The 115,343-nt window shown below is 38.2% G+C and carries 93 protein-coding genes, 1 CRISPR repeat array and 1 other annotated feature (2 of these 95 running past the window's edge); of the genes, 15 read left to right on the plus strand and 78 right to left on the minus strand.

Translation table 11 applies throughout. The features are described 5' to 3' along the window. From IGJ32_RS11750 to pepA, 6 genes are all read right to left on the minus strand, one after another. A protein-coding gene (locus IGJ32_RS11750; RefSeq protein ID WP_053766229.1) for a PTS mannose/fructose/sorbose/N-acetylgalactosamine transporter subunit IIC crosses the window boundary here: on the minus strand, nt 1–566 show its 5' portion. Its footprint begins 238 nt before the window's first position; the window shows 566 of its 804 coding nt (coding positions 1–566); the start codon lies at nt 564–566; the stop codon falls past the left edge of the window. A 27-nt stretch (nt 567–593) separates the two neighbouring features. After that, nucleotides 594–1,091, minus strand: a complete 498-nt coding sequence (locus IGJ32_RS11755) for a PTS system mannose/fructose/N-acetylgalactosamine-transporter subunit IIB (protein ID WP_063627581.1) — start codon at nt 1,089–1,091, stop codon at nt 594–596. Between the two features lie 163 nt (nt 1,092–1,254). After that, complete coding sequence (locus IGJ32_RS11760; protein ID WP_053766227.1) at nt 1,255–1,995, minus strand: GntR family transcriptional regulator; 741 nt, start codon at nt 1,993–1,995, stop codon at nt 1,255–1,257. A 532-nt stretch (nt 1,996–2,527) separates the two neighbouring features. Further along, nucleotides 2,528–2,995 carry a universal stress protein gene (locus tag IGJ32_RS11765; RefSeq protein ID WP_342082044.1) on the minus strand — a complete coding sequence of 156 codons (468 nt, stop codon included), beginning with the start codon at nt 2,993–2,995 and terminating at the stop codon, nt 2,528–2,530. Between the two features lie 29 nt (nt 2,996–3,024). Beyond that, entirely contained in the window at nt 3,025–3,345 is a 321-nt protein-coding gene (locus IGJ32_RS11770; protein WP_002317106.1) for a thioredoxin family protein, read from the minus strand. Between the two features lie 536 nt (nt 3,346–3,881). Beyond that, nucleotides 3,882–4,961: a glutamyl aminopeptidase gene (pepA, locus tag IGJ32_RS11775; protein ID WP_342082043.1), complete on the minus strand. Its 1,080-nt coding sequence runs from the start codon at nt 4,959–4,961 to the stop codon at nt 3,882–3,884. A gap of 198 nt (nt 4,962–5,159) precedes the next feature. On the opposite strand from pepA, the gene IGJ32_RS11780 reads away from it, so the two are divergent. Together IGJ32_RS11780 and IGJ32_RS11785 are read left to right on the plus strand one after the other, a co-directional pair. Beyond that, nucleotides 5,160–5,513, plus strand: coding sequence for a PepSY domain-containing protein (locus IGJ32_RS11780; RefSeq protein ID WP_002317104.1), 354 nt, complete (start codon nt 5,160–5,162; stop codon nt 5,511–5,513). Nucleotides 5,514–5,684: 171 nt separating this feature from the next. Then, nucleotides 5,685–6,641 carry a glycosyltransferase family 2 protein gene (locus IGJ32_RS11785; protein ID WP_002317103.1) on the plus strand — a complete coding sequence of 319 codons (957 nt, stop codon included), beginning with the start codon at nt 5,685–5,687 and terminating at the stop codon, nt 6,639–6,641. Nucleotides 6,642–6,716: 75 nt separating this feature from the next. Here IGJ32_RS11785 and IGJ32_RS11790 read toward each other — a convergent pair whose 3' ends face one another. Beyond that, nucleotides 6,717–8,174 (minus strand): NAD-dependent succinate-semialdehyde dehydrogenase, encoded by a 1,458-nt coding sequence (locus tag IGJ32_RS11790; protein WP_342082042.1) that lies wholly within the window; start codon nt 8,172–8,174, stop codon nt 6,717–6,719. A gap of 294 nt (nt 8,175–8,468) precedes the next feature. On the opposite strand from IGJ32_RS11790, the gene IGJ32_RS11795 reads away from it, so the two are divergent. Beyond that, nucleotides 8,469–9,347, plus strand: coding sequence for a cation diffusion facilitator family transporter (locus IGJ32_RS11795; RefSeq protein ID WP_088745601.1), 879 nt, complete (start codon nt 8,469–8,471; stop codon nt 9,345–9,347). A gap of 64 nt (nt 9,348–9,411) precedes the next feature. Here IGJ32_RS11795 and IGJ32_RS11800 read toward each other — a convergent pair whose 3' ends face one another. The 6 genes from IGJ32_RS11800 to IGJ32_RS11825 form a co-directional block, all read right to left on the minus strand. Further along, nucleotides 9,412–11,283 carry a glycosyltransferase gene (locus tag IGJ32_RS11800; protein ID WP_088766002.1) on the minus strand — a complete coding sequence of 624 codons (1,872 nt, stop codon included), beginning with the start codon at nt 11,281–11,283 and terminating at the stop codon, nt 9,412–9,414. Nucleotides 11,284–11,476: 193 nt separating this feature from the next. Continuing rightward, the gene (locus tag IGJ32_RS11805; protein ID WP_010720951.1) at nt 11,477–12,781 is read right to left on the minus strand and encodes a glycosyltransferase family 2 protein; all 1,305 of its coding nucleotides are present in this window, start codon (nt 12,779–12,781) and stop codon (nt 11,477–11,479) included. Next, nucleotides 12,781–13,290 carry a hypothetical protein gene (locus IGJ32_RS11810; RefSeq protein WP_010737037.1) on the minus strand — a complete coding sequence of 170 codons (510 nt, stop codon included), beginning with the start codon at nt 13,288–13,290 and terminating at the stop codon, nt 12,781–12,783. Before IGJ32_RS11810 ends, IGJ32_RS11805 begins: the two co-directional genes overlap by 1 nt. Nucleotides 13,291–13,584: 294 nt before the next feature. Continuing rightward, nucleotides 13,585–15,720, minus strand: a complete 2,136-nt coding sequence (locus IGJ32_RS11815) for a HelD family protein (RefSeq protein ID WP_430610537.1) — start codon at nt 15,718–15,720, stop codon at nt 13,585–13,587. 75 nt (nt 15,721–15,795) lie between these two features. Further along, entirely contained in the window at nt 15,796–17,451 is a 1,656-nt protein-coding gene (locus IGJ32_RS11820; protein WP_126343015.1) for an FAD-dependent oxidoreductase, read from the minus strand. After that, complete coding sequence (locus tag IGJ32_RS11825; protein WP_181915136.1) at nt 17,452–17,763, minus strand: rhodanese-like domain-containing protein; 312 nt, start codon at nt 17,761–17,763, stop codon at nt 17,452–17,454. Nucleotides 17,764–17,934: 171 nt separating this feature from the next. Between IGJ32_RS11825 and IGJ32_RS11830 the strand changes: the two genes are divergently transcribed. Next, a complete protein-coding gene (locus IGJ32_RS11830; protein WP_010737033.1) occupies nt 17,935–18,195 on the plus strand; it encodes a metal-sensitive transcriptional regulator in 261 nt (86 codons plus the stop codon). Between the two features lie 12 nt (nt 18,196–18,207). Beyond that, entirely contained in the window at nt 18,208–18,519 is a 312-nt protein-coding gene (locus IGJ32_RS11835) for a DsrE family protein (protein ID WP_010720957.1), read from the plus strand. Between the two features lie 141 nt (nt 18,520–18,660). Here IGJ32_RS11835 and IGJ32_RS11840 read toward each other — a convergent pair whose 3' ends face one another. The 21 genes from IGJ32_RS11840 to IGJ32_RS11940 form a co-directional block, all read right to left on the minus strand. After that, nucleotides 18,661–19,209, minus strand: a complete 549-nt coding sequence (locus IGJ32_RS11840; RefSeq protein WP_342082039.1) for a CDP-alcohol phosphatidyltransferase family protein — start codon at nt 19,207–19,209, stop codon at nt 18,661–18,663. A 203-nt stretch (nt 19,210–19,412) separates the two neighbouring features. Continuing rightward, nucleotides 19,413–21,311, minus strand: coding sequence for an endonuclease MutS2 (locus IGJ32_RS11845; RefSeq protein WP_342082038.1), 1,899 nt, complete (start codon nt 21,309–21,311; stop codon nt 19,413–19,415). A 512-nt stretch (nt 21,312–21,823) separates the two neighbouring features. After that, complete coding sequence (locus IGJ32_RS11850) at nt 21,824–22,540, minus strand: MIP/aquaporin family protein (RefSeq protein ID WP_010720960.1); 717 nt, start codon at nt 22,538–22,540, stop codon at nt 21,824–21,826. Continuing rightward, nucleotides 22,541–24,364 carry a type 1 glycerol-3-phosphate oxidase gene (glpO, locus tag IGJ32_RS11855; protein ID WP_342082037.1) on the minus strand — a complete coding sequence of 608 codons (1,824 nt, stop codon included), beginning with the start codon at nt 24,362–24,364 and terminating at the stop codon, nt 22,541–22,543. Nucleotides 24,365–24,378: 14 nt separating this feature from the next. Further along, complete coding sequence (glpK, locus tag IGJ32_RS11860; protein ID WP_342082036.1) at nt 24,379–25,875, minus strand: glycerol kinase GlpK; 1,497 nt, start codon at nt 25,873–25,875, stop codon at nt 24,379–24,381. A gap of 112 nt (nt 25,876–25,987) precedes the next feature. Beyond that, nucleotides 25,988–27,448, minus strand: coding sequence for a helix-turn-helix domain-containing protein (locus IGJ32_RS11865; RefSeq protein ID WP_342082035.1), 1,461 nt, complete (start codon nt 27,446–27,448; stop codon nt 25,988–25,990). Then, nucleotides 27,438–28,733 (minus strand): FAD-dependent oxidoreductase, encoded by a 1,296-nt coding sequence (locus IGJ32_RS11870; RefSeq protein WP_342082034.1) that lies wholly within the window; start codon nt 28,731–28,733, stop codon nt 27,438–27,440. The genes IGJ32_RS11865 and IGJ32_RS11870 overlap by 11 nt, the downstream gene beginning before the upstream one ends. Nucleotides 28,734–29,361: 628 nt before the next feature. Then, on the minus strand, nt 29,362–30,039 hold the full coding sequence (locus tag IGJ32_RS11875; RefSeq protein ID WP_010720969.1) for a type 1 glutamine amidotransferase domain-containing protein: 678 nt from the start codon (nt 30,037–30,039) through the stop codon (nt 29,362–29,364). Nucleotides 30,040–30,074: 35 nt separating this feature from the next. Continuing rightward, nucleotides 30,075–31,181, minus strand: a complete 1,107-nt coding sequence (locus IGJ32_RS11880; RefSeq protein WP_053766213.1) for an NADH-dependent flavin oxidoreductase — start codon at nt 31,179–31,181, stop codon at nt 30,075–30,077. A 79-nt stretch (nt 31,182–31,260) separates the two neighbouring features. Continuing rightward, nucleotides 31,261–31,695, minus strand: coding sequence for a MarR family winged helix-turn-helix transcriptional regulator (locus tag IGJ32_RS11885; protein ID WP_240273635.1), 435 nt, complete (start codon nt 31,693–31,695; stop codon nt 31,261–31,263). 424 nt (nt 31,696–32,119) lie between these two features. After that, nucleotides 32,120–32,557, minus strand: a complete 438-nt coding sequence (locus tag IGJ32_RS11890) for a hypothetical protein (RefSeq protein WP_010720972.1) — start codon at nt 32,555–32,557, stop codon at nt 32,120–32,122. A 3-nt stretch (nt 32,558–32,560) separates the two neighbouring features. Further along, nucleotides 32,561–32,977 (minus strand): DUF3021 family protein, encoded by a 417-nt coding sequence (locus tag IGJ32_RS11895; protein WP_010737020.1) that lies wholly within the window; start codon nt 32,975–32,977, stop codon nt 32,561–32,563. Nucleotides 32,978–33,075: 98 nt separating this feature from the next. Continuing rightward, nucleotides 33,076–33,537, minus strand: a complete 462-nt coding sequence (locus IGJ32_RS11900; RefSeq protein ID WP_010737019.1) for a LytTR family DNA-binding domain-containing protein — start codon at nt 33,535–33,537, stop codon at nt 33,076–33,078. Between the two features lie 66 nt (nt 33,538–33,603). Further along, the gene (locus IGJ32_RS11905; RefSeq protein ID WP_342082033.1) at nt 33,604–35,229 is read right to left on the minus strand and encodes a glycoside hydrolase family 13 protein; all 1,626 of its coding nucleotides are present in this window, start codon (nt 35,227–35,229) and stop codon (nt 33,604–33,606) included. Between the two features lie 263 nt (nt 35,230–35,492). Next, on the minus strand, nt 35,493–36,806 hold the full coding sequence (locus IGJ32_RS11910) for an NCS2 family permease (RefSeq protein ID WP_088745584.1): 1,314 nt from the start codon (nt 36,804–36,806) through the stop codon (nt 35,493–35,495). Between the two features lie 228 nt (nt 36,807–37,034). After that, nucleotides 37,035–37,295 (minus strand): hypothetical protein, encoded by a 261-nt coding sequence (locus IGJ32_RS11915; protein WP_010720977.1) that lies wholly within the window; start codon nt 37,293–37,295, stop codon nt 37,035–37,037. A gap of 102 nt (nt 37,296–37,397) precedes the next feature. Continuing rightward, nucleotides 37,398–37,754, minus strand: a complete 357-nt coding sequence (locus IGJ32_RS11920) for a VOC family protein (protein ID WP_161652350.1) — start codon at nt 37,752–37,754, stop codon at nt 37,398–37,400. A 288-nt stretch (nt 37,755–38,042) separates the two neighbouring features. Next, nucleotides 38,043–38,753: a B3/B4 domain-containing protein gene (locus IGJ32_RS11925; RefSeq protein ID WP_010737015.1), complete on the minus strand. Its 711-nt coding sequence runs from the start codon at nt 38,751–38,753 to the stop codon at nt 38,043–38,045. A gap of 13 nt (nt 38,754–38,766) precedes the next feature. Beyond that, nucleotides 38,767–39,291 (minus strand): GNAT family N-acetyltransferase, encoded by a 525-nt coding sequence (locus IGJ32_RS11930; protein ID WP_207427351.1) that lies wholly within the window; start codon nt 39,289–39,291, stop codon nt 38,767–38,769. Between the two features lie 13 nt (nt 39,292–39,304). Then, complete coding sequence (locus IGJ32_RS11935; protein WP_053766210.1) at nt 39,305–39,757, minus strand: MarR family winged helix-turn-helix transcriptional regulator; 453 nt, start codon at nt 39,755–39,757, stop codon at nt 39,305–39,307. Nucleotides 39,758–39,853: 96 nt separating this feature from the next. Next, a complete protein-coding gene (locus IGJ32_RS11940) occupies nt 39,854–40,453 on the minus strand; it encodes an NUDIX hydrolase (protein WP_010737012.1) in 600 nt (199 codons plus the stop codon). Nucleotides 40,454–40,709: 256 nt separating this feature from the next. Here IGJ32_RS11940 and IGJ32_RS11945 point away from each other — a divergent pair, with 256 nt between their 5' ends. After that, on the plus strand, nt 40,710–42,164 hold the full coding sequence (locus tag IGJ32_RS11945) for a helix-turn-helix domain-containing protein (RefSeq protein WP_010720983.1): 1,455 nt from the start codon (nt 40,710–40,712) through the stop codon (nt 42,162–42,164). Between the two features lie 137 nt (nt 42,165–42,301). On the opposite strand, the gene IGJ32_RS11950 is transcribed toward IGJ32_RS11945, so the two are convergent. The 4 genes from IGJ32_RS11950 to tdc all read right to left on the minus strand — a co-directional run bounded on the left by IGJ32_RS11950 (nt 42,302) and on the right by tdc (nt 49,869). Beyond that, complete coding sequence (locus IGJ32_RS11950; protein WP_342082031.1) at nt 42,302–44,845, minus strand: HAD-IC family P-type ATPase; 2,544 nt, start codon at nt 44,843–44,845, stop codon at nt 42,302–42,304. Between the two features lie 109 nt (nt 44,846–44,954). Beyond that, a complete protein-coding gene (locus IGJ32_RS11955) occupies nt 44,955–46,274 on the minus strand; it encodes an amino acid permease (protein WP_063627605.1) in 1,320 nt (439 codons plus the stop codon). Between the two features lie 16 nt (nt 46,275–46,290). Further along, entirely contained in the window at nt 46,291–47,721 is a 1,431-nt protein-coding gene (locus IGJ32_RS11960; protein WP_053766207.1) for an amino acid permease, read from the minus strand. A gap of 315 nt (nt 47,722–48,036) precedes the next feature. Further along, nucleotides 48,037–49,869 (minus strand): tyrosine decarboxylase, encoded by a 1,833-nt coding sequence (gene tdc / locus IGJ32_RS11965; protein WP_373169227.1) that lies wholly within the window; start codon nt 49,867–49,869, stop codon nt 48,037–48,039. Nucleotides 49,870–50,364: 495 nt separating this feature from the next. Here tdc and IGJ32_RS11970 point away from each other — a divergent pair, with 495 nt between their 5' ends. After that, nucleotides 50,365–51,795, plus strand: coding sequence for a helix-turn-helix domain-containing protein (locus IGJ32_RS11970; RefSeq protein WP_207494666.1), 1,431 nt, complete (start codon nt 50,365–50,367; stop codon nt 51,793–51,795). 234 nt (nt 51,796–52,029) lie between these two features. Here the strand turns inward: IGJ32_RS11970 and IGJ32_RS11975 are convergent, their stop codons facing one another. From IGJ32_RS11975 to cas9, 6 genes are all read right to left on the minus strand, one after another. Further along, nucleotides 52,030–52,389, minus strand: a complete 360-nt coding sequence (locus tag IGJ32_RS11975; RefSeq protein WP_010720989.1) for a DUF1622 domain-containing protein — start codon at nt 52,387–52,389, stop codon at nt 52,030–52,032. Beyond that, a complete protein-coding gene (locus IGJ32_RS11980) occupies nt 52,379–52,750 on the minus strand; it encodes a DUF1622 domain-containing protein (protein ID WP_010720990.1) in 372 nt (123 codons plus the stop codon). The genes IGJ32_RS11975 and IGJ32_RS11980 overlap by 11 nt, the downstream gene beginning before the upstream one ends. A gap of 401 nt (nt 52,751–53,151) precedes the next feature. Beyond that, nucleotides 53,152–53,584: a CRISPR direct-repeat array (repeat unit 36 nt; unit sequence GTTTTGGAAGCATTCAAAACAACATAGCTCTAAAAC). Between the two features lie 117 nt (nt 53,585–53,701). Next, nucleotides 53,702–54,361, minus strand: coding sequence for a type II-A CRISPR-associated protein Csn2 (gene csn2 / locus IGJ32_RS11985; protein ID WP_126342973.1), 660 nt, complete (start codon nt 54,359–54,361; stop codon nt 53,702–53,704). Then, the gene (gene cas2 / locus IGJ32_RS11990; protein WP_010720992.1) at nt 54,351–54,695 is read right to left on the minus strand and encodes a CRISPR-associated endonuclease Cas2; all 345 of its coding nucleotides are present in this window, start codon (nt 54,693–54,695) and stop codon (nt 54,351–54,353) included. Before cas2 ends, csn2 begins: the two co-directional genes overlap by 11 nt. After that, nucleotides 54,692–55,558 (minus strand): type II CRISPR-associated endonuclease Cas1, encoded by an 867-nt coding sequence (cas1, locus tag IGJ32_RS11995; protein WP_010720993.1) that lies wholly within the window; start codon nt 55,556–55,558, stop codon nt 54,692–54,694. The genes cas2 and cas1 overlap by 4 nt, the downstream gene beginning before the upstream one ends. Further along, on the minus strand, nt 55,540–59,550 hold the full coding sequence (cas9, locus tag IGJ32_RS12000) for a type II CRISPR RNA-guided endonuclease Cas9 (RefSeq protein ID WP_342082029.1): 4,011 nt from the start codon (nt 59,548–59,550) through the stop codon (nt 55,540–55,542). The genes cas1 and cas9 overlap by 19 nt, the downstream gene beginning before the upstream one ends. Nucleotides 59,551–60,224: 674 nt before the next feature. On the opposite strand from cas9, the gene IGJ32_RS12005 reads away from it, so the two are divergent. Beyond that, entirely contained in the window at nt 60,225–60,353 is a 129-nt protein-coding gene (locus tag IGJ32_RS12005; RefSeq protein ID WP_010720995.1) for a hypothetical protein, read from the plus strand. Nucleotides 60,354–60,406: 53 nt separating this feature from the next. After that, the gene (locus IGJ32_RS12010; protein WP_010720996.1) at nt 60,407–62,101 is read left to right on the plus strand and encodes an oleate hydratase; all 1,695 of its coding nucleotides are present in this window, start codon (nt 60,407–60,409) and stop codon (nt 62,099–62,101) included. A 127-nt stretch (nt 62,102–62,228) separates the two neighbouring features. Here the strand turns inward: IGJ32_RS12010 and IGJ32_RS12015 are convergent, their stop codons facing one another. Then, complete coding sequence (locus tag IGJ32_RS12015; RefSeq protein ID WP_373169226.1) at nt 62,229–63,113, minus strand: hypothetical protein; 885 nt, start codon at nt 63,111–63,113, stop codon at nt 62,229–62,231. A 250-nt stretch (nt 63,114–63,363) separates the two neighbouring features. Between IGJ32_RS12015 and IGJ32_RS12020 the strand changes: the two genes are divergently transcribed. Further along, nucleotides 63,364–64,497, plus strand: coding sequence for an alcohol dehydrogenase catalytic domain-containing protein (locus IGJ32_RS12020; RefSeq protein ID WP_096708678.1), 1,134 nt, complete (start codon nt 63,364–63,366; stop codon nt 64,495–64,497). Between the two features lie 27 nt (nt 64,498–64,524). Further along, entirely contained in the window at nt 64,525–64,842 is a 318-nt protein-coding gene (locus IGJ32_RS12025; protein ID WP_010720999.1) for a YrhK family protein, read from the plus strand. Nucleotides 64,843–65,134: 292 nt separating this feature from the next. Here IGJ32_RS12025 and IGJ32_RS12030 read toward each other — a convergent pair whose 3' ends face one another. From IGJ32_RS12030 to IGJ32_RS12120, 19 genes are all read right to left on the minus strand, one after another. Beyond that, nucleotides 65,135–65,602 (minus strand): GNAT family N-acetyltransferase, encoded by a 468-nt coding sequence (locus IGJ32_RS12030; protein ID WP_010721000.1) that lies wholly within the window; start codon nt 65,600–65,602, stop codon nt 65,135–65,137. 272 nt (nt 65,603–65,874) lie between these two features. Then, nucleotides 65,875–67,128 (minus strand): PTS sugar transporter subunit IIC, encoded by a 1,254-nt coding sequence (locus tag IGJ32_RS12035; RefSeq protein WP_010721001.1) that lies wholly within the window; start codon nt 67,126–67,128, stop codon nt 65,875–65,877. Between the two features lie 34 nt (nt 67,129–67,162). Then, the gene (locus tag IGJ32_RS12040) at nt 67,163–67,480 is read right to left on the minus strand and encodes a PTS lactose/cellobiose transporter subunit IIA (RefSeq protein WP_010721002.1); all 318 of its coding nucleotides are present in this window, start codon (nt 67,478–67,480) and stop codon (nt 67,163–67,165) included. A gap of 15 nt (nt 67,481–67,495) precedes the next feature. Further along, nucleotides 67,496–67,816 (minus strand): PTS sugar transporter subunit IIB, encoded by a 321-nt coding sequence (locus IGJ32_RS12045; protein WP_010721003.1) that lies wholly within the window; start codon nt 67,814–67,816, stop codon nt 67,496–67,498. 280 nt (nt 67,817–68,096) lie between these two features. After that, complete coding sequence (locus IGJ32_RS12050; protein ID WP_161652357.1) at nt 68,097–68,771, minus strand: DUF1003 domain-containing protein; 675 nt, start codon at nt 68,769–68,771, stop codon at nt 68,097–68,099. 53 nt (nt 68,772–68,824) lie between these two features. Continuing rightward, complete coding sequence (locus IGJ32_RS12055; protein WP_010721005.1) at nt 68,825–69,817, minus strand: aldo/keto reductase; 993 nt, start codon at nt 69,815–69,817, stop codon at nt 68,825–68,827. Nucleotides 69,818–69,993: 176 nt separating this feature from the next. Then, nucleotides 69,994–70,833 (minus strand): GH25 family lysozyme, encoded by an 840-nt coding sequence (locus IGJ32_RS12060; RefSeq protein WP_342082027.1) that lies wholly within the window; start codon nt 70,831–70,833, stop codon nt 69,994–69,996. 168 nt (nt 70,834–71,001) lie between these two features. Beyond that, nucleotides 71,002–71,814 (minus strand): peptide-methionine (S)-S-oxide reductase MsrA, encoded by an 813-nt coding sequence (gene msrA, locus IGJ32_RS12065; protein ID WP_373169225.1) that lies wholly within the window; start codon nt 71,812–71,814, stop codon nt 71,002–71,004. Nucleotides 71,815–72,006: 192 nt separating this feature from the next. Then, complete coding sequence (truA, locus tag IGJ32_RS12070) at nt 72,007–72,747, minus strand: tRNA pseudouridine(38-40) synthase TruA (RefSeq protein ID WP_207414521.1); 741 nt, start codon at nt 72,745–72,747, stop codon at nt 72,007–72,009. A 132-nt stretch (nt 72,748–72,879) separates the two neighbouring features. Continuing rightward, nucleotides 72,880–73,515 carry a DUF998 domain-containing protein gene (locus IGJ32_RS12075; RefSeq protein ID WP_010721009.1) on the minus strand — a complete coding sequence of 212 codons (636 nt, stop codon included), beginning with the start codon at nt 73,513–73,515 and terminating at the stop codon, nt 72,880–72,882. Between the two features lie 186 nt (nt 73,516–73,701). After that, nucleotides 73,702–75,150 (minus strand): response regulator transcription factor, encoded by a 1,449-nt coding sequence (locus tag IGJ32_RS12080; protein WP_034867981.1) that lies wholly within the window; start codon nt 75,148–75,150, stop codon nt 73,702–73,704. 4 nt (nt 75,151–75,154) lie between these two features. Beyond that, the gene (locus IGJ32_RS12085; RefSeq protein ID WP_034700488.1) at nt 75,155–76,882 is read right to left on the minus strand and encodes a sensor histidine kinase; all 1,728 of its coding nucleotides are present in this window, start codon (nt 76,880–76,882) and stop codon (nt 75,155–75,157) included. After that, nucleotides 76,875–77,489: a YesL family protein gene (locus IGJ32_RS12090; RefSeq protein WP_010721012.1), complete on the minus strand. Its 615-nt coding sequence runs from the start codon at nt 77,487–77,489 to the stop codon at nt 76,875–76,877. The genes IGJ32_RS12085 and IGJ32_RS12090 overlap by 8 nt, the downstream gene beginning before the upstream one ends. 223 nt (nt 77,490–77,712) lie before the next feature. Further along, nucleotides 77,713–79,167: an ABC transporter substrate-binding protein gene (locus IGJ32_RS12095; protein ID WP_010721013.1), complete on the minus strand. Its 1,455-nt coding sequence runs from the start codon at nt 79,165–79,167 to the stop codon at nt 77,713–77,715. 37 nt (nt 79,168–79,204) lie between these two features. Continuing rightward, a complete protein-coding gene (locus IGJ32_RS12100; protein WP_010721014.1) occupies nt 79,205–80,125 on the minus strand; it encodes a carbohydrate ABC transporter permease in 921 nt (306 codons plus the stop codon). A 13-nt stretch (nt 80,126–80,138) separates the two neighbouring features. Further along, nucleotides 80,139–81,086: an ABC transporter permease gene (locus IGJ32_RS12105; protein WP_373169224.1), complete on the minus strand. Its 948-nt coding sequence runs from the start codon at nt 81,084–81,086 to the stop codon at nt 80,139–80,141. 626 nt (nt 81,087–81,712) lie between these two features. Beyond that, nucleotides 81,713–82,438 carry a pseudouridine synthase gene (locus tag IGJ32_RS12110; RefSeq protein ID WP_126342956.1) on the minus strand — a complete coding sequence of 242 codons (726 nt, stop codon included), beginning with the start codon at nt 82,436–82,438 and terminating at the stop codon, nt 81,713–81,715. An 83-nt stretch (nt 82,439–82,521) separates the two neighbouring features. Then, entirely contained in the window at nt 82,522–84,168 is a 1,647-nt protein-coding gene (locus IGJ32_RS12115) for a putative polysaccharide biosynthesis protein (RefSeq protein WP_373169223.1), read from the minus strand. A gap of 95 nt (nt 84,169–84,263) precedes the next feature. Further along, nucleotides 84,264–85,109 carry a hypothetical protein gene (locus IGJ32_RS12120; protein WP_096709858.1) on the minus strand — a complete coding sequence of 282 codons (846 nt, stop codon included), beginning with the start codon at nt 85,107–85,109 and terminating at the stop codon, nt 84,264–84,266. Nucleotides 85,110–85,460: 351 nt separating this feature from the next. Here IGJ32_RS12120 and IGJ32_RS12125 point away from each other — a divergent pair, with 351 nt between their 5' ends. Further along, the gene (locus IGJ32_RS12125; RefSeq protein WP_088774979.1) at nt 85,461–86,963 is read left to right on the plus strand and encodes a UDP-N-acetylmuramoyl-L-alanyl-D-glutamate--L-lysine ligase; all 1,503 of its coding nucleotides are present in this window, start codon (nt 85,461–85,463) and stop codon (nt 86,961–86,963) included. Between the two features lie 297 nt (nt 86,964–87,260). Here IGJ32_RS12125 and celB read toward each other — a convergent pair whose 3' ends face one another. The 8 genes from celB to IGJ32_RS12165 form a co-directional block, all read right to left on the minus strand. Then, complete coding sequence (gene celB, locus IGJ32_RS12130; RefSeq protein ID WP_010721020.1) at nt 87,261–88,604, minus strand: PTS cellobiose transporter subunit IIC; 1,344 nt, start codon at nt 88,602–88,604, stop codon at nt 87,261–87,263. Further along, on the minus strand, nt 88,604–89,122 hold the full coding sequence (locus IGJ32_RS12135) for a hypothetical protein (protein WP_342082023.1): 519 nt from the start codon (nt 89,120–89,122) through the stop codon (nt 88,604–88,606). Before IGJ32_RS12135 ends, celB begins: the two co-directional genes overlap by 1 nt. A gap of 14 nt (nt 89,123–89,136) precedes the next feature. Continuing rightward, complete coding sequence (locus tag IGJ32_RS12140; protein WP_014834421.1) at nt 89,137–89,451, minus strand: PTS cellobiose transporter subunit IIA; 315 nt, start codon at nt 89,449–89,451, stop codon at nt 89,137–89,139. A gap of 24 nt (nt 89,452–89,475) precedes the next feature. Further along, nucleotides 89,476–91,455: a BglG family transcription antiterminator gene (locus IGJ32_RS12145; protein ID WP_342082022.1), complete on the minus strand. Its 1,980-nt coding sequence runs from the start codon at nt 91,453–91,455 to the stop codon at nt 89,476–89,478. A 16-nt stretch (nt 91,456–91,471) separates the two neighbouring features. After that, complete coding sequence (locus IGJ32_RS12150; RefSeq protein WP_010721024.1) at nt 91,472–91,786, minus strand: PTS cellobiose transporter subunit IIB; 315 nt, start codon at nt 91,784–91,786, stop codon at nt 91,472–91,474. 221 nt (nt 91,787–92,007) lie between these two features. Further along, nucleotides 92,008–95,697: a hypothetical protein gene (locus tag IGJ32_RS12155; RefSeq protein WP_342082021.1), complete on the minus strand. Its 3,690-nt coding sequence runs from the start codon at nt 95,695–95,697 to the stop codon at nt 92,008–92,010. Nucleotides 95,698–96,769: 1,072 nt separating this feature from the next. Continuing rightward, nucleotides 96,770–99,184, minus strand: coding sequence for a leucine--tRNA ligase (leuS, locus tag IGJ32_RS12160; protein ID WP_034868000.1), 2,415 nt, complete (start codon nt 99,182–99,184; stop codon nt 96,770–96,772). Between the two features lie 123 nt (nt 99,185–99,307). Further along, nucleotides 99,308–99,518, minus strand: a binding site (T-box leader). Nucleotides 99,519–99,617: 99 nt separating this feature from the next. Further along, on the minus strand, nt 99,618–101,618 hold the full coding sequence (locus IGJ32_RS12165; protein ID WP_034700501.1) for a muramidase-2: 2,001 nt from the start codon (nt 101,616–101,618) through the stop codon (nt 99,618–99,620). A gap of 381 nt (nt 101,619–101,999) precedes the next feature. Between IGJ32_RS12165 and IGJ32_RS12170 the strand changes: the two genes are divergently transcribed. The 3 genes from IGJ32_RS12170 to IGJ32_RS12180 all read left to right on the plus strand — a co-directional run bounded on the left by IGJ32_RS12170 (nt 102,000) and on the right by IGJ32_RS12180 (nt 104,422). Next, entirely contained in the window at nt 102,000–102,650 is a 651-nt protein-coding gene (locus tag IGJ32_RS12170; protein WP_010721028.1) for a phosphatase PAP2 family protein, read from the plus strand. A gap of 246 nt (nt 102,651–102,896) precedes the next feature. Then, entirely contained in the window at nt 102,897–103,853 is a 957-nt protein-coding gene (locus IGJ32_RS12175; protein ID WP_342082020.1) for a TIGR01212 family radical SAM protein, read from the plus strand. After that, nucleotides 103,853–104,422, plus strand: coding sequence for a class I SAM-dependent methyltransferase (locus tag IGJ32_RS12180; protein WP_342082019.1), 570 nt, complete (start codon nt 103,853–103,855; stop codon nt 104,420–104,422). Before IGJ32_RS12175 ends, IGJ32_RS12180 begins: the two co-directional genes overlap by 1 nt. Before the next feature lie 179 nt (nt 104,423–104,601). Here IGJ32_RS12180 and IGJ32_RS12185 read toward each other — a convergent pair whose 3' ends face one another. The 6 genes from IGJ32_RS12185 to IGJ32_RS12210 form a co-directional block, all read right to left on the minus strand. Continuing rightward, on the minus strand, nt 104,602–105,429 hold the full coding sequence (locus IGJ32_RS12185; RefSeq protein ID WP_342082018.1) for a class C sortase: 828 nt from the start codon (nt 105,427–105,429) through the stop codon (nt 104,602–104,604). 26 nt (nt 105,430–105,455) lie between these two features. Continuing rightward, nucleotides 105,456–106,970: a SpaH/EbpB family LPXTG-anchored major pilin gene (locus IGJ32_RS12190; protein WP_342082017.1), complete on the minus strand. Its 1,515-nt coding sequence runs from the start codon at nt 106,968–106,970 to the stop codon at nt 105,456–105,458. Beyond that, the gene (locus IGJ32_RS12195) at nt 106,963–108,255 is read right to left on the minus strand and encodes a pilin N-terminal domain-containing protein (protein ID WP_342082016.1); all 1,293 of its coding nucleotides are present in this window, start codon (nt 108,253–108,255) and stop codon (nt 106,963–106,965) included. The genes IGJ32_RS12190 and IGJ32_RS12195 overlap by 8 nt, the downstream gene beginning before the upstream one ends. A gap of 51 nt (nt 108,256–108,306) precedes the next feature. Next, the gene (locus IGJ32_RS12200; protein ID WP_342082015.1) at nt 108,307–113,106 is read right to left on the minus strand and encodes a prealbumin-like fold domain-containing protein; all 4,800 of its coding nucleotides are present in this window, start codon (nt 113,104–113,106) and stop codon (nt 108,307–108,309) included. A gap of 236 nt (nt 113,107–113,342) precedes the next feature. Next, nucleotides 113,343–115,112: an ABC transporter ATP-binding protein gene (locus IGJ32_RS12205; protein WP_081128884.1), complete on the minus strand. Its 1,770-nt coding sequence runs from the start codon at nt 115,110–115,112 to the stop codon at nt 113,343–113,345. 2 nt (nt 115,113–115,114) lie between these two features. After that, nucleotides 115,115–115,343, minus strand: the end of a protein-coding gene (locus IGJ32_RS12210) for an ABC transporter ATP-binding protein (RefSeq protein WP_342082014.1). Its footprint extends 1,484 nt past the window's final position; only the last 229 of its 1,713 coding nucleotides appear in the window; the start codon falls outside the window, past its right edge; its stop codon occupies nt 115,115–115,117.

Here is a 115,343-nt window from a genome sequence, read left to right on the forward strand (position 1 = left end):
AGAACACTCATCACATCGATCAAATATTGTGGCATACTTGCCAACAGTTGGGAAGCAAAGGAAGAACCAAAGTAAACCACTAAGAAACATGGGATTGCTCGCAATGCAAAGTTGAGAATTTGTGGTCCGACAACCGTATTGACAAAAAAGCCCCGATTATCTTTTTCTTCTATCGCTTTTTCCGCTCTGTGGTTCCAAAAAGAGTTTGCTACTTGATAAAAATTGAAAACGATCGTTCCAATTACACCAATTGTGGTTGCCATTGTCACTGCTACTTCTGTCGAAGAACGTGATAAAATCGCTAACGCAATGGCTGGATAAGCCACGAAATTTAAATCAGCTGGCATTTGCCCACCTGGTGTAACCAATGCGATATAAACAGCTTGAACAGCAATACCAATAATAATTCCTTGTTTAACATCTCCTAAAATCATTCCAACTAAGAAACCTGAAACCAATGGTCGTGTCAACGTATACCAACCACCGGTAACACCGAACAGCCAAGGTGTACTCAAAGCGCCCAAATAACATAGGATCGCAATCATTGATGCTTGAAAAAATAACATATTTCTCCCCCCTGTTTACAAAATTTATTAGTTTATTTCTTTACTTACTTCTTTCCATGATGTTCCTTTTGAATCTGGGACTAGCTTAAATTCAATTTCCATACCTAAAGAATCTAATTTCTCAAAGGCAGCAATTTCTTCTGGCGTCACTGCTGCATTGGGACCAATTTTTTGCGCATTTTCTCGGGCACTCATTGGACCAACATTCAACTGTGGACAAAGAGAAATAAAATCTGAACCGTTTTCATAAAGTTTTACAAGTGTTTCTGGTGTTTTGACGATCAGGAAATAGTTTTTCTTGCTTTTTGCGATCTCTTCCCATTTCTGTCCTGTTTTATCAACAGTCATGACAAATCCTTTTAACGGTTTTGGGACTGCTGCTTTCAGTACTTTAGATAAAACTGGATTATTTGCTGAAGGATCATCGACCGCGATGACACCGTCACATTTTCTTTCACTCATCCATCTTGTTACCACTTGTCCATGAATAATTCGATCGTCTACTCTAATAAATGATATTGCCATTTTCTCCAACTCCTCTATTGTTATTATGTTATGACATTACAAACTATTTTTTATTTCTAAAAAATAATCATGCTTGCTATTTGTTAATTTCCGGTATACTTTTCTGGTAAAACTGATGAAATGTAAGGCTTATTACCAGAAAAGTTTCCCGTTTTTTGCTTATTCAATTCAGCTCGACATAGTAACGGTATTTATCACCAATGTAGTAACAATCACTGATTTCTTTAAAATGGCCGTCTCTTTCCGCAGTCATTCTAACACGTTTCAAGATAGGCGTTCCTTTTTCAATATCAAGAACGGCCTGTAGTTCAGGCGTTGCAGCAATCGCTTCGACGTATTCTCGACTGTCATTAATAAGGATGCCGAATGTTTTCAAATAATTATAGAATGAGTCATAATAATCGTCGCTATCCAACGAAAAATCATAGATATACGGGATATGTGTGACGAAATAGGCGAAAGCTTCCCCTTCTGAGGTACCGCGAATCCTTCGAAGTTGCAAGACTTTTGATCCTTTTTCGATAGATAGTTGTTTTGCCATCTTATCCGTGGCTGAAATCAAGTCCACTTTTGCATAAAGTGTTTTTGCTTGCTTTCCTAACTCTTCCATCTCTTTAGTAAAGCTTCGAACCATCGTATAATGTTGTTTTTCATCCGAGTGGTCATTTGTTAATACAAATGTTCCTTTCGCTCGTTCACGGTATAGATAACCGGCACGTACTAGTTCATCGATCGCTTTTCTAATCGTGATTCGGCTAACATTATAAATCTCACACAGTTCAAGCTCAGCAGGTATTTTTTCTCCTTCTGCCCATTCTCCCGATGAGATCTTAAACCGCAGATCTTCCGAGATTTGGCTATATAGTGGTGAACTCCCACTGTCTTTGAAAAGCTGTTTCTTCATTTTTTCACCTCCATCATTGTTCTATTGTTATAACAATAATACAAGAAAGCGTTTTAAAAAGCAATAAGAAAAAAGAAAATTTGGAAAAAAATCCTTTTGACTAGTTTTCCCACCCCATAAAAGGCGTTGTCGTTTCAAGAAATTCGCCAGTTAGCTCTTTATCCAGATCTGGTCTTTCTATCACCAAAACACAAAACTTTTTGAGGAAGCGTGTTTCACAATTTGGCAATGACTGATCTTTTTCGTTATGATTCCGTTATATTCCAGCACCCCTATTAGGCCTGATTGTGTCAATGCTACCATTACTTACTATCATTTCTTATAGACTCTGCCATTGTACCAAAAAAACTTGAAACTCAGGGTTAATTGGCATGGCATACGATACTTATTTTCCCCTTAACTAATCATGGAATTTTAAAAATGAGACTAGGACAAGCTGTGAGCCCACCTAAAACTTGCAAAACTTGTCGTCTTCACGTACAACTTTTGGAGCACACATCAGCCAGTTGTCCTACTCTCACTTGATTCATGACTAATTATTTTCTGTTTTTTCCACTTCATCAGAGACAATCAAGACATCACATGGTGCTCGGCGGATGACATAGCTGGAAACACTACCTGTCATAAATCGTTCAACCGCATTTAATCCTGATTGACCGACCATGATCAAATCGATCGCATATTTTTTTGGTAAGTTGACTGCCATTGATTCTCTAACAGAACCATAAGCAACGATTCCTTCGATTTTTTGATAGTCAACTGTTTTTCCATAAGCTTTGCAGTCTTCAATCATTTGTTTCGCTGCTTCTGTTTGTTGGTCAACTAGCGTTTGATCTATTGGGACATAGCCCATGAAATTATAAAATTGTTGGTCGATCACATTTGCTACATAGACGGTTCCGTCGTTTCTTCGAGCAACCTCAACTGCTTTTTTAAAGGCAGAAAATGCTTGCTCACTTCCATCGATCCCGACCAAAATATTTTTATATTCTTGTTCCATCCTGATCCCTCCTAACAAATATCCAGATGTTAGCCGTTCGTCACACGATTTAAAAAATCCTCGATTTCTTGTTTTGTTTTCCGATCTTTATTCACTAGACGACCTAATTCTTTACCGTCTTTGATCACTACAAAACTTGGGATTCCAAAAATGTTCCACTCAGCGGCTACATCTATGTATTTGTCACGATCGACTTCAATAAAACGCCATGCGGCAAAATCATTTTCTATTTCTGGCATTTGAGGCTTGATAAAGCGACAATCGCCACACCAATCTGCGGTAAAGAAAAAGACACTGTTTCCTTTTTCAACATAACCTGCTAATTCTTCTAAGTTTTCTGGAATAATCATTGCTGTCCCTCTTTTCTTCTTATATTTAAATTATACACCTTTCTTTAAAAGTCACCAACTCCTAACCAGTCCTCACTTTTGTATTCAAAAAATTCAGGTGCTTCAACCAAAAAAACGATTCACCGATTTCCCCCGTATTTACTGACTGACGACAAAACAAGAAGAGGCCGAGACAAAACTTGTCTCAGTCTCTTCTAGTATATCTAAAAACGAATAAACGGTGTTCAAACATCAGCTCCTTGAAATAAGCCTGAATTTTTCAAAACATGAGAAGCTGTTTCAAAAAATTCTTTCTTATTGTCATCAGAGCTACCCGATGTTTTCACGACCTCTGATTCACGGCGTTCAAGAAGCAACTCCTCAACAATAAGCGATGATTTTCTAAAATATGAGGAGCTATTTTAAAAAATCCTCTCTTATTCGCTCGGAGCTAAACGCTTCTTTCACAGCCTCTTCTTAACTATTTATACTATCCTTCGCTTATCTCTGTTCCACGATCCATGGTTCTCGTTTCACTTCGTTTAAAGGATATATTCTTATTTTCCGTAAACGATCGTATTGACAGTCGATTTGTCTAATCCTTTTAATGTTTGGATCAACATCTCTCTTGCTGCTTCAAAGTCACGAATGCTAAACATTGTTTGATGTGTATGAATGTAGCGTCCTACGACTCCGATCACCGTACTTGGGATTCCTTCGTTTTGTGTATGTGCCGCACCTGCATCTGTGCCGCCTTTTGAGACAAAGTATTGATATGGAATGTTGTTTGTTTCAGCCACGTCTAATAAGTATTCACGCAAGCGTGGTAACATGATCAATCCTGGGTCTTGGATACGCATCAACGTTCCTTCACCTAGATGTCCGAATGTCCCTTTTTTCGTTACCGTATCGTCTGCTGCTGAGCAATCGACTGCAAAGAATAGATCAGGTTTGAATTTGTTGACAGAAGCTTTTGACCCACGTAAACCAACTTCTTCTTGCACGTTTGCTCCTGCGATCAATGTATGACCTAGTTTTTCATTTTGCAGCGCTTCTAACGCTTCTAACACCATTGTACAACCATAGCGGTTATCCCATGATTTACTGATAATATTTTTACCATTAGCCGTTTTGATGGTTTCAGCGAATGGTACGATCGTATCGCCTGGCAATACGCCAAAGCTCATTGCTTCTTCACGTGATTCAAAACCAGCATCAAATAAGATATCTGTCACTTCCACTGATTTTTGGCCGCTTGTTCCACGTAATAAATGTGGTGGAACAGAAGAAGAAATACATGGGTAATTTTTGCCAGAAGAAGTCTTCAATGTGTAGCGTTGAGCAGAAACCACATACGGATTCCAGCCTCCTAAAGGTACAACTTTGAATAAACCGTTGTCCTGGATTTTGGTTAGCATAAATCCTACTTCATCCATATGAGCCGCAACCATCACACGTGGGGCATCTGCCTCTTCATGTTGGCGTAAGCCAAAGATTCCACCTAAACCATCTAGTTGTAATTCGTCCACTAAGGGTTCCATGTGCGCTTCCATATACGCACGAATGTCTTGTTCAAAACCACTTGTTCCTTGAAGTTCTGTTAACTCTTTGATTCGTTGAAATGTTTTTTCATCCATAATAAAGTTCGCCTAAGATTCAGACTATGCTCCTCTCAAATTTATAGTTGACTGACTAATTTGTATTACTCTTAGTCAATCACTCACATTTATTATAGCTTATTTTAATTGATAGCGGTTATTTATTTCTAAGAAAAACACAGAGTATGGTAGAATAAATGAAGATAATCTTTTTGGACAAAGAAGGAGGTAAGACGTATGTATTCTGAAGAATGTGAGTCAAATAATTTTAAAAACGGTCTTGCTATAGGTATCGGACTTGGTTTAATCAGTGGCATCACTTCAATGGTTTTGTATCAACGTAAGAAAACGTTATCAGCCGATCAAGTCTTAGAACAAGTCAAAGAATCATTCTTAAAAGAAGGCTCCATCGAGGGGTCTTGGATCTCATTTGAAAAAGAACCGACTAGAAAATTTGCGATCCATTCCAAAGCTTATCGTGGAGGGATTTCCCGCCTGGAAGATGGCGAAATCATTTGCTACGAATTTTTAGCGGATGCGTATACCGGCACCGTGTTAGAAATTTCAAGAAAAAAGAATGAATTGATTTAATAAAGCGAAGCCTCAGCTATCACCATTAACATAAAAATAGTGGTTTTATACGGGGCTTTTTACAATAGAAACAAAAAGAAGTGAAAATTCTCTCTAGGTACTAGCATTTAAGAATTTGATACAGTATTCTTAATAGAGATTTTGTTTTCTATGATTTAAGGAGAGTGAAAAATGGAACAACAAGAGAAAATTGCTGTTCTGATTCCTTGTTATAATGAAGAAGCGACGATTTCAACAGTCATTGCAGACTTTAGACGAGAATTACCGGAAGCAGAGATTTACGTATATGACAACAATTCGACTGATACCACCTATGAACTTGCCGTGGCGTGTGGGGCAATCGTCAAAAAAGAACCAAGACAAGGGAAAGGAAATGTCATTCGGCAAATGTTTTTTGATATTGATGCAGATTACTATCTCATGGTGGATGGTGATGATACCTATCCTGCCGAAGCGGTGCATGGATTACTGGATAAACTTCGCTCAGGTGAAGCGGATATGGTAATTGGAGACCGACTTTCAAATGGGACTTACTTTGACGAAAACAAACGTCCGTTTCATGATTTTGGGAATAATTTAGTAAAAAACACAATCACACGATTATATAAAACAAAAATACGAGACGTCATGACAGGTTATCGAGGATTTAATCGTATTTTTGTCAAAAGTTTCCCGATCATGAGTTCCGGATTCCAAATCGAAACTGAACTGACGATCCATGCCTTAGACAAAAAATTCAAATTGGTCGAATTGCCGATCGATTACCGAGATCGTCCAGAAGGCAGTGAATCGAAACTGAATACATTTTCTGATGGATTCAAAGTGATCATGATGATCGTTAAAATGTGGAAAGACTACAAACCATTGATGTTTTTTGGCATCTGGACCTTTTTCTTTTTTGTATTCGGCTTATTTGCCGGCGTCCCAGTGATCCGAGAGTATATGCTGACTCACTTTATCACACGGGTACCTTCTGCTATTTTAAGTACCGGATTGATGATCCTTGCCTTACTTTCATTAGTTACTGGGTTGATTTTAGATACTGTTGTAACGAATGCCAAAAAAGAATATGAACTAAATCTCTATCATGTCTATCATGAATGTCGAAAGCAAGAACAACAGAAATAACGTAGAAATAACCAAAGAAACTAGCTGGGAAGAATCTAGCTTCTTTGGTTATTTTTTTGCTTTTTGATACGCTAGTTATTTAGCTGTCCGAATCGTCACAAACTTCGCTACTACATATTCTTCCACACCGTAAGTTCCATTTTCCCGACCAAAGCCTGAATGCTTGACCCCGCCAAATGGCGTAGCTGAATTTGAAATAGCTGTATCATTGACACCGACCATCCCATATTGGAGTTTTTGGCTAACATTCGCGATCGTGTGGATATTCGTTGCGAAGAAGTAAGAAGCTAATCCAAAGATGGTATCATTGGCGTCTTTGATCACTTCCTCTTCTTCCTTAAAAGCAATCAACGGAATCACTGGTCCAAAGGTTTCTTGATAAAAGATGTCCATTTCCTTCGTGACACCGTCCAAAACAGTGGGTTCAAAGAAATAGCCATGCGCATACTCGCCTTCTGTCAGTCGTTGCCCACCTGCTAAAATCTTGGCTCCTTTATCTACGGCATCTTTGATTTGTTCTTCTACCTTTTCTACACCTTCTTGATTAATCAAAGGTCCTGTCGTTGGATCATCTAAGCCATTACCAACGGATACTTGTTTGATTTTTTCGACGATCAATTTCGTAGCTTCTTCTTTGATTGCTTCATGAAGAAAAATTCGATTAGGCGACGTACATACTTGTCCGTTATTGATGAATTTTGTTTTGATCAATTGATCCGTTGCTAATTCTAAATCTGCATCTGGAAAAATAATCAACGGCGCATGTCCGCCTAGTTCCATGGAAACTTTTTTCAACGTTGATGCTGCTTGTTTATTTAAGATTTGTCCTACTTCTGTCGAACCAGTGAAAGTGATTTTTTGCACGTCTTCTGATTCGGTTAGAATTTTACCGATCGTTGAGGAGTCTCCAGTCACGATATTGACGACTCCTGGAGGAAAGCCAGCTTGATCAAAAAGCTCCATTAACGCCAATGCAGAAAGCGGTGTCGCTTTTGCTGGTTTTAAGATAACCGTGCAGCCAGCCGCGATTGCTGGAGATATCTTACGGATAATCATATTGGATGGAAAGTTCCAAGGAGTGATTGCACCTACTACTCCAACTGGTTCTTTGCGTACTTGCCATTCATTGGTTGCCGGAGAAGGAATGATCTCGCCTAAGATCCTTTGACCTTCGGCAGCATTCCACCGCAAATTTTCAACATTCGTGTTGATTTCTGAAGCAGCTTGTTTGAGTGGCTTTCCTTGTTCCATCGTCATGATCGTAGCTAAACGTTCACTGTCTTCTTCCACTAGATCTGCCAGCTTGTTCATTAATTTTGCCCGTTGAGCAGGAGAAGTTTTTGACCACTCTTCAAATGCTTTCTTAGCGGCTTTGATTGCTTCGTGGGTTTCACTTTCTCCACCTTTTTGAACATTCGCTAAGGTTTCACCTGTTGCAGGGTTGATCACCTCGAAGGTACCTTCTGTTCCTGTCTGCCATTTGCCATTGATATAAAGACGAGTTTCGACTTTTGGTAAATCTCTTTTTGCCATGTGTCTCTTTCCTCCTTCTTATTCGGTACAAATCTACCCTAACACGGTTAAATTTAAAGCTCAAAGCATACGCATCAGATGACTTTCCTGCTTTTTGTTTTTAGCTGATTTCTGAATCTACTGCAGGTGTCATCATAGCTGATCCCTTTTGATTCGCTGCTCCTATCGATTCAGTTAAGCTCGGGATAGTTCCAAATTTCGCCTATCCAAAACCATTATATTTTCCACACTTTTAATGATTTTATTCGAAAATATTATAAGATAATAAAATACTTTATGTTGGAGTGAAAATGTGTGAACAAAGACAGATATAAAGAATTGAAACAAGCAGAATTAGGTGCAATCATCAGTATTGTCGCTTATATCGTAGTCTCGATACTGAAGTTGACTATCGGGAATCTCGCAAATTCTGAAGCGTTAAGAGCCGATGGCTTAAACAATTTTACGGATATCCTAGCTTCGGTTGCTGTATTGATTGGTTTGAGAATCTCACGCAAACCTGCGGACACTGAACACCGTTATGGTCACTGGAAAGCCGAAAATATTGCGAGTTTAATCACTTCGTTTATTATGTTATTGGTTGGTCTGGAAGTCTTGTACTCTTCGATTCTCTCGATTACTGACAAAAAAATGGAATCACCTGATATGACCGCAGCCATTGTTGGGATTGTCTCAGCGCTGATCATGTACGGGGTTTATCTCTTTAATAAAAAACTAGCCACAAAAGTCAACAGTCCTGGTTTACTAGCTGCTGCGAAAGACAATCTTAGTGACGCGTGGACAAGTATCGGTACAGCCGTGGCAGTGTTTGCGGCCTCCTTCAATTTGGGTTGGTTGGACAGTGCCGCTGCAATCGTTGTGGGTTTATTGATTTTAAAAACAGCGATTGACATCTTTAAAGAAAGCTCCTTTTCTTTATCTGATGGCTTTGACCAACAAAAATTAGAGCGCTACAAACAAGCGGTCAATAATATCCCTGAAGTCCAAAGCGTGAAGAGTATCAAAGGGCGTACTTATGGTTCAAATACCTATGTAGATATCACTGTTACCATGGACCCTAATTTGACTGTCAAAGAAAGTCATGATATTTCTGATTTGATCGAACACACTTTATTTGAACAATTCCAAGTCCACGAAACAGATGTACATGTCGAGCCCGTGGAGAAGTCTTGAATAGCTGATAAAAAATGAAAAAAGAATCATTCGCCTTTTTTGAAAAGCGAGTGATTCTTCTTTTTTAGCTTTCTACTAAATCATCTTCCATATCAAATTCTAGTTGTTTGGCAGCATTCAGCTGGTCACTATAATAACTCGCTAGTTCTTCCGCTGATTGTGGGGTCAAATCTTCAAATGAGAAAGTGGTGTAAGCTTCCTGTGTTTCTCGACACACTGAAGTAATCTGCAACCCTTGTTGTTGATCAACAAACATATAGTTTTCTCCCGGAATGAATGATTCCCCACCAGTTCTGATCCGAAAGCCATTAAAACTCATTTGATACATCTCAAAAATTTTCGAATCATAGGATAACTGACGATTGACTGTAATACTTAATGCTTCACTGTCACTTTCGATATCTCGGTTTTTACCGATCGTGATGGCATAAAACAAGCCATAAAGATTATAGACTGACCATACTAACGTAACAATATAACCAAATTCATAGCCTTCCCCACGAATCAATCGGTAAAGAGCAATGATACAAGCAAAAAGAATCCAGCAAAAAAGAACGATATGCGGGAACACCGTACGCCAATCAAATGCGTTACTCCCGACAATTTCTTTTTTCGTTACGTTGAATTTCTTTTGTGGTTTGAAAAATTCTTTTAATAATGCTCCTGTGTGGATCGGTGCCACAAAGCAATCATAAATGTGAGAACTCGTTAGATTTCTTATTTTAGGCACGTATAATCTAAAGGATAAGGTGATCATAACAAACGGCGGTAAAAAGAATAGTAACAATTGATGGTTGTTACTTCTTACAATAAAAATATCAAAAACCATAAACAGCGTAGGAGCTAATAAAAAAATAATTTTTTGGAAAGAAGTAAACCAATACAAATAAGAGTTGTAATAACATAATTTTTGCATCAATGACAACCCTTTTAACTTTCGTGGCTTGAAGTGGTCAAAAATCTGCTTCGTACCTTGTGCCCAACGCGAGCGTTGGGAAGCTAGTTCTTTCGCTGTATAAGGGGTAATTCCCAATGCATAAGCCTTGTTGATAAAGAGGGTCTCGTAGCCGGCATTTTGTAACAACATCCCTGTCGCCATGTCTTCTGTAATACTATTCGTTGGAACCCCACCGATTTCTTCTAAAGCACTTCTTCTAATAATTGCATTTGTCCCGATATGGATCAGGGCATTTTCTCGAGAAAGAGCTGGCTCCAAAAAGCGCATAAATAATTCTTGCTCATTATAAAAGGAATTTCTTAAAAGCTGAAATGGATCTTTATTATAGAAGGTTTGAGGATATTGAACGAGTGCCATTTTAGGATTTTTGAAATAATTAACGGCTTCAAAAATGATATTTTTTTTGACAATAAAATCTGCATCCAATAGTAGTACGAGGTCACTAGTCGTTTGTGAGAGTGCATAGTTGATGTTGCCAGCTTTCGCATGCTCATTGCCCTCTCGTGATAAATAACCGATGGAAAAACGTTCCGCCATCTCTTTTAATTCCTCACGATGACCATCATCGCAAATATATATTTTTTTATTGGGATATCGTAATGCTTTGACAGCCAAAGCCGTGGCGATCACTAATTTACTATTTTCGTTATACGTACAAATAAACGCCGCAACACTTGGTTGAAAACTCTCGTCATAGGCCTCATAGAGATGTTCATTTGACAATTTATTCGAAAATAGGTAAATAAAAAAACCGTAGACAAATAACCCGATAAATTCTGCAATGTAAAGAATGATCCCAAATATTAAAGAAACAGAACTATCTATTGGTATGGTATAAAACAAGCGCCATATCAAATAAACAGCTAAAAAAGTAATCGTGATCTTTGAAAAAAGCTGTTTGACAAAATCATATTTTTTTGCCAACAAATACAACAATATAATTATTAAAAACAACCCCGTCAGATAGTACAATTCCACATTATCTCCTCCTTTATGTTTATATTAAACATTATAATGGTTATTATAAAAAACAGTTAGTAAACGGTTTCCAGGGATCGTTTAGCTGTTTTTTTAAGATCATTTAGTTAGTTATGTAACCAAAAAGACTGTAGTAAAAGACGGCTTTCGTCTTCTGCTACAGTCACTTGTTTGCTAGTCCTTTTCAGTTGCATCATTCACTTTTTCGTTCTGGACTTTTCCATGTGCCGCTTCCGTATCCTAAAATCGTTTTGATTGCTGGGATAAAGGTTGTCATGATGGTGATCGCATTGACCATCCAGAATAACAACATATACAATGGGGCAAATAACATATATTTCAATTTTCTTCCTTGATCGTCTACCACCAAAGATGCAATCAGTTGAATGATGCCTGAGATCATTTCGAAGCAAACAAACAGAAAACTAATCGTCAATGTCCGATAGATTTGTTCAAAATTTCCTTGATAAAGATAAATACCCATTAAAATAATAAAAACGAAAAATGAAATACAAAAGAACAACGACCAAATAATACTAAAAGTTTGATCAATAAACATGAACGTCCTGCCGATATTTTCAAAAGGATGGAAGAGGACTTTTTTAAAATTCGTCAACCAGACTTCCGTCCCCCCTTTTGCCCAACGTTTTCTCTGACGATAAAGCATCGGCAAACTTACTGGAACTTCCATAAAAAATATGATGGTTGGCGCAAACACCGAGATCCAGCCATTCAACTGATGATCCCACGCAATACTGATATCTTCTGTTGCCCGATCTTGACGAAAGCCGCCAACATCGATCAATGCGTCTTTTCGATACATGGTATTTGCCCCACTGTACGCATAAAGACCGCCAAGTACACCTGCTTGTGTTCGTTTGATGATCCCTACGATGCTCGAAAATTCAACAGTCTGGGATTTTCCAAGTAAAGACGTACGATTTTTCACGTCCATATTGGCAGTAACAGCAGAGATATTTCTACCACCAGGGCGAATAAAGTAATTCACATAATTTGACAAAGCATCTGGTTCAGGTACCGTATCCGCATCATTGCTTAAGATCAACCGACCTTTGGCAAAAGCCATCCCAATATCAAATGCGTGAGCTTTCCCCTTATTTTTATCAATGCGGATCACTCGTAATTTGGGGTATTTTTTTTGTAAACGAGCTAATATTGCTGGGGTTTCGTCAGTTGAACCATCATCTGTCACTAACACTTCATAATTCCCATAATTGATTTTTGTCATTAAATAATCGATTGTGTCTTCAATCACCACTTCTTCATTGTGGGCCGGTACCATGATCGTGATAAACGGTTCGACCTCTGTCGGAATCTCCGCCCAATCAATGTGCTTATATTTAAATAAAAACGAATAGCATAATACCCCAATAAACCATGCAAAACTGCCAAGGATTGGATAAGAAACAAGGATAAAATAAATGATCGTAGCTACAAAATCCAGTAGTTCATTACCTGTATGAATGACTCTGACCATTAGAGTTCGACCCCCTCGTTTTTGTAGAGGTTTTCGATCAAATCTTTTTCAAGATTTTGCTCTTCTGATACTACGTAATAGCAAACCGCTTCACGCTCTTCCTTAGGTCCAAAGCGCATGCTGAATTCCGTTTCTAAAATATCTCGACGCTTTTCTAATTTTTCTTCATCATACATTTTTTCACTTCTTAGCATCGTCTGGTAACGACGATTATTCCAACGAGTCATGAATAAGAATAAAAGAACAAAGCCTAAAAAAGCAACTGCTAAAAATAGCAACAAAAAAGAAAACGTTTTTCGTTCTTCCGGAAACGAATGCCATTGTAATCCTCTCCCTTTCATTGAAGCCCGAAACGAAATAGTTACCCAAATAAATGGAAAAATCACGCCACACCATCCTAGAATCGCAACAATCCATTGCTTGATTTTTAACCGTCGATTTCCTTTGGCAAAAAACTTATCCTTAATCAAAAGAGTTGCTACTTCTTCACGTTTTATTCGAGTATTCATTTTTCTCCCACCTTTAAAAAATAAATTTAGTCCCCTTTTATAAAAACCTTTACATTTTTTGATGATGACAGCTAGACGAACAATTCATCAAAATGACCAACTAGACCTTACTTATACTTTACTTTTATTGTATTTATTTAAATTTGTTTATTTAATAGTAGCTTGTTTCTTGAAATATGTATGAGATTTGATCTTGACGTTAAGGTTTTCTTAATAAATTAAAATAACTAAAATAATAAAAATATAAAACAAGTTATCTTAGCGAGTCTCACTAAAGATAACTTGTTTTTTTCTCTATTGATCTGTTACCAAAGAAATAACGACAGTTTTCATTGCTCGAGATATAGCCGTGTACATTTGCCTTCTTTCACGTGGGGTATTCGGTTCAGCTGTTAGATAAATCAGTACGTGATCAAATTCGAGTCCTTTAGAAAGACTCAATGGGCGTACTTGGATGTTCAGCTGGTTGTTCCGCTCTACTTTTTGTTGTATCATTGCGGCTTGCTGTTCTTCCAACGTAATGACTGTTAATTGTTCACCCGTGTGCTGTTGTCGTTCATTGACCTGACTGAGCCACTGATCGAAAGTCGCTGCAGTCACAAATTTCGGCTCTTCCCCATAAGGACGAACGGAAACAATAGCGATCTTTTCTTTTTCCCCTGAATATTGGGTAAAGAGAGTCGTGATTGCCCCGCTTGAACGATAACTATTCAATAAATCATATCTCGTCACAGATCGTCCAGCCGTTGAAAAATAGCTTTCAATTGCTTCAAAAGAAGTCGTGGAATTAAAAATCCCCTGATTTTCATCTCCTACGAGTGTAAAACGAGCGTTGGGGAAGATGTTTAACAAGAGCAAAAGTTGCGCACTCGTATAGTCTTGCACCTCATCGATCAACACGAACTTTTTGACTTGGGTGATTTTTTCGATCAGCAGATGGCGTACATGCAAACGTGCGACGGCTTCATCTAATGTACAAGGAGTTGTTCGCTGATACTTATTCCCAGTATAACTTTGATAAATCTCCTCAAATAAAAATTGTTCATCGACCCACGCCATCTGTTTGATTTGTTTCGTTACTGTTCGATATTTTCTTTGAAGCAATTGTTTGCCATAACTGACTAATTTCTCTGGCGATTCATCGGTGATCAACTGTTGGAAATACTTTTGTTGCATCTCTTCTGGTAAGGATAATAATTGATCTTTAATGGCGTCACTACCTGCTTGTTTCAGCAATTGCTTTTCCCAGTAGCGCAACAATCGGTCTTTAGTCGCTTGAAGTTTTTCTCTTAGATTCGGGTAATCGGGCGTGCTATCATAGATTTTTTTGATCACTTCTTTTGAGATCACGATTTTTTCCTTCTTTTTGATCGCTAAAAAGCAATCAGCCTGTTCAGTAAACAAGGAGGTCGCTTGCTCGATCTGCTTCATAAATGCCTGACTTCTGAGAACTGCTGTCTGGTCATCCACATCCGTCTGCGTAATCCGATGAAAATAAGCTTTTTCTGACTCAACATTCCCTAAAAAAAGTTGATCCACCAACTGAAGCATCGTGATATTCAACGGATTTTTTTCACCTAACGAAGGTAATACCTTACCGATATAATCAATAAATTGATGGTTCGGTGACAAAATCAGCAAATCATCCGCAGAAAGTTGGTTTCGGTATTGATAAAGCAAATAAGCAATTCGTTGCATGATCGTTGAGGTTTTCCCACTGCCTGCAACGCCATTGACTAAGATATTTTGGCTTGTAGTGTCTCGGATGATCGTATTTTGTTCGGATTGGATCGTAGCCGTGATTGCCTTCATCTCTGACGTCTCACTTTGTTCTAAAGCATCAAGTAAGACATCATCTTGGATTGCTACCGAGGTGTCAAAAAAGTGGAGCAATTGATCTTTTTTGATGATAAATTGACGTCGCTCATGGATCATTACCTCGATTTGGTTTTGATTCACTAAATAAGAAGACTGACCTAAATCGTTGTTATAAAAAAGAGAAGCAATCGGCGAACGCCAATCATAAACCAAGGTTTCATCTTCATCATTGGTAAAGTTAGCCGTCCCAATATAAAAAGCTTCGTGACTGTTTTTTCCTTGTGCTTCTTCCTCTAAAAAATCAATTTCGATCTTCCCAAAATAGGGACTCATCAATAGCCGTTCGATTTTTTTCAAAGTCTCATTAGCTGATTGGATCTTGAGATTCAATTGATCGATTTCGCGATTTTTCATCTCAATCAGTGAATACGTATCAAGATTGTCTAAATAACTATCAAAATTGATCCGAATATCTTCGGACATCGTTTGTAACGAATCCCGTCCGTACGCACTGGTTTCTTGTAATAGTTGCTGATACTCTTCCTGCTTTTCTAGTAATTGCCAATAAACTGACGCTAGATAGGCTTCTTCTAAATTTCGTGTGTTGATCATACACATTCTCCTTTGATTCGAAGTAGTAGAACTAACCAGTCTAGCGCCATTTTACTAAGAATGCAAGGCAAAGCTCTATTTTTCTGGATAAATCAAGTCTTCTGGACGAACAGCGTGATACAAAGCAAAGGCGCCATCGAGATTTTGGACATGAAAGCCTGCTTGTTTCAAGATACGTTCTGCTAAGTAACTACGCAGTCCACTATGACAGCTGACAATGTATTCTTTCTCATGGTCTAATTCCGCCAATCGACAGCGTAAATCATTTAAAGGAATATTCAGCGCATCTTTAAAAGCACCGTTTTGCAACTCGCCTTCATTACGAACATCGAGTAAGATTTTTCCTTGTGCAAGTGCTTCTGGCAATTCATGCCATTGGATTGTCTCGCTTAGCCCTTCTGCGACATTCATGGCCACATATCCCAACATGTTCACTGGATCTTTCGCAGAACCAAAAGGTGGCGCATAGGTAAATTCTAATTCCGGTAAATCAAAAATCGTTAGTTGTCCTTTGATGGCTGTGGCTAAACTATCGATTCGTTTATCAACACCTTTGGCACCCACTCCTTGTGCACCATAGATTTCACCTGTCTTAGGATGAAAGATCAGTTTTAACAAAATATCTGTAGCTTCAGGATAGTAACTAGCATGGTCTTTCCCAGAAACATGGACTACTGAGAAAGGTAAGTTGGCTTGTTGGGCCATTCTTTCTGTTAATCCAGTAGAAGCGGCAGCAAGGTCAAAGACCCGCACAATTGACGTACCAAGACTTCCTCGATTGTTACGAACGATTCCCGCTATATTATCTGCTGCTTGTCGCCCTTGACGGTTAGCAGGAGAAGCAAGAGAAATCAACGCATCGGCACCTGTAATTTGTTGTTTGACAACGATGGCATCTCCCACCGCATAGATGGAAGGATCACTTGTTTGGTAGTGTTCATTGACTACGATCCCACCACGCAGCCCTGTTTCAAGTCCAGCCATTTTTGCCAATGTACTGTCTGGCTGAACGCCTACTGAGAGGATCGTTAAATCAGAATCGATCGTTGTGCCATCATCTAATCGTAACTGCTTGCCACCATGTTCAAAAGCAGTGACAGAACGTTTTGTTTGGACATGGACGCCTTGTTTAATGAGTTCATTTTGGATATGCACCGCCATTTCTTCATCTAAAGAAGGCAGGACATGTGGTGCCAGTTCTACAATTGAAACTGCCAGTCCACGTTTTTTTAAATTCTCTGCCATTTCCAATCCGATAAAGCCTGCCCCTACTACGACAGCTTTTTTGGGTTGTTCTTCAAGAGCAGTCATTACCAAATCAATATCCGGTACATTTCTAACAGTATAAACATTTTTGGCTTCTGCTAATCCTGAAATAGCTGGTTTAACTGGCTTTGCCCCTGGGGAAAGAAGCAATACATCATAACTTTCCTGCCATTTTTTCCCGTCAGATAAAACTTCAACTTTCTTTTCATCTGGATAAACGGCTGTGACTTCATGATTGGGACGCACATCTAATTGAAAACGAGCAGCCAATGATTCTGGTGTTTGTACCAAAAGATTCTCTCTCTCACTGATCTCACCAGAGAGATAATAAGGTAACCCGCAATTGGCAAATGAGACATACGGTCCTTTTTCAAACACGACGATTTCAGCATCTTCTTTTAAACGACGTAATCTAGTAGCAGCAGACATCCCTCCTGCTACCCCGCCGACAATAACAATTTTCATTTATTTCCCTCCTACTGTTGGTTCAAACCATTGATTCATTCCACCACGTACATTGATAACATCATACCCCATTTTCTTCAACTCTTTCGTAGCTTGTTTGCTCCGCATTCCCGATTGACAGATGACATAGACAGGCGCTTCTTGTTTTCCTTTAAAACTTAGAATACGCTGAAGTGGAATATTTTTCGCTTGTCTGATATGCCCCCCTCGGTATTCTGCTGGTGTTCTTACATCGATCAACTGAATAGAACCATTCAATTTTTCTTTTAATTCCGCTGTTGAGATTGATTTGACTGTTTGAAATAGTGACATCTTGATTTCCACCTTTTTTATTTTTTGTAAATACCTTATGGGGTATATTCAACACAAAAAAGAGAGAATTGTCAACTATTCAAATTCTAGCTTTTTTAAATCGACATAATTATTTACAAAATATACCCGCATAGGGTATCATCTCACTAGAAGCATAAAGGAGGTTTTCAAATGGAAATCAATGACAAGAACATCATCAATCGACTAAAACGAACAGAAGGACAAATTCGCGGCATCCAAAAGATGATTGAAGAAGAGAAAGACTGTATGGCAATTATCACACAATTAAGTGCCGTTCGTTCTAGCATTGATCGTGTCATGGGAATGATCGTGGCAGAAAACTTAAAAGACTGTTTGGAGCATCCAGAAAACAGCGCAGAAGAGCAAGCCAAAAAAATGGAACAAGCAATCAACTTGATCATCAAAAAATAAGGAGAGACTCAAATGAAAGTTGTTTTTCATATCGATGAAACGAGAAAGTGGCATGAAACGATGAATAACGTCAAGAACCTATTGAAAATCGCTCCTGAAACGACAATTGTGGTTAGTGTCAACGGTGAAGGCATCACCGGCTACCTTGATCCAGCAAATGAAGAATTTCTTGCTTTAGGGGTTACCTTCCACGCTTGTGCTAATGCGCTACGTGGCAATCACATCAGTACAGAATCCTTGCCTGAAAAAGTCATCGTGGTACCAGCTGGTATTTTAGACCTCATTGAATTACAAGAAAAAGGCTATGCTTATATCAAACCTTAAGACTACTAGCTTCGAGAGTTAAGCAAGGTTCTCCTACAGAATCTAAAACAATGAGCGGAAATCCATCCCCTCATCAAGTAAAAGAACTCAAACCACTTCCTTGGTTTGAGTTCTTTTATTTGTATTTGAGACATTACTCTCTTAATTCAATAGTTTATGATATTCACGGATATACAAAATGAAGGATTGAAGCAAGCTATAAGTGATCAATCCAAAGATCCAATTGACCCAGATCGCAGGAAGTTCGGGAAACAACAGTAAAAGCACCATGCCTGCGTAAATGACCGCAGTTGCTAATTTCCCATACCATTTTGCTCCATCTAATTTCACATTTTTTCTCAATCCAATGATACCAGCAAAAAACATGAACCCTTCTTTGATCAGAAACAAACCGAATATCCACCAAATCATTGGTCGATACCAAGCCATGGAAAGGATCAAGACCAGTTGCGTCAACTTATCTGCCACTGGATCTAATAATTTCCCCAATTCCGTGATTTGGTTGAACTTACGAGCAATAAATCCATCTAAAAAGTCAGTGATTCCTGATAGAGCAATCAAGATACCGGCAAGCATAAACGATTGCTCTAAAACAAAGTAAAAATAAAACGGCAAAAGGATCACACGAAAAATTGATAAGAGATTAGGGATCGTTCCTATTTCTTTTCGCCAATTCGAAGTCAGTTTCATCCATGACATCTCCCCAAATAAACTTTGTTCCATTTTAACCTAAATCGGTACAAGTGCCAATTTTTTCCCGTTGTCTAAAGTCATGAGTAACACTCCAATTTAGCTATTCACATACTTGGATCGTAAAAACTACTGGAACGACTGTCGAAAAAAGACGAGAGCTATTGGCTATTCCTCTTTAAAACAATGTCTTCATTTAACCCCTAGTCTCTTTTTTCTCGTCGTTCTTTAGCTTCTTTGGCTAATTTTTTATGCGCTTTTTTCGATCCTCGCGCTAGATCTCTTTGCCATTTTCTAGTTTGAAAGTCTGTAAACAAATGGTCTAATTCATAACCGACTGGATATAACTTTTCTGCTGACATCTTTAACGTGAGACGTTTTCGTGGGACCTTGATTAACTCTTTATCCAAGAAAATCGTAACCGTTTCTTCTGCTGTATCTTCATAAACTAAGGCTTCTTGTTGGTGGACCGCAGAATATACCCGATCCCCTTTCGAAAATTGCTGCACTTGTGTCTTCGTCCTAGGCACGTTTACTTTCGTTGTCTGAAACACTTTTTTGGTTGTCTGATAAGCTTTATGCTGGATATAATATTGGGCTTGTTCGATCAAGGTTTGCGACATGTTCATTTTTTGAGCGATCCATAGCGCTTGGCTTTCTCCTGTTTCCCCCACTTGAAGAAGGTATTTAGGTTTCAATGCTTCTTTATCAAATGCCATTGCGGCTGGAATAAAATCTTCATGATCATTCGCAAATTTTTTGATTTCGCCATAATGAGTAGTTGCAACGATCAATGCCCCTTGTTCATACATGGCTTCCATGATAGCAACTGCTAGCGCCGCTCCTTCATTAGGTTCTGTGCCACTGCCGATCTCATCAAGTAATACAAGGGTATTTCTGCTCACCTTGCGTAACATCTCGGCAATATTTTGCATATGACCAGAAAACGTACTTAACGCATTCTCGATCGTTTGCTGATCGCCAATATCCACAAAAATCTCATCGAAAACAGCTAGCTCTGTTCCTTCGGCTGCCGGAACCTGTAAACCAAACATCGCCATCAACGTCAATAACCCCACTGTCTTTAATACGACGGTCTTACCACCTGCATTCGCTCCAGTGATCACTAATCCTCGATAGTCATTACCAAGTTCAAAGTCTAACGGAACAGCCTTCCCTTGGATCAGTGGATGCCTTCCTTGTTTGATCTTGATGTATTCTGATTGATTGATCCGTGGTGTCACACCATGGATTTCTCGACTATACTTCCCTCTGGCGAAAATGATATCTAATCTAGTAATCGTTTCGATAATCAAATCGATTGCTTGTTCTTGTTCTGCTAAAGCACCAGTCAAATAAGCTAAAACTTGATATTCTTCTGCTATTTCTTCTGCTTTTAACAATTGATAATTCATACTCGCTTTTTCCACAGCCGTTGGTTCAATAAAGACGGTCGTCCCTTTATTTGACTGTTCAATAATCGTGCCTGGCACTTTGTTTTTATAACTAGCTTTGATTGGGATCGTATAGTGATCGCCTTTTTGAACAATCATTGCTTCTTGGATCATTTCTTTGTTATGCGGATGTCTTAGAAACTTTAAAAGACGATCCTGGATTTCTTTTTCTGTTAGTTGTAATTGTTTTCGTACTTTTCGTAAATTTCGTGAGGCTTCATCACTCACTTTTTGGTTCTTGATTTGTTGATAGATCAACTCTTCGACCATCGACAAATCAGGCATATTCTTACTATACACATGTAATAAGGGTGTTTGATATTGATTTTTTTCAAAAAAACGCCGGATCATTCGACTACTTCTTAAAAAATCTGCATACTCGATCAATTCAGTTGGTGTCAGTAAAAAGCCTTTTTTCACTTGGGAAGTCAACGCATCAATCCGTGTCAATCCCATAAAGGGAACGTGTTGCTGACTTTCTAAGATTTGTCGCGCTTCTTTTGTTTCTTCTTGGCGATTTTTGACTGTCTGTAGATTAGTTTGCGGGGTCATTTCTTCGATACGCTTTTTGCTATATTGTCCAATAGCTCGTTTTTTCACTTCTTCTTTGATTTGATTAAATTGTAATTTATCGATTGTTTGTTTCATATTCTCTCCTTTTTTGAAGAGATACCTGTCCTAAAATAAATAAGACCTAGGAAAAATAAAAAGATGAGGAACATCTCAAATAAGACGCGCCCCATCCCTCATTAATAGAATTGTTGGTTATGAAATGACAGGTATCATCTATAAGCATGCCAAATAAGCTTACGGCTCTATTGGCTATTCAACTTACTACGTTAGATACCTGCTACACTCATCAAAATACCTCATTCATCTAGGTTTTATTTATTTTTAAATTCACTATAGCAAGTTTAGCTGTCACTGTCAATCAATAACGAAAGCCCTTTATTTCACTCTGGTTAGTTCAATCAAGACCCATGAACAAATCTAAAAAAATTTTCTGGTTGTCAGCAAAGCACCCCGTTGATTTTGCGATCTTCAATAACCCATTTTTTAAAGCGCTGCTCTTTGTCAAGTGCTAAAAAACGGTAAAATAGAAGACCTATTTTACCGTTTTCTATATTATTTATTAAGGAATAACACACTTTATCGCTTTTTTATACCATCAACATGTACATGCCCACAGCCACGACAGCTCCGACCATTGGCGCTACTACTGGTATCCATGAATAGCCCCAGTCTGAGTTTCCTTTGTTTGCAATTGGCAGAATCGCATGGGTCAGACGTGGACCTAGGTCACGAGCTGGGTTGATCGCATAGCCAGTTGGTCCACCTAGGGAAAGACCGATTGCTAAGATCAAACCTCCGACAGCAAAGACATTCGTACCATCGGCAAATGAGTTTTGTCCAAACGCTAATAATCCTAGTACTAAAACGAAGGTACCGATCAACTCGGTGATAAAGTTCGCTGGATAATTTCGAATGGCAGGACCTGTCGCAAATGTACCTAAAATTGCGCCTTGGTCTTTCGTCACACTCCAATGTGGTAAATACGTCAACCATACTAAAACAGCTCCGACGATCGCACCTAACATTTGCGCAATAATAAACGGAATCACTAGGTTCCAGCCAATTGCACCGGTCATCGCCATCGCTAAAGATACGGCTGGATTCAAATGAGCAGGTCCCATAAATCCGGAAATATAGACAGCCATTGTAACGGCTAGTCCCCAACCAAAAGCAATTACGATCCAACCAGAAGCTTGGGCTTTACTCTTGTTCAAGTTAACCGCAGCACATACCCCATCACCAAGTAAAACTAAAATCATCGTACCAATAAATTCTCCCATGATCTGCGTCATTTCTGCACTCATCTATTTTTCCCCCTTCAATTCACGTAGATCCGACTCTGCGATCAATTCTTCTAAATGAGCTTCTTGACGCTTCTTCTCTTCTGCTGACCAAGCGAAGTAAGACGCAATGGCATCAATGATCGGTTGTTTGATTGCATCAAGTTGATCACGTTCAAACAACAAGTGATTTGTGCGGCGAATCAAGTAGTCGCCTGGTGCTAATACCATTTCTTCTTCTAACCCATAACGTAAACGAGCAGATTCAGCTAAACTTAGTCCTTCATACGGTGTCATTTCTTTTGCCAAAGCAAAAATCTTTTTCGCATTGGTTCCATAAAAATCTGCAATGTATTTTGCATCAGCTTCTACTAAACCAGATTCAACTCCGATTTTTGTCAATTCTTCCACAGTTTCTTCCAGTTTTGTTGGATCAAAATCTCCTCCAGAAACGTGATAATGTTTCGAATCGATTTCTTTAACTGACATCCGGTAGTCATCTTTCAATAACTGGCGGATTAATTTTAGTGCGCCCTCTGCCATCTTACGGTAGTCTGTGATCTTCCCGCCTGATAGTGTCACCAAACCATCCGATTCACGTTCTAACGAGCTGCCTCGAGAAATCGAAGAAGGGGCTTTTTCATCACGGCTGTTTTCTAAATGATTCAATACATCCTCTACTTCTAACCGAGAAGCCTTGTTTTCTTTATATTCAGTAACCGTATCAACGACTTTACTAAAGCTTTTATCTGAAATAGAGCCGTTGTCACCACCGTTATAGTCAGAACCAGAATTACCGATCAATAATGGGCGTAACCCTGCCCAACTTGATTCGATATCTGCGAGGGTGATGTTTGCATCTGGGTAACGATGATTGATGACATCTAATAAATAGTCCACATCTTCTTGCGTTACTTTTGGATCCGTATAGTCCCCTTGATAGTCCGTATCTGTCGTTCCAAAATACGTTTTATTTTCTCGTGGAATGGCAAAAACCATTCGGCCATCTTGTTTGCCCGTGTCAAAATATGTTGGTTGTGGAACAGGCAGTTTTTTAGCATCTACGACTAGATGAACACCTTTGGTTGGTCGCATCTTAGGTGATACCGCACGTTTGAAATTCAAGTTACGGATTTTATCGACCCATGGACCACTTGTGTTGATTACTATTTTTGCATGGATCTCCACGACTTGATCCGTTAGCAGATCACGTGCTTTGACACCCACGATTTGATCTCCTTCATATAAAAAGCCAATCGCTTTCATTTTACTTACTAAGTAAGCGCCATCTTCTGCTGCTTTTTTGATGTTATCGATCACTAAACGTGAATCATTGTTCCGAAAATCTAGATAAACACCAGCGCCCTTTAACCCTTCTTTTTTCAAAAATGGTTCTCGTTCTAACACTTCTTCTGGCGTCAACGTATAGTTTTCATATTTTGTTCCAGTCACATTTGCCAATTTATCGTAGAGATCCATTGCCACTTTGACTGAAAACATATTAAATGTCGTTGCCCCCTCATCTTCATAGATCGGTAGTAACATTGGATCAGGTTTTGGAATGTGCGGTGCAATGCCTTGGACCACCGCTCGTTCGCCTACAGTATCTGCTACAACTTCGACGTCAAAAGTTTTAAGATAACGAATCCCTCCGTGTACTAATTTTGTGGAGCGTGAAGAAGTACCTTCTGCAAAGTCTTGCATTTCGATTAGCCCCGTTTTGATTCCTGATGCTGCGGCTTGAAGCGCCACACCAGCCCCTGTGATACCGCCACCAATAATCAGCAGATCCAACTTTTCGTGTTGCATTTTTTCAATACTTTCTTGTCTTGTTCCTCTTGAAAACATGACATTCCCTCCCTTTACTCAAATGCTTGTGTTGCTACTACCGCTTTTTTCCAACCGCCATATAATTTTTCTCTACGCTCTTCAGGCATCTCTACTTCAAACATCTTGCCCGCTTCATAAAATTCTCTGATTTCATCTGTATCTTTCCAAAAACCAACCGCTAAACCAGCTAGAAATGCCGCACCTAATGCCGTAGTTTCCAGATTTTCTGCTCGTTGGATCGGAATATTTAAAATATCTGTCTGAAATTGCATCAAATATTCATTATTCGCTGCGCCACCATCGACCTTCAAGACTGGTATTTTGATCCCTGTGTCTTCTTGCATCGTATCAATGATATCTCTTACTTGGTATGCAATCGATTGTAAGGTTGCTTTGATAATGTCTTCTTTGGTCGTCCCACGTGTCAACCCAAACATCGAACCTCTCGCAGCTTGATCCCAATAAGGTGCCCCTAACCCAACAAATGCTGGCACGACATAGACTTCATCCTCACTTGTGGAACGTTTTGCTGCCTCTTCGGAATCACTTGCTTTTTGTAACATTTGCAACCCATCTCGCAACCATTGGATGGAAGAACCTGCTACGAAAATGCTCCCTTCCAGTGCATAGTAAACCTTGCTATTGATTCCATAACCAATCGTCGTTAATAGATTGTTCTTGGATAGTTGTGGTTCTTCCCCAGTATTCATGACGATAAATGATCCTGTACCATACGTATTTTTGACCATTCCAGGTTCAAAAGCCATTTGTCCAAACAAAGCAGCTTGCTGGTCACCAGCCATCCCAGAAATCGGCACTTCACTACCATAGAAATGATACCCTTGTGTATAACCATAAATTTCTGAATTAGAAGTCGGTTTTGGCAGCATTGCTCGAGGAATGTTCAAGAGATCAAGGATTTCCTGATCCCAATCAAGATCGTGAATATTAAACAACATCGTCCGACTTGCATTGGAATAATCCGTCACATGTGCTTGACCGTCTGTTAACTTCCATACCAGCCATGAATCGATCGTACCAAAAAGCAATTCGCCTTTTTCAGCACGTTCTTGCGCTCCCTCTACATGGTCAAGAATCCAACGTATTTTTGTAGCAGAAAAATAGGCATCAATCACTAAACCTGTTTTTTTATGGAAAAAGTCTTGGTAGCCTTCCTTTTTTAAATTATCAGCAATTGATGCGGATTGACGAGATTGCCATACCACAGCATGATAAATCGGACGTCCAGTATCTTTTTCCCAGATCACCGTCGTTTCACGTTGGTTAGTGATCCCGATGCCTGCAATTTGATTCGGTTTGATCCCAGATTCAATGAATGCCCCTGCAATGACCGACTGTACGGAGTTCCAGATTTCATTCGCATCATGTTCCACCCAGCTCTCTTTAGGAAAATATTGCGTGAATTCTTTTTGTGAACTACCGATATGTCTACCTTTTTTGTCATAAATAATTGCTCGTGAACTTGTCGTTCCTTGGTCAATCGCCATGATGTATGTTGATTCTGTCATTCTGATCTCCTCCATTATCTGCAAACGCTTTCTAAATTTATCTTTATCTTACACCGTTTCATTTTTTAGAAACTGCCAAAAAAACATTTATTTTCTGTTTTTTTGACAGTTTTTAATTTTTTGCTTTTTTTTCTTCTTCGATTTTTTGCTTTAACCTTGCGATATCATAGCTTGAAGCAAACTCTGATAAATAATAATAATTTTGATGAGGATCTTCTTGATTAAATGTGATCACTAAATCATACTTTTTTCCTTGTCGTCGATTTTCAATCTCAATCCCACTGATTCCTTTTAACTCTCTTAACAAAAATTGTTGAAATGCCACTCGATAAATCGGTAATGTTTCAATATCGATTCCGATAGTGACCGATTTCGCAATATAAAAATCGATCATCATAAGAATATTGGCATACTGAATCATGAGATAACTTAAAGCAGCTTCTTCACCTTGTTTAGCAGGTAGTTGTGTCAGCGTTGTTTCTTTCAATCGTTCGAGTAATTGACTAAGGGAGCGGCCTAACATCTTTTTCTGTTGTTGCAAGAGATGTTCTGGCTCATAGATCATCATGACTCCTCGAAAAAAATAAAACTCATTATCGATTTGAGCTAATTGATAACCGACTGCTTTTTCTTCCTTGATCTTCAACTTTCGTGGACGATAGTGCCACAACATCGTTTCTCTAATGTACGTATCTAATACAGCTGTTGGTAATTTTTTGCTTCGGGTTAAATCATATTGATAAAAATGTTCTTCTGATAACACAGCAAACGAGACAAAAAAACTGTAAAACATCAAAGGCTCATAGCCACTGATCTCAGCAGCTGTCCGACTTAAATAAAGTGAAATGACCGGATCAAGTGCTTGATACAAACGATCCTTTTGGTAAAGTATTTTCTTTTCTTTCAATGTAGCAAACGTCGTTTTTTCACTCAATAGCCGTTTACGAGTGATCCCCAGCCAGCAGGCGATTTTACTAGATGACTCTTGAGAGAATGTCGTTTCTAAGGCTCGTTCCAATCCTAAAATAAGTGGCGCTTTATCAGGCGTCTGTTGTAAGAAAAGGGGACGTTGTGATTCAGAGATAAATTGGAATAACACATAGTAGAAATAACGAACTTGCAATTCCTCGCCATAGAGTTGGCCATTTTTGATTTGTAGAGAAAATTCTTGCAGTAACTGATTCAATTCTTTGATCTTACGAAAGACAGAAGATTCGCTGATATTAAAAGCTGTCGCTAGACGAACGATCGATGCTTGGTGATGTTCTAATAAATAAACAAGCAGATTGAATTTCAAGCTTTGTTGAACTAAGAATAGAATGATTTTTTCTAAGCTGACATCTTCAGCCAACTCTAATGTGACTTGAAATTCATTTCTTTTGATTGCTACTTTCTTCCCCATCATCCTACCGATCATTGGGATTTCTGCTATATATTGATCAAATGATGTTTTAGAAAGATTGACTTGTTCCCTTAATTGATTCGTTCCTACAGTTCCACCATGCAACACCATTTCCCTAAGAATCAACACTTGCAACTGCTCTTTTTTCTCTAGTAATTGTTCAATCTTCATCGAGCGTATCAACCACCTTTATCAATTGAAGCGGCAACCGATATTCTGGCTGGAAGAATAACTCCCGTTCGAATAATTTCTCTAACGTCCAGCCTTCCTCGATAGCGAGAGTGAATCGATCCAATAAATCGAATATCTCCTCTCGACTTTGCAACTGCGCACCAAGTAATTGTCCCTTTTCATTGCACATCACTTTGATTTTCGCCGTTTCACTATTGGTCGCAGCTAAGCGGGCAAGCAAATATGTTTTACGGACAGTCTGCGGATAAAAAATACTTTCTTCTTCCGTAAGCCCGACACTTCCCAGAAAATAACCAAACCAATGATTTCCAATTGCTCGGTAGGTTCCCGGATCTTTCGTACGTTTGCCACTAATCGTTTGACTGACCACTTGTGCCGTACGTAGTGCATTATTGACCAAAGAGACATACATTTTTTCTTGAGTCGGTTGGAACGTCACTTGGATCGCATCACCGATTGCATAAATATCCTTCGCTGACGTCTGCAAATACTCATCGACCCAAATCGTACCATCTTCATTTAGCTTCAACTGATCTTGCCAGAGATGATGGTCTGGACGCGTGTGATTCGCTAGCAGAACTAAATCATAGCTTTCTGTTTTTTGATCCGTCACTACGACCACTTGCTCGTTTTCTTCGAGCGTTTGCACTTGTTCATTCAAAAACAATTGGATATGCCGTTGCAATAACTCATGTGTTAACGGTTGAACCATTTCGGGATCGAAATAACGGAACAACAATGTTGGTCGACTTTCATAGAGATGGATTTCTTTTTGCTGATGATATAACCCTTCTGCTAATTCAAGTCCTACTTGTCCCGCACCAATCACAGCAATCTTTTGTGCCTTCGCAAGACTTTGTTCCAAAGATTCTTTTAAGTGGATATCTTTAACAGAACGGATCTGCGTACTTTTGTTTCCATTTTTGAATTGCTGACTCGAACCCGTTGCAATCACTAACGTATCAAAAGTAAGCTGACGCCCATTTTGGATAAACACTGTCTTCGTGGCTATTTCAAGTGAAACGACTTCCGTGCGTACTTGCACATCAATTGCGTATAGCGCTTGCAATTCTTCCTTAGTCAACCAATAAAGTTGCTCTTTACTTGTGAGTTGCTTTTTTAACAGTAAATTGAGTCCACTCGGTATAAACCCAATCTTGTCTTGTTTTTCCAAAAGTATGATTTCACTGTCAGGACAACTTTTTCGCAAAGAAATTGCTGCATAGATCCCCGCAAAAGAACCACCAATGATCACGATCCTCATCCATTTCCCTCTTTTCCAATAGCCTATTTGAAGAGTATCATGTAACCGTTAATGTTTCAAAAAATGTACTCAAAGAGGGCAAAATCTGAAGCGACTCCAAACAGTTAGACTAAAAAATCTAAATTTTGGAGGACGTTTCAGATTCCACCCTCTACTTTATAAAGTTTTCTTCTATTGTTAAATTGGATTGTTTATTGAGACTGGGACAAAACTTGTCTCAGTCTCTTCTAGTATCTCTAAAAACGAATAAACGGTGTTCAAAGAGCTGACCTTCGGCGATAAGTCAAAAAATCTCAAAACATGGGAAGCTGTTTCGAGATTTCCATCCTTAATGCTCCTGCGATTACTCGTCGCAGTTTTTACTTGGTGAGCGCTCAGGTCAAAACACTCTTTTCACGACCTCTTGTTCACGGTGAGACAAAAGCAGCATCTTCGGAAAATTTGCCGAAATTTACCAAAAACTTGAGGAGCACCAAGTAGGTAACAATCAACATCAAAAACTAGTTTTTGTGTTTCTTGTCAATTTTCGGAAATTCCTTCTTATTTCTTGATGCTAAACACTTTTGTCTCAACCTCTACGTCGGAACTGTTTATTTTCGTTTTTTGCTTAACTTTTTCCCTTAACAACTTATTTCTTCAAAGATTCAACGACTTTGATTCCTAATTGATGGGCAGATTGAGGATTCTGTCCGGTCAACAACTGTCCATCTGCATGTACGACCGCTGTAAAAGCTGGTCCTGCTTGATAGTTTGCTCCTTTTTCTTTCAAGGCATCTTCTGTTAGAAAAGGTACTTTGTCCGTTGTTCCATTCGCTGTTTCTTCTTCGTTACTAAAACCAGTGACCGTTTTCCCCGCTAAAATCGGTTGACCAGAAACGTCAACTACAGGAAGCAACCCAACTACACCATGACAAACAGCTGAAACGATTCCGTCATTCTGGTAGATCGATGAAGCAATTTTTCCAAGATCCGTTGCTTCAGGAAAGTCCCACATAGTTCCGTGTCCACCGGTATAATAAATCGCACGATACTCGTTTGGGTCGACTTCAGCTGGACTCAAGGTGCTTCCTAACGCTCGGTTACGGAAATCTTCGTCCTGATAATACGTCCAATCGATTTCATCCATCGCTTCCAGACTCTTCGGCTCCAAAGGAACATACCCACCTTTAGGACTGACAAAATCAGCTGAGATATTATTTTTAACTAAAGCATCGTAAAAATGAGTCAGCTCACTCAGCCACAGACCTGTTGGACGGTCGGTTCCTTTATATTTTTCCACATTCGTTAAGACGATCAATACTTTCATTGTTCTCTCTTCTTTCTTTACTAATAGATCTTCACTTATCTATTAGTATTTGATTGATAACGGATCTGTAAAAAATTATACAATGGATTAGGTAAATAGAGTTCTTGATATGCTTTTGCAAATGGTTTGGTCACAAGTTCTGTATCGCGATTTTCCATTAATTTGACCGCCCATTCGGGATCAACTAATAGTTGCTGTCCAACTGCGACAAGCTCTGCATCAGATAAAACCGCTTCAACATCTTGGCGATTACGGACATTCCCTACACCCACTAATGGTATTTTTCCTTGCAATGTTTCATGGAGATAGTGAAGCATCGATTGCTCATTGTATTGCTCAGAACGAGCAACACGATCATACGTACTTAATGAAACATGAAGGTAATCCAATTTTGTTTCACGTAATTTTTCCATTAGCCATATGGTATCTTCAAAACGGATACCAGGCGTTTCAAATTCTTCTGGTGAAAAGCGATAGCCTACGATAAAAGGCTCTGTTGCGTATGTTTCGACAGCTTGAAACACACTTTTCACTACTTCATCAATAAAGCGATAGCGATTTTCTAAGCTTCCGCCCCATTGATCTTCACGACGATTAGAATGTGGCGAAAAGAATTGTTGGATCAAATACGTATTAGCACCGTGTAATTCTACACCATCAAATCCAGCTTCGATCGCTCTTCTAGTTGCTTCACCAAAAGCCTTGATTGTTTCTAAGATTTCGTCTTCTGACAAGGCACGTGGTGTTTCCGCATTAGGTCGTTCTGCAGGGATTGCGCTAGCCGAAACAGTTTGTTCGCCTGATAACGTTGCTCGACTCGTCATACGTCCGCCATGGAAGATTTGTACGATCGCTTTTGCCCCATTTTCTTTGATTGCCTTTGCCAAGTCACTGAGCCTAGGTATCATTTCATCATGCGCTATGCTAAGTTCACCGGGCCAGCCTTTTCCTATATCTTGCACATTCGCAGCCCCTGTAATAACAGCGCCTAGTCCCTTCGAACGTTCTTGGTAATACGTGATCTCATCTTCCGTAATCACACCATTATAAAAACTTAACTGGGTGGTCATAGGTGCCATCATCAAACGGTTAGGTAATGTCACACCAGAAGGAAAAGTGATTGTTTCGTTAAAATTTGCCATGGTGATTCCTCCATTCAGTTCTCTTCGTTTATTAAAACACATAATTAGTTGCGCATACAACTAACGAGATTAAAAAAATTTATTTTTTTTGTAGTTTTTCAGTGGCTGAATTGATTGCTTTAGATAAACCTTCACTTTCCGCAGATCCTAGAATCTCTTGATATGCATGATGTAGTTCTTCCCAACTACTATCGATTTCTTTTACAAATTCCTGTCCTTGATCCGTCAGATAAACTAATGACAAGCGTCCATCACTGACTGTTTTGATATAGCCTTTGTATTCCAATTTTTCGACAAAACGAGCAATCGTTGAAGGTGCAGAACAAAGTAATTGGGCGATATCCTTTTGTGGTAACCCATCTTTTTCTTTTAAAATTAATAAAATAAACCCATATGTCGGTGTCAAACCCGTTTTCTTAAATGCTTCATCTGCCATTTTATTCAACAGGCGATCTAATTTTTTCACACTAAAAAACAGACAATCATTTAACGCTTGTTCAATCGGTTTCTCCATGTTTTCTCCCCCTAATATCCGCGTAACATATCATAGTATGATTTTTGTTATTTGTCAAAAAAGGCTGTAGTAACAAGGGAAAACAAGAGCATGTAAAATTCCTAGAAAGAATAATATAACCTGTTTTAGGGGATATAAAAACGCAGAAACAAGATTCAAGCACCTTCAAACAATGAGCTGCACCAAAAATTTGAAATAAGATAAGTAGAGAACAGATACGGCAAAAAATTGTCTTGGTATTTCTTATCATTTTTGAAGTCTTCTTACTTTCTTGATGTTTCATACTGTTATCTTTTCACATGCTCTCCTTGTTGAAGAGAGGTCTTATTCCATTTATAAAAGAATGATTCAAAAAAATTGTCACTAGGTACCGCCGAATAAGAAAAAAATGCGACTAATTGGTATTGTTTATGCGCTGATTGGTTTATACTTTTTTCAGATAAACTGCTTTGGCACCTAATAATGAGACACCGATATGCAAAGTTTCAGCAACTGCAGGTACGCTTTCACCAAAAGGCAATACGCTGACACGATTGATGATGACCCCTATGATAAATACAAGAACGGTCAGCCAAGTTCCCTTTTTTACCCATTGCTGGTCACTTTGTCTTTGATAGATTTTTACAGTTTGGGCACGTAACACGCCAAAGATGAATCCCAGCAAAACAGACAAAACAATAAGAATAAGTGTATGGTTAGTCTTAATGATTTCTTGCCAGTTGCTTATGATTAAATAAAGTCCAACTAATACAATGATGATTTCACTTTTCATCGTGTCTTTGATTGCTCTTTCTTTAAGTAATCTCTGTAAAAAAAAGAGAATCAATACTAACACAATGAGATAATTTTGTAGATGTTCCACGTTTTATTCTTCTTTCTTTCCTGAAATTCCTGAATGCCGTGTATTGATTATTTGGATTCGTTTATTTAACAATCGGGCTCGTAAAAAGTTCCTGATGATCAAACAAAGCCACACAATGAAATAGATACTCACAAAGGTTAGCGTGTACCTCTCAAGATGAACAGAAACTCTTCCATTTAACAGCACCAACAAGAAATAACTAAAGGCATACGTACTAATAAAATGCAGCAGTATAATCTGAAGATAATTAAGCTTCTCAATTCGCTCGATCAGCGATACTACGCCAATAAAAGCCGAGAGAAAGAAGACAAAAAGAATCTCATTTCTCGTGATCTCATGGGTTTGTGAAACTAATTTGAACAGCAAGAAAGCAAAGCTTCCAATACCAATACTTCTCATCATACGTTGTATCAATTTCATCAGGCTCTCCTTTTCATCTTACCAGCTATCAGGTACATTTATTCTACAAGGTTTCCTTATTGAAGCTAGTTTGATTGTCATTTCTTGCATTTTTCTTGTCACTTGTTGCGAAAAGTCTGATCAATTTTTTCTTTTAATGCTTTGGAAAAATAACGGCTAACGAGTAACTCTTCTGTATTTTGTAATGTGACATAGAGATTTCCATTTAAAAGCGACGAATTGATTTCTTTAACCATATAGATATTTAAAATAGTCGTTTTCGATATTTGGATAAATGGTTCTGGGAGTTCTTTCATTAACTGAGCTAGTGTCAATCTTCGCTCATACACTTCATTTTCCGTATAAAAAAAACATTTGCGATCAAGATATTCGATATAAAAAATCGAGAATAAATCTAAATAGACATCTCTTTCTTTTTTATAGTCTCTCACTAAAATAGTTTCCACTTTGTATTTCTCTAAAATATCAGCAATTGAAGTTAAAAATGGCACCTTTTCATGAACTTGAAAAAGTACCATCTCCTCTTGTTTTTTTGGAATCAAATCAAACAATACTTTCATCATGGTCCTCACACTTGTCTAAATTTCTTTTATCATACTCTTTTTTGAGGTGTTCGGACAAGTCATTTATTTGCTCGTCTTCAAAACAAAAGCTTCATAAGGACGTAAATTCAGTTTGCCTGTTGGTATCTGTTTTTGTGGATAGTTTGAAATGACTAGTGTCATCGCTTGATCAGCCAATGTGTATGGCTGATTTTTTTCAGACATATTGCAAACGACTAACCATTGTTCATTATTCAACGTCCGATAATAGGCAAATACGTCATCGGGCGTATCTGTTACCAACTGATAATCTCCCCAGACGATGAGTTCATTGTTTTTCCGTAACTCGATCAATTGCTTATACGTATAAAAAATAGAATCTTTCTTTGCTAAGGCTGTTTTCACATTGATCGTTTGGTAGTTTGGATTGACGTGTAGCCAAGGAGTTCCTGTGGTAAATCCAGCATATTCACTATTATCCCATTGCATCGGTGTACGCGCATTGTCACGCCCTTTTGCATTGATCGAACACAAGATTTCTTCCGGAGTAAATCCTAAAGTTAACCGTTCATGATACATGTTGATCGTTTCAATATCTTGCGCTTCAGAAATATCCTTGATCGGGTAGTTTGTCATCCCGATTTCTTCTCCTTGATAAATATAAGGTGTCCCTTTCATCATATGCAGCAAAATCGCAAACATTTTACCACTTTCTTCTCGATAATCTTGATCATTCCCCCAACGTGAGATGATCCTTGGCAAATCATGGTTATTCCAAAATAGACTGTTCCACCCTTCATTCCCTAAAGAAGTTTGCCATTTTGATAATACCTGTTTCAACTCAGGAATACTTAATGGTTTTAAATCCCATTTGTCTTTTCCTGCCTGTTGATCCAAACCGACATGCTCAAATTGAAAGATCATCGATAGTTCATTTCTCTTGGGATCAGAATAAAGCTTGGCAATATCCGTAGTTGCTCCCCAAGTTTCGCCCACTGTCATCAGATCTTTGTTTCCAAAAGTAGCTTGATTCATCTCTTGTAAATAGTCATGAAGTTTGGGACCATTACTTGTTATTTCTTGATCAGGTAACTTCCCAATCGTATCGATCACGTCCATTCGGAAACCACCGATTCCCTTGTCGATCCAAAAGTTCATCATCTGATATATTTCTTGACGTAAATGGGGATTTTCCCAGTTTAAATCTGGTTGCTTTTTACTATAAAGATGTAAATAATACTGACTAGTTGTTTCATCAAACTGCCAAGCAGAGCCACTGAATATCGACCGTAATTGATTAGGCTCATTTCCATTGATTGGGTCACGCCAAATGTAATAATCCCGATACGGATTTTTCTTACTTTGACGAGCTTCGATAAACCAAGCATGTTCATCTGATGTGTGGTTGACGACGAGATCCATAATGATTTTTATTTCATGTTTCTTTGCTTCTGCAATCAGTTCCTCCATATCAGCCATCGTGCCAAATTCGGCCATGATTGCTTGATAATCACTGATATCGTAACCATTATCGTCGTTAGGAGATTCATATACGGGAGATAACCATATCGTATCGATCCCTAAATAATGCAGATAATCTAATCGAGCGATCACTCCTTGTAAATCCCCGACTCCATCCCCATTCGTATCTTGAAAACTACGAGGATATACTTGATAGACAACTGATTGATGCCACCATTTTTTCTCCATACTTTCCTCCATTGGTTAAAGATTATATACCTCGCAAAAATTGTAACGCTTTCAAAAACGAGAGTAAATAGCCATTATTCTCCTTATTTCTTTCACCACGCCTAAACCTTGATGCTATCGTCTTTTACTTTCAGTTGTTACCGATAACAATTTTTTCCAAAAAAGAACCCTGGCATTTGTTTTCTCACTAACAGTAGTGAGATCTCCATTTGCCAAGGTTCTTTTACTTGTCACACATCAAAAAAATAATCAACTAAATCAAGTTAACTAACGTTCAGTATCCACATGAAGCCAATAAAGACAAAGAATAACAGATACATGATCGGTGATACTTCTTTTCCACGCTTTGCTGCGATCATAGTAATTGGATAGAAGATAAATCCTAATGCGATCCCATCAGAAATACTATAAGTTAACGGCATACCGATCAAGATCAAGAAAGCTGGAATGGCGATCTCTAACTTGCCCCATTCGATTTGACGTAACGATTGTGCCATCAATACACCGACAATGATCAGTGCTGGTGCTGTTACTTGTGAAGTCACTACTGATAGCAACGGTGAAAAGAATAAACCGAATAGGAATAAGATCCCGGTCGTTACTGCAGTGATTCCAGAACGGCCACCAACAGCGATTCCGGCAGAAGATTCAACGAAAGCCCCAACTGGTGAAGTTCCTAATAAAGAACCTGCAAGCATAGCTGTTGAATCAGAAGCCAACGCTTTCCCAACACGAGGCATTTTGTTATCTTTCATAAAACCAGCTTGATTAGCTAAACCGACTAACGTGCCTGCTGTATCAAAGAATGTAACTAATAAAAAGGTTAATACGACTACCCACATTTGTAGTGAGTTGATGTCTCCGATATGTTTCAATGCAACTAAGAATGTTGGCTTTAAACTTGGTGCAGCCGAAACTAATTGAGAAGGCATAGGAATAAGTCCAGTCACTAATCCAAGAATCGTGCTAGCTACCATTCCGATAAAAATACCTCCTGGAACTCGTCTTATCAATAAGATCGCTGTCACAACTAAGCCAAAAATCGTCAACCATGTTGAACCTACGCTTAGTGAACCTAACCCCACTAATGTAGATTCATTTGAAACGATGACTCCCCCTTCATTCAAGCCAAGGAAAGCAATAAATAAACCAATCCCACCTGAGATCGCATATTTTAAATCAGCTGGGATCGCATCAATGATCATTTCACGTAATTTGAAAATCGTGATCAAAATAAAAATCAAAGAAGCAACAAACACGCCTGCTAAAGCTGTTTCCCAAGGAATCCCCATTCCCAAACAAACGGAATAAGCAAAAAAGGCATTAATCCCTAATGCTGGCGCAGTACCAATCGGGTAACGTGCTAAGACCCCCATTAAAATACAGCCGATCGCACTTGCTAATGCTGTAGCCGTAAACACCGCACCTTCGTCCATTCCTGATGCGCCTAAAACTGTTGGATTGACAAATAAGATATACGCCATTGAAATAAATGTTGTAAAGCCTGCAAGTATTTCTCTTCTGACGGTGGTACCTAATTTTTCAATCTCGAAGTAGGAAAGTAGTTTTTCCTTCATCTTTCATCCCCCTAAAACCGAACATTTATAAAAAAGTCCCTCAAAATTTTGAATTATTTAAAAACAACGTGTTTAATCATATACTAAATCAGAACATAAGTAAACAAAAAAGTCGGATTTTAAGCAAAATCCGAACTTTAAGTTTTTTGATCGTTATGTACTGATTTAACAGTTTTTTTAATAGAAAAGGAGCATTTCAAACAAAATAGCGTACCAAATCGGTTTGCTTTAGCTATTTTTTAGCTGCTCTTTTCCGATGCGTTTTTGTTCTTCAGCAATGAATCCCTTGATGTCACTTTCTGCCGAAAAATATTTACTAATTTCACTAGAATGAGTCAACGAATTCAAGCCGCCATATCCTGTATCTACCATTTTCCCCCAACCTTTTGTTGGCTTTTTCCCTGTCTTCAAGTTTTTCATACGGATTTTTTCACTTTTTTCTTCTCGTCGTCTCTGTGAATATTCTTCCATTTTTGCGATTAGATTCATGACAGTCTCTCCTTTCCTTCAAAAATTTGTTATTCATTTATTTAAATTCCTTGTCCTGTGCATCTCCTTTTCAAACACCAGGACCTCTTCTGATTTCAAACATTACAACTTACCGATCACAAAATAGTTTCCTTCTGGATCAGAAAAGTTGAACGTCTCTACGCCATTGTTCTCCATGATTTCACCAGTATTCTCTATTTTTTGATAGATCTCCTCAAATTGATCCGTAAAGAAAATGATCGAAGGAGTCGTACCTAACACTTCTGGCGAAAATCGTTGGACAAAAACTTTTGGAAAAATCCCTAATTCAAATTCTGGTGAAAGTTGCACGATCGTACTTTGAAATTCTTCTGGTAACTCAATCGTTTCACTAACTGTTGCGCCTAGAGTTTCGACAAAAAATTGACTAAGCACTTCAACATTTTCTGCATAAAGCATGACTCTGGTTTTACCGATCATCTCTGATCCTCCTTTGATGGTGTTGATCCTTTTCATTAAGTATATCATGAAAGCGGATAATCAAAGAATCTTCGGTTTAGAGATCGAAAAATCTGACACGATTTGACAGACTGTGACGATTCTTTGTCAGTTTGTCTTGTTTTGATAAGATTTGATAGCACAACAGCGAAACGAAACCATTCAAAACTACACTCGTTAGAGAAAACAAGATCACATAGAAAAATCACTCGTTTTTCTATGTGATCTTATTGGTGGAGCTACTTTTCCTTCCTACATTTCGTTCCTACTTCAAATGTTCATTTCTGGATGTTCCTTTGTTAGCGTAAATGTTTTCCCTTCTACGCCAAATGTTTGTTCCACGCGTTTTTTCAATTCTGTCATTGCTTTTGCGCCACGTGATGCTTGCTCTTTTGTGACTGATTCAATAACCAAAATGGCTTTAGTCGTGTCTTCCGTCAACATTGTCCGTTGCGCTTCTCGCCAGTTGAAACTGCGACAGATTGCTCCTTCGTTATCGTAATAAATGATTTCTTCTGGTAAAGCTGGTGCATCAGCTTCTGCTCCTAGAGGTAAGAAACTTTCCCCACCATGAGCTTTTCCTAGATGAAGATCCCCTTTGATTTTTTCTTGATCTTCTCCTCCACATGGCACACCAAATGTTAGAGAAATACTGTTATAGATATCGACTAATGGGTTGATAGGGAAAAATTCACGTTCTTGGCTGGCTCTTTTTAATAACGCTTCAATCGATGAACGGGCTCCTTTTTTGGTTTTAAAACGTGAAAAAGCTTGACGCCATTGGGCAATGACTTCATTTTGACTGAATGTTTCTTCTGTCAAATATCCTCTTGCTTCTTTCGCTGCATCATTCAATAGTTGATGGAATTGTTCTTCTTTGGCTTTATCTACATGATTATCGATACCTTCGACTACCAAAACTTCAATCGTTGCTTCTGGAAAGACTTCCCAAAAATTTTGTTCTGCGATGATTTTTTCCATGTTTCTACTCCTTTTATTTCTGTAAATTTTTGACATATAGATAATCTGTCTGAGCATCATCTCCCATATAAAAAATATGTTGGCTATGATGTTGGAATCCATGTTTTTTATAAAAAGCTAAGGCAGGATAGTTATGTTCCCATACCCCTAACCAAATCGCCTCTTTTTGTTTTTCTTGCGCTTTTTGCACAGCAAATTCGATCAATCTAGATCCAATCCCTTTAGATTTAAATGGCGATCGGACATAAATACGTTCGATCTCTAAAAATCCTTCTCCCATTGCTTCTGTTTGTGCTTGCCCTATATTTAATTTTAGATAGCCAGCAATCCGGTCATCTAGTACTGCCCAATAAAATTCTGACTGTTCCTCTTGTAGTTCCCGCCTCAATTTATCGAGCGCATAAGCTTCATCCAAATAGGCTGTCATCAATTCTTCACTGTTGTGTTCACCAAAGGTAGCTTGATAGGTCTCGATACTAATTGCCTGTAATTTTTCTACTTCCGTTTCATTGATCCCTACGATTTCGATTGTTTTCACCGCTCCAGTCCTTTCAATAAATTCTTTTGTTTCCTTTTTTTATATAATGCCAATCTTCACTCACATTTTTCCGAACTTTTTGCAAAAGTGTGTGTAATTGCAAAACTTCTTGCTGGGATAACCCTTTGACAGCTACTTGATTGGAATAATGATGCTCTCGAAGGATAAACGGATAGACTTTTTTTCCACGATCCGTTGGGTAAAGTTTTTTTATCTTTTTATTGTTTTTATCTGGCATGCTTTTTATCAGGTCTTTTGCTATCAATTTTTTCACCGCACGTGCCGTTGTTGTTCGGTCAACGTTGATCATCTCAGCTAACTTTTCTTGAATAATGCCAGGATGTTCACAGATTCGTACTAAATACAGGTATTGTCCTCTTGTCAAATCAACTTCTTGAAACTCAATGTTACTAATCGAGTCCAAGGCACGGGCAATTGCTCCAATCTCTCGAATGATTTCGTCCATTTTAGCCCTCCCTTACCTAGCTTTAGTATGATTTTACTCTTTTTTATTGCATTTGCAACAAAAAATCACTAAAAATAAAAAAACTACCTTCCCTGATCAATCGCAATAAGGCAAGGTAGCTTTTTCTAAAATCAATAGTTGCTCTTTGGTCGTACGTTTCAGCGAGAGTTTTGGTAAATCATTTAAATGGAAGAATTTCATATTAGAAGTTTCATGGTTTGCCACAAACGTACCTGACAAGATAGCGCAAGAAAAAACAATTTTATAGTACTGAAAGGCTTGAGGGATGTCTGTGCGCAGATTCGTATCAAATATCGCTAATAATTGACCTACTTCTACCTCTAACCCAGTTTCTTCTTTGACTTCTTTACGTATATTTTCTTTAGGAGACAAACCAACTTCTGCAAATCCTCCTGGTAATGACCATTCTTGTGTTTTTGTATCTTCGATCAATAGAATCTTCTCGTCTTGTTTGATCCATGCACGTACGTCAACTTTTGGTGTTGGATATCCTTCATGAGCTTCTATTAGGCTTGTCCATTCTTCCTTTGTTTCCAATCCCACTTCACTCAGCAGCTTCAACGAGATTTCTTGCAGCTCTTCATATCGTTCTTTGTCAAACACGTCTTTCCCATAAAGCAATCCAGCTTGAGCAATCGCTAGTAGGCGGCGATAATCGTTTAGTCTGTTTTCCATTCTACTCACTCCTCTCACATGACTATCTTTTTACTTATTTTAGTATAAGTCAAATTTTTTAGCTAACTTCTACTTTAAATAAACGAAGGCTGATTGAAGTAAAAAAATCCAAAAAACTCATCCTTTATTTGATATTGTGCCTTTTTTCATTATACTAATGGTAAGCGCTATCTAAAATAATCAGATTTCATTATGAAGATACGGCGAAACGAGTGTCTTCCTCACTTGTCATACTTAACAAAGAAAGGTTGATCCGATGTATTCTTTAATGAAAAAAATCATTACTGAAAAAGATATCAAACGCCAAGTCTCTTTAGTGGAACTATTACTGAATCACTCGCAAATAACTGTGAACGAGTTAGCCGAAGCTGTTAATACCACAGAGCGTACGATTTTTTCTGATCTTCAAACAATCAAAACCCAATTACCTAAAGGCTGGCTAATCAATAGTGACCAATCAGGGATTCAACTAAAAAACGAACAGAATCTCCTGACAAATGAACTGTGGGAAATTTTTCTGACACAGTCAATCAGTGTCCAATTATTGAAAGAATTATTAACGATTAAAGAAGTCGCTACCCCCACCTTTTTAGCACGTAACGGCTTGTCTTATGAAACATTGAATCGTCATGTCAAAAAATTGAATCAACAATTAGTCGTCTACGAATTACAGATTGAACAAAACCGCCACCGTTTGTCGTTTTCAGGTGAAGAAGAAACCATTCGGCTATTTTATCATCGGTTACTTATGCCGTTTACTCATAACAACTATTTCTTCGAGGATTACTCGATCCATGAATCTCACTACTTCCGATTTCTCAAACGTTTACGACAAGCTGAGTTAGCTGTTGACACCGAAGAGGTATTCGGGATTTGTTGGTTTTTTATCAACACGATTCGGATCAAAGCTGGTTGTCGAATCCCGACTTCATTGTTTTCTACCCAGGATCAATTATTTTTACTCTATGCTCCTGAATTAGAAAAACTGTACCGAACTGAAGGGGTCTATCTTAAAGATAAAGAAGCAGCGTTTGCTTTTTCCTGTTTTCTTGACAGCTGGAACTATAACAACTCTTACCCGCCTATGATCTTGGATATTTTACACCGTCACCCTGCAGAAACAAACATTCGTGAATTTGTAAATCGTCTATCAGAAAGCTTAGCTATCAAAGAGTTAGAACAAACAAACTTACCGGAAAATTTGATTTTACTACTCCTGAAATACTATGAATCACCGTTATTGATCGAACAAACAACCAAGCAATATCACTATTATTTAAAAGAATATGAACAAGAATACCCAGAGTTATATCCTCATAAATTCGCTTTGTTGCAACAAGTCAAAGAATCAACGAGCATGGTCAAAAAGGTCACCAATGAGACTTATTTCTTTTATTTACTTTCTTTATTGATCCAACAGACACTTTTAGCCGTGCAGCCGTATCAAGCAACGATTTATTTTATTTTTCAAGGGGAACCTTCATGGAAAGCTTTTTTGCAACAAGAATTAAATGCTTATTTAGGAAAGCGAGTGATCTTGGAGCCAATTGAATTGAGTCAACTGTCAGATATCACTATCAAGAAAAATGATTTATTAGTTTCAAATATTCCGATCGATACACCGCCAATGCCTGTCATTTATCTTTCAACGATCCCGACAAAAAATGAATTGGATCGTTTAAGTGACTTATCGTTGCGATCGTATTTGTAACTCACACTTAGTTTTTTTATGCTCTGTCTTAACATCGATCAATGATCAAGTAACTAACAAAAGCTTATAAATGTCTATTTGGTAATGGCCAAAGAGTACGTTTATAAGCTTTTATTTCCTGTTTGTGGTGGTACTTTTTACGTGGGTAACTCAGCATTTCGTTTTTTGGCGATCATCTTACTGATCCGCTTTTCGATCTCAACGATTACAAAAAGTAATAGAATATTTAGTAAGATCGGTAGTTGCTCTGTCAGGGAAAGACTTGTTGTCCCAATTAGCTGTTGTGCGATCGGTAAGTAAATCACTCCTGCTTGCAAGAGGACTAACATCCCGAGTGACAAGAACAACGCTTTGTTTTCAAATAAACTACGATTCAATGAAGGATCCAGTAACTCGCGGCAATTGATCATATACACAGCTTGAGCAGCTACGATATTTTGTAAGAGCATGGTTTGTTGGAGCGCTTGTCCTTCAAAGCTCATTGCTAGTAAATAAGCAGGAATCATGATCAGCAATGACACATAAAAGATTCGAAACACACTGTAGCGGGTGAGAATCCCTTGCTTTGGATCTCTCGGTGAGCGACTCATCGTGTCCTTACCAGCTTTTTCAAATCCTAAAGCATAGGATAACGTGATCGTAGTAACCATGTTCACCCATAAAATTTGGACAGGTGTCAGTGGTAACGGCTGGTTAACGAGTAGTGCCCAAATAATGACCAGTCCTTGGGCTAAAGCTGTTGGTAAGAAAAAATTGATTGTTTTTTGAAGATTGTCGAGAATCCTCCGCCCTTCTTTGACCGCTTTAGCGATCGTATGGAAATTATCATCACCCAGTACCATGTCCGCTGCCTGCTTGCTCACTTCACTCCCTTTGATTCCCATAGCAATTCCTACATCAGCACGCTTCAAAGCTGGCGCATCATTCACACCATCACCCGTCATTCCAACGATTTCTTCATTTTTTTGAAGAGCATCCACGATCCGTAACTTGTGTTCCGGTGTCGTTCGGGCAAATACATCTACTGATTTCACTTGTTTCGCTAGTTCTTCATCTGATAAGCGATCAATGTCAATTCCTTCTAACACGTTTTTTGTGTGTTTGAGACCGATTTGTTCAGCAATTGCCTGCGCAGTGTCTTTATGGTCTCCTGTGATCATTTTCACCGAGATCCCTGCATTTTGACATTCTTTGACTGCTCGGATCGCACTCTCTTTTGGTGGATCGATAATTCCTGCAATCCCTACAAAGGTCAGTTCATTCAATTGATCATGTCCCAATTCTTGATCAGGAGCAAGTGTCTTATAAGCAAAGCCTAAGACTCGTTGTCCTTTTTGGGCGAGTTTCATCGCTTCCTCTTGCCATTTTCCGACTTGTTTCGGTGTCAAGTTCGCTTTTGCTAGTAATACTTCTGGTGCCCCTTTGACATAAACAATCGCATGTTCCTGTTTGTCATGCATTGTTGCCATGTATTTATAGCTTGAACTAAATGGGATTTTTCCTTTGACTGGCTCCAAAGGTAGTGATGCTTTTGCCGTGTAACGCAGTAAAGCAAGTTCGGTCGGGTTTCCTGTTAATTCGGCCACGTTTTGATTTGCTTTGGTTTGGATCTCTTGGCAGTTTTTCATGATTGCCAACATGGTTTCTTCTTGATCCGTCACTGTTTCGACAACACTCATTTCGTTTTTTGTCAGGGTTCCTGTTTTATCCGAACAAATCACGGTCATAGAGCCAAGAGTTTCCACAGAAGGCAAACCTTTAATAATCGCTTGCTCTTTAGCCATTTCGTTCACACCTAAAGAAAGGATCATCGTGAGTACTGCTGGTAAACCTTCCGGGATCATCGAAACGATCAAAGCAATAATCGTTGAAAATAAGAAGTTCATTTCCAAGCCATATCTAAATGTCGTGAAAAAGAGTAAGAACAAGCTAAGGAAAAGAATCCCACGAAAGATCTGCTTGTTTAGTTGGTTGATTTTTTTAACGAGTGGTGTAGTTTGTTGTTGGACTGATTGTAGTGCCTGATTGATTTTCCCGATTTCAGTGGTATCTCCCGTTTCGATGACCACACCAATCGCAGTCCCTGTTTGAACTAAGGTACCAGAAAATGCCAGATTCTTCTGATCTCCGGTTGAGACGGTTGTCGTCAATCGTTTGCTAGTCTTTTCAACTGCTTCCGACTCCCCCGTCAATGCGGCTTCTTCTACCATGAAGTCATGGACCTCAATCAAGCGAACGTCTGCAGGTACAACATCGCCTGCTTTCAACGCTAACAAATCACCTGGCACTAATTCTTTAGCTGGAACCAATTCTTTGATCCCTTCTGTGAAAATCACCGCGTTCTGTCCTAAAAGTTTTTCTAAGCCGTTTAACGCTTCCTCAGCCTTTCGCTCTTGCCAATAACCAACAAAACTATTGACGAGAACGACTGCCAGAATAATACTGCCTTCAATCACTTCTCCTGTAAAAAATTTTAACAAAGAAGCAACCAATAAGATAATCATCAATAATTCTGTCAAATGCTTCAAAAACTTTCGTAATGGATTAACTTTCTTTTTTACTTCTATATGATTATAGCCGTTTTCTTTTAAACGACTGATACGCTCATCTTGGTTTAGCCCATCTGGAGTCGTTTTGAGTGTCTTCATCACTTCTTGGGCTGTTTCTTTATACCAGACCATCGCAATCCCTCCTCTTTCGGTTGTGATACTTTTATTATAGGTAGGAGAGACTTGATTTAACGTCAATTATTTCAGAGGGCCCTGAAAAAAATAGGGGAAAAATATCGAATCATTTTGGAGAGGTCTGACGAATCCGTTGATAGATCAAGTTCAAGGCACCAAACCAAACAACGGAAACTACGGGAATCACACGAGTAGTTGGTTCAAAAAACAAACTGATTCCTACCAAACCAAAAAAACATAGAATGAGTCGATCTTTCCATTTTTTCAACTGACTTTTCGTTAATTTTAGATGGGCAAATAAAATAGCTGACCAGACAAATAAGAACGAAATCGTGGTCATGCCTGCAAGTAATTGAAATAAAATCCGACTATCTGATACAAAAAAATGTAAACAAAGACCTAATAAAAACATGCCTCCAGTAAATAAGATACCGTGCAAGGGCACACCCCGAGAAGATAATGTTAGAAACCATTTTGAAAGATTTTTTTCTTTTGCCGTATTATATAAGATACGACTCGTACTATAAATGGCACTATTCGTGGAAGAAAGTGAAGCAACCAAGATGATCAAGTTGATGACTCCTGCCCCTTTGCTACAATGAATGAACTGTAACATCGTGACCAACGGACTTTCTTTTAAATCTAAAGATTGCCAAGGAACGACTAACAAAACCGCCACGATCGTTCCAATATAGAAAAAGAGGATACGTGCGGGTAAGCATTGGATCGCTTTTTTAAGGTTTTTCTGTGGATCTGCTGTTTCGCCCACCGTTAAACCGATCATTTCAACTCCGGCAAAACTAAATAAAACCATTGGAAAAGCAGCAACTAAGCCGGTTAGTCCAAATGGAAAAATGGTTTGGAGCTGATCAAAATTTTCTCTAACACCAATTCTTGGTGACTTGAAGTACAAAAAGCAAACGCCAATCCCTAAAAGAATAAATAATAAAATCCCAAAAATCTTGATAGTTGAAAACAAGGATTCCAACTCACCAAACCAACGAACCGCAACTACGTTAATGATCACTAAGGCAATAAGTGCGAAGATCCCACTGATTAAGGGAGAGAGTGCTGGTAACCAAAAGCGGATATATAAACCAATCGCTGTCAATTCGGTCAATCCAGCACCCATCCAACATAACCAATACGTCCAGTTGACTAAAAATGCCCATCGTTCGCCTAAATAGTATTGGATAAAATCGCCGATCGATTGAAACTCATTATTGGATAAAAAGAGCTCACCCATCGCATACATCAACCCATAAATAGCGAGACCACAAACAAAATAAGTAAGCAAGACAGCAGGTCCCGCCAACTTGATTGCTTTGGCAGAACCTAAGAATAGTCCAGTCCCGATCGCACCTCCTAGCGCAATCATCTGGATATTCCGGTTCGTCAAAGTTTTCTTCATTGTGGTTCTTTCCATCTTACTCACCTTTTCTTTATTCTTGATTCAATTTTTGTTGGACTTCTTGTTCCCATGATGGTTTTCTGATTTTATCAATACATAATGGGGCAATGAATAAGATCAAACTAATCACCGTTACTGCGATAAAGTTGATCAACGTTCCAGCTTGCATCGTCAAGCCTACCGAACAGCCAATTGCTGCAAAAAGAACAAGTACAACGATCCATACACCTAAATCACCCTTGCCACCTTTTTTACCGATTCTAAATGGTCGAGCAAGTTCAGGTTTGGCTTTTCTTAATTTCAAAATAGCAATCCCCATAATGACATATACAATACAATAAATAACTGTCGTGGAGTTCACTAACATCAGAAATGCCTGATTGACACCTGGTATCAACAAATAAAACAAAGCAAAGATCGAAATAATCGTTGATTGTGTTAAGATCACTGATTTTGACACATCAAATTGGTTCGTTTTCCAAAAATTGAATTTTGGTGGATATGCTCCTTTTCTCGCACTTGCAGTGACTGTTTTTGCTGGTCCTGAAGCCCATGCAGATAATTGGACAGCTACACCTACAAAGACTAATAAACTGAAAATATTAACGATGATATGTGGTAATCCTAGAATCTGACAATAGATTGAAATGGATTGCGCAATATTATTCAACTCCATTTGGCCTTTAGGTACCACATTTGCTACGACTAACGCATTCAATGTATTCACAAAGAAGAGAAAAATCAATGCAGCAAAGATCCCTTTAGTATAAGTTTTTACAGGATTTTTCAAACGGGTGATGTAGACAGAAGACATCTCGATCCCCGTAAAGATAAACATGATTGGTGCAAAGTAAACGAATGATTTCGCTGTTTCTGCATCAGGGATCAATTTAGCCCAAGAAAAATGACCTAATGTTGCATGTGGTTGGATACCGACTTTGATCCATGAAAAAATACCTAAAAGAAGCATAATTGCTAATGGAATATATAGACCTAACCAAACACCGATCTTCCCACCAATTTTAGCCATATCAAATTTCAAATTTAATAATGTAATGATCCAATACACGACTAGAATAACGATCAAAGTAAATTTACTGTTCAACCCTAAAGGAACGTTATCAATCATATTACCCAATAAAGGTGCTAGCGCTGAAGCGACCATCACCATCCCTGGAAACATTTGGACCCATAAAAGCCATGAGACAACAAAGCCCCATTTTCGTCCTAAAGAATTTGAGACCCAGAGTTCTGGTCCACCTTTTTGGGGAAACATCCCAGCAAATTCACCTGAGATCAACGAAATAGGAAAAGCATAAAATAATACCGCTACAAGCATATAGAAAAGCATCGTCCAACCCGTGGCTGCAACATCAGGAATGTTCCGAACACTAGCAACTAAGGCACAAGTCATACCGATGAATGTCAGTGTAGTGATTTGTGAAGTTTTCGAATCTGTCATTGTTATTTTCCTTCTTTCCATCAACACAGAATAAACTATCTAATTTGAACGTTACAGGGGGGAAAAGCTATGAACGAAAAAAATTAATGGCAGTATTTCATTTTGAAAAAGAACTGCTTACGTTTACCCGATTACTCACTAGTCTTCAACTATCTGAGTTTGACATAATCTTGATATCTTGAATCGGAAAAGCGTTTGAACATCCACTCTTTCTACTCTGAATACAACAATTCAACGTGCATCATCTATCTTCTTTGATCATAGCTTCCTGTAACACCGTTCTTCACTAGACAGTTTATCGGTTAATTTTTATTGTTATAAGATTTCATTGAGTGTTTTTTCCATGGCTTTGGTGATGCCTTGCGTATAGAACTCGAAAATCTTGTCATCATTAAGATATGGTGTCATAATTGCCGCTCTTAGCAATGTCACTTTTTGTTCTTTTTGCCATTCTTCTTTCGAAAGACCTATCCGTTCAATGAAAGGAAGTGGGGAATCTCCATATTCTTCTTTCATAAAGGTCGTATGTGAAGTAATGAAATGTTCACTATAAACATCCCCTTCCATATAAGAAGAACGATTGAACATTTTTTCATTCAATTCATTGATCGTTTTTAAATCCGTGCATCCTTTGACTTTAAATACCCAATTGACCATATTAAAATCTGGATGATTCAAAGGATAAACTTCAATCGTTTTCCCTTTGATGGTAAAGCTCAATTGTTCTAAAAATGCTCGGAATCGTTGAGCTGCTTCAATCGAGGCACCAATCAATTGACCATAACCAGTAATGTTCAATGGCAATACACGATGGGCAGTCCAAACAGCAGCAGCCGTTGCCCCGGCTTTTGATCCTTCTAAAATATAGGCGCCTAACATGTCCGGTGCTTTTACTGATTTTTCAAAAACATAAGGAGCAAAATAGGAAATAATGTTACGCATTTCTTTGTGTTTGATTACGATACCTCCAGCAGCATAAGGAACATAGCCCATTTTATGCGGGTCGATCGTGACCGAATCTGCCTCAGAGATTGCTTTGAACCCATCGTAAACACTTTGATCAATGGAAACATCATAATTAAATACATGATGTTCTTCAAAAAAGTCTGGCAAAGATTCATAAGGTACAAACTCGCCTGCTTCATTTAAGAACAATGCACGTGCATACCCGCCATAAGCTGCGTCAACGTGAAGATAGAAATAAATTCCTTCTTTATATAATTTTTCTCGCAATTCGACGATTTTATCTACACTATCCACTTGGCCTTCTTCCGTAGTCCCAACGACCGCTACCACACCTAGGACTGGAATCTTTTGTGCGGCTAATTCACGGATCGTTTTTTCTAAAATAGCAACATCCATACGATAATCTTCTTGAACTGGGATAGCGATCATTTGATCTAACCCAATCCCGCAAATGTCTAAAGCTTTCATCCATGAATAATGCTTCGTTTGTGGCACTAACCATTTGCCAAGTTCTTGGAGGTGTTTCCCACTACGAGATGAAGCTGCTTTGACAGCATCTAATTCTTCATCACTGAAGGTTCCAACCATTTCTAAGATTTCTTCGACAGAAAGATTCAATAGTTCCCAATCTGTTTTATCTTTGACTTTTTCAGGATAAACTTCCTTCACTGCAAGGGGAATAGATTTGATACAACGTGCATACCAAAGACCTTCAAGGTTTGCGATCGAGCCATCTGCTGTAATATGGCCCCAGCCACCGGTCATATTGAATAAATCAGCAAAATCTTGTCCTACTTCTGCCTCCATTTGTGAAGTTGCCATAGAAGATTCCAATGCCACATTATTCGGATTCCAAAGCATAGCAAAGTTATAAGCAAGCAAGGCAGGCATCAATGTCTCAGCGTTCATTTGACCCCAATAACGCCCAGCAGAATGCCAAGGGATTGATCCTGCACGCATCCGTTGACTGACTTCATCCAAGACTTCCATCATATGCTCACGAGTGGCGATATATCGAGGTGCTTGTTTGTCGGCTTCACTAATGGCTGCAACGTCACCAGGAAGATAATTCTCTCTCCAGCCTAAATGTTCATCGACCATCTTGTTCAATTGCATTTTGTAAAATGCGCCATTTTCTGATTTGTCGCCAATAAAGACGGCTTTGATATCCATATCTTTCATGTCTATTACCTCCATATTGTTCTCGTTGGCCAACGATTTTGTAACTGCAGATGAAACCATCCATCTGTATCACACTACTGACTATAGAACAAAAAATGAGATAATTTTTTTTATAACATTGTAAAATAACCCCTTTTTTTAGAAAAAAATAAAGAAAGTCTGATTTTTCAGAATTTTCTACTCATAATAACGAATATTTTATAAAAACATGAGATAAAAAACTGTTGTTTCTTAAGTGTGTTTAAAAATAAATACGTATATTAAAAAAATAATTATTTTATTTATCCGTTTACTCATCCATTTTTTACTTTTATTGTATTTTTTTCACAAGAATTTTTTCTCTTTATATTTTTATAAAACATCGTTTTATAACAAAAAAGCTTGTCAACACAAGCTTTTTCATTCATATGAAAAAAAATAAAGGTGTTTTAAACTTTAAATCATGGCATAATGAATGGTACATTGTTCAACCATCTACAAAGCGGAGGAGTTTTAATGTTTGAAGACTATTTGGAAAAAAATATTTTACGCCAGTTATTTCTTTGCGGTCAATTCTATCACAAAAAAGAAATCGATTTAGACGAACTGTCACATTTATTACAAGTCTGCAAAACAACGTTACTCAATGACATCAAAGCGATTCGAACTGAACTCAAGGATGAGATCATCTATAGCCACCGAGAAAAAGATACTTGTTCCTTGTATTTTGATCCTACGATCCCTCGTTTTCGCCTGATACAAAAATTAGCACGCCCTTCTTTATTTCTTAAAACTTGTCAGTTATATCTTGAAAATGAACCTGATTATCTCCAACTGACTGAAATCGAGTATATTTCTGTTAGCAAAGCGTATTCATTAAAAAAACAAGTACTTGCTTATTTTGAAGATTGTGACATTCAAATCCAACACCACTCTCCACGATTTACGGAGATCGAACGTCGTTTATTATTATTGAATGTGACTTATCGAACGGGTACCTTGAAGATCCCAACACTTCCAGCAGACTACTTCCTGGCAATAGATGAATTTATCGAATCGGTAACCTTTAATAGTAGGCGTATCTACGATAAAGACAACCGTGAGATCTTACGTATTGGATTGTTGATCAGCTATTTGTCTCAAAAAAGGCATCCCTTATCGATTGAACAAGATTTTATAGCCGAACTTCAAAAACGCCCCATTTATCAATATGTGATGGATGCATGGCATACAACTAAACTAAAACATTATTATCAAGAAAATGAAGTATACTTTGCTTTGATCTTATTTAATCTCAGTGATTATGGCTTCAATTCTTACCAAGCAATCGAAGAAGACTTCTGTCACCTCCATCAAGTTTTCATTGAAGATAGCCAATCAATCAAGCAACTGATTACCCAGTTTGAAAGCTATTTCAATCGAAAATTCATCGGTAACCGAGCATTCGAACGCGCTTTAATTCGTTTGATGCGCACCGCATGGGATAATTATCAACTCTTTGTACCTGAAAAATTTTATCTTTTGTCCCCAGAACAGCAATCCTTATTAGCCGAAATACAGCCTTTATTCAACCAATGGTTAGCCCAATTACCTTATAGACTACGACTTAAAATCAATTGTTTGGAAGCTTTCGTTATTGAATTAAGTGGCATTTTACGCATTAATAAAACAAAACTCCACGTCCGTATCGTTACCAACTCAGACGTAAAATATCTGATTTACCGAGAAGCCTTAGAGTCCGTCACTACTTTCGATATGGAAGTCGATCCCGTTGTTTATCAGCACTTAGACGAAGCAATAAAAAGTGCTGCACAACAAGAAAACACTCGGATTTTATGTGAAAAAACTCTCTATACGCCAGAAGCAGAACAGTTTCCGACAATTGTTCCCGTTTCCGTAGACACAATTGAAAAATCGATTGTCTGGGCAGTTCAAGCAGTTCGATAAGCCGTGCTGGGAAAAACCGGCGTATGCTTCACTGAAAGCCAGCTTCCAGTGAAAAAACCAAGTTGTTAGCACAACTGTTTAATAACGTTCGTTCTATAAACTGGCCGATGTTAGGCAATTAAAAAGCAAAACAAAAAATCTCAAAACCTGGAAAGTTGTTTTGAGATTTTTTCTATATTGCAAATGTTTCTACGTTGGCACATCGTAATAAACGAGTTGCGTGATATTTATAACTTATTGTCGTGCATCCGAGCCGATTTCTTTATTTAAAAAGAACGAAATGATCGTTCGGATCACAACCAAAGCAGCTAACTGGAAGACATCTTCCAAGGTTGGTTTGATAATGGACTCAATGATACCAGCTGAGATCAGGACTTCTAAACTCAACAAGATATAGCCACCTAACATTTTTTTGATTGCATTGTTTTGGTTAATCCGCTCTGCTTTGATTCTTCGTTCCGTAAAAGAAAAGTAGAGAAAATCTTTGATAGCTAACCAAGCACCCCAGAGAATGATTAAAATAGCAAAAACGTCTAATACGATGACTAATAGTTCCAAATAAGGGGCAAGTTTCTCGATCAAATTAATTTCCATTATGTGTTCCTACCTTTACTTGCTTTTTATCTTGTGTTTCTAAATTCAAGAAATAGGAAATAATCGTTCGAATAATGATGATCACTGCTAATTTTAAAATATCTGTCCAAGTTGGTTTGATAACTGATTCAATGATATCTGCTACCACTAGCACCTCTAGACTCAGCAAAATATAACTAGCCAATAATTTGCGTACTTCCGCATTTCGGAAATTACGCTGTTCGTAGTCTTTTTTCAGTGGGTGCCAGTCAAAAAGATTTTTTAAGACTAAAAAAATCCCTACCAGCAAAATAATGATTGAAGCAATATTTAAAATTGCGATCAACCAGTCCAAATAAGTTATCAAATTTGTATCAAACATCTCACTGTCCCCTCTCACATTCATTTTAGTTCACGAACAAATGCCTACTGTTTGATGATAGAGAAAAAGCACGAAATTAGCAAATCATCTTTTCTTTGAGAAAATGAATTCGTTTCAATGTTGAAAAGACTGAACAATTGTGTCCTGTTCCGTAAACATACCCATTCATTTTTAAAAGGCACGATTCCCCCTTTCAATGATCAAAACTTAGCAGATTCAACAACTGAAGACACTTTCCTATATATAAGTAAAAAAAGAGCCTACTTTTCATGATAAAGTAGGCATCTTCATTCATTCAAAACAACATAACTCTAAAGCTACCTCTTATCATAGTTGATGAGGTCAGCACTCAAAATAACACAACTCTAAAACAGCGATCGAGTAAAGCACAACGCTTCTACATTTTGGAAACATTCAAAACAACATAGCTCTAAAACCGTTCAAAATTCGTTTTCATGCTATTTCTCGTTTTGGAAGCATTCAAAACAACATAGCTCTAAAACCATGAATCTTAGCTACTGAGTTAAAGTATTGTTTTGGAAGCATTCAAAACAACATAGCTCTAAAACTCGAGTGGTTTATTTTGGTCGGGTGTGTCGGTTTTGGAAGCATTCAAAACAACATAGCTCTAAAACAATGTCCTTCTGTTACCCCGTTATCCTCGTCGTTTTGGAAGCATTCAAAACAACATAGCTCTAAAACTGTAATCTTTAATATCGACACAATACTCATGTTTTGGAAGCATTCAAAACAACATAGCTCTAAAACGCAGACACTTCTAAATTATTTGAAGCTTGGGTTTTGGAAGCATTCAAAACAACATAGCTCTAAAACCTCGCAGAAAAAATTTTTTTCTCACAAGATCTCGTAATCGCGCTACTCGTCCATAGCAAAACTTTCGTCTTGAATGCTCATTCATGCTGTTTTTTTGTTATTTTGATTGTTCTTATTTTACCACATTTCTTCACACAAAAAATAGTCTTGATCTAAAACAGTTTGCTTCAATCCTTTTATTTTTCGTGGTTCGATAAAAAGGACAGGCATATGACACAAAGAAATATATTCCTGTAGTTCAGCCATTTCTGTGGTTGTTAAGTACGCTCCAACATTGATAAAAACCAAACATTTCTTTTTCACTAGATACTTATAAATCTGTAAAATCTCCATTATTTTTTGAAAGATTGATTCTGGTTGCGTCGTAATTCTTATTTTTAATGCTTTGAATAGCTCAACCATACTCATTTCTTCACAGACTAAATCTAATTCATGTTCTAAGAGTTCCTCACTAATCCATTCCTGAACCTTGGTGGTTAATTGATCAATCCTTGATTTTAGTTCGATGTTTTCATTTAATTGTTGCTCTAAGTCAGCATAGATCAGCTTCAATGTAGTCGGAGCTTGGCTATCAAAACTTAAGATATCCGTCACAACCATCAATTCTGATGGTTTGAGTAGCTGTAATTTATCATTGAAAAACTTTAACATGCTATTTTCACCATACTGGTAAACTCCATGAACGACTTTTGAAAAAACTTCCACATCTTCAATTACAAAAATCAGCGCTTTTTCAAAGCTTATCGGTTGTTCTAATAAAGAAAAGTTAAGGTTCATCCTCCACATCCTCTCCTAAAAAAATGACTCGTTCGTCTGAATTAGCTGGACTCAGGTCTTTTTCCCCACACAAATAAACCATTCGTGAAAATTGTTTTTCAGTGACCGTTAGTAAGGTAACTAAGCCCTTTTTAGGATGATGGGCTTTTAATCGACCGAGCATCGCTTGATTAGCAGTACCGTTCAACAACAACTTACTATATACTGAAAATTGATGCATGATAAAGCCTTCACTCAGTAAAAACTTTCTGAACCTTCGATAAACTTTTCGATCATCGCTCGTCTCTGTCGGCAGATCAAACATTAATAACATTCTCATGTAACGATAACTCATATTCCGAAATAAGGAACTCCTTTCCCTTCATTATTCAATGTTTTAATCGTTTTATTGGTGTAATCCGTCACGATATTCGTTAAGAACATTTCTTTTTTCCCATATAAATACTTTTGTGAAAACAAATCAAACAGCCTTCTTTTAATAATCGGGAAAGGTTGATCACGATATGTATAAACAATTTGATCAACTAGCGGACGAAATGGTTCCATCAAGTCACTTGCTAGATTAAAATCATTAAATTGGTTCGCATGTTTTAAACCGAATTGTGTCATACAACCATTTTTAACGATTTCTCTTGCAAACAAACTCATTAGCAGCGTATAACCGTAATCTAACCCCGCATTGATTTCATTCGACTCCTCCCGCGTGAATTGATTACCAAACAACGTTTGAAAGTAGATTCTTGCCGCATGCCCTTCACGATTCGTCGGATCAAATGTTTCCAATTCTTCTGATAACTTGGAAAGCGCAGATGCCTTTTCAACAAAATCATTTTCTTGTAAAAAACGACATTGATTATGGATCTTTTGGGCAATGATCGTTGTCCAAACTACGCCCTTCAAGTCCGATTCCCACTGAATTTGTTTGGATAACTGCAAACTACTATCATGTCGCCCATAATAGGAGAATAATTGCGATGACGGCAATCGCTTGTCATCGCAAAATATCACTAAGATTTTTTCATCTGTTAAACGCTTCAACAACATTGTCGTGATCGTGATATCGGTTGTTTCTAAAATAAGGATATCGATCTCAGACAAATGGATTTTTTCCGTTTGTTGCGCATTTTTAAACACCAGATGATTATTTGCATAAGTCAGTTTAGAATGGGTATTGATTACTACTGTTCGCCAGCCCATAAGTCACCCATCCTTATCCTCGTTTCGTATAAACCAGTGACCGACTGGTAAATGATCGTAGCATCCCAAATCTCTGTTAAGCTGGTATAACGTTTTCGAGGGATCGTTACTCCGAAAAATTTAAAGTCTGCTGGAGCACCTATCGCATTGAACTGTAACAACTGCAAAAAGGATTGTGCGATCATCGAAATCTCTCCATATTTGTTTTCTTCATAGAGTTCTTGAATTCGCTCTATATTTTTATCCGCAAGTGTATACTTTTCTGCAAAAGCGAGAACTTCGGTTAAGATGGCTGAGAAATCAGAAAGATGAGTATTGACGTAATCAAAACTTTCTTGATAGGTGATTTTGTCATAATGCTGTGCATGGTATAACAAGGTTACTAATTGGTCCGATAAGATGAAAGGATTCCCTTTTTGCGACTCCTTGTGACTTGCCAGGAATCTTCTGCGCCCATTATCAAACTCAAACAAGGTATATTTTGGCAATTTGATAAACTCTGTCACATGGGGAAAGCCTTTGTCTTTTAAAAATGTAGTCGGATCTTTTTCAAAAGCCGCTTGTTCCATGATGGTAATTCCTTCAATTGCCCTGGTTTTCTTTTGTGTCTTCCCTTTGGCATAAACAAACGCAATGGCATAGGCAATGACTGGACTTCCAAAACCACCGTACTTCGTCACATCCCAATTATTTTTCCGTTCGATCAGTTTATCAGGTTTTTCTTTTGAATTGACCGTTTCCTTATAGAAACCACCTTTTTGTTGTTCGACTTTTTTCACTACATTCACTTGATGGGAGCTAAGAACTTTTTTGATCCGTGGGAGATGATGGCTTTTTTCCCAATAAATTTCCCCATTTTCATCGCAAAACGGTTCGTCTGATTCAAGAAACTTTAAAATATTGGAATAAAATTCTTTTTTAGCGGTAGCTTTATTTTCTCTTGCTAAACTATATTTGACATACTTTCCATAGACAAATTCAGGTGCTAATTTAGGGTACCGTTTTAACAAAACATTCGCAATGAAACCATTTAAATACGCATCATGCGCATGATGATGTGGATTGATCTCACGTACTTTATAAAGCCCAAAAGTTTGTCTGAATTGGCTCGTCAATGTTGCTTTTAGCGTAATGATCTGTACCCCATCACAATCTGTTCCTTCCTCTTTCTGATGAAAAGATTGATGTAAAATATTCGCAACATGTTTCGTGATTTGTCTCGTTTCGACTAATTGCCGCTGAATAAAACGAGCTTTATCCTCTGGTGTCAGTTCAATTTTGGTTAAATACGCATATTTTTTTGGACTAATCAATTTGGCTTCTTTCAGTTGATTCCAAAAGATTCTTTGCTCGTTGACTATTTGTTTTTTCGGCACATCGTCTCGCTTCTTTTGATTTTGTTTTCTAGCAACTAGCACCTTGTTATCAATAGAATTATCCACAATAAAACTTCTCGGTATGATATGATCCACTTCGTATTGGTGAAGATTCTCGATTTCTAGCGGTTCTCCCGTATACATATCTCTGCCATTTTGCAAATAGTACAGGTACAACCGTTCTTTTTGGAGCGCTTTGTTATCTGTTGGCTGTTCTTTTAATAACGTGCTTCCTATCTGTTTTAACCCATTTTCTAAAGCTTTAAGACGTGGTTTCGTCCGATGCGTTTTTTGGTTTTCTCTTGCCATTTCGATCACGATATTCTTTGGTTTGTATCCAATGATCGTAATCAGTTCTTCCACGATTTTAAGACTTTGCCAAATTCCTTTTTTGATTGCCGGACTTCCTGGTAAGTCTTGTATGACGTCAACTAATGATTTATGTTTAGAAAACACCGTTGCTTTTGCAATTTCTTCTTTAAAAGATAAATGCTCATCATTGATCAGCTGCATCAAATTACGGTTACGGTTAGCCGGAACGTCATCATCGTTGATTAGATAATCAAGGATCGTTTTATTCGTTTTTCGATCTCTGATGCCATGGATCAATTTAGCTGAGAATCTTCCCCAGCCAGTGTAATGTTTTCTTGCAAATTCTTTGAGCAACTTTTCACCGAAGACCTCTTGATACTTACTTAATTGATGTTTAATCATCTGCCGGTCTTCAAAAATGGTGAGTATTTTTACGATATCCTCAAAAATCGGTTCCATTTTGGGCTGTTCCAACCACTCTTGCATGGCTTTTTGGTTTGTTTTTGCTAATTTCATAAAATCATGATACGTGCTATACGAAGCATTAAATGCTTTTTCAATACCAAAAATCTGGGCATTTTCAATATGGTAATGCGTATACAAAAAGTTTTGTAATTTTTTGACAGTGATTTTCCCTCGCTCTTTTTGAAACAACTGTTTAAAAATCTGCTGTTTCTCATCACCGGAAAAATACTGTTTCACACCTCGTTCATCTTTATAGCTCACTTTGGCTAGTTCATTGAAAATCATATATTTTTGATAAAGTAAGCTATTTTTAGGAAGTACTTTTTCTGTCGGTAAATACGTATCTTGCTTTGTCATTCTTTGAATAAAACGCATCGCTGATTTTTCGATATCTACGACTTCTGAAAAATTCCACGGATTGATTTTTTCAGCTGTTTTCCGCTCGATCCAAGCAAAAGAACTAGCCTCTTGTTCTTTTGCCAAAGGACCGACATAATAAGGGATTCGAAATTTGAATAACGCAATGATTTTTGGTCCTGCTTCTTCTAGAAATGGATAATGTTGTTTTTGTTGATCAATGATCGCTTTCAATTCTATTAGATGTACTTGATGAGGAATAACCCCATTGGTATAAGTACGTTGTTTCAATAAAAAGGTTTCTTGATCGATTTTTTCTAGAAAAGGCTCACTTCCTACTATCCCACTTAGCTCTTTTTTGACGAATTTATAAAATTCTTCTTGAGTTGTTTTTCCTTTGATATAACCAGCATAACCATTTTTGGTGGTATCTTTGAAAAAAACTGTTGCTTTTTGCGGTACGTTTTCTTTCACGAATTGTTTGAATTTTGCCAAATCAGCTTTATGCCGTTCATACCGTTCAACCATCCCTGAAGACAGTTTTGCTTGCGTATGTTTGACAGTTGAAGAAATAATCTCTGATAATAAGATCGCATCATGGACTTTCTTTGCTTGCAAAAAGATATCTAGGTACTCATCACCGATTTTTTCTAACAAAGACTCCAGATCTTCTTCATAGGTTTCCTTTGAAAATTGGAGTTTTACTTCTGCTTCCAAATCAAATATACGTTTAAAGTTCGCTTGATTCCCAACGATCAATTTTAAACATTGAGCAAAAAAGCTGTTGATTTTTTCTGTAGGATAATATTTGAGGATTTCTTCCACTTTTTTCGTCTTCGATAATTTATCTGTCAAAATAGTTAAAACGGGTTGGTGAACGATCAGTGGTTGATCTGATTGTTTGCCATACTGTTCTAAAAAAACACGAAAACTTTCTTCAATAGAGGTATTCTCCGTATCCAAGTCTCCTTCAAACAAAAAATGGCCACGATATTTCAATAGATGAGCCAATGCCAGATAAACCAATCGGAGATCTTCTTTTTCCGTTGAATCGACTAACTTTTGGCGCAAATGATAGATTGTCGGATATTTTTGATAATATTCTTTTTCTTCCTCTAACGTGGGGAAAATCGATGCTGGTTTGTATTGTTTTTCTTCTGGAACTAAGAAGCTTTCTTCCAAACGTACAAAAAAGCAGTCATCTTGTTTGCAGAGTTCTTCAGCAAAAAGATCTTGTAATTTGCTGAGTCGATATTTTCTGCGAGCCAATCTTCGGCGATTCGTTCGCTTAGTTCTTCTAAACTCCGCTGTTTGACCTTCATCAAATAATCGTGCGCCCCAAAAATTTTTTTTGATTTTCTTTTTTTCAGTATTTCCGTGAACGCTCATTTTCCTTTTCATTAATTGATAATCATCTGTTAGTACCGCCCAGCCCACAGAATTGGTTCCTATATCTAAACCAATCGTATAGTCCTTTGTCATTCACTATCCATCCCTTCTTTTAACATTTACACAACTTAGCAAGTTGTCTTCTTTACAATTGCCAACCATCATGAATAGTTAGACAAAGTGATTTTCCTTTTCTACTTGTAACTCTTTGGTATTATGCTATAATCAATTTGTTGGTAGCATTCAAATCAACATAGCGAGTTAAAATAAGGCATTGTCCGTTATCAGCTTTTAAAGCAAGCACTGTCTCGGTGCTTTTTTATTTTGCCTTTTTTTGTTATATATAGAATTTTTAACAGTTTTACTATAACACAAAATTTTTATGCGATTTTTATTTTTGAAAGCATTTTATTTAGAATTTTGATTTTAAAATCAAATCTAATGAAACTTTTTTTAAAAAATAATTCTAATTACCTAATGTTTTATCAGATATAAAATAACACAAATCTCTTACATATCTTTTCATTGCTATCTGGCAAACCATTCTTTCCAGATTTTCTGCCAATCTTGATTTCCTTCCCAAGCTTTCCATTTTTTCAGCTGACCAACTTTTCGATTCCATTGACTTACTTTTGCTCAAAATTAGACACTCTGTTCAATCTGTCCAAAGTTCGGATATTTGGTTACCCTATCATTTGGCAATTAGAATGAAAGGTTCTATCCTTTTACATAGAAGGACGAGAGAAAAAACAAAGGAGGAACATCTTATGAGTAAAAAATGGATCAAACTAGGTATTGGACTAGGCATATTAACATTGGGTGCTGTTTATCTTGGTAAAAAGACAGGCTTGTTAGAAGATGATCGTCATTTGTATGATGAATTTGAATCGATCTAGTCAAAAAAACGAATCGTCAGACTGTTCACTTGTAAAATACTGGAGGAATCACAATGAGAAAAAGTAAAGCAATAATGATTGGCGCTGGAATCGCCAATATGGCAGCTGCTGTTTATTTGATTCAAGAAGGAAACTGGCGTGGTGATCAGATTACGTTTTATTCTTTAGATGACCATGGCTCCAATGATGGTGCCCCAACGGATACCGTTGTCGATGAATATTGGAATAAAAATCATCCCTTAGAAAACAAAAAGGGCTATATCGCCCGTGGTGGACGTATGCTCAATTATCGAACATACGTGGATTTGATGGATCTCTTAAGCCGAATCCCCTCTGTCACCGAACCAGGAATGACTGCGGCTGAAGATACTAGAGATTTTGATGCAAAACACCGAACATTTGATAAAGCACGTTTGATGGAAGGCGGCAAAGGAATTATTGACGGAGGCAAACTAGGATTTAACAATAAAGATCGTTTGTTATTGACTAAGCTGATCGCCATGCCTGATTCAGAAGAAGAAAAATTAGATAATGTCACAATTGAAGAATACTTCAAAGATGATCCTCACTTCTTTGAGACAAACTTTTGGTTTATGTGGGAAACAACTTTTGCTTTTCGTACTCGTAGTTCTGCCCAAGAACTTCGTCGCTATATGCATCAAATGATTTATGAATTTACACAAATCGAACATTTGGTAGGAGTAAACCGAACTCGCTATAATCAGTATGAAAGTATCATGTTGCCATTGATCAATTATTTAAAAGACCAAGGATGTCAAATCATTTTGAACCGCCGCGTAGTCGATTGGGAATTCAAAGAAACTCCGATGCAAGATGAAATTACAGTGACTGGCTTAAAAATGATCAACACGTTAACCAATGAGGAAGAACACGTTGTGGTTGATGGTGATACGGGTGTGCTTTTCACTAACGGATCAATTACTGATTCGGCTACACTAGGTGACTACGATACACCAGCTGTTGAAAATATGGATTATGGTGCTGCTTCTAGCTTGTGGAAAAAAGCCAGTGAACGTTTCTATAATTTAGGTAACCCTGACAAATTTTTTGCCGATCGTGATGCCAGTGAATGGGTCAGTTTCACTCTAACAACTAAGGACCATTTGCTTTTAAATGAAATTACTCGGATCACGACACAAGTCCCTGGTAATGCATTGAATTCATTTATCTCCACTACACCAATCACGCCACTCGGACAAAAAGATGTCAATATGTCGATCGTCGTTCATCACCAACCACATTTTACTTCACAAAAACCAAACGAAACCGTCATTTGGGGATATTTCTTATACCCTCGACGTCGTGGAGAATTTGTGGATAAGCAATATATCAAGATGACTGGGAAAGAAATGTTAGAAGAACTGATCGGACAACTTTCGAAAGTCGATCCTGGTCCTGAAAATATTCGAACGAAGGAAACCGAGATTTTTGATAGCGTTGTGAATAATATTCCTGTGTATATGCCTTATGCTTCTGCATTATTTAATAATCGAGCAAAAAGCGACCGACCAAAAGTGATTCCTCAACACTCAACGAACTTGGCATTTACTGGAGAGTTTGTCGAACAACCTTATCAAATGATCTTTACGGAACAAAGTGCCGTACGCTCTGGCGAGATCGCTGCTTTCCATTTTGCTGGTATTCCAATGTCACGTCTTGTTAAAACTCCAAGATATGACAAAGATATTCCTACATTGATGCGTGCTGCTAAGAAAATGTTTGAATGATCGATGCAACAAGCTATCAACAAGGAACAACCGCAACAAAAAATGACTGTCACTTCCTAGTAACGGGAGTGACAGTCGTTTTTTAGTATTTCATCATTCAACGAATGATTTTTATTTAGCTATTATCTTAGGCTTTTTTTAAGGTACTGCTTCCAGTTTTCAGCCACTTTTTACTTTGCCGTTTCTGCAGAAGCTTACTTCCCCCACCGAATAATACAGCACAAAACAAAAGAATGCCCCCAATAATCGCTGGATACATCAGTAGATCTTGCACGTAATGTGTCATTAATTGTAAAGTCGCTTGTGAATGAAAAGCTATATTATGTAAAACGTCTTGTATATAAAGCAATCCTGCTAAAACACAAAACATACTTCCAGTCGTTCCCAAAATAAACATACCGTAACGCAGGAAAGAAAAGGGTGTTTTGTTAATTAACCGATATAAATAGACTAGCCAAAACGCCAATAGACCCAGACAGATGTAAAAAAGAGGTACCACTATTTTTCGAGCAGACACGATGTTTTCGATAAAAATAGTCAAGTATCGATCACCTAATGCACTTTGGAAGTGATACATGTAAATAAAGATCATTGTCTCGATTTTATTTTTCTCCTCTTTATCGATAGTCAGTTGTTTTTTTGTTGCAACTGTAGCCACCGCTTGAGCAATTTTCTCACTCACCTCATTGCTGTCTCTTAGCTCATAATTTGTTTCTTCATATGTATGTTGGATAAATGGTCGAAGGGCTTCTTCGACAAAACTTGGTGAAAGTGCCGTTGCAACGACCTCTGAAAATTCACTTTCTTCTGTGTTTTCTTTCCGAAAATTCTGAGCAGCTTCTGCGAGGACCAATTCGCTATACTTTGTTTTTTCGATTTGACCGAGTAAATACGCCTGATCAAAAAACGTCACTTGAATGATTCCTACGGAAATAATCACAAACAAAGTCACTGAACAAGCAAATGTGACCATCAGTTTTCTGATTTGTTCTCCCTTTTTTTCTTTTATCACAAATAACCTCCCTTTTGATCTATTTTTTAATCTGTTATTTACTTAACCTAAGAAATCAACATACTTTAATTATACTTCTAACTATAAAGCTTCTCAATGTAAACCAAATAATACACCAGTTATTTTAAAGTGATTTTCCCTTTACTAAAAGCGTTTCACTACTCAAAAGCCAGCTCCTCCTTTAGAATGAAATTAGCTGTTCGTTCAAAAAATGACATGTTATAGGGTTTGAAGAAAGGAGTTTTATTTCATGAAAGCTGTTACCTGGCAAGGAAAACAAAAAATGGAAATCAGAAACGTAGATGATCCAAAAATCGTGGAACCGACAGATGCTATTATTCGAATTACCGCTACTGCGATTTGCGGATCGGATCTTCACCTCTATCATCATGGGGAGGCTGTCTTAGAAAAAGGATATGTCGTTGGTCATGAACCAATGGGGATTGTTGAAGAAGTAGGTCCTGCAGTAAAAAAACTAAAAAAGGGACAGCGGGTCGTTATTCCTTTTAATATTAGTTGTGGGCATTGTCATTTCTGTACCCATGAGATGGAAAGTCAATGTGATCGCTCAAATCCAGATCAACTTTATGGTGGTTTATTTGGCTTTGGCCGTTTAAATGGGAATCATTGGGGTGGTCAAGCTGAGTATCTTCGGGTACCGTTTGCTGATAGCACTTCGTTTATCGTACCTGACAATGATCTTGCAGACGAAAAAGTCCTTTTCTTATCTGATATCCTTCCAACTGCTTATTGGAGCGTTCAAAATGCCAACGTAAAAAAAGGCGATACTGTAGTGGTCTTAGGGTCAGGACCAGTTGGGTTGTTTGCACAAAAATTTGCCGCTATGGCAGGAGCAGAGCGAGTGATTGCTGTCGATCCGGTCCAACATCGTATTGATAAAGCCGCTCGTTACAATCATGTAGAAACTTATTTGTTAGAAGATACTCAGTCTGCTGGGAAAGAACTTTACGAATTAGCAAAAGGTGGCGCTGATGTCATCATTGATTGTGTAGGGATGGATGGCTTGGAACCAGTGAAAGAAAAAGCTAAGAATCTCGTTAGTTTGCAAAGCGGGACGATTTCACCGATCCAAATGGCTGCGCAAGCCGTCAAAAAATTTGGAACCGTACAAATCACTGGTGTTTATATGACCCCAGCTTCTTCGTACCCACTACAAGAATTTTTCATGAGAGATATCACAGTGAAGCATGGTCAGGCACCGATCGTTCATTTGATGCCTAAAATTTACGAGATGATTGCTGCGGGTCTGTTCGATCCAACCCAAATCATCACACATGCGATGCCTTTAGCTGATGCTGCCCGAGCATACGAGATTTTTGACAAAAAAGAAGATAAAAATATCAAAGTTGTTTTGAAACCTTAGCTTTGTTCACAGATAGGTGAGTGAGAGATGCCAGAAATAAAACGAAAAAGCCATGAAATAGATATTGGGAAAGAAGAAGATATCGAAATTGCTGGACAACGTTTTCGTCTTTATTTCCAGAACCGCTATACATTATTGTCTCTTGCAGTTGATTTATTAACAGGGATTTTTTATATTTTTGGAAGCGTAGCGTTGTTAACAGATATTCCAGACCGTTATAGTACCTATTGTTATCTAGTAGGAGCGATCTTTTTGACTGCACGACCTATTTTGAAAATAGTACGTAATGTCTTCATCTATGACGAGAAAAAAAAACAAAAAAAGAGCGAAAAAAAGAATGAATAAGAAAGCTTCCTAATTTTTCGGTAAAAAGACGGAACGCCTATTTAGGACAGCGAGCTCATTCATGCTTTTCCAACAAATCAACCATTCTAAATTCCAGGACTGATAGAACTTTCTATTGCTCCTGGAATTTTTTTGAAGCTAAAAAATGGGACCGTCCACTAATAATACTCGAATAACCAATATACCAACAAAAATAGCATCAAGAAACAATTTCCGATTTTTCTTGGCATTGCTCACCAGAAACAAAAGATTACTGATCAGATAAAGAACCCTTTTGAGTAATCAACTCCGATCACGTTGTAAAAATCGCTAGTTGATATAAATAAACCGGGATCCCTTCATTATCTTGTACCGTCGTCAGATATTCCCACTCATATCTTTCATAAAAACCTGTATGGTCAGTCGCTACATAGAGCTGCGAAATCCCAAGCGCTCCCATATCCTCTCGAATAAATGATAAAATCTCTTTGGCAATTCCTTGATTACGATACTCTTTTTCAACAAACAACGCACAAACATTCGGAGTCAAATCTGGGCGATCATGAAAATCATTCGCGATGACCCCTGCTCCAGCGATAATTTTTTGTTCTGACGTCACGACTATATACCATTGAGGAACAGCGTTAGATGATTGAAGAGAATCTTCCATGCTCTCTTGGTAAAAGGAAAGCGGAAGATGCCATTTTGACGTAAACCATTGCGCTGCCTGTTCCAACCATTCAGGTCTTTCTCTGATCTTAACCAACTCATAACCTTTCATTTCGTCCTTTCACTCCCCTATACATTTGCACTATTATAGCACGCTTGTTATCGAAATGGTTTTTTTTAAACTCCAAAAAAACCTCCTTTTATCCTTCTTTTTCACTAATAAAAAAGAAAGCAATCCTTGAGCCATTTATCCAAAAAAAAACAGTTGTCATGACCTCTGTCAGACAACTGGTTTTTTTGATCGCTCATTAAACGAAACAAGATCTTTTCACTAAAGAATAGCTACTTTTGATTGTATGTGCTGTTTCTTTCCTTTATGTGCTTTTAGCCGTTTAATGCTTCTTTTCTTTTTTCTTGAACTGTCGCTACTTTCACAAATGGTAGGTAAATCAAGACAGATAAGATTAAGTTGATAGCAGCTAAGACACCGCCAGCGATACTTTTTGTTGCTAATACCCCACCGATTACTGGTGGTGTTACCCATGGTGGCATCACCGTTGCAGCTGGAACTAGTCCGGTAGCAGTAGCAAAATAAGCAACAGATACTAAAACCATTGGGGTTAAAATAAACGGAATAAACATAATTGGGTTCAATACGATTGGTAAACCAAACATTGTTGGTTCATTGATATTGAAAACACCTGGTGCGATCGACAAGTTCGTAACAACCATATAAGGTTTATTTCTACGTCCCACTAAATAAATCGCTAGTAACAGACCTAATGTTGCCCCTGTACCACCTAAGTTGACAAAGCTATCAAAGAAAGGTTTGTTTACAATGTATGGTGCGCTATGACCAGCAGCAATCGCATTAACATTCGCTTCGATTGCTGGTGCATTGATTGTTTGCATCAAAGGGTCTACCATATTTGCTCCGTGTAATCCAAAGAACCATAAGAATGGTGTAATGAATGCTAACAACAAAGCTGAAGGATAAGAATTGGCTAGTCCCATGAATGGTTCTTGGACAATTGTATAAAACGCGCCTACGATATCATCTACACCAAATGCAGCAAAGATCGCAGCAATCAAAGCAAAGAATGAGATCGTGATCATTGCAGGTAATAATGAAGCAAAGGCTTTAGCTACAGCTGGTGGCACGCCATCAGGCATTTTGATGATTAATTTTTCATTTCCACTTAAACGAACAAAGATTTCTGTTGAAATAATCCCAACAATAATTGCAATAAATAAACCATTTGAGCTCATGCCCAACGCTCCGCCTAATGCGAAGAATGAACCTAAAGAAATTACTCCAGCAGAAACGCCGTCTTTACGATAACCATTTGCCAAATGATAAGCAAGTAGAAAGGCGATCAAAACTGAAAGAATCGCAAATGTACCATTCCAAGCAGCTGCGCCAAATCCTTTCCAAGCTTCGCCACCAAAAATTTTATTCATTAATTCTTGGAAACCAGGAATAGGCAAGTTATTGATCATTACTGCTAACGCACCTAAAATCATCAAAGGCATACTGACCATAAATGAATCACGAATCGCTACTAAATGACGTTGAGCACCAATTTTTGATGCCACAGGTATAAAATGTTTCTCCATAAATGCAACAAATTTATCCATGTTTCTTTCCTCTTTTCTATTTCACCAGTTTACTTTAAGCATCTAAACGTCGATATAAATCAATGATTTCTTTTGCTAGATCTGTAAATGCAATCGAAGTCATCAGATGGTCTTGGCTGTGAACCGTTAATAAAGTCACTTCCATATGATTACCTTGTGCTTCTTGTGTTAACATTTCTGTTTGAGAGTGATGAGCTTGCACTAAAGATTCTTCCGCATCTTTGATTTTTGCATCAGCTAACTCAAAATCTCCTTTTTTCGCTGCAGCAATCGCTTCCATTGCATCGCTTTTTGCATTTCCGCCAAACATGATCAAACCCATGATTGCTTCAAGATTTTTTTGCTCTTGCATTGTTGGTTTCCTCCATTATTTATTGATTAATGATTCTGCTTGTTCTAATACTTTGGCACCGTTCATCATTCCGTAATCTTGCATATTGATTACATCTAAAGGAATTCCTTTTGGTGCTAATTTTTCAGCAAATTGATTTTGCATAAAACGTACTTGTGGACCTAAAAGTAAAACGTCTACATTTTTTGATTCTAATTGATTGTCTGCATCTGAAGCAGATACTGCAAAGATATCAGCCTCGATTCCTTTTTCTTCTGCCGCTTTTTGCATTTTTGTTACTAATAAACTAGTACTCATTCCAGCTGAGCATACAAGCATGATTGTTTTCTTTTCCATTTTCTACACTTCCCTTTCTTGTATCTTACACTTTTATATAAAGCAATTACCGTGCCAACTTTTAAAGCGCTTTAATCCCTTGTCGTGCTAACGCTTTCAAGAGGACACTGTATAGATGCACACTTCTTTTTTCTTTGCACACTAAAATTAGTGTGCAAACGTTGATCATTTCTCTGATAAATTTGTGTAGCTCATTCATGGTATCAAAAAAAATAAGCCGTAGTTTCGCAAAAATGACTCCTTTGTGCGAATTCCAGCTTATTTTCAACTGCTTGTCCTACTATTCACTTTTTGTCGTTTCTTGGAATTTTTCATTTAATTGGGTTAATAACTCAATTTGTAATTGTTGTAATTCCAGCATTTGTTGCCATTGCTGTGACATCAAATAATCGATTTTTTCATGCAACAAACTAATTTCTAACTCAGCTTTTAGGTTTGTTTGATAATCATGGTCGGCTGCTATCCGATCTCTAGCTGCTTGTCTATTTTGACTCATCATTATGATCGGTGCTTGGATAGCAGCTAAACAAGAAAGCACTAAGTTCAAAAGAATGAACGGATATTGATCAAATGATAGGCCAAAAAAATGTAACGTATTCAACAAGATCCAACTACCTAAAACCACTACAAAGAGAAAGATAAACGGCCAACTACCACCAAACTTGGCAATTGCATCTGCTGATTTTTGACCAAAAGTCGCTTTTTGATTGATCGTTGTATTTAAATTTTGACTAATGATTTGCTTATTTTTCAACTGCTCTAGCATTTCTTGATTAATTTTTTTTGTTTCATTCTGGTCTTGAATGATTTTTTCTTTTATATACTCAAAATGATAATTCATAAAAGTAATAAAAGGGATTTGGGACTCTATGGTCAGTTTCTTATTTTTTTGTAAAATAAATGAACGAATATCTGTATCAATTGTTTTCAGATGAACGTAATCTTGATGAGCCATGGCAACTCCTCCTTTACGTTATTTTTCTGAGAAAAAGGAAAAAACAGCTTTCATTAGTGTCCTAAGATTTGTTCAATTTTCTGTTCTTCTTCAGGTGAGAAGGAAAGATTATCCATCATCCGAACACTTTCTTCTAATTGACTAAGTCGACTAGCGCCTACAAGCACACTGGTAACTGACTCTTGTCGTAGATTCCATGCTAAAGCCATTTGTGCTAACGTCTGTCCACGCAAATCAGCTAAATCCTGTAATTGCTTGATCTTACCCAATGTAGGTGTCACTTGATCTTCTGATAGAAAAGGAATTTCTTTACGATGGGCTCGAGAATCTTCTGGAATCCCATGTAAATAGCGTTTAGTTAATAACCCTTGCGCTAAAGGACTAAAAGTAATAGCTCCCAGACCGGTCTCTTCTAAAACAGGTGCTAAATCTTCTTCTAATAACTCTCTTGAAAACATATTGTAACGCATTTGGTGGATAATAAATGGAGCGTTCATTTCACGTAAGATAGCAGACATTTTCTTCGTGTCTTCCCCGTTGTAGTTAGAGATCCCAATATACAGTGTTTTCCCTTGACGAACTAATTGCATAAGCGCTTCTGCCGTTTCTTCCAAAGGTGTATCTGGATCAGGACGATGATGATAGAAGATATCTACGTAATCTAACCCCATCCGTTTGAGGCTTTGATCACAACTAGCAATGATCGATTTACGGGAACCCCATTCCCCATAAGGCCCTTCCCACATGTGATAACCCGCTTTGGTTGAAATAATCATTTCATCACGATACGTTTGAAAATCTTCTTTAAAGATCCGACCGAAGTTTTTCTCTGCTGCTCCTGCTGGACCACCATAGTTATTGGCTAAATCAAAATGTGTGATCCCCATATCAAAGGCGCCACGTAAAATTTCCCGTTGATTACTTATAGGATCATAATCACCAAAGTTTTGCCATAATCCTAAAGACAGCAAAGGCAATCTCAACCCAGATTTTCCAGTTTTTCGATACGTCATTTTTTCATATCGCTGCTGATTTGCTACATACATATATTCTTCTCCTCCTAAACAAGTATACGCTTTCAAAAAATGCGACTCGTCACTTCTTTTTCCTAGTATGCGTACGTGTATTTCGTTTTTGATAACTATCGTTCTATGTGCATTATACGCTTATCGTTGGCGAATTACTAACAAAAATCCTCTTTAGCCTCAATCATCACCATGGATCATTTGGTAAATATCCCTAGGTAATCGGCGTTGATATCGAATTGTTTTTCGGTAAATTCTGGAAAGTATAAATCACTTGCCCATTGCCAAGCAGCTTTTTCTGTATGTAAAAGTTCGTTTTCTGAAGGATTCTGAGGCCATTGTGCTACCCAGCAGTTCTCTTTTCCTAAGACATCCAAGTCTAAAGTTCCATTCGTAAACCATGAAAGATTGGAATAATGAACCACCTGGGAAAAACCAGCTGCTTGAATGGCCTGACTAAACACTTGCGCATTTTCAGTTGCTCTTGCTAGATTCATTTGAGGATTTTCACTATCGTTCACAACTACAGTAGAATAAGGTAAATTTAATTCTTTTAGATAGGCTAATAAATAGTGGGCTTCTTTTTCGGTGTCTTCTGCATAATTAAACCAAGCATAATGATAGACACTCACTTTCAACCCCGCCTGGATAGCATTCGCAACTTGTTCAGGGGCCAGCGGGTTCCTATAAGAATCCCCTTCTGTTAACTTAACTACTACACCTGTGATCCCATAGTTTTTCATTGTTTCATATGCTTCGACAGATAAATAACCATTATGTGAGGAAACATCAATAAAATCTTTTGGCGGTCTACTATTTTCAGAAGCAGAAATGCCTGACCCCGAATCCAACAAATTTACTCGATTGTTACGTTGTTTTGCCACCACATTGTCTAGTAAATGCTGTTTGCTTTCAGTGATAATTGTTTGGGTGCTTTCTGATTTTTCATAAGTATAGACCACAAAAAATGTTGAAAATATTGAAAATACTGAAAATACAAAAAGAACACTAAAAACCAATAAACGCCTTTTCTTCATCATAGGTACCTTCTTTCTTTTATTTGAGAGAGGTTTCTCAAATAAGTGTACCACTTAATCAACAGCGCTTACTTAAAAGTATTATTAGATTTTAATCGTTATTAAATCTTCTAGCAATTTTAAGGGAATGACTGATTTTTACAGAACATCTTCCACTTACACGATTACTTATTTGTCTCCCCCAGACCATTTTTTCTTTGCCCGCTTAAAAAATAAAAATTGTTGATGAGACTTCTTGATCTTCTTATAACGTTTTTGTTGTTTTTTGTAAAATTGTTGATGATAATTTTCAGCAGGCCAAAAGGTTGTTGCTGGCTTGATCTGTGTGACGATTGGTTCCGCAAACTGATGCGAAGCGATCACTTGTTGCTTGGATTTTTCTGCTAGTATTTTTTGTTCTTCATTTTCTACAAAAATGATGGAGCGGTATTGATTCCCACGATCCTGAAACTGTCCAAAGGCATCTGTTGGATCGGTGACTTGCCAAAAAATCGCTAATAGTTCTTCATAGTTTATCATTCGCCGATCAAAAATAATCTCCACTGCTTCCACATGCCCAGTCGTGCCACTGCTAACTTGGTCATAGTTAGGATGTTCGACCTCCCCGCCAGTATATCCGGACAACACGGAAATAATCCCTTGCCGTGTTTCAAACGGTTCGACTAAGCACCAGAAACAGCCCCCGGCAAAGACGGATTTTTCTTGATAGCGTTCATCGGTGATCTGGTGTTTCGCAAAGTCGTAAGACACTTGTCCCATCGGATCATGGGTGATCTTCAAATAAAAGTCCATCACGTCAGGCGTCAAATTCCCCCGAAGTGCTAGTGGTCGTAAAGAGACTTCAATCATTTCAAGGATTTCTTTTCTTTGTTTTCTTTCCCCTACTTGGTTTTTCGCTTGGATCAACAATGTCCGTTCCCATTCACGGGTATTAGGGTTTAAAATGAGATTGTATAATTCTGCTAGTTCTTGCTCCACCACTTTTCCCCTCACTTCTTGGTCAATTATGTAAATTCGTCCTGAATGTATCACGAAACTAGCGAAATTGCGAATAGACCGCTTAGAGGAGTCGTGGGAGAGAGTAGGCTACTCAAAAAAACTGAGACAGCCATTCTTTTGCCTGCTACAGGCAATCAAACGACTCTCTCAGTTTGTTCTATTTGATATGAATGTTTATTGGTAATACACTTCGTCTAAAAATAAACCATGTGCCGGCACGGTTTCTCCTGCCTGTTGTCTTACTTTATTCTCAAAAATATCATCAATCGCCGAAACAGGTAACTTTCCTGTACCGATTTCCAAGAGTGTACCCATCAAGATCCGAACCATCTTATACAAAAAGCCATTGCCCACAAAGGTAAAGTGCAACATGCCGCCTTCTTGTTCGATTGAGAGTTCATGGATCGTACGAACTGTTGATTTTTTTGATTTTTTCAAGGCAGAAAAACCGATAAAATCATGACTTCCCATTAATTTTTGACAAGCTTCATTCATTTTTTCCAGGTCTAGTTCTTGCGGAAAATAGAAACTATGATTTCGTTCAAAAACAGTTGGAATGGGATTATTCCACACATAATAGCTATATTTTTTCCCTGTCGCATTGTATCGAGCATGAAAGCGTTCAGGCATTTCTTCCACTTTCTTGATCACGATATCTCTTGGTAGATAGCGGTTGAGAAAAGTTAGCATTTCATTACGACTCATTTGAGAAGTCGTTTTAAAGTTTGCCACTTGTCCTCTGGCATGTGTCCCAGAATCCGTGCGCCCCGATCCAATGATCTCCATTTTTTCTCCAGTCATCTGTGAGATGATTGCTTCGATTTTGCCTTGGATCGTTTTATCGTCATCTCCCAGACGTTGCCAGCCTGAGTAACGTTTCCCATCATATTCGATCGTTAATTTGATATTTCTCATGTCTTTCATTAGACTCCCCTACGATATACATTTGCACATCACGATGTGCGGTCAAGGTTTAGTCTGACACATTTGTCCTGTGGTTTCAATCAGTTTTACTAATTTCCAGCATTTAGTTAGGGCTACAGTCCGCTATGCCCTAATGTGTAAGATACTTAACCACACAATTGGTAAATAATTAAAGAAGAAACTGATCCGTTGACAAAAACCTAACTGATTCAAAACCGGCAATTGATTTAATCCGGGAATACGTGCTGCGCCATAAATTCCTGCAAAAACCAAGCTGGCAACTAGTAAAATAAAAAACGATTGAGTTAATTGCGCATCGCCCATTTTGCGATACAATAAGAAAACAAATAAAGGGAACAAAATAAATCCACCATACCCAATCCCTGAACCAAGATTGTGGATCCAAGTCGAAAAATTCCAAGAAGTTTCGTTCGTGTCCACACTAAATAACCCGGTAAAAATACAATCTGTAACACCATATAGACCGATGGCAGCTGTCACTAATAAAGCAAGTGGTTTTGAAGTAGTAACAAAAGCTTGATATAACGCTGGCATTGCCAAAACATACAAGCAGCCAGATATGACCGACCAAATCAAAAATGCTTTTCGTACGGGACTACCAACATCCCCAAAAAGACTGATCACAGCAGTCATTTGATTAAGTTTGGGATAAAAAATCCCTAAAACATACGGCGTCAGAAAATCACTTACTACTCCTGACAATAAAAAATAAAATCCATATTTACGTAAAAAATCCATCCTGCATCCTCTTTTCACCAACCAGAAAAAAGAAAGTTTCATGCTCGCTTTCTTTCAAAATTCTAGACATCATCTAGAAAAATTGTACCGAATTATACTAATTTAAACAAGCTTCAAGACATGCGGCACCTTGGATTTACTTGATGAGGGTAATGAGCACTTTTCTCTGAACCACAGTAGCTGATTTTATACGATCATTCCATTCTTTTCACGATATTCTTTTGGTGACTTGCCGACGATTTTTTTGAACAACTTTGAAAAATAGGTTGTGTTGTTGTAGCCGATCTCACTAGAAATTTCATTGATATTTTGATTGCTATGCAGCAGCAACCATTTCGCTTGTTCCATTCTGAGATGATTTAAATAAGTTGAAAAACTTTTTTTCGTTTCTTTTTTGAATAATTGCCCCAAATACATCACATTCAAATGCAGGCTTTCTGAAACTTCTTTCAAGGTTAAAGGTTCTCGGTAGTGTTCGTGTAAGATCGTCATCACTCGTTCGACATTCTCGCTATATCGGACTTGTTTTTGCTGTTCCTTGATCAAAGATAGTAAGAGTTGATGCAGTTCTTGGACTGTTTTTGCTTGATTGATCTGTTGAATCCCTTTTAAATATTCATCGTCTTCTAGCCGAATCAATTCCCGGTGGATATCCATAAACAACAAAAAACTAAAATGACGGATATCATCCGGTGTCATCACAGCAGTTTGGAATTGATCAAAAAATTGAGTGATCATTTGTTGGGCACTAGCCAATTGCCCGCTTTTCAACACACGATTAAACGAAGAAAAATCAATTGCCTGTTCTTTTGCTGCTTCTTGTTCGGCAAAAAAGATATGTTGGTCTTTTTCACCGTAGAATTGATGCAGTTGTAAATTATCTTTGGCATGTTGATAACTCTCAGGGATTTTATCAGGATCTGCTGTTTCATCTCCAATACTGATCAACCAGTTTTCTTCCATACTCTTCTCTTGAATGAAGCGGCAAAATGCAGAAACTGACGCTTCTTCCAGCAACAAAGTAAAGCGTTCCATGTCTCCAAAGTTTCGTTGATAATAAAAAAGTTCTTGGTGGTTTTTCAGCCACTGATTCACTGATTTCCCGACGGATCTAGACACTTGAGCGAGTAAAACTCTTCGTTGTTTCCCTCCGATTTTGTCTAAAATCTCTTCTTCACTCACTTCATCTAATTCTTCATTGAGCCACTGACTAAAAAGGACTTCTTGATAGATTTCTTGCTGGTTTTTCTGTTCAATTTGATGATCTAATTGCTGCTTCACTTTGGTTAAACTAGCAATCAGTTCGGTTTTATTAACTGGCTTCATCAAGTAATTGATGGCCCCTAATTGCATCCCACTTTTTAAATAATCAAATTCCTGATAACCAGAAAGAATCATAAATTCAAACGCATGATGTTCCTTTTGAGCCGCCTCGATAAATTCTAAACCATTCATTTCGGGCATCGTGACATCTGTTATAACTAAATCAATGGATTGATTTTCTAAAACAGACAATCCTTGCATCGCGTTTTCTGCCGTTGCGACTACCTGAAATCCCAAACTTGCCCAATCAACAATTTTTTGCAACCCTGCCAAGATCATATATTCATCGTCGACTAATAACACTCGGTACATGTTCCTACCCCTTTTCTTTAAATGTAATAGTGACAGACAATCCTCCTTCTTGATTGGTACTTAGCTTCATCTGATAACTATGTCCAAAACTAGCACGCAAACGTTCATTCACATTTTGCAATCCAATCGATTGGTACAATTCGACTTTAGGATGCGCCAATCTTGATTCGATCTCTGCTAAGCGTTCCGGTGTGATCCCTTTGCCGTTATCCTTCACAATAATCTGGACTCGCTGCCCTTCACGAAACACTTTCACGCTTAAGGCATTATCAAAACGTGTAAAATCGACCCCATGTTTAAAATAATTTTCGATCAATGGTTGAATCACAAACTTCGGTACTTCGATACTTGCTAATGATGGATCAATGGAAAAATGATAGGCGATCCGGTTGGGGTAACGCATCTGATATAAATAGACATATTTTTCGCAAAAGTCCAGTTCTTCCTTTAAACTGATCGTCTTTTCTTGATTAGTATTGTTTCGCAACAAGGCCGAAAAAGCATACACCACATCTGCCAATTCTTCGCTGCCTTCACTTAACGCATACATTCGAATATATTCTAACGTGTTATAGAGAAAATGAGGGTTGATTTGTGCTTGTAATGCACGCATGTGGGCATCTTGCTGTTTGATTTCCAATTTATAGATATCTTCAACATATTGGTTGATGCTATCCAACATCTCATTGATCCCTATAGAAAGGTCTTTTAATTCATATTCCGTTTGGGTCGTATCGATCCGCGTCTCCAAATTCCCTTTGGCCGTTTCATTCATTGCATCCATCACGAGATCTACTTGTTGCGAATAGCGCTTGAAGGTTTGGTATAAAAAGAATAACAGACTGACATCTAATAGAAATACACCGAAAATCAATGGTGCTAAATCTTGGATAACCGCTCGTCTAACCATCGAACGATCTAAAGTAGCCAATATCCGGTAATCATCGGGTAATTGTTGGTACTGGATGAAATTATTTTTTTCAAGGTTTATCAGTGGCAAAGTGGAATTTTCTTGAAGGCTGGTTGTAATCAATTGTTCTTGGGTTGCTAGTTTATCCTTTGTCATTCCTTGATCATGGAATGTGTATAAACGGTTGGTGGTACCAGAGATCATATACAATGATAAGCCGCTAAAGGTATTCAAACTCTTTAATGCCGCATCCAATTCCGCTTTTTCAAAACCGACGAACATGCTCCCGACTTCGCTTCCACCTTGCGTGATCGACATTTTGATATAAAACGCATCTGTCAATTTAGGCGTACCACTTTTAATCACCCCACCTTTATTTGCTCTAGAAGATTCCAGATACTCAGGCAATTGACTGAAAACAACATAGACGGAGCTGACTTCCTCATAGCTGACATAAATATCTCTCATTAGATAAGGAAAAGAGACAAAATCGGTCGTTTTTTGTTGTTGATCATAAGCGTACATCAAATATTCATTGATCGGTTTTGTCAGATAAGTAGTCGCATTCTCGATTTTATCAGAGTTCCCCAACAATTGGTCTTTAATGATTTTACTTAGTGTCGTTTTATCGTTCAGTGTACGACTGGTACTTTGTAACGCCTCACTTGTCGTTCGCTTGGCTTGCTCTTGCGTTTGTACCCACGTATGAACACTGATGATAGCAGTCGCCACCGTTGTTAATAAAATCAGGACGAGCGCATATTTTCGGAAAAGACGATTCAGAAGTGTTCCTTGTGAAAATAAAATACGCCATTTATTCATAGCTTTCTAACTGCATATCCAGTTTTTCCCGCCATTGTTTGGTTACCAGCCCATTCCAAACAGTCAATAAGCCAATCACACCAAAGAGAATCAGTCCTTTATAATTCCAAGTTAGCCAAAAAATAATGCCTCCGCCAATCAACAATTTCAAAAAGGTCGAAAAACTGGAAAAGCCTGAAACAAAACTTAACTTAAGTAGGTTAGGAATCGAAATTTCGTATTCACTATCTAAAATCAAGCTATACTGATAAGTGGAGTAAATATAAAGTAAACTAAAAATCAGGATAAAATCAGTAATCAAAAAAAGAATGCCTTGAATTTGAACAGATAAGTATAAATTATAGCCAAGCAAAAATGTCCCCGCTAAAAATAAACCAAACAACACATTCCCACGGACAAATGTTTGTTTAAATGTTTCCCACCCTCGCTTAAACGTAATCTCTTTATATTCAAAACCATAAAGATAAAACAATTCGTTGACTGTTTTATAAGCAGGTCCAATCCCTAATACGATGGCTCCCATCAGTGTATAGATCCAAAAATAAAAAGTTAATTTCATGACCACCCACACTCTGATAAATAATGTTTCTAGTGCTTTACCTAACATACGATTCCCTCCATAAAAAACATTGTATTCCCTTTCATTATACAAGAGTAGTAAAAAAGTAAAAGAACCAGTTTGATAAAAAGCCTAATGAACTTTTAGCTACTTGGTTGCTTTTCTTTCATTTCTTCGGACACTAATCAAAAAGCAGAACTCTCCAAAAATTCGACATGCAAATTTCGGAAAAAGTTCTGCTTCTTTCTAGAAACTGATTCAGTTCCTTGAATTATTTACTTTCCTTACGAAATGCATCATATTGTTTTTGCATTTCTGTTAATACTTTGTCATAACCTGCTCTGTTCAAAGCATCTTTTAGTTTTGGTAATGTTTCATCAGGATCAACTGTCCCAGTATTTAATCCATCTAGGTATTGATTCATGACATTTGAGATATTACTTAGTTCTGTTTTTACGCTATCTGTATTGAAACTAAAGCCTAAGATTGGAGAAGTTTTTGCTTCTTCGATTGATTTATCTCTTTCAGCGATCATTTCATCTGTGATCGTATCTTGTGTGTATAAGATTTCATTGTTACCGGTATTCCAAGCAGACATGTGCATGTTTGGTTGGTACCCATCTAATAATTTGATCTTGTCATCGCCATCTTTTTTCCATGCTTCGCCTTCGATACCCCAAACTAAACCATTCAATAATTCTGGATCGCTATTTAATAAACCTAAAAATTCAACTGATTTTTCTTTGTTTTTAGAGGTATTTGATACGACAAAGTTGGCCATTTGTGCTTGTCCAGTTGACTTCAATGGAACAGTGATTGCTTTTGAAACCAATTCTTGTTTCGCTGCATTAGTCAAGATCGTATCGCCATAATCGTATGGTCCTTGCGTTTCGCCACGCATTAACCAAGTATTCCCTTCAAGTGGGTAATCTTTATTACTAGTAGCAGCATCGCTAGGAATCAATCCTTGTTTATACCAGCTGTGCATCGTACGTAATAATTCGATAAACGTTTTGTTGTCGTATTGATTGATGATCTTAGTGTCATCGCCGTTCAAATCAACTGCAAATGGTAATGTATTCCCTAATGGATAATCGAAATCTCCTTGGACTTTAAATCCTTGTCCAATCGCAAAAGCAGCTGTATTTGGGTCTTTTTTATGGAATTCTTGTAACACTTTTTCCGCATCTTGATAAGATTCGATCCCATCAATCGATAAATTGTATTTGTCTAATAACGGCTTGTTGAAAGTCAACACTTGTTGGGCAAACACATTGCCATTTACTGGAAAGGCATACAATTTTCCGTTAACTAAATTTCCTTTGATATACGCTTCATCTAAAGAATCATACGCTTCTTTCGCATATTTTGGTGCTAATTCTGTCAAATCAGTAAATGCACCCTTTTGCGCATTTGATACATAGTTGTTGGCAAAGGCAATATCGTAGTTTTCACCAGAAGAGATAATGACATTCATTTTCTTCTCGTAATCGCCCCAACCGATGTAGTTGATGTTGACTTTAACTCCGATTTTATCTTCGATCCGTTTATTTGCAATATCCATTAACTGATCGAAATTCTCTGGTTTATCACCGATTTGATACATTTGAAGGGTTGTTGAATCACTTGCTTCAGCTTTTTCTTTTGTCCCCGATCCGCAGGCTGCCAATGTTCCAACCATCATTGCAGAAACGCCAGTAAAGGCTAATTTCTTCCATAACTTCATTTTTCTTCCTCCTAAATTGTTTTATATTTTTATTGCATTACTCTTTTACTCCACCAATCGTTAATCCTTTAACAAAATGTTTCTGGAAGAATGGATAGCTGATCGCAATCGGTAAAGTAGAAATCACGACGATCGCCATTCGAGCTGATTCTCCCGGAACAGAAGCAAGTCCGCCTGTCAATTGACTGCCCGCTCCTGAATTTTGTGTCAAATATTGAATATTGCTTTGGATCTTCATCAATAAATATTGCAAAGGAACCAGTTTATCATCTTGAATATAAAGCAACGCATTAAACCAATCATTCCAATACCCTAAGGCAGCAAACAAACTGATCGTTGCAATCCCTGGAATTGCTAGTGGTAAAACAATTTGCACAAAGATTCGCAGCTCACTAGCTCCATCAATTCTTGCAGATTCAATGATCGAATCTGAAACCGAGCGTTTGAAGAACGTTCGCATCACGATGATATTGAACGGGCTGACCGCCATTGGCAAAATCAATGCCCAGATCGTATCTTTTAACTGCAAGAGATTCGTCATTACTAAATAGTTCGCAACCATCCCTGGTGAGAACAACATCGTGATCAAACAAAATACGGTAAAGAAGCGCCGAAATGGGAAGTTTGATCGTGAAATCGCATAAGCGTATAAAGAAGTCGCTGTACTATTGATCAAAGTCCCTAGAACAGTGACAAGGATCGTCACAAATAAAGCTTGGAAAATCTTGTCTTGCATTTGACCGAATAAGTAAGTATACCCAAATGTACTAAATTCTTTTGGCCAAAAACTGTAGCCATATTGTGTCAAAGCGGATTCTTTCGTAAAAGAAATCGCAATCACGAATAAAAACGGTAAGATGCAAGAAAGAGCAAACAATGCGATCAACAAGTTAGAGAAAAAATTGGTTGTTTTGTTAAATGAACGAATCTGTACTCGTTCGACTTTCTTTTTTTTCATTTCTTTCTCCTCCCTAGAACAATGCTGATTCGCTGTCGAAACGACGAGCAATCGTATTTGTGATCATCAATAGAACAAACCCGACAACGGATTGATACAATCCCGCTGCAGCTGTCATTCCAAAGTCACCAGTAGAGGTCAAGCCATTATAAATGTAAGTATCCAATACTTGTGTGACATCATAAAGTGCCCCGGAATTTCTCGGGATATTGTAGAATAAACCAAAGTCTGCTCGGAAAATATTCCCGACAGCTAGAATCGTTAAGATCGTCATCAACGGAATCAATTGTGGAATCGTCACATGTTTGATTTGTTGCCATTTGCTGGCACCATCCACCATCGCTGCTTCATAATAAGTAGGATCGATCCCCATAACAGAAGCAAAATAAATGATACTGTTATAGCCAATCCCTTTCCACGTGCCGATAAAGACAAGAATAAACGGCCAATACTTCGGTTCGTTATACCAGTTGATCGCTTCTCCACCATGCCCAGTGATCCACTGATTAAAGATTCCTTTGTCAGGACTCAAGAAGGCATAAACAAAATACCCAATGATGACCCATGATAGAAAGTAAGGAAGTAACGACATTGTTTGGTAAACTTTTACCAGTCGTTTATTCCGTAATTCACTCATAATGATGGCAAAAACAACGGAAATCAATAAATTCAAAAGAATAAAAGTAACATTATATAAAATGGTGTTTTTAGTGATCAAGAAAGCTTGATCAGAAGTAAATAAGAAGCGGAAATTTTCCCAACCAATCCAAGGGCTTTCTCTTAAACTAGCTAAAAACCCGTCAGCAGAAATATGGAAGTTTTTAAATGCTACTACGTTTGCTAATACTGGGATATAAAAGAAAAAAATCATCCATAGCATCCCCGGCACAGCCATCAGTACTAAAGCTTTGTAGCGCCATAGATTAGCAAAAAAATGATTTAACCCCTTTCTTTTTTTCATCGTAAAACTCCTTTCGTGTCATTCACAAGCCAATTATAGCGCTTACAACAAAAGGAATAAATAAACAAATTATAGATAAAATGATACAAAATATAGATAACAAAATTAGGCAGAGGTTCAATTTTAGCGATCAATTTTTTCAAAAAATCGTTGGCTAATGGCAGTAATTTCTAAATAAACACGGATGAAATGAGCATAAAAAAGGGTGTTAGGTATAGATAAAGAAGTCGAACATGCAGAAAAATCAGCCGCTCATTAGAATGAAAATCACTGATATTCTAGTAGGTACTTAAGTTGCTACTGTACAAGTTATATTCGTTTTGAGATAGACAATACTCACGATTAGTTGAACAGGAGTTTGGAACAGACAATCAATCCTATACTGCTTCTGTTCACTCTTTTGTTAACAGCAAGTATATTGCTTTATATAAACTAAAGCGATGCGGCTGTAATAAGAAAAGACACCCTGAACTCCTTTAGAATGAATTGGGCAAACCAATTCATCGAAGGATTCAAGATGTCTTTTACTTAGCTTATCAAAGATACCCTAACTATCATTTTATCATTTGACAATGAGCCTAAAAACAGGCCAGCTGGCTTTTGTTTCTTCATTGTATTTTGTTTGATTACATTTCCTTTCCCTCTAACTGCTTGACTTCTGCAGCTGTCATTGGTCGGTATTCGCCGAGTGCCAAGTCTTCTGGGAGCAGAAAATTCCCCATTCGGATTCTTTTAAGATAAGTGACTTCTTTTCCTACGGCTTTGACCATCCGTTTGACTTGATGGAATTTTCCTTCATGCAGGATCAAGCGAATCACCGATGTTTCATCTTCCGAATTGACTGAAACAATGGATAACTGAGCAGGTCTGGTTTCTTCGCCACCATCAATCGTCAATCCTTGACTAAATGCCTGTACATCGGCTTCGGTCATGATACCGTTAACTTCAGCGAAGTACTCTTTTTCGACGTGTTTTTTTGGGGAAAGTAAACGGTGCGCCAAACCGCCATCATTTGTCACAACCAATAACCCTTCTGTATCTTTATCTAAACGCCCGACAGGAAAAAGATCTTCCCGATAAGAAGTATCATCGAATAGATCAAGTACTGTTTGATCGTAGTTGTCTTGAGTGGCTGAAATTACTCCAGCTGGTTTATTGAGGATATAATAAAAATCTTTTTGGTAAATGAACTGTTCGCCTTCATAAGTCACTTGATCCTTCCATTCATCTACTTGGAATTTGTCACTTTTAATGGTTTGATCGTTCACTTTGATGTGCCCTTTTTTGATCAGTGCCTTGACTTCTTTGCGACTGCCTAATCCGACATCCGCTAAAAATTTGTCTAATCGCATGTTTCTTCTCCTTTTGATTGAAAAAAGAAGTTAAGGGATAATGGGGGACATTATTCCTAACTTCTTTTTTCAAATTTTATTTACTACTTGATCCTTAATCGATGACGTAATCGAACCATACTTGGTCCTAAAAGACGTTCAGCTAATCGAATTTTTAACGCTAAGTATGCGTACACCGTACCGCCAACACCAGCTACAAATAAAATCAAGAACAATGACTGAATTTTACTATCTTGATTGAGGAATAAACCGAAAACAGATTTCGTGACCCCAGCTGCTGCCAGCATGATCAGTGTCAAAATAAAAATCAATAGCGTTCTCCGCCAAACAAAACTTGGTTTGAAACGTGCCACTTGACGCATTTTTTTTAAAATCAGCGTGCAAGAAACAGCAAAACCGATCATCGTCGCAAATAGTGGACCATAGACTTCAAACAGACGAATCGCTGGATATTGCAAGATCACCTTCACGACAAAACCGATTGCAAGATAACGGATCGCTGCGGCATTTTCAAACATTCCTTGAAGCATATTGGAAACTAGCATATATAGACCTAGGAATAGACCGACAAAACTGGCTTGGATCAATACGTGGCTTCCTAGTTTATCAGGTGCATAAAACAACGTATTCAAAGGATAGGCTAGCAAGATAACGCCAAAGGTAGCAGGAAACATAAAGAACGAAAACAATTGTAAATTACCACTCGTCAGTTTCGCTAAACCACGATGATCTTTGATCGTCACCGCTTCGGTGATCAACGGCAATCCAGTAGAAGCGATGGAAGTAGCAAGTGCAATCACGACCATCGTCAATTTATCTGGGTTTGCACTGAAAATTGAAAAGAGATCCAATAACTGATCTTTGGAATATTCAGTCGTTGCTGACATGATTTTAATAAAGGTAAACTGATCTACTAATTTAAAGATCGTCACTCCTGACCCAACAATAATAAACGGAATCGCTTCTTTGATCGTATCTAGTAACAATTCTTTTGTCGCTACGTTGACTTGGTTATGACTATACTGGACACGTGCCGCTGAATACGCCTGTTGTTTTTTCAAAAAATACAACAAAACCAAAATACTTGCTAACATTCCGATAAATGCAGCAAAAGTCGACTGAGTAACTGCTGTGACATAATCGCCTTTCATGACTTTCATAATAATAAAGGTCGCAAGCAACATGTAAAAGATCCGTGCGACTTGTTCCACGATTTGGGAAAGTGCATACGGCATCATTTCTTGGTTTCCTTGGAAATACCCTCGTATAACACTCATACAAGGAAAAACAAGTACCGCGATACTGAGTGATCGCATCGTTGGAATCAATTCTGCTCCGCCACCAGAAGCATGTGCGAGCCAAGGCGAAGCCACATACATAAATAATGAAAATAAGAGTCCTAGTACACCCATCATCTGTAATGCTCGAATAAATAAACGCCGAGAGGTCCCATATTCATTTAATGAATTGTAGCGAGCGGTTTGCTTTGCGATCGCCGCCGGAATCCCAGCTGTTGAAATCAGTAGGAACAAAGCATAAATATTGTAGCCCATATTGAATAATCCATTGGCAGCTTTCGCATTCTCTCCCATCCATGCGTACCATGGGATAATGTAGATCGCACCGAGTAACCGGGAAATGATATTACTAGCTGTCATCCAAGCAGAGCCACGAGCCATTTTTTCTTGAGGTGTTAAATTTTCCATTGCTGGTTTTCCTTGATTAGTCATCGATCAGATTCCAACTTTCTTCAAAACATTACTAACAGTTTAATAGCAAAATGGGAAACTGGCAATCTTTTTTGTGTGATTTTTCTGTAAATTCACTATTCTTTAGATAACTCTTTGTTTTGTTTTATTTTTATATTTTCATTAGAATTAGATAACAAACTGTTCCTGTGTTTCTGTTCATTGATAGCCTTTTCCGTTAAGTGATTGAGTGGTTGTTTTATACTCGAATGTTCTCCAGACTTCAACATGCCTTGTTTTTTACTAATTATATCTCTATATTTATAAATAAAGCTTTGTGAGGAATGCTTGTATTCACTCCATAGTTGCGGATCTTTTTCCCAAGGTGCTTCACATTGTTTTCCATTAGAAAAAAATGTGATTTTCCCCTCTAAAGCGTAGCGATGACGATAAATATATCTCAGTTCTCTATTTGTAATACTTCGGTTATACAAATCTTTTTTATGAACAACATTCCGCATATTTATTCCGTCTATAACAAAAAATAATTGAGTATTGGCATTTTTTATAGCAGCATCGATCCCTATTTTACATCCTCTTTTGGCATGTAAAATAGGGGAAATAACTTCTCCATCTTTTTCGAACAAACATTTTTCTTTTAACTTCAATATATGTACATCTTTATAAATATTTTCTAATTTATTTTTCTCTTTTTCTTGCAAAGATTGAAGATAATGTTTCCCTATAGGATCCATTTTAATATTTATGGGAATATAGGAATATAAATTCTTGGTAAAATTCTGCCACCTCTCTTTAGTGGTCAATTTTTCAGCTTCCTGTAAAATAGCTTCTTTTATTTTATTGTTATAAGTATCAATGTAGTTTTCTCGGGTTAACTTTTCATCTGAATACGAGAGAATAAACTTATCTCTTTCTGATTTCAACCCCAAAACTAGAATTTGCTTCTCTTCTATTTCAACCATTCTATTTCCCTTTCATTTTCATATTTTTCTTAATCAATCTATCATTTCTTATTGGAATCAGGAATTTCCTTATTCTCCTCTCTATAGTAATCAAAGACATCTTGAAAACAGAATATCCTTGTACTTAAAGGTTAAAACATTTCTATACTAATATCAAAAAAATTGAGTAAATCTTTTCTTCCTCTCATCTTTTTACAAAAAACTAGCCCTGTAATCAGTGAGGTCATCGTCTTACGCTAGCTTTTTCCTTTTTGCAATCAACTTTATTCTCTTTCTTCCCTTCCCGTAAGCCTTTTGAAATATGCTATAATGGATCAGAACCCAATGAATAATAAAGTGAGGGATGATTCAATGAGCTTCTCTTTAGAAGATATCCGTAAATTATTGATCAAAGAAAATTTATTAAAAGAATTTGTTTCTGTTCAAGGTTGGCATTTAGATGCTCCTGAGCAATTTGTATTCAAAAAGTTAAGTTATGACTCACGCCAAGTAGATCATGAGACGCTGTTTTTTTGTAAAGGTCTGAATTTCAAAGAAGAGTATTTAACAAGTGCGATCTCGAATGGTTTGAGCTACTACGTTGCTGAACAGCCTTACGAAAATACAGCAACTGGTATCATCGTGACTGATATTCGCAAAGCGATGGCGATCCTTTCCATGGCTTTTTATCAGTATCCCCAAAATCAATTGCAAGTGATCGGCTACACTGGAACTAAGGGAAAAACGACAGCAGCTTATTTTACCAAAGCCATTTTAGATCATGCGACAAACAACAAAACAGCGTTGCTTTCAACAATGAACACGACTTTAGACGGGCAAACTTTTTTTAAATCCCATTTAACAACGCCTGAATCATTAGACTTGTATCGCATGATGGCGGAAGCGGTAAAAAATGGCATGACACATTTAGTGATGGAAGTTTCTTCACAGGCTTACAAAACACAACGGGTATATGGTTTAACGCTAGATGTAGGAATCTTCCTGAACATCTCTCCTGATCATATCAGCCCAATTGAACATCCAACCTTTGATGATTATTTCTATTGCAAACGTCAATTGATTTTAAATTCTAAAACTGTGATTTTAGATCATGAAAGTGATCATTTCGATCTTTTACAGGAAACGGCTGAGTTAGCAAACGTCCCTTACATCACTTATGGACGTTCTGCCGAATCTGATTATGAAGTAAAAAGTTTAACTTCAGGGAACCATGCCTTTCACTTGATCAAACACAACGGAAAACTTGATATCGAAGCAGACTATGAGATCCAATTAGCCGGTGATTTCAACCAAGAAAATGCAGCAAGTGCTATCATTGCGGCTGCGTTGACTGGCGCTTCCATCGAGGATGCCCAAAAAGGACTCAAAGCAGCACGTGTGCCTGGACGGATGGATCAGTTGATCCAAAAAAATGGCAGTCATGTTTATGTCGATTATGCACATAATTATCTCAGTTTAAAAACATTATTAGAATTTGCCAAAAAAGAACATCCGAAGGGTCGGGTCATCGTTGTTCTAGGTAGCCCCGGAAACAAAGCAGTTTCTCGCCGTCAGGATTTCGGTAAAGTATTATCAGAAACAGCTGACGTCGTCTTTTTAACAGCGGATGATCCAGCGTTTGAAGATCCGCAAAAAATCGCTGAAGAAATCAATGCAGCCATCACTAATGCTGAGCTTGAGGTTCATTATGAAATGGATCGTCCAGAAGCGATCAGACAAGCATTAGCGATCAGCAATCCCGAAGATTCCGTTGTAGTCGCTGGAAAAGGAGTCGATCCTTATCAAAAAATCAATGGGATAGATGTTCCTTATAAAGGCGATTATGAAGTCGTCAAAGAACTGATTGAAGATTGAGTATTTCAATGAATACCACTTATTTACAATAAAAAATACGAGATGCGAAACGTATTGAAGCGAGGTTGAGACAAAAGTGTTCAGCATCAAGAAATAAGAAGGAATTTCCGAAAATTGCTTCTCAAATTTTTGGTAAATTTCGGCTTATTTCCGAAGATGCTACTTTTGTATCACCGTTTATTCGTTTTTAGAGATACTAGAAGAGACTGAGACAACTTTTGTCTCAGTCCCGCTTCATATTTATCGTAGTTTTCTATCTTTGTTTTTATTGAATTAATTGAAGCAAATCACATGGCTTTATTCCGCAGCTAATTCGGCTGCTTTTTCTCTTTCTTCAGTCAACAGTTTATTGTCATAGTATTTGATGAATGGTAACCAAATGAAGAACGCTAAAATTGCACATAATACTGCTAAAACAGCCGCCTTCCAGTCTCCCCCACTACCGACAAATGCGCCCACACCAACTGGCGAAGGCCAAGGCATTTGCGCCAGCATTGGCTTAACGATCTCGAAGCGAATGGCAAAATAAGCTAGTGAAGCCGATGCCATCGGTGCTAGGAAAAATGGAACAGCCAGATACGGATTATAAACAATTGGCATCCCAAAAATAATTGGCTCATTGATATTAAAGATACCTGGAACTAGAGAAGCTTTCCCTAGTACTTTTAATTGATCGGATTTAGCCAAAAAGGCAATGAAGAAGATCAATCCTAATGTGGCCCCTGATCCTCCTACTGTTACATAGGAATTATTAAATTCGCCAGCAAGCGGGAAATTCGCTCCCTGTGCATTTGCTGCCATGTTCGCTAATACGATTGGTGTCAAGAAAGAAGTAATGATATTGGCGCCGTGGATACCCACGATCCATAGTGCATGGATCAAGAAATAGATCACCATGATCCCTAACCATGTGTTCGTTAATTGCGTAACAAATCCGAATGGGATCGCAATCATTTTGAAGATATCTGTTCCTAATACAACCAACAGACCATTAACAAGCATCACAACGAACCCAATCACAAATGTAGGGATCAAAGCTGTAAAGGAACGAGAAACACCTGGAGGTACTACATCAGGCATCTTGATGACCCAATTCCGTTTGACACAGATGCAATATAATTCAACAGCTATATATGACATGATGATTGCTGTAAAGATACCGGAAGTGCCTAGCCGCTCGACAAATGAGCCCATCCGAATCCCGTTCACGACAGTTTCCGTATCTGAGATACTAGCGATCAAGCTTACTTTCCCATCGGATAACACTAATTCCGGAATACACATGAAGAAAGCAAATACCGCAAGCAGCGAACCAGTTAAAGGATTGACATTCAACCCTTGTTCATCTCGTTCGATTGAAGTCAGTTCATAAGCAAAAACAATAGCAAAATAAATGGATAAAATCCCCATGGTCATCGTGTTGATGATCATGTACAAATCACTGACTTTAAAAAATGTAGCGTTGAAAAACCCTTCAAGAAATGGAAATGGTAAAGGTAAGATATTCAAAACCAAAAACATTGACCCGACAATCGTAAATGGAATCGAAGCCATCCCTGCTGCCATTACCGCCCGAACGATTTTCATTTGTGCAATTTTCCCCATCGGTCCCATCAAATACTTTTCCAAAAATTTAAACATTAGTTACTCCCCTTCCCTAATTGTGAACTCTTTTCATATTGTTTAACACGTTGATATTGACGGTCTTGATTACGTTCAATTTTTTCTAAGCGGAACCAGCAAAAGCCACAAACAAAGATACCGCTTACAAATAATGCGAGTAAAAATAGCTTAGTGCTATGATCATTAGCCATAAATGGAAAAAATGAGCGATACCATGGGGTAAGTAGTAAGCCACTGATTCCTACGTTCATCATTCCTTGAATCTTAAAATAATTGCTCGTCCAAGGTGCTCGGTTCGTGTGCGTACGATAAAGTATGACTTGTTCACCGATAGCAGGAACGACCAATCCCAGCAAGCTAAGCGGCAGTAGCCAGGCACTGCTTCTTGCGATTAATAGTAGTACTAGCCAATTAAGATTGATGAAAAAGAAAAAGGCTGTCAAATAACGAATCACAAGATAACGATTGAAGTACATGATTTTCAAACTAAATTGTTTCTTTTCTAAAGCTAATTGTTGCTTCTTAGTTTCATCCACCTTAATCTCCTCTTTCAAGCTTTTTGTTGATACAAATAACTCATTTCATTTGCGACTTCTAAAAGGGTCATTGTTGTCATTAAATGGTCTTGGGCATGGACCATGATGATCTCCATCTCGATTTTTTGCCCACTTGCATATTCTTTTAGCAAGTTTGTCTGGGCTTTATGCGCTTCTAAAATAGCTTCATTTGCTTTATCTAATTGTTGACTCGCTTCCGCTTTTTCTCCTTGCCGTAGAAGTTTGAAGGCTTCATGAATCAATGTTCGGGCATTTCCACTATGCAAAATAATATCAAAAGCGATGACTTGTAATTCTTCACTCGTCATATTTCCAGTCACACGTATTCCTCCTTATTCAATCACCTCGTCAAAATGATTGCTAAAATTTTCAAACGTTGGTTCAATTAAAATTTGTTGTTGCAAATCTGTGCGATCAATTAATTGCACAATTGCTTTTGTCACTATAGTAATTTCTTCGTTTTCAATAAAAGATGGGGACACGAGAAAAACAAATTTGATCTGTTGGTAATCATCCCAAAACATCCCCTCCGGAATCACTGCGACTGCAATTTTTGTCGTGACCCCTACTGGAATAGCTGGATGTGGGACTGCAACAGTTTCACTGAAGACAATCTGTCCCATTTTCTCTCGCTTGCTGATTTGTGCCATCATTTCAAGGGTATAATCTTTTACTTCGTCTTTTTCTAAAAGCGAGAGTAGGTCTAAAATCACCGTCTCTTTAGTTGGTCTTTCAGAATAGACTTTGTACCATCTTTCAGAAAGCTGGCCATGATAATCCTGTCTTTTTTTCGGAGAATCTGTGCAAATAGTTTTTATTCTTTTTGACGGACAAGGTTGTAAGTCCGCAATCGTCTGTCGAATTTTTTGGCTATCTAGTGGATTCAAAAAGACACTCACATGTAATACGGGGATCTTAAAAATCATCGTTGATAAATCGATTGATGAAATAATCATATCTACGCCCATCAAAGTCATTTCATTGATCTCGTAATAACCTTTGACATTGGTCACTAAGAGCATTTCGCCAAACTCAGCAAGCACACGATTCTTCAACAATTGCGCACTTCCATAACCAGTTGCACAAATGATCAATACACGTATTTTTTTCGCTGTTCTGACTTTTTCTAAAGCTGCCATGATGTGTAAGGTAAGATACGCCCATTCATCTTCATTGATCGTGAATTGTCGTAGCATAGGCATTTGACTAAATATTCTTTTCGTCTGTTCAAAGGCGACCATATTTTCTTTTTTTATATCCTCAGTCAACGGATTCTCTAAAGTAATCCCTTGCCGTAGACGAACCACCATTGGCGTCAAATGATTAAGCAGACCATTTTTTAATTGTTGATCCTCAATCAGTGAATCGCCAAAAAAGTCGGCAAGCTGCTCAATCACTCTTGCTAATTCCTTGTAAAGCAGCTCATCATTTATTTTTTCGATGGGGTTAGACTTAGCAACCAAATGCAACGTCAGATAATGAATTTCCGCTTCTGGAAAAGGTACTTTTGTCACACGATTCATTCGTTGAACGATCTTTTTTGCTACCTGATATTCACGGCGATCCACTAACTCTTCACTAAAATCTAAAGCTTCAATGGGGAATCCTTCGTTGATTCGCTTGATCGTTAAGGCTAGGTGTAATGCTAGATTTTGCATGATAAAATCAGAAACTTTTAAATTTGCTTCTCGGATTTCATCTAAAATAATGATTAAAACCTCTTCAAAATTGAATTCATTGAAAAAGTGACTGTTCACTAAATAATCTTTTAAAGAGTTCGCTGCTTGATCACCAAAAAATGTGTCCATAATAAAATGGCGCTTGTTTTGCTCTGATCCTTCGATCCACATTCCTTGTCGCGGTTTAGAACAAATTTTTAACGCATAGGGCTCAATTTTTGCCTTTATCTCATTTAGATCATTGGATAAACTAGAACGGCTGATAAAGAGTTCCGACTCTAATTCATCCATAAAAATGGCTTCATCTTCTAGCAATAACTTATTCAACAGATATTTTTGCCGATCTTCAGTTTCAAAAAATTCCATTTCAGACATGCCTTGATCAGCTGCGATATTTTGATGTTTTAAAAAAAATGCAAATGCCAAAGGCTTTAAGATCGCCAACTGATATCCTTGTCCTTGTTTGGCAATGATTTTTGCCCCATTTTTTTCAATTTTCTCTTTGACATCAACCATGTATTTACGGATTGTTCGATCAGATAAAGACAATTCAGAAGCAAGCTCATGACTAGTGATATATTTTTTTTGGTAGTTGATCAATAGCCCTAACAATGCTTTTTCGATCTGTTTCATCTTTATCCACTCCTAGTTAGATATTTTCTTCAATCAAATCCGCTAATTTCTGAATACCTGTGGGAATCGGAACATACGCTTGAAAGGGGATACTAACCACAGGTTTATCAACCGTTTTTCCTAGTTTAACAAACTTATCTAAAAACATCGTGGTTTGAGGACTAATGAGAAATAAATCAAAGTCGCTTGACTTGATCATTTTATCGCCTTCTGTCGCAGATACCGCATCGACTTCGATTTCTTCCCCCTTTTGTTTGAATAGATCCGTGGTCTTAGAAGCCATCATAGAAGATGACATCCCTGCTGCACAAATAATCAATGCTTTTTTCATTTTATTTGCTCCTTCCTTTTCGTTCTATTTAAAGTATAGATTGTAAACGTTTTCTTTACAAAAGAAATACTTCCGTATCGATTAGGAAGAAAAAAACATACAAAAAAAGAAACTGAGCTAAAACTTGCCTCAGTTTCTTTTTTAGTTGGTTAAAAAATTTTTTCTGTTTGTTTTCGGAACTATCCGATGCTTTCACGATCTCTTTTGAATAGGTCTATATCTCATGGTGTTTTAAAATGCAACTGCATCAAGTAACTAGGTCTGATTGGAGCATCTAAGGTTTCCGACAAGATGTTGTCACCTGCTGTTCCAAAGAAAGAGAACTCATAAGCATTCTGTTCACTTGTTAAAGTGACAAGTTCAACGGTTTCTGATAGATTTTGACCATTTGATACTAAAACTACCTCTTGTTCATGATCCGTATTTTGCAAACCTAATGTCAGTTCAGTTAATCGTTCGGTTTCTTCAAGACTAGTCATGGCATCCACATAAACGGATACCGGACGGTTGGAATTATTTTTGATCTCATAATTTGGTGAAGCGATACCAGCTAGAATATCCTCCTGTACAAAACTCATACGTGCAGGAATGGTGACATCGATGTATTGTGCGTTAGATGTAATCGTCAATATTCCGTCTAGTTCTGTTTTATTGCCAAATTCATCAATCAATTTCAGCGTAAATCGATGATCGTCTGCAGGCAACTCAGAAAATTCTAAGCCATTCTCGAAAGTTAACTCAAATCGGATATTTTCTGGTAAGGACCAATTGTCAGTTGGATCGCCATCTAACAACTCTCGTAAATCCGGCATTTCACTTCCTTGCTCATAGACAAGTGAATCTCTTAGCTTTCCTTCTGGAGGTGTTGTATCCTCGATCAATAGATTTATAGGTGAAAAGTGTTGTTGGTTTCCTGCTTCGTCTGTTAGAACAGAGGCAACAACATACGCAGTAGCTGAAGGCACTTTCCCAGCAACTTCAAACTTTCCTCCTTGAAGATCTTCCAGCCCAATCGTAATCTTTTCTGGTAAACTCCAATTATCTTGTAAAGTCCCTTCTTTAATCACACTCATTAACTCTTCTCGACTAAGACTGCCTGTACGTCTTGCTTCAAATGAAACACTCCGTTCAAACTCTGCTGTCGGTGCCTTCGTATCTACTACTGTATATTTAGTAGTAAGTTCTTGCGTGTGATTCGTTGTTTTGTTTTTCACAGCAACTGTTACTTCTCCAGTTGCTCCAGGTGCCCATTCTTTCGGTCCATTAGTCAGACGATACTCATAATCATCGGTATCTTTTGGTCGTTTATCAAACCATGATTCTAGAATTGCCCGAGATAATTCTTGGCTTCGTTGTGCTTCAACAACCACTTCAGACTTTATTTCAAACCGTTCACCGATGTACAACTTACCCTTAAGTTCTCTAGCATTTCCTCTTTCATCCGTCAAGGTTAACGTAAACTCGTGCGCCCCTTCAGGTAATTCTGAAAACTGCTTGCCGTCCTTGAAGCTTAACGCAAGTTTGATATTTTCTGGTAGCGACCAGTTGTCGGTGGGTTCGCCATCTAATAACTCTCGTAAATCTGGCTCTTTACTGCCTTTTTCAAAAAACAGTGACTCCTTAAGCTTGCCCTCTGGTGCTTGCGTGTCAACGACTGAAATATTTTTCAGATATCGACTCGTATTTCCTGCTTCATCTGTTAAGGTAATAAAAATATTACTGTACATACTTGGTGCCTTTCCAACAAGTTCAAACGGTTCATTTGCGGATCCGATGTTAGTCAATCCGATCGTAATCTTTTCTGGTAAACTCCAATTATCTTGCAGATCACTCTCAATCAACAGTTCTCGTAGTTCTGCTTGCGTGAGCGCACCTGTACGCCTTGCTTCAAACACGATCTCTTTTTTAAGTGTTGCGGTGGGTGCTTTAGTGTCTACGACGGAGTATTTCGTTTCATATTTTTTTGTTTCATTTGTTGCTTTATTTGTGACAGCGACTGTTGCTTGTCCGTTAGTCTCTGGTGCCCATTCTGCCGGTCCGGAAGACAGACGATAGTCATAACTGTCAGGATTGTTTGGTAATTGTTCAAACCAGCTTTTGAGAATTTCAGTTGATAGCTCTTTGGCTCTTTGTGCTTGGACAACCACTTCCGATTTGATTTTAAACGCATCACCGACGTGTAACGTACCTTTGAGCTCTTTAGGATTTCCAGCCTCATCCGTCAAGGTTAGCGTAAATTTATGCTCTCCCCTAGGTAATTCCGAGACTTGCTTTCCACCATCAACAGCCAACGAAAGACTGATTTTTTCTGGCAAGGACCAATTGTCGGTTGGATCACCCTCTAGTAAATCTCTTAAATCTTTCAGTTCCATTCCTTGTTCAATCACGATTTTGTCTTTTAGTTTCCCATCAGGAGGCGTAGTATCAACCACTTGGATACGATAACCACTTCCCGTAGCAGCATTCCCTGCTTGGTCGGTCACACGTACCTTGACAATTTCAACACCTGGTTGAATCCCAGCAATCTCCCAAGGAACGTTGGAACCGTTATAATCAAATAACTCAATCTGGAGATCCTCCGGTTTACTCCAGTTATCTTCTAGTTTTTCAAATATACTCCTTAGTTCTTCATCAGTGAGACTCCCTTTTCGTCTAGCCTCCAATGGTGCATCCCTGATTACTGTGTATTTTGGTGCAGTAGTATCTACAACAGTATAGTTAGTCGTAAATTCTTGCGTGTTATTCGTTGTTTTATTTTTGACAATAACTGTAGCTTTTCCAGTTGCTCCAGGTGCCCATTCTGCCGGTCCGGAAGACAGACTATAGTCATAATTCCCTGAATTCTCCGATATCGTAGAAAACCACGATTTTAGGATGCTCGTAGACAGTTCTTTTCCTCTTTGTGCTTCAACGGTCACTTCATTTTTGATCTCAAATTCAGGTTGCTCTTTCTTCACTGTAATCGTTCCCAGCAAAGCATTGACATACGAAACATCTTCGATCGGGATCGAGTCTAAAACAGAGTATTGGGAGGCTACAGCCGTCGTCCCTAGTTTCACGTCTCCGTTAAGTACTAATCGATCTTCTTTTGCACTGGTCGATGCCAGCCTAGTGATCGTGACGGTAAAAGATGCGGCATAAGAAGAAATACTAGGCTTCGTAACCGTCACTTGGTACCCATTGACACTTTGATCAGATGGAATCGTTAACGTATACGTTCCGCGGTAAGATGAATGATTCCCATAATACATCGTATCGTATGGATAATCATCCGTTGTGGTTAGATTACTTGCTATCCAAGAAATCCAACCATGATCTTTATCTTGAGTGACCTTCTCATAGGTAGGCACATTCACAGTAAAGGAAGTCTTCGAACCAACGGCAGCTCCCAACATAATAGTGCGATTAATCTGTGTCGCTAACGTTTTCTCAATATAACTTTTTTTCCCATTTGCTATCAGATCAGGTCGATATTTATCTAGGTTTGGTAAATTATTCTTCCTTAACTCAGCACTTTGTCGAAGGACTGGTGGTACAGGATCTTCCCATGGAGTCACAGGTTCCGTTACTTCAGTTGGCTGTTCAGTTGGTATTTCAGTTGGTACTTCTTCTGCTTCTTGTTCTTCAACGATCGGTACTTCCTCAACTACAGGTGCTTCTTCTACGATTTCCTCTGTATTTTCTTCTACTGGCTCCTCTACCTCGATTGACTCTTCTGTTGAGTCGTTTGCAGCTGTTTCAGGTGAAACAGGTTCTTGCATCACTGGTTGTTCCCCTTGATTTTGTAAATCCTGTACAAACTCCGTATCTAGTTCTGGTGGTGCTTCCTCAGCAAAAACGGTTAATGGATAAAGACAATTTTGGAACAACAACAAAGAGGTTGTTATCGTTCGCAAATGCTTGCTTTTCAAATTTTCTGTCCTCCTCTCTTACTAATACACTCACTCTTTTTCCTTGCTCAAATTCTCTAAAAGGAAAGATTAAATAAACAAAATTTTTATTATTTCTTATGAACATTCCTAATGTGAACGTTCCTAATATTTGTAAAAGGTTACTTTTTTGCTCATGAGATGATAGTTTATTTGACTATTAACATAACAAAAATCACTATGTAAAGAAAAATTTTTCATTTTAATCTTACGTATACTCACCTCCAAAAACATATGAAACACCTACACTAAAATTATCTACGATTATCCGCTTAGAACAAAACCTTTTTTTACCGATAGAATGGTAATTTTTAACAGATTTGCGGTTGTTTCATCGGCCTGTCATTTTTCTAAAATAAAAAAAACAAAATAGCGTAATACTATAGCTTGGTATTAAAAAAAAAAGAAAACATGCCAACTAAATAAAAATAACAATGTTTTAAAAAAATGTGTCATTTGTTTACGTTCAAAAGGTATCACGATGCAAATATTATGAGACATAAGCAATTTTAATAAAACACTTTTTGTTTTTTCACTTTTGTAACTAACAAAAAATAACTGTTCATCTTGGATAGTCATTCACAAAAAAAAAACGTCAGCAAACTTCCACTCGGTGAATTGTTCTAACTCTTCAATTGATATTTTCTTTGTTTTAGTTTCTCTTCACTTTATTTTTCTATAAAAGAGTTTGAGAGGAAGCGACCCAAGACAAATAAATAGTATTTAAGCATCTGCTCGGAGCTATCCGCCTCTTTCACGATCTTATCCAGGGTGTTTCAAGCTCTAACGGAAAATAAGCCGAAGAAAGAGGTTGAGCCAACACATGGCTCAACCTCTTTTCCGGCTTATTTCTCAGAGCTAGACACTTTTGTCATAATCTCTTTTTTGTTTATTCAGTTATAAACTTTCTGAACTGATTGCGACTTATAAAACATCTTAAAATACTGAAACAGCCAAAATTGTTTTTAATGATCTGTTCTTCATTCTGAAAGTGGCTCTGGGTTTCATCGAAAGCTCCTTCAACAATCTCTTATAATTCACTTGTTCCTGCTTTTTAATTAGCCACGATATTTACTAATTTATTTGGTACAACGATCACTTTACGAACAGTTTTGCCAGCAATGTTTTCTTTGATCGTTTCATTGTTCATCGCTATTTTTTCAAGTTCATCTTTTGGTAAGTCACGTGAAACATTAGCTTTTCCTCGGACCTTACCATTGATTTGGAAGACAACTTCGATTTCATCTTCGACTAAAGCTGACTCATCATAAGTTGGCCAAGCTGCGTAAGAAATACCTTCCTCATTTCCTAAGATTGCCCATAGTTCTTCACCCATGTGTGGTGCGATCGGTGCCAACAATTGAACAAATCCTTCGATATATTCATAAGGTAGTGCATCCACTTTATACGCTTCATTGACAAACACCATTAATTGAGAGATGGCTGTATTGAAGTGAAGATTTTCGTAATCTTCCGTAACTTTTTTGACGGTTTGATGATACACTTTATCTAATTTTCCATCATTTAAAGTGGTGATTCGATCACGCATCTTATTGTTTTCATCCACGATCAAACGCCAAACACGATCTAAGAATTTGCGGCTTCCTTCTAGTCCATTTTCACTCCAAGCAATCGATGCGTCTAATGGTCCCATAAACATTTCATATAATCGTAATGTATCTGCGCCATATTTGGCCACGACATCATCTGGATTAACGACATTGCCACGTGATTTAGACATTTTTTCGTTGTTTTCTCCCAAGATCATTCCTTGGTTGTATAATTTTTGGAATGGTTCCTTCGTAGGTACAACACCGATATCATATAAGAATTTGTGCCAGAAACGAGCGTACAGCAAGTGAAGAACGGCATGTTCTGCTCCACCAATGTAGATATCTACTGGCAACCAGCGTTCTAATTTCTCATAGTTCGCTAATTCTGTTTTATTATGTGGATCGATATAACGTAAATAATACCAAGAACTTCCTGCCCATTGTGGCATTGTATTGGTTTCACGGCGACCTTTTTTGCCAGTCACAGGATCGACAACATTCACCCATTCTTCGATGTTGGCAAGTGGCGATTCTCCTGTTCCACTTGGTTTGATATTAGTCGTTTTAGGCAAACGTAATGGCAGCTCTTCTTCTGGTAAAGCTGTGACTGTACCATCTTCCCAATGAATGATCGGAATTGGTTCCCCCCAGTAACGTTGACGTGAGAATAACCAGTCACGTAAACGATAGCTGACCTCTTTTTTCCCACAACTATTTTCTTCTAACCATTCATTCATTTTAGCAATGGCTTCTGCTTTATTCATGCCATTCAAAAATTCAGAGTTGATATGAGGACCATCTTCCGTATAAGCAGCCTCTTCAATATTTCCTCCTTCGATCACGGGAAGAATTTCTAAATCAAAGGTTTTTGCAAATTCATAATCACGTTCATCGTGAGCAGGTACAGCCATGATTGCTCCAGTGCCATAAGAAGCTAACACATAGTCAGCGATCCAGATCGGGATCTCTTTTCCATTAACTGGATTGATGGCATAAGCTCCAGTAAAGACACCCGTTTTTTCTTTCGCTAGATCTGTACGTTTCAAATCTGATTTTTTAGCTGTCTCTTCGATGTATGCTTCAACTGCTGCTTTTTGTTCTGGCGTCGTGATTTCTTGCACCAAGTCTAATTCAGGAGCTAAAACAGAGTACGTTGCGCCAAATAGTGTATCTGGTCGTGTGGTAAAAATCGTGTACGTTTTGTCTGTTCCAGCAACTTTAAATTCAACATTTGCTCCTACTGAACGACCGATCCAGTTGCGTTGCATTTCTTTGATGCTATCTGGCCAATCTACTAAATCAAGATCATCAAGTAAACGATCTGCGTATGCAGTGATCTTTAGCATCCACTGACGCATTGGTTTGCGGACGACATCATAGCCGCCACGTTCACTTTTTCCATCGATCACTTCTTCATTAGAGATCACCGTACCAAGCTCAGGTACCCAGTTAACTGCTACTTCTGCTTCATATGCCAAGCCTTTTTCGTACAATTTTGTAAAGATCCATTGTGTCCATTTGTAATATTCTGGATCAGTTGTGTTGACTTCACGATTCCAGTCATAACTAAACCCTAAAGAATTGATTTGACGACGAAATGTTTCAATGTTTTTTTGTGTAAATTCAGCTGGATCATTTCCTGTATCTAATGCGTACTGTTCGGCTGGTAATCCGAACGCATCCCATCCCATCGGATGCAAGACATTGAATCCTTGACTGCGTTTAAAACGAGATAAGATATCTGTTGCTGTATAGCCTTCCGGATGTCCAACATGCAATCCTTGACCTGATGGGTATGGAAACATATCCAACGCATAGAACTTTGGTTTTTCAGGATCATCATGGGTATTGAAGGTATTGTTTTTTGCCCAGTATTTTTGCCATTTCTTTTCGATTTCTTTATGGTTATAACTCATTTTCTATCCCCCTGATCTATTTGTACTTCCACATCAATCTGTCGAAGTGTAGTGAGGTCTCCCTCACTTTTTTGCTTCTTCATCTGAAGAAAACAAAAAAGTCCTATAAAAAGATTGCTCTTTTTATAGGACGTAATCTACGTGGTACCACCTAATTTTGCCTTTTCACAAAGGCCTCAAACGTTGTAACGGTCGTCACCGCTCCTACTTACTCTGTTTGTGATTTCAGTAGGCGCAACTCAAAGGCGAGTTCAAAAGCGTCCGTACACATTTCCACCAACCATGTGCTCTCTAAAACTTTCGACTTTTTACTACTTCCTTTTCAGGCGTTGATTTTTATTTACTCAAAAGTGTAGATTCATAGTAACAAATAAATGCTACAAGTTCAAATATTATTTCACACATTTACTGATTTCCTGCCATGTGTCATTACTTATTTTTTGACGATCAACTGTTGTCCCGGATAAATAAAGTTATTCTTGATATTATTCCATTCGATCAATTGATTCATGGTGATTCCATGACTATCGGCAACGCCCCATACTGATTCGCCTGCTTTGACGGTATAGGTTTTTTCATCTGATTTCGCTGGCGTTGATTGTGCAGTGCCTTTTTTAACGATGACTTCTTGTCCTGGATAAATAAAATTGTTTTTGATGTTGTTCCATTCAATCAACTGATCCATCGTAATATGGTGTTTATTGGCAACGCCCCACACCGATTCGCCTGCTTTAACGGTGTACTTCGTATCACCCGTTGAAGAAGCCGTTGGAGTTGTAGAAGCTGGCGTTGAAGCTGTTGGTTTGGTTGTTGCTGTTGCGCTTGCTTTACTGCTTCCACCTTTGACGATCAATTTCTGTCCTGGATAAATGAAGTTATTCTTAATATTGTTCCATTCAATCAACTGGTTCATGGAAATCCCATTTTTATTTGCAACACCCCATACTGATTCGCCTGCCTTGACAGTATAAGTCGCTTGCCCTGTCGCAGTTGAGCTGGTATTGCTTGATGCGGTGTTCTTGTTATTAGCTGTCGAAGTGGACGCATTACTTGAAGATGAACCACCTTTGACAATCAATTTTTGCCCTGGGTAAATAAAATTATTTTTAATATTGTTCCATTGAATCAGTTGGTTCATGGAAATTCCAAATTTATTCGAAACACTCCAAACCGATTCGCCTGCTTTGACAGTATAAGTACTTCCAGAAGTAGTACTTCCTGTATTTGCCGTATTACTAGATGTATTACCTGTCGATGTATTAGAAGTAGAACCGCTTGCTGAAGAACTACCTTTTGAAACAACCAACTGTTGACCTGGATAAACAAAGTTATTCTTGATGTTATTCCATTCGATCAGTTGATTCATCGAAATCCCATGATCATTCGCAATTTTCCAAACAGAATCGCCTGATTTAACCGTATATTTTGCACCAGTTGCTTGTCCCGTACTGCCAGACGTATTCGTGTTGCCAGAAGTATTTCCAGAAGAAGCATTATTACCAGTGTTAGTGGTTGAAGAACCTGCAGATTGGCCACCTTTGATCGTTAATTTTTGTCCTGGATAGATAAAATTATTTTTGATATTATTCCATTCGATTAACTGCGCCATCGTGATTCCAAATGAATGAGAGATTCCCCAAACGGAGTCTCCTGATTTGACGGTATAAGTCGTACCAGTCGTAGTTGCAGAACCGCCTGAGTTCCCACTAGTACTTCCAGAATTGGATGTATTTCCCGTATTCCCGCCATTTCCAATCGTTGCACCGCCTCCAGCGTTGCCGCTAGCTGGTGTATCGTATTTGGTCAATCCATAGGTTGTAATAATATTGTTTAGTTTTCCAGCATACCCTGGATCAGTTGCATAACGACCTGTCAAACAAGCAGTAGCATCAGTATAAGATTTAGTGTTGCTTTTCCAAGTACCTGCATAATAATAGCCATTACCAAAAGAGGTATTTCTTAAAACATAGGCATTGTCATTAAATGACTCTGCAAAAGAAGGGTACTGACGGAAAGGTTCTTTTTTAGATACCCATTTATTGTTAAGATATTCGAGTGTATCCATATAAACAGTTTGACCTTGATAACTTCCTTTAATCCCAAATAGATTATAGTAAGGTGCTTGTGACAAGGCACTACTTCCCCAACCACTTTCGACGACTGCTTGAGCAATCATGACTGAGGCATATAAATCGTTGGCTTGAGCAATTGGTTGTGCATACGTAGCAATCTCAGCAATAAACGCTGCTGTATTGATTCTGGCACCGAATTGTGTGGGGGTTTGATCAGCATCTACTTGTACAGGCTGAATCAATGGCGCTGCCACAGAACAGCCGACCATCGCCGTACCGACAAGTGCAGCACTACGTTTTACTTTACGAAAACGTTTGGTTTCATTTAAACGTCTACGTTCTTTTCTTGCAATGTTTTCCATCTTCTATCCTCCAACTTCTATCTACAATTTCTATACTATTATAATAATTATAACTTCTCTTAATCTTTATTAAAAGTTATTTAAGTGTGTGACTGCTTATTGTAATCAGACTGTAACCTTTCGTAATGTTCAACACTGAGAAAAAAATAGCACCTTTCCCCGCTTGATTTTAACGACTTTTAACAAATAATCGATTTAAACTTTCCCAGTCAAAGTATGTCAGTTATATTACTTGAAAATGTCTAGGAGATTACAAAGTGATTTACAAATAAAATGCCTTTTTTATTTTTTGATTAAGTGCTCGTTTCTATAAATAATTATGGATATTATTTATAGAGAGAATAATGCTATAATGAGTCATTGTTGAAAAGGAGGATATTTATGAAGCAACGTACAACTTTTCATGTAGCTGGAGCTTGTTTTTTACTGCTCTTTTTAGTCTTAGGCTACATTGTCAAATACCGTATTTCTTTACTGGCGGGATTTGATCAATCAATAACAGAAATGATCCGCGCTCCCTATCCCCATTGGAATGCTTATCAGCTGTTTATGACAAAATTTGGCAATCCACTCACGGTCATCTTAGTCTTCTTGCTGGTTTCATTTTTGTTATGGTGGAAGAAAAAAAGACCTGAAATGATTTGGTTAGCGGTTAATTTTATTGCCATTGCTGGGATCATCAATCCTGTGATCAAACTATTCGTGATGCGCGTTCGCCCAACCCTTGAACACCTTGTGGTAGAGCACAGTTACAGTTTTCCTAGTGGTCATGCAGCTGGTAGTATGATTTTATATGGTACACTGATTTTTCTAATTCCTGTCATTATTCAAAAAAAGGTCTTTCGTCCATTGATTCAAATACTTCTAGCGTTTATTATAGTAAGTGTTGGGATTAGCCGTATTTATTTAGGCGTTCATTTTCCAAGTGATATTCTAGGTGGCTTTTTACTTAGCCTCTCGTGGTTATGCTTCACGTATCCAATTTATCGAACCCAAAAAGAAAAATGGCTAAACACGCAGAAAACGTCTTGATCTCACACAAGTATTTTTTAGTGAGAACTTTTGTTACAAATCATCCAAATCAATAAAAAATTGTGGAGAGACAGTTAACTTTTTTCTTTGATGATTAGTTAATCTGTCTCTTTACTTGATTCTAAGAACGATTCTCGTTATAAAGTGCTTAGATTTTACGTCATTCATCAGGTATAATGATCTGAATCGTTCAATACGAGTAGAAGAAAGTGATGAATTTAGCACCATTAAGAAAGAAGGATAACAATGGAATTTACATATTCAGATGGAAATAAACGCTACCACTCATGGAATTATGCGTTAAGAAATGAATTTGGCGGGAAAATTTTCAAAGTGCCAATCGATGGAGGATTTGACTGCCCCAATCGTGATGGTACAGTGGCTCACGGGGGCTGTACTTTTTGTAGTGTTTCTGGATCAGGTGATATGATCGTCGCTCCCGAAGACCCATTACCTATTCAGTTCCATAAAGAAATCGATATGATGCATCAAAAATGGCCAGGGGTAACCCAATATATCGTTTATTTCCAAAATTTCACGAATACTCATGCACCTGTAGAAATCATTCGTGAGCGTTTTGAACAAGTGATCAACCTTCCTGGTGTTGTCGGGTTGTCGATTGGTACTCGCCCAGACTGCTTACCAGATGCGGTCGTGGATTATCTCGCAGAACTAAATGAACGGCTTTATCTGTGGGTCGAATTAGGATTACAAACGACTTTTGAAGAAACCTCTACACTGATCAATCGCGCACATGACTACCAAACTTACCTTGATGGTGTGAATAAATTACGAAAACATGGCATTCGTGTCTGCACTCACTTAATCAACGGTTTACCTGGTGAAACATTAGAAATGATGCGTGAAAATGTCCGACGTACGATCCTTGATTCAGATATCCAAGGAATCAAGCTTCACTTAATGCACTTGATGCGCAAAACAAGGATGCTTCGTGATTATCATGAAGGTCGTTTGCAACTGATGACCCGTCCTGATTATGTCAATGTGATTTGTGATCAATTGGAAATGATCCCTCAAGAAATCATTATCCATCGGCTTACCGGTGATGCCCCTTGGGATTCGTTGATCGGACCAATGTGGAGTTTGAAAAAGTGGGAAGTCTTGAATGCGATAGATGAAGAATTGGTTCGTCGCAATAGTTATCAAGGGAAATTTGATGTTCGTAAAGGAGTGCATTGCTAATGCTACAAACTGCTTTACACTTTAGCCATACGTTATTAAAAGAAACCCTGCAACCAGGTGACCATGCTATTGATGCCACCATGGGTAATGGCTACGATACGCTTTTTATGGCTGAATTGGTCGGGAAGACCGGACATGTTTACAGTTTTGATATCCAACCTGCTGCCTTGCAATCCACGAAAGAAAAACTCGCTGAACAAGCATTGACCGATCGAGTCTCTCTTTATTTACAAGGTCATGAGACACTGGGGAATGTCGTGGCTCCAGAGCAACCAATCAAAGCAGGGATTTTCAATCTAGGTTATCTTCCTAAGAGTGACAAAGCAATCATTACTTTACCTGAAACAACGAAAATCGCAATGGAAGAGATACTGAAACGTTTAGCCCCTCGAGGACGCATGATTATCGTCGTCTACTATGGTCATGAAGGTGGGAAATCAGAACTGGATATGGTACAACAGTTTTGTCAAATGCTCCCTCAAAATCAGTATAATGTTTTAAACTATCAATTTATTAATCAAAAAAACAATCCACCGATTTTGTATTGTGTGGAGAAGAAAAAATGTTGAAATAATTGGCTTTGTTCAATTACTCCGTTCGCTTCTTTATGGCTTATCAATGTTTTTGGACAGTTTTGCTAATTGACGAATATAAAAAAGCCCATAACTAGAAAGTTTTCACTAAGCTTTCTATGGTTATGGGCTTTTTCTCATTGTTGGTTCTCTCAAGTAATCCAACATGTCTTTTTCTATTCTATTGGCTTTTCACGTATGACTCGCAGAATGAACAGAGATAGACTTCCTACAAAGAGCAATAAAATGAGTAAGATCATGAGATTGAGCCACCATTGTCTTTGTTCTGCATTCGCTTCTTTTTGGGCTAGTTCTTCTGTATAAGGCACTCGATGTCCTCTGACTAATAATCGATGGGAATTGATCATATACGGTGTACAGGTGACTAAAGTCACGAGATCTTCCTCTGGATAAATTTTTAGAGAGCTAACGTCATCAGGAGTCACAATAGTGATGTCATTCACTTCATAGGCCAACTTTTCTTCTGCATAGGTGATAATGAAAATATCCTCCAACTCCAGTTGATCAAGATCCGTAAAAAGTTTTCTTTCGGGAATCCCACTATGGGCAGAGATCACACTATGATTATTTTTGCCACCAGTAGGATAGGATGTTCCTTCCAAAACTCCAGCACCATATTGGAGGATCGTTGGGCTTGCATGGTCAAACAGCGGAACACTGACCCTAATCTTAGGAATTTGGATCGAACCAATCAAGTGATTCGCTAAATAATTAGCGAGATCCGCTTCTTTCCGACCAGTATAGGTTGGGAGCGTGATCGCTCCCATGCCTCTTTCTGCTATTTCTTGATTATACTTTTTGGCTCTTTCTCGTGCCTGTTGCTGTTCTGCTTTTGTTTTTTGAGACTCATTGATGCGATAATGATCAACGAGTTGGTTGAAGGCATTGACATAAAAAGGATAACTCGCAATTAACCCACCTGTTAAAAAAAGGAGATACATCACGATCCGAAGCCACTTTTTTGGTCGCTGTTTTTGGGACATTGGATATTCCCTCCTTCAAAACCTGTTTACATTGGCTTTTTTTTCGTTTGTCGGTACACCACATAAGCTGCTAAGAGAATCAGTCCCCCGATCAGCAGGAAAATATAGATGCCCATACCACCGGTTTCCGGTAAAAGCCCTTGAGGTTGGTTTTCGATCGTAACTAAAGGTGTCTCTGAAGCAGTTGAATCAATTTCAAAAGTGGTATAAGGATCTAAAATGACGTAACCACTTGGAGCCGTCACCTCTTCCAACGTGTAAGTTCCCGCTTTAAAGCCCCGAATATCAAAATAGCCATCTGGTCCTGAGGTTATTTCTGTCCCGACATCATCCCAACCAATCAAGACATTCTCTTCATTCAGACGTGCGTACAATACTTGACCATCAGAATCTTTAAAAATCCGAAAGACCGCCCCGCTTAATGGATTCCCATCATGACTATTGATCTTTCTAAATTGATGCTCATTCGTCTTGACTTTTGGTCCATCTAAGATCGTAGGATCCGAGCCAAAATCGATTGTGGCGGTATTATCAGATAGTTGAGTGATTGCATCACCCGTGAGCGACATGTCATAAGAAATCGTGAGCGTTTTTCCTTGTAATAACTCAACCACTTCCTCATTGTCAATGTGGAAAGTAATCGTAAACCCACCATTCGGAGTAGCTGTATCAATCGTAAAATAACTACTAGGTACCGCTACACCATCAATCAATACTTCGATTGAATCAGGGGTCGTTAGTCGCAACCCATTAGTTGGTGTATCCGTGATTTCGAAAAATGCTTTGTTACCTAAGTCACGGGGAACAGCAACCGTCAACAGATAATTTAAGATGTCATCTGTTCCAACATCATAGTAGATTACTTGATTCCCATCTTGAGTGATTGTTACTTCATTAAACCGACCGCTATCTACTAAAGTTTTCGAATGTTCTTTCAAAATATTTTTAGGATAGAGGTGGATCTCTGTTAGTTCTCCATCACCAGCATAGACTGGCAAAGCCAAAAGTAGTGGGTATGCCATTTCATATATATTCGCTGGTGATTCTTCTTCGACAAAGAGATAAACAGCATCTCTACCTTGGGCATCTTTTCGAGGTAATTGGTCAAAGACCGCAATCCCCTGTCTGTTTGGATCGGTCTCGCCACTTGCTGTTGCTGTCACTTGAGTCTGCAAAGGGCCACTGGCATAATCAGGGGCTCTTTTATATAAAGCCGCATCAGACTGGATTCTTTCCAAGGCTTCTCGTGCTGTTTTCCCATCCTCTCTGATAGAACGAAAATATTGTTCTGTGACATCATAGACAGAAAATGTCACGCCGTCTAACGGATCGCCGCCAAAGTTTTCCATTAGTTCACCAGTATTTTGTTGATACGCTTCTTTCGGGATTTCATCCTGCCAAACACGTTTATGAAGCGTGACATTCACATGCTCTGGGGCTGCTGCTACTGGAAGACTCATTCCTAAAATACTGAATGCCGAAAACAACAACGTAGCAAGCATCACGAATATCCTGAATTTATTCTTTTTACTTTCAGTCATCTTCTTCCCTCCTAGTTTTGTTCATGTACTTCCTTAACAAGTAAGCCAGTAATAACAACGCAATGCCTAAAATAGCTAGCGCTTGTCTCATTTCTGCAGTACGTGGTAACAGACGATTGAATAACTGTTCCGTCCCTGTCGCTGTTCCTCCTTGTCCTCCCCCAGCATCCGTTGGCAGATCATCGTCCTTTTGAGACTCTCCTGCTCGTGAAATGTTATAGATTCTAGGCCCTTTCTCTATCGATTCGTCCTGTTCATCAGAAAAAGGTTCCGACATTTTTTGTTCATTAAGTGTCATGAATAAAAACTCACCTGATTCATTTTTCCAAGTATTTGGGATAAATAATGGAATCTGCCGATTTTCTTCACTGATCTCATACCCCGGAAGAGTTTGCAATTCTTCAAAATAGTATTCACCACCGATCAAAAAATGGTCTGCTATCTTGACACGCCCTGCAGCATCAGAGATGAAGGTTGCGATTGCTTCATCGTTTAAGGGATCATCACTTTGTTTCCACACATCCCCTAATGCCTCCTGATTTTGCGCTAAATAGATTTTTTCCCCAGCTTCGTTATAACGAAACAGGGAAAAAATCACACCTTCGAGAGGTTCGGTCTGCTCAGTGTCTTCTTCTTTGCCATATTTGTAAAAATACGGTTGTCGAAAATACCCAGCATTTTTAGGATAAAGATGAATCTGAGTCAGCTCTACTTCATTTAGTGGATCCATTAGAGGCAAGCCAATCATTATCGGTGCAGCATTTGTCACATTGAAATAACTAGTTTGCTGGGAATGATCCTCAACGATCAGATAAATTCCATAGTGACCGTTGTGCTTTCTGGGAACATCGACCACACCCACTCCTTCGCCAAATTCAGCATGAGTCTGCGTTAGGACAGGACTACCTGTCACTTCTTCTAATTGCTGCTCTGCAATAAATTGTTCGATCTGGATCGGGTTCATCTGTCCCAAGCATTTAGCTAAAGCTTGCGCATCTTCTTGTGATTGAAGATAATAATCCGTCAAATGATAGACATGAAACGTGGCGCCATTATAAGGAACACTCAGACCAAGGCCATTTAAGTTAGCCAATTCATTTTCTGTCAATTGTTTGCCATTTGATGGAGAGGTCTGTGGATCTGTGATCGACTCATCTACAAGGACTCTCTTGTGTAAGATGAACGTCACAGTCTCAGGATCGGTAGCATAGCCTCTATATGGGAAGAATCCGGTTACTAACAGCAGACCTAGCAGCAGCCATTGAAACATTCTTTTTTTCTGCATATCCTCTACTCCTTTCTCATTTGCTGAAATGCCATCAGACCGTCCTAATTACTATTTGCTATTTCGCTTACTTCTCAAGCGATAGAACAACCAACCTAGTAATAAAACAATGGTAGTGAGGGCTGCAATTAGAAAGAAGCGAAGTCCAGGTCCACCTGTCATTGGCAATAAGCCAGACGTTTCCGTATTCATGATTGGTACGACTTCCATTTCGTCCAAGTTTTGGACAGCTTCATGTGGTTGTAACAAAATGTAATCTGTATCAGCTAGTCTAAATCGTTCAGAAAGGTCACTACCTTCGTGATCAGTAATACTTATTTCTCTAATGTAATAATGATAAGCTTGACCATCTGGGGTAAATTTCTCTAAGCGGTTACTGATCCATTTCAACCCTTCACCTGTATCTCCTGGCGTTAAGAGAATCGTTTGGATTTTCTGCTTTTCCCCTTCTTCGACACTTCTAAATAACTCAAAGGTAATGTAGTTAATGCTCGAGTAATCTAAATCGCTGAATTCAAATTGTTTCTCAAATCCCACATAGACGCGTTCAGGGGTACTTTCAGGTGTCGTGCTATTTTTCAGGGTGATTTGCCAATTCTGATTAGCATCTTTCACGATCTTATTGAGATTATCAACTTGATCGCCCTCTTCCCCACTACTTAAATCAAAATATGGTTGCAGGTTTTTTCCTGTTTTGGTATTGATGATGCTGGTTTCTTTTACGATATATCGATAATCCTCACCTAAATCGGCTAACTCTTCGACCAACACTTTAAACTCATTCTCCTGATTTAAAGTAAAAGTCATGGGTGTGAATGAAGCATCCAAGCGCCACTCATCGCTTTGTTCATGCCGTTGTTCCCTTAATAAATTGACCGTAATTTCATAATCTTCTTTGATCTCCTCTGGTACTGCCGCATTAGGCGTGGTAAAATCCCAATTTTTTTCGATCATGAAAGGCTTTGGTCGGTTTTCAACAGTCAACTTGAACTGTCCATTGTCTAATTGGATCGTTGCTCGTTCTTGCGTCACTGGAATCCCTTGTTCATCGGTGAAAAAAATTTCCTCTTCTCTACTAGTCGTTCCTGATGCCTGTACCTTGAAATAAATGGGCTCTGGTAGTACAGCAAACGGACCTGCTGGTGGAGTAATCTCTGTCAGACGATAGATTCCGTTCGTCAATCCATAAGCCTCTTCTTCATGAACACCACCGATCTGAGTAGGATTATCTACCGTAAATGTCCCTAATACTCTTTCAGGAAATTGTTCTTGGAAAAAATCTTTAGATTTTTTCTCTAAACGGAATTCTGAACCTGTAAGGTCATTTCCTTCGTGATCGGCTTTATAGAATTCCACGATTCGGTGGATTCCTGAAGCATAACCTTCGCCCGTCGTGATGTCCGTAATGGATTCTTCCGTCACTTTTTGTTTTCCATTCAAGAAAACACCTGCACGATTATTGACAGAATCAGCGGTTGTTTGGGCAGTATATTCTACGATCAATGTTTTATCTGTCACTTCTGACTGACCAGTATTATCACCTACAACTAATTGGAAATGAGCAGTTTTTTGCGATAAATTGATCAAACCGTCCGCAGCTAACTGGTCAAAGGCGGTTTCTGCCTTCACACCTGGCTCACTTAAAGCTCTTCCTGTTTGCTGACTGATCCAATGAGCTTCACTTGTATCATTCCATTCAAAGATTTGATAAGCACCTCGCCCATCTACGCCAATGTACTCTGGCAAATATGGGACTAAGAGTTGTTGTGGTGCCAACAGTAGAAAATCTTGTTCATCAATTAAACGGCGTATTTTTTCAAATTGCTGAGTCTGGGGATTGTATTTTCCTTCAAAAACGTTGATTCGATATTTTCCAGTATCGGGATCTAGCAGAAGCGTCGTTTCTTCTTCATGATCCATGAGATCAAAGAGATACAAATTCTGGTATTTGGCGCCACCTGGATTCACGATCACGCGGTAGGTGATATGTTCGCCGTCGTCTGCTACTTCACCCGTCTTGATCACTAAACTTTCTGTCGGTATCGTGACTTGCGTTTCTACTTCTGTCTTGCGCCCACCAGGACTTGTCAGTGTCGCTATATTTTTATAAGAACCTGCTAGTAATGGATTATCAGCTAGTTCTTGAGTGGCAACATAATCGGCAATGAAGAAGATAACGATTGGTCGATGACTCTCTTTTAAGAGAATGATCCTCATCAATTGTGTTTGCGGATCATATTCTAGGCGATAATCCGTACCTTCCACTAGTCGTTCATTCCCTGCATAATCTCCTGCCGCTATTTTCCAGCGGTGTTGATTCGTATCAGGATCAATCGGACCAGCTAGGTTGGCGGTCCCCTGAAAGACGTGAACAGAGTCTGGCTTAAACTCCCAACCAGCAAGGGTCGAAAAATCATCTTCAATGACGGTTCCTGCTGGTAATGGACCACTGGAAGGATTGAATTCTAGACGAAACAGTGTTTGGTAGCGATCAACGATTCCAGTGTAGACCGGTTGTCGACTCTCATTTGAAAAACTTTCATCTGTCCAATATTCAAACGTTCCGATATTTCCAGCATCAGCTTGTTCTGCATCTTCAGCGATTGCTTCTTCATACTTTTGCCCTGGCTGTAGGAATAACCCTTTTTTATGTCCATCGTTTATGAGGCTATAGTGCCAATTGCCAAATGTTCCATAACCAACTGAATCTTGAGAATACTGAACGTCTCCTTGTCGCCAAGTTGCTTTGGCGTAGTTGAAGAACGTAATATCTGGATGGATATACGTTCCACCTAACCAAGGATAGATCCCTTGGACTACTGGATCGCTCGAATAGTAATTACTTCTATTGAACTGAGAAGGGTCTTCATCCCAGATTTTTAAATAACCTCTACTAGATAACTGATGCTCTTTCGTTGAAAAATGAATCTTAATGGTTCGATCCGTTGTTTCGTAATCTCCAATCAAGCGGATCGTAAACCCTGTTTGATAAGCACTATTCGCTTGATGTAAATAACTCCCATCTGGCAACATCAATCGTTCGCCTGGTTCAGAAAGATTATGCAAAACCAACTCAAAATCAACATCCTTTTCTAATGTGTTGCCTACGTCATCTGTGATGACTAATGTCGATTCTAGCATTGAGCGAGCATAATAGATCCATTTAAAAGGACGAACATTGTTCTCATAGTAGCCGTGATAGTTATTAGGATCGAACAATCGCACGAGATCCTCTTCAAAGATGATGGAAGAATCACGGATTTCTACTTGTTCAACTAATTTGTTTTCCTGATTGAACAAAATCTCCCAATGTTGGATCTGCTGAGTCTGGTCACCCCCAACTCCACGTTTTACGATCCCTGGCATGCTTGGGTTAGGAATGATTCCGCCAGCGCTACCTTCACCAAAACTTCCTTGGATCGCATGGTTGGAAAACTGGATCGTATCCGCTGAAACCTGTCCATCCTTCGTTTGTATCCTCGTTTGGTAGGTGATTCGGTAGGTGCCATTCGCATCCCCTGGTGGTGTGAGCGTCATCTCTGTGTTTTCTGCATTGAAACCGACTGTAAAGCCCTCCGCATTCGTTCCAGTGATCTGCAGTGAGTCTTGTTCAAAGGTATGGCTCGCAGCATTTGCTGGAATGACGGATAATCGATCGACGATAGGGTCTTTTTCACCATCGACGTAATAATACGTGTCGATTTGCCAAGTCACGAGTACATAGTCATACGCTTCTCGATTACCTGTTGGTTGACCAGGATCATCTGTCGCCTGATAAAAATCAATTTTGTCTGATCCATTTGGATTTTTAGCTATTCGTTTTGAAAAGTCTTGTTTTACGATATCAAATTCGACATCATTCGTTTCTGTCCGACCTAATTCATCACTTTCGACAATGAGTTGATTATGAACAGTTGGTTGGCTCAGATCTTTGACTCTGGTACGGATGATTAATCGATAAGCGGTTCGTTTAGGTGTTTCATTATTTCTGATCGTCCAAGTTATTTGGTTGTCTTGTTGTGCTTGACTATAATCACTTGCTAATAAAGGATGGAACTGTTCATCTTCAACTTCTTTCTTTTGGATACTAACTGACACAAATTCCTGGTTATCACCAAAAAAATCTGTGATTTTCACATTTGTCAACGCCCGATGTTCTTCGTTGATCAACGCTTCCCATTCAACAATTCCAGTATCCCGATTAAAACTAATTCCCTGTTTTTCAACGATCTCTTCTCCTTTAACAATGATTGGCACTTCAACTACACCATATTCTCCCAAATCTACGATCAATTCTTCGGTAATATTATCAAAACTCGTATCAATAGAAAACGAGCCCTGAATCTCACTAAAATTATAAATACGGGTATTAAATTGGATCGCTATACTACGATCCTCATTTACATAAAACGTACCAAAAGAAAATCGTCCAGTTTCATCCATCAATTCGCCCGATAGACCACCTGCTGGAATCAATAATGTGTCAGGAATATTTTCAATGATCGTATAGCGTTCATTAGCCATTAGATCGCCACTAGGATAAATATCGTCATCGACCAACCACCAATTGATTTGAAGGCGGACATTCGTATCGCTTGGAACGCCTGTTTCGGGCAAATCACTCGTATACGTGCCGTCTTTTTCAGGATCGATCATCAATTGGACGCCGTTATCATTGTTCCCGTGAGTCTCACCTAACTGAAACCCTGTTGGTTGTCCAGTTACATGGAAATGACCATTTGAGGAAGCATGGACTAGCGGCCCCATCAAAAAGAGCGGGTTGGACAAAGGAACCAAAATCGTCAAGAGCATCATCAATTGTAAGCACACCTGCCTTATTTTTACCTTCATACCCATTACCTGCCTTTTTATAGTTTTTAAGGAGCGCCTTATTTAACATGAAATATAACAGTTTTCTTGAAACAGCTTACTTCAACTTTTTCAGACAAGTCTGAAAAATAACGATTCTTATCTCACAATAGCTAAAGTCAAAGAGATCTCTATATGCAAAAAAAGACTACTTAGAAAAGAGCCATTCCCTCTTCTAAGTAGTCTATTAGTTAGCTTATTTGTTCATTAAAAACAGATTATTCAAAGACAAACTGATTATGATAAAGTTCAGCATAGAAGCCATCTTCTGCCAACAACTGATGATGATTTCCTTCTTCGATTACTTTTCCATCACGTAAAACAACAATACGATCCGCATTTAAAATCGTTTTTAACCGGTGGGCAATCACAAAGCTGGTACGTCCTTTGATTGCTTCGTCCATGGCTTTTTGGATTTTAGCTTCTGTTACTGTGTCCACGTTACTTGTTGCTTCATCTAAAATCAACAATGAAGGATTCGTAATGATCGTTCTGGCAATACTGATCAATTGTTTCTGACCGGTACTGAACAAGTTGTTTTCTTCAGATACTTCTGTTTCATACCCTTTTTCTAGATTCATGATAAAGTCGTGAATATTCGCCTGCTTAGCGGCATTGATCACTTCTTCATCTGTCGCATCAGGTTTCCCAAAGACAATATTGTCGCGAATAGTACCCGAGAATAGGACGGATTCTTGTAAAACGATTCCTACATGTTTTCGTAAAGCATCTAAATCATACTCACGGATGTCTGTCCCATCAATCGTTACTGCACCACTATTCACATCATAAAAACGATTCAATAGATTCATGATCGTTGTTTTACCTGAGCCAGTCGGTCCAACTAACGCGACCATTTCACCTTTATTTACATCAATAGATACATCATTTAACACTAATTTATCAGGGTTATAACCAAAATCAACGTGTTCCAAAGATAAGCCTTTATCGATCCCATCAAAGGATTGACCATTCGCTGGTTTCACTTCATCTTTTTCAGCAAACATCTCATTCAGTCTACGTGCTCCTGTGATCGCTAATTGGATCATGCTATAACCAGATGAAATTTGCATCAATGGTTGATAATATTGTTGGGAATACTGAACGAATGTGACTACCAATCCTAAAGCAACCGAGCGTTCCAGATCCCCATTCAGTGCTAACCATCCACCAAAGAAAATGACGATTGCGGTATTCACTAAAGACATCCCTTGCATCATTGGGAAAAGCAATCCTGAATAAGCTTGTCCTTTAAACGTTGCTTTACGAACAGTCTCATTGTGTTCCAAGAAACCATCAATTGTCTCTTCCTGTAATCCATTGGTGATGATGACACGTTGACCACTGATTTTTTCATCCATATAGCCGTTCAATTTCCCAACTTCGTCTTGTTGTAAATCAACGTATTTTCTTGCCTTTTGGATAATCAAAACAGCAATCAAAACTGCCACTGGTGTAGAAGCAATTGTTGCCCAAGCTAACTCAACATTTTGGCGGAACATCATAATCAATATCCCAAAAAGTAAAACGATATTGGTGATTACTTGGAGCAAAGCTTGGTTCAAACTATTTTGGATATTATCTAAATCACTCGTAAATCGACTAAGGATTTCCCCATCTTGATGAGAATCAAAGAAGCGGATCGTCAATTTTTCTAGTTTATTGAATAAACCAATACGCATCCGATTCGTCGATTTACCCACCACTTGCGTAAATAAGATACTGTAAATGAAGTTTGCGGCACTCGCTAAAACATAAAACATTAATAGTTTCCAAATAATGGAAACGAAGCGACTCTTATCATCGACTCCTTGCATCAAAGCCCCAACATAGTTAGCTAGTTCTTGAAAGGCTTCTCCGATATATTGTGGCGCCTTCACTTGAAGATAAGTGGCAATGATAACTGTAACAAAAATAAAGAAAAAGGAGACCTTATACCGTTTTAAATAGTGATAGAAAAACTTACTGGCTTTTATTAAATCAGTCATGGCTACTCCTCCGTTCCTTTTTGTGTTTCGAAAATTTCTTGGTACACCCGATTGGTTGCTACTAGTTCTTCGTGTGTTCCTTCACCCACTAATCTGCCTTCATCTAACACAAGAATCCGGTCTGCTTTGACAACAGAAGCGATTTTTTGAGCGATCACAATCGTAGTAGTGCCTTTTAATTCTTTTGCTAATGCTTCACGAACCAACTTTTCAGAACGCGCATCTAATGCA

This window comes from Enterococcus sp. DIV1639a, from assembly GCF_050530445.1.
In the GTDB taxonomy this organism is placed as follows: Bacteria; Bacillota; Bacilli; order Lactobacillales; family Enterococcaceae; genus Enterococcus_B; species Enterococcus_B hirae.

What these genes read in the sequence shown, in the direction of transcription:
- IGJ32_RS11755 (WP_063627581.1), bottom strand. Translation starts at nt 1,091, where the DNA reads ATGGCAATATCATTTATTAGAGTAGACGATCGAATTATTCATGGACAA.
- IGJ32_RS11760 (WP_053766227.1), bottom strand. Translation starts at nt 1,995, where the DNA reads ATGAAGAAACAGCTTTTCAAAGACAGTGGGAGTTCACCACTATATAGC.
- IGJ32_RS11765 (WP_342082044.1), bottom strand. Translation starts at nt 2,995, where the DNA reads ATGGAACAAGAATATAAAAATATTTTGGTCGGGATCGATGGAAGTGAG.
- IGJ32_RS11770 (WP_002317106.1), bottom strand. Translation starts at nt 3,345, where the DNA reads ATGATTATTCCAGAAAACTTAGAAGAATTAGCAGGTTATGTTGAAAAA.
- pepA (WP_342082043.1), bottom strand. Translation starts at nt 4,961, where the DNA reads ATGGATGAAAAAACATTTCAACGAATCAAAGAGTTAACAGAACTTCAA.
- IGJ32_RS11780 (WP_002317104.1), top strand. Translation starts at nt 5,160, where the DNA reads ATGTATTCTGAAGAATGTGAGTCAAATAATTTTAAAAACGGTCTTGCT.
- IGJ32_RS11785 (WP_002317103.1), top strand. Translation starts at nt 5,685, where the DNA reads ATGGAACAACAAGAGAAAATTGCTGTTCTGATTCCTTGTTATAATGAA.
- IGJ32_RS11790 (WP_342082042.1), bottom strand. Translation starts at nt 8,174, where the DNA reads ATGGCAAAAAGAGATTTACCAAAAGTCGAAACTCGTCTTTATATCAAT.
- IGJ32_RS11805 (WP_010720951.1), bottom strand. Translation starts at nt 12,781, where the DNA reads ATGGTCAGAGTCATTCATACAGGTAATGAACTACTGGATTTTGTAGCT.
- IGJ32_RS11810 (WP_010737037.1), bottom strand. Translation starts at nt 13,290, where the DNA reads ATGAATACTCGAATAAAACGTGAAGAAGTAGCAACTCTTTTGATTAAG.
- IGJ32_RS11815 (WP_430610537.1), bottom strand. Translation starts at nt 15,720, where the DNA reads ATGATCAACACACGAAATTTAGAAGAAGCCTATCTAGCGTCAGTTTAT.
- IGJ32_RS11820 (WP_126343015.1), bottom strand. Translation starts at nt 17,451, where the DNA reads ATGAAAATTGTTATTGTCGGCGGGGTAGCAGGAGGGATGTCTGCTGCT.
- IGJ32_RS11825 (WP_181915136.1), bottom strand. Translation starts at nt 17,763, where the DNA reads ATGTCACTATTTCAAACAGTCAAATCAATCTCAACAGCGGAATTAAAA.
- IGJ32_RS11830 (WP_010737033.1), top strand. Translation starts at nt 17,935, where the DNA reads ATGGAAATCAATGACAAGAACATCATCAATCGACTAAAACGAACAGAA.
- IGJ32_RS11835 (WP_010720957.1), top strand. Translation starts at nt 18,208, where the DNA reads ATGAAAGTTGTTTTTCATATCGATGAAACGAGAAAGTGGCATGAAACG.
- IGJ32_RS11840 (WP_342082039.1), bottom strand. Translation starts at nt 19,209, where the DNA reads ATGAAACTGACTTCGAATTGGCGAAAAGAAATAGGAACGATCCCTAAT.
- IGJ32_RS11845 (WP_342082038.1), bottom strand. Translation starts at nt 21,311, where the DNA reads ATGAAACAAACAATCGATAAATTACAATTTAATCAAATCAAAGAAGAA.
- IGJ32_RS11850 (WP_010720960.1), bottom strand. Translation starts at nt 22,540, where the DNA reads ATGAGTGCAGAAATGACGCAGATCATGGGAGAATTTATTGGTACGATG.
- glpO (WP_342082037.1), bottom strand. Translation starts at nt 24,364, where the DNA reads ATGTTTTCAAGAGGAACAAGACAAGAAAGTATTGAAAAAATGCAACAC.
- glpK (WP_342082036.1), bottom strand. Translation starts at nt 25,875, where the DNA reads ATGACAGAATCAACATACATCATGGCGATTGACCAAGGAACGACAAGT.
- IGJ32_RS11865 (WP_342082035.1), bottom strand. Translation starts at nt 27,448, where the DNA reads ATGAAGATTGAACAATTACTAGAGAAAAAAGAGCAGTTGCAAGTGTTG.
- IGJ32_RS11870 (WP_342082034.1), bottom strand. Translation starts at nt 28,733, where the DNA reads ATGAGGATCGTGATCATTGGTGGTTCTTTTGCGGGGATCTATGCAGCA.
- IGJ32_RS11875 (WP_010720969.1), bottom strand. Translation starts at nt 30,039, where the DNA reads ATGAAAGTATTGATCGTCTTAACGAATGTGGAAAAATATAAAGGAACC.
- IGJ32_RS11880 (WP_053766213.1), bottom strand. Translation starts at nt 31,181, where the DNA reads ATGGCAAATTTTAACGAAACAATCACTTTTCCTTCTGGTGTGACATTA.
- IGJ32_RS11885 (WP_240273635.1), bottom strand. Translation starts at nt 31,695, where the DNA reads ATGGAGAAACCGATTGAACAAGCGTTAAATGATTGTCTGTTTTTTAGT.
- IGJ32_RS11895 (WP_010737020.1), bottom strand. Translation starts at nt 32,977, where the DNA reads ATGAAATTGATACAACGTATGATGAGAAGTATTGGTATTGGAAGCTTT.
- IGJ32_RS11900 (WP_010737019.1), bottom strand. Translation starts at nt 33,537, where the DNA reads ATGAAAGTATTGTTTGATTTGATTCCAAAAAAACAAGAGGAGATGGTA.
- IGJ32_RS11905 (WP_342082033.1), bottom strand. Translation starts at nt 35,229, where the DNA reads ATGGAGAAAAAATGGTGGCATCAATCAGTTGTCTATCAAGTATATCCT.
- IGJ32_RS11910 (WP_088745584.1), bottom strand. Translation starts at nt 36,806, where the DNA reads ATGAAGGAAAAACTACTTTCCTACTTCGAGATTGAAAAATTAGGTACC.
- IGJ32_RS11915 (WP_010720977.1), bottom strand. Translation starts at nt 37,295, where the DNA reads ATGAATCTAATCGCAAAAATGGAAGAATATTCACAGAGACGACGAGAA.
- IGJ32_RS11920 (WP_161652350.1), bottom strand. Translation starts at nt 37,754, where the DNA reads ATGATCGGTAAAACCAGAGTCATGCTTTATGCAGAAAATGTTGAAGTG.
- IGJ32_RS11925 (WP_010737015.1), bottom strand. Translation starts at nt 38,753, where the DNA reads ATGGAAAAAATCATCGCAGAACAAAATTTTTGGGAAGTCTTTCCAGAA.
- IGJ32_RS11935 (WP_053766210.1), bottom strand. Translation starts at nt 39,757, where the DNA reads ATGGACGAAATCATTCGAGAGATTGGAGCAATTGCCCGTGCCTTGGAC.
- IGJ32_RS11940 (WP_010737012.1), bottom strand. Translation starts at nt 40,453, where the DNA reads ATGGAAAACAGACTAAACGATTATCGCCGCCTACTAGCGATTGCTCAA.
- IGJ32_RS11945 (WP_010720983.1), top strand. Translation starts at nt 40,710, where the DNA reads ATGTATTCTTTAATGAAAAAAATCATTACTGAAAAAGATATCAAACGC.
- IGJ32_RS11950 (WP_342082031.1), bottom strand. Translation starts at nt 44,845, where the DNA reads ATGGTCTGGTATAAAGAAACAGCCCAAGAAGTGATGAAGACACTCAAA.
- IGJ32_RS11955 (WP_063627605.1), bottom strand. Translation starts at nt 46,274, where the DNA reads ATGGAAAGAACCACAATGAAGAAAACTTTGACGAACCGGAATATCCAG.
- IGJ32_RS11960 (WP_053766207.1), bottom strand. Translation starts at nt 47,721, where the DNA reads ATGACAGATTCGAAAACTTCACAAATCACTACACTGACATTCATCGGT.
- tdc (WP_373169227.1), bottom strand. Translation starts at nt 49,869, where the DNA reads ATGAAAGATATGGATATCAAAGCCGTCTTTATTGGCGACAAATCAGAA.
- IGJ32_RS11970 (WP_207494666.1), top strand. Translation starts at nt 50,365, where the DNA reads ATGTTTGAAGACTATTTGGAAAAAAATATTTTACGCCAGTTATTTCTT.
- IGJ32_RS11975 (WP_010720989.1), bottom strand. Translation starts at nt 52,389, where the DNA reads ATGGAAATTAATTTGATCGAGAAACTTGCCCCTTATTTGGAACTATTA.
- IGJ32_RS11980 (WP_010720990.1), bottom strand. Translation starts at nt 52,750, where the DNA reads ATGTTTGATACAAATTTGATAACTTATTTGGACTGGTTGATCGCAATT.
- csn2 (WP_126342973.1), bottom strand. Translation starts at nt 54,361, where the DNA reads ATGAACCTTAACTTTTCTTTATTAGAACAACCGATAAGCTTTGAAAAA.
- cas2 (WP_010720992.1), bottom strand. Translation starts at nt 54,695, where the DNA reads ATGAGTTATCGTTACATGAGAATGTTATTAATGTTTGATCTGCCGACA.
- cas1 (WP_010720993.1), bottom strand. Translation starts at nt 55,558, where the DNA reads ATGGGCTGGCGAACAGTAGTAATCAATACCCATTCTAAACTGACTTAT.
- cas9 (WP_342082029.1), bottom strand. Translation starts at nt 59,550, where the DNA reads ATGACAAAGGACTATACGATTGGTTTAGATATAGGAACCAATTCTGTG.
- IGJ32_RS12005 (WP_010720995.1), top strand. Translation starts at nt 60,225, where the DNA reads ATGAGTAAAAAATGGATCAAACTAGGTATTGGACTAGGCATATTAACA.
- IGJ32_RS12010 (WP_010720996.1), top strand. Translation starts at nt 60,407, where the DNA reads ATGAGAAAAAGTAAAGCAATAATGATTGGCGCTGGAATCGCCAATATG.
- IGJ32_RS12020 (WP_096708678.1), top strand. Translation starts at nt 63,364, where the DNA reads ATGAAAGCTGTTACCTGGCAAGGAAAACAAAAAATGGAAATCAGAAAC.
- IGJ32_RS12025 (WP_010720999.1), top strand. Translation starts at nt 64,525, where the DNA reads ATGCCAGAAATAAAACGAAAAAGCCATGAAATAGATATTGGGAAAGAA.
- IGJ32_RS12030 (WP_010721000.1), bottom strand. Translation starts at nt 65,602, where the DNA reads ATGAAAGGTTATGAGTTGGTTAAGATCAGAGAAAGACCTGAATGGTTG.
- IGJ32_RS12035 (WP_010721001.1), bottom strand. Translation starts at nt 67,128, where the DNA reads ATGGATAAATTTGTTGCATTTATGGAGAAACATTTTATACCTGTGGCA.
- IGJ32_RS12040 (WP_010721002.1), bottom strand. Translation starts at nt 67,480, where the DNA reads ATGCAAGAGCAAAAAAATCTTGAAGCAATCATGGGTTTGATCATGTTT.
- IGJ32_RS12045 (WP_010721003.1), bottom strand. Translation starts at nt 67,816, where the DNA reads ATGGAAAAGAAAACAATCATGCTTGTATGCTCAGCTGGAATGAGTACT.
- IGJ32_RS12050 (WP_161652357.1), bottom strand. Translation starts at nt 68,771, where the DNA reads ATGGCTCATCAAGATTACGTTCATCTGAAAACAATTGATACAGATATT.
- IGJ32_RS12055 (WP_010721005.1), bottom strand. Translation starts at nt 69,817, where the DNA reads ATGTATGTAGCAAATCAGCAGCGATATGAAAAAATGACGTATCGAAAA.
- IGJ32_RS12060 (WP_342082027.1), bottom strand. Translation starts at nt 70,833, where the DNA reads ATGAAGAAAAGGCGTTTATTGGTTTTTAGTGTTCTTTTTGTATTTTCA.
- truA (WP_207414521.1), bottom strand. Translation starts at nt 72,747, where the DNA reads ATGAGAAATATCAAATTAACGATCGAATATGATGGGAAACGTTACTCA.
- IGJ32_RS12075 (WP_010721009.1), bottom strand. Translation starts at nt 73,515, where the DNA reads ATGGATTTTTTACGTAAATATGGATTTTATTTTTTATTGTCAGGAGTA.
- IGJ32_RS12080 (WP_034867981.1), bottom strand. Translation starts at nt 75,150, where the DNA reads ATGTACCGAGTGTTATTAGTCGACGATGAATATATGATCTTGGCAGGG.
- IGJ32_RS12085 (WP_034700488.1), bottom strand. Translation starts at nt 76,882, where the DNA reads ATGAATAAATGGCGTATTTTATTTTCACAAGGAACACTTCTGAATCGT.
- IGJ32_RS12090 (WP_010721012.1), bottom strand. Translation starts at nt 77,489, where the DNA reads ATGTTAGGTAAAGCACTAGAAACATTATTTATCAGAGTGTGGGTGGTC.
- IGJ32_RS12095 (WP_010721013.1), bottom strand. Translation starts at nt 79,167, where the DNA reads ATGAAGTTATGGAAGAAATTAGCCTTTACTGGCGTTTCTGCAATGATG.
- IGJ32_RS12100 (WP_010721014.1), bottom strand. Translation starts at nt 80,125, where the DNA reads ATGAAAAAAAAGAAAGTCGAACGAGTACAGATTCGTTCATTTAACAAA.
- IGJ32_RS12105 (WP_373169224.1), bottom strand. Translation starts at nt 81,086, where the DNA reads ATGAAAAAAAGAAAGGGGTTAAATCATTTTTTTGCTAATCTATGGCGC.
- IGJ32_RS12110 (WP_126342956.1), bottom strand. Translation starts at nt 82,438, where the DNA reads ATGCGATTAGACAAATTTTTAGCGGATGTCGGATTAGGCAGTCGCAAA.
- IGJ32_RS12115 (WP_373169223.1), bottom strand. Translation starts at nt 84,168, where the DNA reads ATGACTAATCAAGGAAAACCAGCAATGGAAAATTTAACACCTCAAGAA.
- IGJ32_RS12120 (WP_096709858.1), bottom strand. Translation starts at nt 85,109, where the DNA reads ATGGTTGAAATAGAAGAGAAGCAAATTCTAGTTTTGGGGTTGAAATCA.
- IGJ32_RS12125 (WP_088774979.1), top strand. Translation starts at nt 85,461, where the DNA reads ATGAGCTTCTCTTTAGAAGATATCCGTAAATTATTGATCAAAGAAAAT.
- celB (WP_010721020.1), bottom strand. Translation starts at nt 88,604, where the DNA reads ATGTTTAAATTTTTGGAAAAGTATTTGATGGGACCGATGGGGAAAATT.
- IGJ32_RS12140 (WP_014834421.1), bottom strand. Translation starts at nt 89,451, where the DNA reads ATGACGAGTGAAGAATTACAAGTCATCGCTTTTGATATTATTTTGCAT.
- IGJ32_RS12145 (WP_342082022.1), bottom strand. Translation starts at nt 91,455, where the DNA reads ATGAAACAGATCGAAAAAGCATTGTTAGGGCTATTGATCAACTACCAA.
- IGJ32_RS12150 (WP_010721024.1), bottom strand. Translation starts at nt 91,786, where the DNA reads ATGAAAAAAGCATTGATTATTTGTGCAGCAGGGATGTCATCTTCTATG.
- leuS (WP_034868000.1), bottom strand. Translation starts at nt 99,184, where the DNA reads ATGAGTTATAACCATAAAGAAATCGAAAAGAAATGGCAAAAATACTGG.
- IGJ32_RS12165 (WP_034700501.1), bottom strand. Translation starts at nt 101,618, where the DNA reads ATGGAAAACATTGCAAGAAAAGAACGTAGACGTTTAAATGAAACCAAA.
- IGJ32_RS12170 (WP_010721028.1), top strand. Translation starts at nt 102,000, where the DNA reads ATGAAGCAACGTACAACTTTTCATGTAGCTGGAGCTTGTTTTTTACTG.
- IGJ32_RS12175 (WP_342082020.1), top strand. Translation starts at nt 102,897, where the DNA reads ATGGAATTTACATATTCAGATGGAAATAAACGCTACCACTCATGGAAT.
- IGJ32_RS12180 (WP_342082019.1), top strand. Translation starts at nt 103,853, where the DNA reads ATGCTACAAACTGCTTTACACTTTAGCCATACGTTATTAAAAGAAACC.
- IGJ32_RS12185 (WP_342082018.1), bottom strand. Translation starts at nt 105,429, where the DNA reads ATGTCCCAAAAACAGCGACCAAAAAAGTGGCTTCGGATCGTGATGTAT.
- IGJ32_RS12190 (WP_342082017.1), bottom strand. Translation starts at nt 106,970, where the DNA reads ATGACTGAAAGTAAAAAGAATAAATTCAGGATATTCGTGATGCTTGCT.
- IGJ32_RS12195 (WP_342082016.1), bottom strand. Translation starts at nt 108,255, where the DNA reads ATGCAGAAAAAAAGAATGTTTCAATGGCTGCTGCTAGGTCTGCTGTTA.
- IGJ32_RS12200 (WP_342082015.1), bottom strand. Translation starts at nt 113,106, where the DNA reads ATGAAGGTAAAAATAAGGCAGGTGTGCTTACAATTGATGATGCTCTTG.
- IGJ32_RS12205 (WP_081128884.1), bottom strand. Translation starts at nt 115,112, where the DNA reads ATGACTGATTTAATAAAAGCCAGTAAGTTTTTCTATCACTATTTAAAA.